Origin of the sequence: Sphingomonas jinjuensis (assembly GCF_014197105.1) — a bacterium.
GTDB lineage: Bacteria > Pseudomonadota > Alphaproteobacteria > Sphingomonadales > Sphingomonadaceae > Sphingomonas > Sphingomonas jinjuensis.
In genome coordinates, this window is record NZ_JACIEV010000009.1 from 1 (window position 1) to 115343 (window position 115343).

96 protein-coding genes, 1 tRNA gene, 3 pseudogenes and 1 riboswitch (1 of these 101 running past the window's edge) are annotated in these 115343 nt (G+C 66.8%); of the genes and pseudogenes, 42 read left to right on the forward strand and 58 right to left on the reverse strand.

The genetic code is table 11. From position 1 onward, the window contains the following. Positions 1–308 precede the first annotated feature (308 nt). The gene (locus tag GGQ80_RS14355; RefSeq protein WP_183986058.1) at positions 309–2618 is read left to right on the forward strand and encodes a TonB-dependent receptor; all 2310 of its coding nucleotides are present in this window, start codon (positions 309–311) and stop codon (positions 2616–2618) included. Between the two features lie 64 nt (positions 2619–2682). Here GGQ80_RS14355 and GGQ80_RS14360 read toward each other — a convergent pair whose 3' ends face one another. Further along, on the reverse strand, positions 2683–3015 hold the full coding sequence (locus tag GGQ80_RS14360) for a hypothetical protein (protein WP_183986060.1): 333 nt from the start codon (positions 3013–3015) through the stop codon (positions 2683–2685). A 126-nt stretch (positions 3016–3141) separates the two neighbouring features. On the opposite strand from GGQ80_RS14360, the gene GGQ80_RS14365 reads away from it, so the two are divergent. Then, entirely contained in the window at positions 3142–3909 is a 768-nt protein-coding gene (locus tag GGQ80_RS14365; protein WP_183986062.1) for a metallophosphoesterase, read from the forward strand. Between the two features lie 17 nt (positions 3910–3926). Here GGQ80_RS14365 and GGQ80_RS14370 read toward each other — a convergent pair whose 3' ends face one another. The 3 genes from GGQ80_RS14370 to GGQ80_RS14380 are packed head-to-tail and all read right to left on the reverse strand — an operon-like array spanning position 3927 to position 6508. After that, a complete protein-coding gene (locus GGQ80_RS14370; protein ID WP_183986064.1) occupies positions 3927–5105 on the reverse strand; it encodes a glycosyltransferase in 1179 nt (392 codons plus the stop codon). Positions 5106–5111: 6 nt separating this feature from the next. Continuing rightward, on the reverse strand, positions 5112–5627 hold the full coding sequence (locus GGQ80_RS14375; protein WP_183986066.1) for a DUF2141 domain-containing protein: 516 nt from the start codon (positions 5625–5627) through the stop codon (positions 5112–5114). Then, positions 5624–6508 (reverse strand): hypothetical protein, encoded by an 885-nt coding sequence (locus tag GGQ80_RS14380; RefSeq protein ID WP_221364413.1) that lies wholly within the window; start codon positions 6506–6508, stop codon positions 5624–5626. The genes GGQ80_RS14375 and GGQ80_RS14380 overlap by 4 nt, the downstream gene beginning before the upstream one ends. A gap of 167 nt (positions 6509–6675) precedes the next feature. On the opposite strand from GGQ80_RS14380, the gene GGQ80_RS14385 reads away from it, so the two are divergent. After that, entirely contained in the window at positions 6676–7728 is a 1053-nt protein-coding gene (locus tag GGQ80_RS14385) for a glycosyltransferase (RefSeq protein ID WP_183986068.1), read from the forward strand. Here the strand turns inward: GGQ80_RS14385 and GGQ80_RS14390 are convergent. The 5 genes from GGQ80_RS14390 to pyrE all read right to left on the reverse strand — a co-directional run bounded on the left by GGQ80_RS14390 (position 7699) and on the right by pyrE (position 11582). Then, the gene (locus tag GGQ80_RS14390; protein WP_183986070.1) at positions 7699–8781 is read right to left on the reverse strand and encodes an AI-2E family transporter; all 1083 of its coding nucleotides are present in this window, start codon (positions 8779–8781) and stop codon (positions 7699–7701) included. The two genes, GGQ80_RS14385 and GGQ80_RS14390, sit on opposite strands and share 30 nt — an antisense overlap. Continuing rightward, positions 8778–9725 (reverse strand): signal peptidase I, encoded by a 948-nt coding sequence (gene lepB / locus GGQ80_RS14395; protein ID WP_183986072.1) that lies wholly within the window; start codon positions 9723–9725, stop codon positions 8778–8780. Before lepB ends, GGQ80_RS14390 begins: the two co-directional genes overlap by 4 nt. Next, positions 9722–10123, reverse strand: coding sequence for a holo-ACP synthase (acpS, locus tag GGQ80_RS14400; protein ID WP_183986074.1), 402 nt, complete (start codon positions 10121–10123; stop codon positions 9722–9724). The genes lepB and acpS overlap by 4 nt, the downstream gene beginning before the upstream one ends. 149 nt (positions 10124–10272) lie before the next feature. Continuing rightward, positions 10273–11004, reverse strand: coding sequence for a pyridoxine 5'-phosphate synthase (locus tag GGQ80_RS14405; RefSeq protein WP_183986076.1), 732 nt, complete (start codon positions 11002–11004; stop codon positions 10273–10275). After that, positions 11001–11582 (reverse strand): orotate phosphoribosyltransferase, encoded by a 582-nt coding sequence (gene pyrE / locus GGQ80_RS14410; protein WP_183986391.1) that lies wholly within the window; start codon positions 11580–11582, stop codon positions 11001–11003. The genes GGQ80_RS14405 and pyrE overlap by 4 nt, the downstream gene beginning before the upstream one ends. 205 nt (positions 11583–11787) lie before the next feature. Here pyrE and coxB point away from each other — a divergent pair, with 205 nt between their 5' ends. Both coxB and ctaD read left to right on the forward strand, forming a co-directional pair. Beyond that, entirely contained in the window at positions 11788–12936 is a 1149-nt protein-coding gene (gene coxB, locus GGQ80_RS14415) for a cytochrome c oxidase subunit II (protein WP_183986077.1), read from the forward strand. Position 12937: 1 nt separating this feature from the next. After that, entirely contained in the window at positions 12938–14617 is a 1680-nt protein-coding gene (gene ctaD / locus GGQ80_RS14420; protein ID WP_183986079.1) for a cytochrome c oxidase subunit I, read from the forward strand. A 170-nt stretch (positions 14618–14787) separates the two neighbouring features. On the opposite strand, the gene GGQ80_RS14425 is transcribed toward ctaD, so the two are convergent. Both GGQ80_RS14425 and GGQ80_RS14430 read right to left on the reverse strand, forming a co-directional pair. Then, positions 14788–15459 carry a DUF2490 domain-containing protein gene (locus GGQ80_RS14425; protein WP_183986081.1) on the reverse strand — a complete coding sequence of 224 codons (672 nt, stop codon included), beginning with the start codon at positions 15457–15459 and terminating at the stop codon, positions 14788–14790. Then, a complete protein-coding gene (locus tag GGQ80_RS14430; protein ID WP_183986083.1) occupies positions 15456–15758 on the reverse strand; it encodes a GCN5-related N-acetyltransferase in 303 nt (100 codons plus the stop codon). Before GGQ80_RS14430 ends, GGQ80_RS14425 begins: the two co-directional genes overlap by 4 nt. Between GGQ80_RS14430 and GGQ80_RS14435 the strand changes: the two genes are divergently transcribed. Continuing rightward, positions 15757–16920 (forward strand): serine hydrolase domain-containing protein, encoded by a 1164-nt coding sequence (locus GGQ80_RS14435; protein ID WP_183986085.1) that lies wholly within the window; start codon positions 15757–15759, stop codon positions 16918–16920. The genes GGQ80_RS14430 and GGQ80_RS14435 overlap by 2 nt on opposite strands. A gap of 136 nt (positions 16921–17056) precedes the next feature. Here GGQ80_RS14435 and lpdA read toward each other — a convergent pair whose 3' ends face one another. The 13 genes from lpdA to sdhC form a co-directional block, all read right to left on the reverse strand. Continuing rightward, on the reverse strand, positions 17057–18457 hold the full coding sequence (gene lpdA, locus GGQ80_RS14440; protein ID WP_183986087.1) for a dihydrolipoyl dehydrogenase: 1401 nt from the start codon (positions 18455–18457) through the stop codon (positions 17057–17059). 126 nt (positions 18458–18583) lie between these two features. Continuing rightward, on the reverse strand, positions 18584–19807 hold the full coding sequence (odhB, locus tag GGQ80_RS14445) for a 2-oxoglutarate dehydrogenase complex dihydrolipoyllysine-residue succinyltransferase (protein WP_183986089.1): 1224 nt from the start codon (positions 19805–19807) through the stop codon (positions 18584–18586). An 80-nt stretch (positions 19808–19887) separates the two neighbouring features. Then, positions 19888–22818 (reverse strand): 2-oxoglutarate dehydrogenase E1 component, encoded by a 2931-nt coding sequence (locus GGQ80_RS14450; protein ID WP_183986091.1) that lies wholly within the window; start codon positions 22816–22818, stop codon positions 19888–19890. Between the two features lie 199 nt (positions 22819–23017). Continuing rightward, positions 23018–23902, reverse strand: a complete 885-nt coding sequence (sucD, locus tag GGQ80_RS14455) for a succinate--CoA ligase subunit alpha (RefSeq protein ID WP_183986093.1) — start codon at positions 23900–23902, stop codon at positions 23018–23020. A 49-nt stretch (positions 23903–23951) separates the two neighbouring features. Then, entirely contained in the window at positions 23952–24248 is a 297-nt protein-coding gene (locus GGQ80_RS14460; protein ID WP_183986095.1) for a GIY-YIG nuclease family protein, read from the reverse strand. A 46-nt stretch (positions 24249–24294) separates the two neighbouring features. Further along, a complete protein-coding gene (gene mdh, locus GGQ80_RS14465) occupies positions 24295–25257 on the reverse strand; it encodes a malate dehydrogenase (protein WP_183986097.1) in 963 nt (320 codons plus the stop codon). A gap of 119 nt (positions 25258–25376) precedes the next feature. Continuing rightward, positions 25377–26546, reverse strand: a complete 1170-nt coding sequence (locus tag GGQ80_RS14470) for a glycosyltransferase family 2 protein (RefSeq protein WP_343051065.1) — start codon at positions 26544–26546, stop codon at positions 25377–25379. A gap of 53 nt (positions 26547–26599) precedes the next feature. Further along, a complete protein-coding gene (zapE, locus tag GGQ80_RS14475) occupies positions 26600–27694 on the reverse strand; it encodes a cell division protein ZapE (protein WP_183986099.1) in 1095 nt (364 codons plus the stop codon). Further along, complete coding sequence (locus tag GGQ80_RS14480) at positions 27691–28155, reverse strand: PaaI family thioesterase (RefSeq protein ID WP_183986101.1); 465 nt, start codon at positions 28153–28155, stop codon at positions 27691–27693. The genes zapE and GGQ80_RS14480 overlap by 4 nt, the downstream gene beginning before the upstream one ends. Positions 28156–28268: 113 nt before the next feature. After that, on the reverse strand, positions 28269–29054 hold the full coding sequence (locus GGQ80_RS14485; protein ID WP_183986103.1) for a succinate dehydrogenase iron-sulfur subunit: 786 nt from the start codon (positions 29052–29054) through the stop codon (positions 28269–28271). A 1-nt stretch (position 29055) separates the two neighbouring features. Then, the gene (sdhA, locus tag GGQ80_RS14490; protein ID WP_183986105.1) at positions 29056–30858 is read right to left on the reverse strand and encodes a succinate dehydrogenase flavoprotein subunit; all 1803 of its coding nucleotides are present in this window, start codon (positions 30856–30858) and stop codon (positions 29056–29058) included. Further along, positions 30858–31238 (reverse strand): succinate dehydrogenase, hydrophobic membrane anchor protein, encoded by a 381-nt coding sequence (gene sdhD / locus GGQ80_RS14495; protein WP_183986107.1) that lies wholly within the window; start codon positions 31236–31238, stop codon positions 30858–30860. Before sdhD ends, sdhA begins: the two co-directional genes overlap by 1 nt. Further along, entirely contained in the window at positions 31238–31585 is a 348-nt protein-coding gene (sdhC, locus tag GGQ80_RS14500; protein WP_425506070.1) for a succinate dehydrogenase, cytochrome b556 subunit, read from the reverse strand. Before sdhC ends, sdhD begins: the two co-directional genes overlap by 1 nt. A gap of 351 nt (positions 31586–31936) precedes the next feature. On the opposite strand from sdhC, the gene GGQ80_RS14505 reads away from it, so the two are divergent. Then, the gene (locus GGQ80_RS14505; protein WP_183986394.1) at positions 31937–33280 is read left to right on the forward strand and encodes a methyl-accepting chemotaxis protein; all 1344 of its coding nucleotides are present in this window, start codon (positions 31937–31939) and stop codon (positions 33278–33280) included. A 208-nt stretch (positions 33281–33488) separates the two neighbouring features. Here GGQ80_RS14505 and GGQ80_RS14510 read toward each other — a convergent pair whose 3' ends face one another. Continuing rightward, a complete protein-coding gene (locus GGQ80_RS14510; protein ID WP_183986111.1) occupies positions 33489–33998 on the reverse strand; it encodes a CcdC protein domain-containing protein in 510 nt (169 codons plus the stop codon). A 71-nt stretch (positions 33999–34069) separates the two neighbouring features. Here GGQ80_RS14510 and GGQ80_RS14515 point away from each other — a divergent pair, with 71 nt between their 5' ends. Continuing rightward, on the forward strand, positions 34070–35797 hold the full coding sequence (locus GGQ80_RS14515) for a DUF885 domain-containing protein (protein ID WP_246347116.1): 1728 nt from the start codon (positions 34070–34072) through the stop codon (positions 35795–35797). Positions 35798–35887: 90 nt separating this feature from the next. On the opposite strand, the gene gcvPB is transcribed toward GGQ80_RS14515, so the two are convergent. The 5 genes from gcvPB to GGQ80_RS14540 all read right to left on the reverse strand — a co-directional run bounded on the left by gcvPB (position 35888) and on the right by GGQ80_RS14540 (position 41755). After that, positions 35888–37462 carry an aminomethyl-transferring glycine dehydrogenase subunit GcvPB gene (gene gcvPB / locus GGQ80_RS14520; RefSeq protein WP_183986115.1) on the reverse strand — a complete coding sequence of 525 codons (1575 nt, stop codon included), beginning with the start codon at positions 37460–37462 and terminating at the stop codon, positions 35888–35890. A 93-nt stretch (positions 37463–37555) separates the two neighbouring features. Then, complete coding sequence (gene gcvPA / locus GGQ80_RS14525) at positions 37556–38914, reverse strand: aminomethyl-transferring glycine dehydrogenase subunit GcvPA (protein WP_183986117.1); 1359 nt, start codon at positions 38912–38914, stop codon at positions 37556–37558. 146 nt (positions 38915–39060) lie between these two features. After that, on the reverse strand, positions 39061–39432 hold the full coding sequence (gcvH, locus tag GGQ80_RS14530) for a glycine cleavage system protein GcvH (protein WP_183986119.1): 372 nt from the start codon (positions 39430–39432) through the stop codon (positions 39061–39063). Between the two features lie 11 nt (positions 39433–39443). Next, positions 39444–40637, reverse strand: coding sequence for a glycine cleavage system aminomethyltransferase GcvT (gcvT, locus tag GGQ80_RS14535; protein ID WP_183986121.1), 1194 nt, complete (start codon positions 40635–40637; stop codon positions 39444–39446). A 156-nt stretch (positions 40638–40793) separates the two neighbouring features. Beyond that, positions 40794–40890, reverse strand: a riboswitch (glycine riboswitch). Positions 40891–41116: 226 nt separating this feature from the next. After that, positions 41117–41755 carry a hypothetical protein gene (locus GGQ80_RS14540; RefSeq protein WP_343051066.1) on the reverse strand — a complete coding sequence of 213 codons (639 nt, stop codon included), beginning with the start codon at positions 41753–41755 and terminating at the stop codon, positions 41117–41119. A gap of 119 nt (positions 41756–41874) precedes the next feature. Between GGQ80_RS14540 and ispH the strand changes: the two genes are divergently transcribed. The 9 genes from ispH (at position 41875) to GGQ80_RS14585 (ending at position 51992) form a co-directional block, all read left to right on the forward strand. After that, entirely contained in the window at positions 41875–42831 is a 957-nt protein-coding gene (ispH, locus tag GGQ80_RS14545) for a 4-hydroxy-3-methylbut-2-enyl diphosphate reductase (protein WP_183986123.1), read from the forward strand. A gap of 184 nt (positions 42832–43015) precedes the next feature. Continuing rightward, positions 43016–43987, forward strand: a complete 972-nt coding sequence (gene thrB / locus GGQ80_RS14550) for a homoserine kinase (RefSeq protein WP_183986125.1) — start codon at positions 43016–43018, stop codon at positions 43985–43987. Further along, positions 43984–44430, forward strand: a complete 447-nt coding sequence (gene rnhA, locus GGQ80_RS14555; protein ID WP_183986127.1) for a ribonuclease HI — start codon at positions 43984–43986, stop codon at positions 44428–44430. Before thrB ends, rnhA begins: the two co-directional genes overlap by 4 nt. A 97-nt stretch (positions 44431–44527) precedes the next feature. After that, positions 44528–46309, forward strand: coding sequence for a methyl-accepting chemotaxis protein (locus GGQ80_RS14560; RefSeq protein ID WP_221364415.1), 1782 nt, complete (start codon positions 44528–44530; stop codon positions 46307–46309). Between the two features lie 129 nt (positions 46310–46438). Continuing rightward, a complete protein-coding gene (locus tag GGQ80_RS14565; RefSeq protein WP_183986131.1) occupies positions 46439–46762 on the forward strand; it encodes a hypothetical protein in 324 nt (107 codons plus the stop codon). A gap of 164 nt (positions 46763–46926) precedes the next feature. Then, positions 46927–48549: an NAD(P)/FAD-dependent oxidoreductase gene (locus GGQ80_RS14570; RefSeq protein ID WP_183986133.1), complete on the forward strand. Its 1623-nt coding sequence runs from the start codon at positions 46927–46929 to the stop codon at positions 48547–48549. Next, on the forward strand, positions 48534–48902 hold the full coding sequence (locus GGQ80_RS14575) for a ribonuclease H family protein (RefSeq protein ID WP_183986135.1): 369 nt from the start codon (positions 48534–48536) through the stop codon (positions 48900–48902). Before GGQ80_RS14570 ends, GGQ80_RS14575 begins: the two co-directional genes overlap by 16 nt. A gap of 46 nt (positions 48903–48948) precedes the next feature. Continuing rightward, positions 48949–49614, forward strand: a complete 666-nt coding sequence (locus GGQ80_RS14580) for a nitroreductase (RefSeq protein WP_183986399.1) — start codon at positions 48949–48951, stop codon at positions 49612–49614. Between the two features lie 116 nt (positions 49615–49730). Next, entirely contained in the window at positions 49731–51992 is a 2262-nt protein-coding gene (locus GGQ80_RS14585) for a TonB-dependent receptor (protein ID WP_183986137.1), read from the forward strand. A gap of 124 nt (positions 51993–52116) precedes the next feature. Here GGQ80_RS14585 and GGQ80_RS14590 read toward each other — a convergent pair whose 3' ends face one another. Further along, positions 52117–52581, reverse strand: a complete 465-nt coding sequence (locus tag GGQ80_RS14590; RefSeq protein WP_183986139.1) for a YaiI/YqxD family protein — start codon at positions 52579–52581, stop codon at positions 52117–52119. A gap of 65 nt (positions 52582–52646) precedes the next feature. Here GGQ80_RS14590 and GGQ80_RS14595 point away from each other — a divergent pair, with 65 nt between their 5' ends. The 3 genes from GGQ80_RS14595 (at position 52647) to GGQ80_RS14605 (ending at position 55047) form a co-directional block, all read left to right on the forward strand. Beyond that, the gene (locus tag GGQ80_RS14595) at positions 52647–53861 is read left to right on the forward strand and encodes an FAD-dependent oxidoreductase (protein WP_183986141.1); all 1215 of its coding nucleotides are present in this window, start codon (positions 52647–52649) and stop codon (positions 53859–53861) included. A 29-nt stretch (positions 53862–53890) separates the two neighbouring features. Then, entirely contained in the window at positions 53891–54517 is a 627-nt protein-coding gene (locus tag GGQ80_RS14600; protein WP_183986143.1) for a peptidylprolyl isomerase, read from the forward strand. A 71-nt stretch (positions 54518–54588) separates the two neighbouring features. Beyond that, positions 54589–55047 (forward strand): DUF2721 domain-containing protein, encoded by a 459-nt coding sequence (locus tag GGQ80_RS14605; protein ID WP_183986145.1) that lies wholly within the window; start codon positions 54589–54591, stop codon positions 55045–55047. A 20-nt stretch (positions 55048–55067) separates the two neighbouring features. On the opposite strand, the gene GGQ80_RS14610 is transcribed toward GGQ80_RS14605, so the two are convergent. Continuing rightward, positions 55068–56606 (reverse strand): amidase, encoded by a 1539-nt coding sequence (locus GGQ80_RS14610; protein WP_183986147.1) that lies wholly within the window; start codon positions 56604–56606, stop codon positions 55068–55070. Positions 56607–56734: 128 nt separating this feature from the next. Here GGQ80_RS14610 and GGQ80_RS14615 point away from each other — a divergent pair, with 128 nt between their 5' ends. Continuing rightward, a complete protein-coding gene (locus GGQ80_RS14615) occupies positions 56735–57913 on the forward strand; it encodes an MBL fold metallo-hydrolase (protein ID WP_183986149.1) in 1179 nt (392 codons plus the stop codon). 33 nt (positions 57914–57946) lie between these two features. Here GGQ80_RS14615 and GGQ80_RS14620 read toward each other — a convergent pair whose 3' ends face one another. Both GGQ80_RS14620 and GGQ80_RS14625 read right to left on the reverse strand, forming a co-directional pair. Next, positions 57947–59269: an amidohydrolase gene (locus GGQ80_RS14620; RefSeq protein ID WP_183986150.1), complete on the reverse strand. Its 1323-nt coding sequence runs from the start codon at positions 59267–59269 to the stop codon at positions 57947–57949. 75 nt (positions 59270–59344) lie between these two features. After that, positions 59345–60160, reverse strand: a complete 816-nt coding sequence (locus tag GGQ80_RS14625) for a ferredoxin--NADP reductase (RefSeq protein WP_246347117.1) — start codon at positions 60158–60160, stop codon at positions 59345–59347. A gap of 166 nt (positions 60161–60326) precedes the next feature. Between GGQ80_RS14625 and GGQ80_RS14630 the strand changes: the two genes are divergently transcribed. Together GGQ80_RS14630 and uvrB are read left to right on the forward strand one after the other, a co-directional pair. Further along, positions 60327–61394 (forward strand): glycosyltransferase family 61 protein, encoded by a 1068-nt coding sequence (locus GGQ80_RS14630; protein WP_183986154.1) that lies wholly within the window; start codon positions 60327–60329, stop codon positions 61392–61394. Positions 61395–61442: 48 nt separating this feature from the next. Beyond that, positions 61443–63638, forward strand: coding sequence for an excinuclease ABC subunit UvrB (gene uvrB, locus GGQ80_RS14635; RefSeq protein WP_183986156.1), 2196 nt, complete (start codon positions 61443–61445; stop codon positions 63636–63638). Positions 63639–63777: 139 nt separating this feature from the next. Here the strand turns inward: uvrB and GGQ80_RS14640 are convergent, their stop codons facing one another. Together GGQ80_RS14640 and GGQ80_RS18835 are read right to left on the reverse strand one after the other, a co-directional pair. Further along, entirely contained in the window at positions 63778–66129 is a 2352-nt protein-coding gene (locus GGQ80_RS14640) for a TonB-dependent receptor domain-containing protein (protein ID WP_425506071.1), read from the reverse strand. Between the two features lie 24 nt (positions 66130–66153). Further along, positions 66154–66489 (reverse strand): annotated as a pseudogene (locus tag GGQ80_RS18835) (TonB-dependent receptor plug domain-containing protein); the annotation flags it as partial. Here GGQ80_RS18835 and GGQ80_RS18840 point away from each other — a divergent pair. Beyond that, positions 66382–66606, forward strand: a pseudogene (locus GGQ80_RS18840) (hypothetical protein); the annotation flags it as partial. The pseudogenes GGQ80_RS18835 and GGQ80_RS18840 sit on opposite strands and share 108 nt — an antisense overlap. 304 nt (positions 66607–66910) lie before the next feature. Here GGQ80_RS18840 and GGQ80_RS14645 read toward each other — a convergent pair. Next, positions 66911–67390, reverse strand: a complete 480-nt coding sequence (locus GGQ80_RS14645; protein ID WP_183986158.1) for a DUF4142 domain-containing protein — start codon at positions 67388–67390, stop codon at positions 66911–66913. Between the two features lie 274 nt (positions 67391–67664). Then, a tRNA-Leu gene (locus GGQ80_RS14650) sits at positions 67665–67748 on the reverse strand. Between the two features lie 106 nt (positions 67749–67854). Between GGQ80_RS14650 and GGQ80_RS14655 the strand changes: the two genes are divergently transcribed. Next, on the forward strand, positions 67855–68328 hold the full coding sequence (locus GGQ80_RS14655; protein ID WP_183986403.1) for a DUF983 domain-containing protein: 474 nt from the start codon (positions 67855–67857) through the stop codon (positions 68326–68328). Between the two features lie 18 nt (positions 68329–68346). On the opposite strand, the gene GGQ80_RS14660 is transcribed toward GGQ80_RS14655, so the two are convergent. Next, positions 68347–68703: an endonuclease domain-containing protein gene (locus GGQ80_RS14660; protein WP_183986160.1), complete on the reverse strand. Its 357-nt coding sequence runs from the start codon at positions 68701–68703 to the stop codon at positions 68347–68349. Between the two features lie 138 nt (positions 68704–68841). After that, positions 68842–69720 (reverse strand): annotated as a pseudogene (locus GGQ80_RS14665) (YifB family Mg chelatase-like AAA ATPase); the annotation flags it as partial. Positions 69721–70016: 296 nt separating this feature from the next. On the opposite strand from GGQ80_RS14665, the gene GGQ80_RS14670 reads away from it, so the two are divergent. After that, entirely contained in the window at positions 70017–70736 is a 720-nt protein-coding gene (locus tag GGQ80_RS14670; protein ID WP_183986162.1) for an SAM-dependent methyltransferase, read from the forward strand. A gap of 31 nt (positions 70737–70767) precedes the next feature. Here the strand turns inward: GGQ80_RS14670 and GGQ80_RS14675 are convergent, their stop codons facing one another. Beyond that, the gene (locus tag GGQ80_RS14675; RefSeq protein ID WP_221364416.1) at positions 70768–72183 is read right to left on the reverse strand and encodes a hypothetical protein; all 1416 of its coding nucleotides are present in this window, start codon (positions 72181–72183) and stop codon (positions 70768–70770) included. 290 nt (positions 72184–72473) lie between these two features. Between GGQ80_RS14675 and GGQ80_RS14680 the strand changes: the two genes are divergently transcribed. Beyond that, positions 72474–72683: a hypothetical protein gene (locus GGQ80_RS14680; RefSeq protein ID WP_183986166.1), complete on the forward strand. Its 210-nt coding sequence runs from the start codon at positions 72474–72476 to the stop codon at positions 72681–72683. Between the two features lie 25 nt (positions 72684–72708). On the opposite strand, the gene GGQ80_RS14685 is transcribed toward GGQ80_RS14680, so the two are convergent. The 3 genes from GGQ80_RS14685 to GGQ80_RS14695 are packed head-to-tail and all read right to left on the reverse strand — an operon-like array spanning position 72709 to position 78784. After that, positions 72709–75741: an AAA family ATPase gene (locus GGQ80_RS14685; protein WP_183986168.1), complete on the reverse strand. Its 3033-nt coding sequence runs from the start codon at positions 75739–75741 to the stop codon at positions 72709–72711. Next, the gene (locus GGQ80_RS14690) at positions 75738–77711 is read right to left on the reverse strand and encodes a trypsin-like serine peptidase (RefSeq protein WP_221364417.1); all 1974 of its coding nucleotides are present in this window, start codon (positions 77709–77711) and stop codon (positions 75738–75740) included. Before GGQ80_RS14690 ends, GGQ80_RS14685 begins: the two co-directional genes overlap by 4 nt. After that, a complete protein-coding gene (locus GGQ80_RS14695; RefSeq protein WP_183986172.1) occupies positions 77708–78784 on the reverse strand; it encodes a trypsin-like serine peptidase in 1077 nt (358 codons plus the stop codon). The genes GGQ80_RS14690 and GGQ80_RS14695 overlap by 4 nt, the downstream gene beginning before the upstream one ends. 158 nt (positions 78785–78942) lie before the next feature. On the opposite strand from GGQ80_RS14695, the gene GGQ80_RS14700 reads away from it, so the two are divergent. Next, positions 78943–80895, forward strand: coding sequence for a DNA/RNA non-specific endonuclease (locus tag GGQ80_RS14700; protein WP_183986174.1), 1953 nt, complete (start codon positions 78943–78945; stop codon positions 80893–80895). Between the two features lie 297 nt (positions 80896–81192). Here GGQ80_RS14700 and GGQ80_RS18335 read toward each other — a convergent pair whose 3' ends face one another. Next, positions 81193–81411: a hypothetical protein gene (locus tag GGQ80_RS18335; RefSeq protein ID WP_221364418.1), complete on the reverse strand. Its 219-nt coding sequence runs from the start codon at positions 81409–81411 to the stop codon at positions 81193–81195. Between the two features lie 127 nt (positions 81412–81538). Between GGQ80_RS18335 and GGQ80_RS14705 the strand changes: the two genes are divergently transcribed. Together GGQ80_RS14705 and GGQ80_RS14710 are read left to right on the forward strand one after the other, a co-directional pair. Then, positions 81539–82558, forward strand: a complete 1020-nt coding sequence (locus GGQ80_RS14705) for a hypothetical protein (protein ID WP_183986176.1) — start codon at positions 81539–81541, stop codon at positions 82556–82558. Between the two features lie 105 nt (positions 82559–82663). Continuing rightward, positions 82664–83719 (forward strand): hypothetical protein, encoded by a 1056-nt coding sequence (locus GGQ80_RS14710; protein WP_183986178.1) that lies wholly within the window; start codon positions 82664–82666, stop codon positions 83717–83719. A gap of 21 nt (positions 83720–83740) precedes the next feature. Here the strand turns inward: GGQ80_RS14710 and GGQ80_RS14715 are convergent, their stop codons facing one another. Continuing rightward, the gene (locus tag GGQ80_RS14715) at positions 83741–84046 is read right to left on the reverse strand and encodes a helix-turn-helix domain-containing protein (RefSeq protein WP_183986180.1); all 306 of its coding nucleotides are present in this window, start codon (positions 84044–84046) and stop codon (positions 83741–83743) included. A 125-nt stretch (positions 84047–84171) separates the two neighbouring features. On the opposite strand from GGQ80_RS14715, the gene GGQ80_RS14720 reads away from it, so the two are divergent. From GGQ80_RS14720 to GGQ80_RS14730, 3 genes are all read left to right on the forward strand, one after another. Further along, positions 84172–85020: a hypothetical protein gene (locus GGQ80_RS14720; RefSeq protein ID WP_183986182.1), complete on the forward strand. Its 849-nt coding sequence runs from the start codon at positions 84172–84174 to the stop codon at positions 85018–85020. Positions 85021–85337: 317 nt separating this feature from the next. Further along, positions 85338–85691, forward strand: coding sequence for a hypothetical protein (locus GGQ80_RS14725; protein ID WP_183986184.1), 354 nt, complete (start codon positions 85338–85340; stop codon positions 85689–85691). Between the two features lie 534 nt (positions 85692–86225). After that, a complete protein-coding gene (locus GGQ80_RS14730) occupies positions 86226–89192 on the forward strand; it encodes a site-specific integrase (protein WP_183986186.1) in 2967 nt (988 codons plus the stop codon). A 190-nt stretch (positions 89193–89382) separates the two neighbouring features. On the opposite strand, the gene GGQ80_RS14735 is transcribed toward GGQ80_RS14730, so the two are convergent. Beyond that, entirely contained in the window at positions 89383–91464 is a 2082-nt protein-coding gene (locus tag GGQ80_RS14735) for a hypothetical protein (RefSeq protein ID WP_221364419.1), read from the reverse strand. A gap of 201 nt (positions 91465–91665) precedes the next feature. On the opposite strand from GGQ80_RS14735, the gene GGQ80_RS14740 reads away from it, so the two are divergent. The 5 genes from GGQ80_RS14740 (at position 91666) to GGQ80_RS14760 (ending at position 95666) form a co-directional block, all read left to right on the forward strand. Beyond that, the gene (locus GGQ80_RS14740; protein WP_183986190.1) at positions 91666–91965 is read left to right on the forward strand and encodes a hypothetical protein; all 300 of its coding nucleotides are present in this window, start codon (positions 91666–91668) and stop codon (positions 91963–91965) included. A 155-nt stretch (positions 91966–92120) separates the two neighbouring features. Beyond that, on the forward strand, positions 92121–93833 hold the full coding sequence (locus GGQ80_RS14745) for an SIR2 family protein (protein ID WP_183986192.1): 1713 nt from the start codon (positions 92121–92123) through the stop codon (positions 93831–93833). Between the two features lie 44 nt (positions 93834–93877). Beyond that, on the forward strand, positions 93878–94150 hold the full coding sequence (locus tag GGQ80_RS14750) for a hypothetical protein (protein ID WP_183986194.1): 273 nt from the start codon (positions 93878–93880) through the stop codon (positions 94148–94150). A gap of 130 nt (positions 94151–94280) precedes the next feature. After that, the gene (locus GGQ80_RS14755; protein WP_183986196.1) at positions 94281–94469 is read left to right on the forward strand and encodes a hypothetical protein; all 189 of its coding nucleotides are present in this window, start codon (positions 94281–94283) and stop codon (positions 94467–94469) included. Between the two features lie 480 nt (positions 94470–94949). After that, a complete protein-coding gene (locus tag GGQ80_RS14760) occupies positions 94950–95666 on the forward strand; it encodes a hypothetical protein (RefSeq protein WP_183986198.1) in 717 nt (238 codons plus the stop codon). Positions 95667–96729: 1063 nt separating this feature from the next. Here the strand turns inward: GGQ80_RS14760 and GGQ80_RS14765 are convergent. The 6 genes from GGQ80_RS14765 to GGQ80_RS14790 all read right to left on the reverse strand — a co-directional run bounded on the left by GGQ80_RS14765 (position 96730) and on the right by GGQ80_RS14790 (position 101656). Beyond that, positions 96730–98460: a hypothetical protein gene (locus tag GGQ80_RS14765; protein ID WP_221364420.1), complete on the reverse strand. Its 1731-nt coding sequence runs from the start codon at positions 98458–98460 to the stop codon at positions 96730–96732. A gap of 174 nt (positions 98461–98634) precedes the next feature. After that, on the reverse strand, positions 98635–98991 hold the full coding sequence (locus tag GGQ80_RS14770) for a hypothetical protein (RefSeq protein ID WP_183986202.1): 357 nt from the start codon (positions 98989–98991) through the stop codon (positions 98635–98637). Between the two features lie 6 nt (positions 98992–98997). Further along, a complete protein-coding gene (locus tag GGQ80_RS14775; RefSeq protein WP_221364421.1) occupies positions 98998–99651 on the reverse strand; it encodes a hypothetical protein in 654 nt (217 codons plus the stop codon). A gap of 160 nt (positions 99652–99811) precedes the next feature. Continuing rightward, complete coding sequence (locus tag GGQ80_RS18340; RefSeq protein WP_221364422.1) at positions 99812–100030, reverse strand: hypothetical protein; 219 nt, start codon at positions 100028–100030, stop codon at positions 99812–99814. A 112-nt stretch (positions 100031–100142) separates the two neighbouring features. After that, the gene (locus GGQ80_RS14785; protein ID WP_183986208.1) at positions 100143–101036 is read right to left on the reverse strand and encodes a 3'-5' exonuclease; all 894 of its coding nucleotides are present in this window, start codon (positions 101034–101036) and stop codon (positions 100143–100145) included. Next, complete coding sequence (locus tag GGQ80_RS14790) at positions 101036–101656, reverse strand: histidine kinase dimerization/phosphoacceptor domain -containing protein (RefSeq protein WP_183986210.1); 621 nt, start codon at positions 101654–101656, stop codon at positions 101036–101038. Before GGQ80_RS14790 ends, GGQ80_RS14785 begins: the two co-directional genes overlap by 1 nt. Before the next feature lie 101 nt (positions 101657–101757). Between GGQ80_RS14790 and GGQ80_RS14795 the strand changes: the two genes are divergently transcribed. Next, a complete protein-coding gene (locus GGQ80_RS14795; protein ID WP_183986212.1) occupies positions 101758–103473 on the forward strand; it encodes a hypothetical protein in 1716 nt (571 codons plus the stop codon). A 73-nt stretch (positions 103474–103546) separates the two neighbouring features. On the opposite strand, the gene GGQ80_RS14800 is transcribed toward GGQ80_RS14795, so the two are convergent. The 4 genes from GGQ80_RS14800 to GGQ80_RS14815 all read right to left on the reverse strand — a co-directional run bounded on the left by GGQ80_RS14800 (position 103547) and on the right by GGQ80_RS14815 (position 109946). Continuing rightward, positions 103547–105199 carry a recombinase family protein gene (locus GGQ80_RS14800; RefSeq protein WP_183986214.1) on the reverse strand — a complete coding sequence of 551 codons (1653 nt, stop codon included), beginning with the start codon at positions 105197–105199 and terminating at the stop codon, positions 103547–103549. Positions 105200–105948: 749 nt separating this feature from the next. After that, positions 105949–107114, reverse strand: a protein-coding gene (locus GGQ80_RS14805; RefSeq protein WP_183986216.1) for an IS3 family transposase whose coding sequence is annotated in 2 segments (ribosomal slippage) — positions 105949–106862 and positions 106862–107114 — 1167 coding nt in all. Because the reading frame shifts where the segments join, the coding sequence is not laid out codon by codon here. A 444-nt stretch (positions 107115–107558) separates the two neighbouring features. Further along, the gene (locus GGQ80_RS14810; protein WP_183986218.1) at positions 107559–108287 is read right to left on the reverse strand and encodes an SDR family NAD(P)-dependent oxidoreductase; all 729 of its coding nucleotides are present in this window, start codon (positions 108285–108287) and stop codon (positions 107559–107561) included. A 33-nt stretch (positions 108288–108320) separates the two neighbouring features. Continuing rightward, positions 108321–109946: a flavin-containing monooxygenase gene (locus GGQ80_RS14815; RefSeq protein ID WP_183986220.1), complete on the reverse strand. Its 1626-nt coding sequence runs from the start codon at positions 109944–109946 to the stop codon at positions 108321–108323. A gap of 168 nt (positions 109947–110114) precedes the next feature. On the opposite strand from GGQ80_RS14815, the gene GGQ80_RS14820 reads away from it, so the two are divergent. Continuing rightward, positions 110115–110912, forward strand: a complete 798-nt coding sequence (locus tag GGQ80_RS14820; protein ID WP_183986222.1) for an SDR family oxidoreductase — start codon at positions 110115–110117, stop codon at positions 110910–110912. 117 nt (positions 110913–111029) lie between these two features. On the opposite strand, the gene GGQ80_RS14825 is transcribed toward GGQ80_RS14820, so the two are convergent. After that, the gene (locus GGQ80_RS14825; RefSeq protein ID WP_183986224.1) at positions 111030–113219 is read right to left on the reverse strand and encodes a TonB-dependent receptor; all 2190 of its coding nucleotides are present in this window, start codon (positions 113217–113219) and stop codon (positions 111030–111032) included. Positions 113220–113486: 267 nt separating this feature from the next. On the opposite strand from GGQ80_RS14825, the gene GGQ80_RS14830 reads away from it, so the two are divergent. Then, positions 113487–114764, forward strand: coding sequence for an MFS transporter (locus tag GGQ80_RS14830; RefSeq protein ID WP_183986226.1), 1278 nt, complete (start codon positions 113487–113489; stop codon positions 114762–114764). A 48-nt stretch (positions 114765–114812) separates the two neighbouring features. After that, positions 114813–115343 carry the 5' portion of an alpha/beta hydrolase gene (locus GGQ80_RS14835; protein WP_183986228.1) on the forward strand. Its footprint extends 432 nt past the window's final position, so 531 of the gene's 963 nt are visible here — the first part of the coding sequence; the start codon lies at positions 114813–114815; its stop codon lies off the right edge, out of view.

Sequence of the window (115343 nt, forward strand, 5' to 3'; positions counted from 1 at the left end):
CGCCATCGCCACCCGATATGACAAGCGAGCCGTCGCCTTCCTCGGCGCCGTCCATCTCGTCGCGGCCTTCATCACACTCAAGTGATGACACGCCCTTGTTTCAGGATCTCGCGATAGAGAGCACGCCTTCTTGGCGAGATGCTGAACCAAACTCAGCATGACGGCCCGAGGCGTCGCCCTCCCCACCCAGCAAACTTATGTCACAATAGCGACATAATACCCCCCTACCGGCCCCTCGGACATGAGGGGTGACAACGCCCCCGCATCAACCATTTGGGGCGGCGACACGGCCGCGGGGGACACTATCGATGACGACTATCCGCCACCTGCTCGCAGGCGCCTGCCTCGCTGCGCTCTCGATCACCGCGCCCGCCGCCGCGCAGGAAACCCCTGCCGAGCCCGCGCCCGGCCAGGATACCGAGCAGCCCGCCGATGGCGTCGGCGACATCATCGTCACCGCCGAGCGCCGCTCGGAAAACCTCCAGCGCGTGCCCGTCTCGGTCGGCGTCGTCGCCGGCGACCAGCTGCGCACCTTCCAGCAAGGCGGCGAGGACATACTGGCGCTCGGCGGCCGCGTCCCCGGCCTTTATACGGAAACGACCACGGGCCGCATCTTCCCGCGCTTCTACATCCGCGGCCTCGGCAACATCGACTTCTACCTCGGCGCCTCGCAGCCGGTGTCGATCATCCAGGACGACGTCGTCCTCGAGCATGTCGTGCTGAAGTCCAACCCCGTCTACGACGTCGCCCAGGTCGAGGTTCTGCGCGGGCCCCAGGGCTCGCTGTTCGGACGCAACACCACCGCGGGCATCATCAAGTTCGACACGAACAAGCCGACGTTCGACTGGCAGGGCCGCGGCCAGATGTCGGTCGGTAGCTACAACACCGTCAGCGGCGACTTCGGCGTCGGCGGCCCGATCAGCGACAAGGTCGCATTCCGCCTGTCGGGCCTGATCCAGCATCGCCAGAACTGGGTCGACAACACCTTCTCGGGCACCAGCGCCGACCTGACCGCCACCCCGCGCAAGAATGCGATGGGCGGCTTCGACGAGCGCGACGTCCGCCTCCAGGTGTTGCTCCAGCCGACCGACGCCTTCTCGGTCGACGTGTCGGGCCACGCCCGCTGGTACGACGGCACCTCGACGCTGTTCCATCGCGCCGCGCTGAAGAAGGGTTCAAATTCGGTCGCCGCCGAACCGCGCGATCGTGTCGCCTATGACGAGGGCAACGACAACCCCCAGTCCTACGACACCTATGGCTGGTCGGTGCGCGGCGCCTATGACTTCGGCGGCGTCACGCTGACCTCGATCAGCGCGTACGAGACGACCGAAGGCTGGAGCCGCGGCGACACCGACGGCGGCGCGGCCGCACTGTTCCCGGTCAACGGCGTCGCCAACGGCTTCGGCCAGAGCCAGGGCAACATCCGCGACCTCGACCAGGTGACGCAGGAAGTCCGCCTCGCCAGCGACGGCACCAGCCGCTTCAAGTGGCAGGTCGGCGGCTTCTACTTCAACGAGAACAACACCACCGATTTCTATCAGCGCGCCTTCTTCCTGCGCACCGCCGCGCGCAATCCGAACAACTGGGTGCGGCTGCACAACGTCAACATCAGCTATGCGCTGTTCGGGCAGCTGAGCTACGAGATCGCGCCGCGGCTGACGATCACCGTCGGCGCCCGCGAGACGCAGGACACGAAGAAGACGCGGCTGCTGAAGACCGCCAACACCGTCGCCAACGTCGCGACCTACACCGGGCGTCGCTACGTCCGCCTGGCGGATCGCGAGCCCAGCTTCGACGTGTCGGCGCTCTATGCCGCCAGCGACGACGTCAGCCTCTACGCCCGCGTCGCGCGCGGCTTCCGCGGCCCCACCATCCAGGGCCGCTCGGCGGTGTTCAACTCCGACTTCACCACCGCCAATTCCGAGACGATCATGTCGTATGAGGGCGGCTTCAAGAGCAAGCTGTTCGGCGACACGCTACGCCTCAACGCGACCGGATTCTTCTACCGCGTCAACGACATCCAACTCAACGGCAACGACTCGAACGGCAACGGCGTCCTCTTCAACGCCGACCATGCCGAAGCGTACGGCATGGAAGCCGACGCCGAGTGGCGCCCGCTGCCCCGCCTGACCTTCACCGCCGGGCTCAGCCTGCTGCACAGCGAGATCAAGGACAAGCGCGTCTATGCGCAGGTCTGCGCGCTCAACGGCGTCGTCGTCTGCACCGTCGAGAACCCGACGATCAGGATCGGCACCAACACCTTCGCGCAGATCGACGGCGAGCCGCTGCCCAACGCGCCGCAGTATCAGGCGAACGCGACGGCCCGTTACGAAGCGCCGCTGTCGAACGGCGGCCATGCGTTCATCGCCACCGACTGGAATATCCAGGGCTATACCCAGTTCGTGCTGTACCGGACTAAGGAGTTCACCTCGAACGGCAATTTCGAGGGCGGCCTGTCGATCGGCTATCGCGCGCCCGGCGATGCGTGGGAACTGTCGGCCTTCGCGCGCAACATCACCAACGAGAAGAACCTGAAGGGCGTGATCGAGAACTACATGGCCGCGGTGTTCAACGAACCGCGGATCATCGGCGTCTCGCTGTCGGGCAAGTTCCGCTGATCTAGCGCCAAAGCCCGATCGTCATGGCGACCCCGGCAAACGTCGGGTCGCCATGGCGATCGCGCTATCCCCATGGCCCCCGCGACGGGGCCGGCGGCGGTGCGGGTGCTGGCGCCGGGCTCATCGCCCCCACCTCGCCGTCCAGCGCCGCCAGCGGCAGCGGCTCGTCGAGCGATCCGCCCTCGATCAGCCGTGATACCAGCAGCGCGATATCCGCCGCCTCGTCCGCGTCGACGATGCGATGGGCGATGTCGACGACCTTGCCGACCCGCCATCGGTCATCACCCGCCAGCGCCAGATGATGGCCGATCGCCGGCACCACATCGACGGTGACGTCTCCCGCCATCTCGGCATCTTGCCAGCGATCCCCCTGGAACAGCCGCACCCGCGTCGCCATCGTTCGTTCTCCCGTTAACGCCGCTATCGATCTATCCCCGGAAAAGCGCAAATGCGCATCGCCCGGCGCTACGATCCCGCTGGAAAATTCCGCGCGCCGCTTCATAAGGTGCGGATGCGACCGCTAATGCCCCGGTTCGTCGGCCGCCGCCGACGCGCACCCGCCCTGCCGGCGGGAACGCGCGTCTATGCGATCGGCGATGTCCACGGCGAGGCGCTGCTGCTGTCGCGGCTGCTGGCGCGAATCGAGGACGACAATGCCGCGCGCGGTCCGTCCGACACCGCGATCGTCCTCGTCGGCGACGTCATCGATCGCGGACCGTTCGGCGCCGAGCTCGCCACCGCGCTGTCCCGCCTCACCGACCCGCGCTTCACCGTGCTGAAGGGCAATCACGAAGCGGCGATGGTCGCGGCGTGGGACGGTGACGAAGAGGCTGCCATCCACTGGCTTCGCCATGGCGGCGATGCGACGCTCGCGGGCTTCCTGGGCGGGCCGGCACCCTCGATCGATGCGGAGCCGGCGCTGATCTGGTCGACGATCCGCGCGGCGGTGCCGCTCGGCGTGATCAACTGGATGCGCGAACTGCCGCTGACGCTGACGCTGGGCGACTATCTGTTCGTTCACGCGGGGGTTCGCCCCGGCGTATCGATCGATCGCCAGCATCCCGCCGACCTGCTGCGCATCCGCGAGCCGTTCCTGTCGAGCCCGCGCGCGCACGGCCGCATCGTCGTCCACGGTCATTCGAAGACCGACGGCCAGATCGACTTCCGCGACAATCGCATCGGCATCGATACCGGCGCCTACGACACCGGCGTGCTCACCGCGCTGGGCCTCGAAGGCGAGGAGCAGTGGACGCTGTCGGTCGGCATCGACGAGGTCGCGCTCGCCGCCTGATTGCCGGGATCGAGTGCTCAGGCCGCTCGGGCCAGTCGCCGATCGATCACGCTCTGATAATGCGCGATCAATTCCGCCGCATGGTCCTCGTCGCTGCGCACCCGCGCCGCCGCGACGCCCGCCGCACGGCGCAGCAACGCCGGATCGCGCGCGAAGAAGCGCTTGATCGCGGCCGCGCAGCTGTGCGCATCGCGCCCGGTATAGGTCTCGGCGAACAGCGGATCGGCGACCTCTGCCATCCCGCCGGTATCGGGGACGATCATCGGCGCCCCGCTCGCCAGCGCCTCGTACCCGACCAGGCCGAACGGTTCTGCGTCCGATCCGTGGATGAAGCCGTCGACGCTGGCCATGATCTCGGCCAGCCGCGCGCGGTCGTAGACCGGGCGGAACAGCCGGATGTGCGGGCTGTCGCCGATCCGCCGCTCGATCGCACGGGTGTCGAGCCCCTGGCCCAGGATCACCAGCCCCACCGGCAGCGCGGCGCCCGCCCGCTGCACCGCGTCGATCACGACCGGCCAGCGCTTCTCGGGATGGTGGCGGCCGATCCCCAGCAACAGATGCCCGTCCGCGGGCAGCCCGCATTGCGCCAGCAGAGCGGTTCGCAGCCGGGGGTTGCGCAACTCGGGCGAGAAATGGCGCCGGTCGATCCCCAGCGTCATCGTCGCGTCGACGCGCACACCGCGTCGCCGTAGCCGCTCGGTCATCGCCGGGCCGTTGGTCACCACCGTGTCGTGACGATCGAGGAACCGCTGCTGATAGCGGTCGTACCAAGCGCAGGCGCGCTCGATCCGCTCGCCGGACGCCACGCCCGACAGCCAGCGCTTGGCATAGGCCTCGACATTGTCGTTGTGAACGAAGAACGACTTGATCGCGCGCCCCTGCCACTCGGCGACGAACCAGGCGGGGCGCCACGGCGAGCAATTCTCGACGACATCGGGATCGTAGTGGTCGAGCACGTCGTGGATCGCGCCTCGGTCCCAGAACAGGCCGTAGTTCTTGTCGAACGGCATCCTCGGCGACTTGAGATAATGGATCCGCCCGCCGCCCGGCCGCTCCTCGACCCGATCCTCCCGGCCGCAGGCGACGACGATCAGCTCGTGCCCCATGTCGGCCAGGATCGCCATCTTGCGATCGCAATAGGTGCGCACGCCGCCACCGGTCGGCGAGTAGAATTCGTTGACATCGACGATGCGCATGGCGGGTCAGTTTCCGATCGGGCCGAAGCCGCCGAGGCCGCGCAGATACTGCAGCCGTATCGGCACTCGCGTCACGCCGTTCCCGACCTCCACGATCGCGGCGGTCACCTTGGGCTTCGACGCACCGAGCTTGGCGTTGCTGGAAAGGCCAGCGCCGTCCTGCCAGATGCTGAACTTGTTCTTGCCGTCGCGATTGTGCGTCGCCAGCAGCGCATAGCGCCCTGGGCCGGGCACGCGAATGCACATCGACACCGGACCCGATGGGGGCGTCGGCACGTGGACACGGCGGAAAAGCTTGCCTTCCTTGATGAGATCGCGGTCGTCTTTCAGAAAGTCCTCCGCGGTCGCCGGGTAAAGCTCCAGCTTCACCTCACCCTTACGATCCTTGAACCCTTCCAGTTCCACCTCGATCGATGGCTGCCGCGCGGCGCAGGCCGCCGCATCGCTGCCCAGCACCTCGGCCCGCGCGGCCGCAGGCGCCGCGACGACCAGAGCCGTCGCCATCATCGTCAGATATGTCATGCACGCTTCCGCCGCTGAATGAGATCGCCGATCGCGAAGACGACGATCAGCAGGACGTGGACCAGCAACACCGCCGCGGCGACGAACGCAATCAATTCCGACAGCGCCGCGTCCTCGCCGATCACCAGGATCGCGAAATTGGCGAACAGCAGGTCCTTGTTGGGCAGCAGCGGCAGGCGCGAGAACAGCAGCCGGCCCGCCGACAGGAACAGCCACATGCTCACCGACACGCCCGGCAACCCGAAATGCCACGCCATCGCCAGCGCCACCGTGCCGACCAGCAGCCGGCTGACCTGCATCGCGAACACGTACCACAGCTCGCTTCGCGACAGCGAGAATACCCGCCGCGAGAAGACGAGGAAGGGGATCGAGGTGCCGAAAATCACCGCCAGCGACCCGTACATGTACCGGGTCATGTCGGGCGGGATCAGGTGGAAACCGAACGGCAGCGCCAGGACGATCATCGTCAGCGTCACGGCGTTGCCCGCGATCGCCGACAGGATCGACACGTCCTTCACCGCGCCGAACGGTGCCGCAACGATATGCGCCCGCTGCCGCGCCCAGGCATAGAAATACGCCTCGCCCGAATAGCCGAGCACGACGTCGTTCGCGATCCGCTTCTTCACCAGCGCGATCAGCCCGGCGAGCGGAATCGCCCACAGCCGGCGGAAGATCAGGAAGTCGAACACCGGCGGCGCCAGGTACAGGACGATGAACGCCAGGTAGAACAAGGGGCTGCGCGGCACGGCGCGATCGAGCCCGGCGAGTCCGGCGCCCAGCAGCTCATGGCCCAGCCCCGCGATCATCGCGAGGCTCAGCACCGCGCCAATGATCGCCGGCCAGCGCCGCTTGATCGTGCGCAACGGCTCGATACCCGTCATGTCGGACGCCGGGGGAACTGAAAGTCCCGGGCGCGAGGTGAGCTGGTCGATGGGGATAATCCGGACGGTGAGCGCTGGCATTCCATAGCGATGCCGTCGCTTTGTTGCACGCGATTATCGCCGGGTTGCGACAGGTTGCGACAATGTGGCAACCGACGCCCCCTGTCATGCCGGCCGAGCACATCCTGATTTACGCCCGCACTCTGGAAGGCGGCGGCGTCGAGCGCGCAATGCTGCGGCTCGCGCGCGGCTGGCGGGCGGCGGGGCGGCGGGTCACGCTGGTCACCGGCGCGGCAACCGGCCCGCTCGTCGCCGAGATACCGCCGGGGATCACGCTGATCGACCGCGGCGATCCGCGCTGGCGTTCGCTGCTCGCGCTGCCCGCGATCGTCGACGAGGTGCGGCCCGACGTGATCTTCTGCCCCGGCAACTACTATACCGTCCACGCGCTGTGGCTGCGTGCGCGGCTCGGCCGGCGCTGCCCGCCGATCGTCGCCAAGCTGTCGAACAGCCCGCAACGCGGTGACCATGGGTGGCTGTTCGACCGCGTGCATCGTCGCTGGCTGTCGCTGCACCGCCGCTTCCTCGACCGGCTGGTGGCGATGACCCCAGCCTCGGCGGCGCAGGCCGAGGCGCTGTACGACATGGCCGGCCGGATCGACGTCATCGCCAACCCGCCTGCGCTGCCGATCGCCGGCGCCCGGCCGGTCCCGCTGCCGCCGGGCCGCATCGTCCTGGGTGTCGGCCGGCTGCGTGAGCAGAAGCGCTGGGATCGCCTGGTCGCCACCCTGCCCCGCCTGCCCTCCGACGTCTCGCTCGTCATCCTCGGCGAGGGCCCGTTGCGCCCGGCCCTGGAAGCGCAGGCCGCCGCCCTCGGCGTCGCCGATCGGCTGCACCTGCCGGGCCATGTCGCCGATCCGCTGGCGACGATGCCGCACGTCGCGGTGCTGGCGCTGGTGTCGGACTATGAGGGCGTGCCCGGTGTCCTGCGCGAGGCGCTGTCGGTCGGCACCCCCGTCGTCACCACCCGGTCGAGCGTCGCGATCGACGAGATCGTCACTACACCCACGCTCGGCACCATCGTCGCCGCCGACGACACCGATGCGCTGGCGGATGCGCTCCGCCATTGGCTCACCGCGCCCCGCCCCGCCCCGGTACCGCCGCCCGGTGCCGATGCGGCGGTGCGCTATCTAGGCGTGTTCGACTCGCTCGTCGCCTGACGCCTCGTCCTTCTCGCCCTCGCGCTCGGCACTGCGTTCGAGCGCGGTCTTGACCATCGCGGTCATGGGATCCGCCAGCGCCAGCCCCAGCACGCCGAACAGCGCGCTCGCCATGATCTGCGCGGTCAGCGTCAGCGCCGGCGGCAGGTCGACCGTCCGCCGCGCCACCATCGGAATGACGACATAGCCGTCGAAGGTCTGGACGATGACATAGGTCGCCGCCGCCCACATCGCCTTGTCGGTCCCCGCGCTGAAGCCGACCGCGATCATCAGCACGCCGGTGATGAAGGCGCCGATGTTGGGGATGAAGGCCAGCACGCCCGCGATGATCCCCAGCAGCATCGCCATCGGCACCCCGCCGATCGCCAGCACCACCCAGGTCAGCACGCCTTCGAACGCCATGCCGATCAGCCGCCCGGCGAGCAGCCGCCGCTGCACCTGACCCATCCGGTCGAGCGTGATCGCGAACTCGCGGCGATATCGGCTCGGCGACAGCCATACGAGGCCACGCGCATAGGTGCCCGGCTCCATCGCCAGGAACAGCCCCAGCACCAGGATCATGAACATCGTCGTGACGCTGCCGATCGCGGTGCCGACCCACGACGTCAGCCGCCCGACCGATCCCAGCGCCTGCCGCGCCAGCCCCGCCATGTCCGACGTCTTGGGCATCAGGCCGTTGTCGGCGAGCCAGCCGCTCAGCCGCATCGCCTGCATTTCCAGCGTCGATCGCAGCTGCGTGAACTGCTGCGTCACCTGCACGCCGGTCAGGTAGAAGGTGCCGACCAGGAACAGCACGACCAGCAGCACGACGATCAGCAACCGCCACCCGCGCCCGATCGGGAGTACCTTGCCCAGCAGTCGGACGCCGCCGTCGAGCAGCGCCGCGAAGACGATGCCCGCGAACAAGACCAGCAGCGGCTGGATCAGCAGCACCGTGATGGCGATGGCGCCGATCATCCCCAGCCACACCGCCGCCCGCTTCGCCTCGCGCCGGACGAGCTGGTCGCGAAACTCCAGCGGTGCCGGATCGTCGACCAGCGGCGGATTGCTCACGACGGCGTACGATCGGGATGGAGCGACGTGCCAGAGCGGCCGGCGCGCAGCGATCCCCACCAGGTCAGCGGGTTGAGCGTCGCATCGCCGTCGAGGCTGAAGGTCACGAACTCGGCCCGCCCACCCAGATTCTCATACGGCACCGGCCCGCCCAGCCCCAGTTGCGACAGCGCGAAACGGCTGTCGGCCGAGCGGTCGCGGTTGTCGCCCATCAGGAAGACGTGGTTGGCCGGGATCTTCACCGGCCCGTAATCGTCGCCGGGGCTCCACCCCAGCTCGACCGTGTCGTAGCGGCGGCCGTTGGGCAGCGTCTCGGTGACGATCGGCAGGTGGCAGACCATCCCCTTGCCCGGCATATCGATCCGCGCGCCGAGATATTCGTCGTCGCGGCACGGGCTGTTGGTGTCGACGGGAATGTCGACATAATGGATCGGCCCACGGGTGACGGCACGGCCGTTAAGGATCACCGTTCCCTGCCGCACTTCCAGCGTATCGCCCGGCAGGCCGATGACGCGCTTGATGTAATCGTTGCGGCGTCCCGGCGGCGTGACGATCACGACGTCGCCGCGCTCGGGCAGCGATCCGAACAGCCGTCCGTGCATGAACGGCAATCCGACGATCCAGCTCTCCTCGGGCTTTTGCAGCACCAGGCTGTTGAACACCGCGACCGGATTGGGGATCGTCGGCGACACGAACGACCAACCATAGGCGAACTTCGACACCACCAGCCGGTCGCCGATCCGCAGTCCCGGCAGCATCGATTCGCTGGGGATGTAGAAGGGCTTGGCGATGAAGCTGTGAAAGCCGAGCACGATCAGCACCAGCCAGAAGATGCCCTTCACCTCGGCCCACCAATCGGTGCCCTTGCGCGCGGGCGTCGCGTCGGCGGTGGCCGTCGTCTCCGGCTTGGCGTCGCTGCCGTCCAACACCGCTTCCTTCGTCATTGCTTGAGCGCCTCGATGATGACGAACGCCTGCGCCCAGGGATGATCGTCGGTCATGGTCAGGTGGATGTGGGCGACGTGGCCTTCGGGGATCATGGCGTCAAGCCTCGCCTTGGCACCGCCCGTCAGCGCCAGCGTCGGCGCACCCGACGGCAGGTTGACGACACCGATGTCGCGCATGAACACCCCGCGCTTGAACCCCGTTCCCACCGCCTTGGAAAAGGCTTCCTTGGCGGCGAAGCGCTTGGCCAGCGTGCCCGCCTTGGTGAACGGCCGCCGCGCCGCCCGCGCCAACTCGACGTCGGTAAAGACGCGATTCTCGAACCGCTCGCCGAACCGCGCCAACGACGCCTCGATCCGCTCGATATTGCACAGGTCGGAACCCAGGCCGATGATCATCTTATCATTCCTCCCCCAGCTTGCTGGGGGAGGGGGACCACCCGGCGCAGACGGGCGGTGGAGGGGCCGGTCCTACGATCGCCCCTCCACCACCGGCCTGCGGCCGGCGGTCCCCCTCCCCGAGCCGAGCTCGGGGAGGATTCTCCATGTCAGCCCCGCGCCGCATCCATCGCCTCGCGCATCGCCCGCACGCTCTCGTCCAGCCCGACGAAGATCGCCTCGCCGATCAGGAAATGCCCGATGTTCAGCTCCCGCACCTGCGGGATCGCCGCGATCGGGCCGACATTGTCGTACGTCAGCCCATGCCCGGCATGCACCTCGATCCCGTTCTTCGCCGCCAGCGCCGCCGCATCGGCCAGCCGCCGCAGCTCCTGCGCCCGCGCCTCACCGTCCAGCTCGGCATAGCGCCCGGTGTGCAGCTCGACGACCGGCACGCCCAGCCGAACCGCCGCATCGATCTGCCGCGCATCGGGCTCGATGAACAGCGACACCCGCACGCCGGCTGCACCCAGCTCGCGCACCATCGGCGCCAGGTGATTGTGCTGCCCGGCTGCGTCCAGCCCGCCCTCGGTCGTCCGCTCCTCGCGCTTTTCGGGCACGATACAGGCCGCATGGGGACGATGGCGCATGGCGACACCCAGCATCTCCTCGGTCGCCGCCATCTCCAGGTTGAGCGGGATCGTCAGCTCCGCCGACAGCCGCGCGATATCGTCGTCGGTGATATGCCGCCGATCCTCGCGCAGATGCGCCGTGATCCCGTCGGCGCCCGCGTCCGCCGCCACCAACGCCGCGCGCACCGGATCGGGATAGACCCCACCCCGCGCGTTCCGGACGGTCGCGACATGGTCGATGTTGACGCCCAGGCGAAGATGGTCCGTCATGCCGCACGGCTCCCCGGCTTGATCGCCGGGATCGCCGCCAGTTCGGGCGGGACCGCATCGGGTTCGTAGGTCGGCACGTCTAGGCGGATCAGCGGGAAGAACGGCACGCCCAGGTCGACCGTCCCGTTCGACCGATCGACCAGCGTGCCCGCCGCGATCACGCGCCCGCCCGCCGCCTCGATCGCGAGGATCGCCTCGCGGCTCGACAGGCCGGTGGTGACGACGTCCTCCATCATCAGCACCTCGGCCCCCGGATCGAGGCGGAAGCCGCGGCGTAGCTCGAAGGTGCCGGTCGGCCGCTCGACGAACATCGCCGGCATGTCCAGCGCGCGGCCCATCTCGTGGCCGACGATCACCCCGCCCATCGCCGGCGACACCACCGCGGCGATCCGGCCGCGCAGTTCGCCGGGGATGCGCGCCGCCAGCGCCTCGGCCAGCCGTGCCGCGCGCCGCGGGTCCATCAGCACCCGGGCGCATTGCAGATAGCGGGGACTGCGTAGCCCCGACGACAGGATGAAGTGCCCTTCCAACAGCGCCTCGGCGGCGCGGAATTCGGCAAGCACCTCTTCGTCGGTCATGTCGTCCCCCAAGCTGTCGTCGATCGGCCGCGCCATAGGCGCTCGACCCGCCGTCGCCAAGCACCGGCGGGGGAATCGTCACGGGCACGGCTTGAGGCTGGGGAAACCCGCGCGTATAGGCCTGAGTCAAAGTCGGTACATGTCTCGTGTGCCGCACGCTCCGCCGCATGGAGCAATCATCGATGGGACGGGGTGACGATAAGAGATGCGCAACAGGTTCAAGGGATTGGCGATCGCCGCAGGCCTCGCGTTAGCTGGCCTGGGGACGGCCGGCTATGCGACGCAGCCGTCGCCTCAGGCCGCAGCCGCGCCGGCTGGTGCGACCGCCACGGCGCCGACCACGGCGAACGCCACGGCGCCGGCTGCCCCCAACAGTCCTGAACTCGCCATGGATGGCGCGCCCGTCATGACCGCGCAGCCCGGCATCGGTCAGCCGGTCAACGGCCGGTTCGGCATTCAGCCGCAGGTGACGGAAAACGGCAAGTTCGCGCATTGGATGCATGACAGCATCCTGTTCCCGCTCATCACCGTCATCTGCATCTTCGTCTTGGCGCTGCTGATCTGGGTCGCGCTCCGCTATCGCCAGGCAGCCAATCCGATCCCGTCGAAGACCAGCCACAACACCTTCATCGAGGTGGTGTGGACGCTCGTCCCGGTGCTGATCCTGGTCGCGATCGCGATCCCGTCGATCGGTCTGCTGTCGGCGCAGTTCAAGCCGGCGCCCGCCGGCGCGATCACGCTGAAGGCGATCGGCAACCAGTGGTATTGGAGCTACCAATACCCCGACAACGGCGGGTTCGAGATCACGGCCAACATGCTCAAGGAGCGCGACCAGGTCGGCGCGGGCGAGCGTTTCCGCACCGATGCCGATGGCCCGCGTCTGCTCGCCACCGACAATCGCGTCGTTCTGCCGGTCGGCGTGCCGATCCGCCTCATCACCACCTCGCAGGACGTGATCCACAGCTGGGCGATGCCGGCGTTCTGGATCAAGCTCGACGCCGTTCCCGGACGCCTCAACGAGACCAGCTTCACCATCCAGAAGCCGGGCCTCTACTTCGGCCAGTGTTCCGAGCTGTGCGGCGCGCGCCACGCGTTCATGCCGATCGCGGTCGAGGCCGTGCCGCCGGCGCAGTTCGCCGCCTGGGTCCGTGCCAAGGGCGGCACGATGCCGACCCCGGGCAAGCCGAGCGACAAGGTGATCCCGCAGCCGGGCGCCGAGGGTTCGGCCGCCAAGCAGGCAGAGGGCAACGCCGCAGATGCCGCGACCGGTCCGACGCAGAACGTCACCGTCGCCCCCGCCACCTCGCCGCAGGGCGCCACCAACAACCCCGCCACCGGGACTGCTGGACAGTAAGATGACAGACACCGCTCTCAATCCGTCCGCTTTCCAGGCGCACGACGATCACGCGCATCATCACGATGCCGATCACAAGCCGGGCTTCTTCGCCCGCTGGTTCATGTCGACTAATCACAAGGACATCGGCACGCTGTACCTGATCTTCGCGATCGTCGCGGGGATCATCGGCGGGTCGATCTCCGGCCTGATGCGTGCCGAGCTCGCTCACCCGGGGATCCAGTATCTCCAGGGCTGGGCCGGCATGCTCCACGGCGGCGCCGCCAGCCTCGATGAATCGCTCCACCTGTGGAACGTCCTCATCACCGCGCACGGCCTCATCATGGTGTTCTTCATGGTGATGCCGGCGATGATCGGCGGCTTCGGCAACTGGTTCGTGCCGATCATGATCGGTGCGCCGGACATGGCGTTCCCGCGGATGAACAACGTCAGCTTCTGGCTGCTCATCCCGTCGTTCACGCTGCTCCTCGCCTCGCCCTTCTTCGGCGGCGCGGGTAACGGCTGGACGCTCTACGCGCCGCTCTCGACCTATGGCGAGCCGGGACCGTCGACCGACATGGCGATCCTGTCGCTCCACCTCGCGGGCGCGTCGTCGATCCTCGGTGCGATCAACTTCATCACCACCATCTTCAACATGCGTGCGCCGGGCATGACCCTGCACAAGATGCCGCTGTTCGTGTGGTCGGTGCTGGTCACCGCCTTCCTGCTGCTGCTGGCCCTCCCGGTCCTCGCCGCGGCGATCACGATGCTGCTCACCGACCGCAACTTCGGCACCACCTTCTTCGATCCGGCCGGCGGCGGCGATCCGATCCTCTACCAACACCTGTTCTGGTTCTTCGGCCACCCCGAAGTGTACATCATGATCCTCCCCGGCTTCGGCATCGTCAGCCAGATCATCGCCACATTCAGCCGCAAGCCCGTCTTCGGCTATCTCGGCATGGCCTATGCCATGGTCGCGATCGGTGTCGTCGGCTTTATCGTGTGGGCCCACCACATGTTCGTCACCGGCCTCAGCGTGAACGTGAAGATGTACTTCACCGCCGCGACGATGGTCATCGCGGTGCCGACCGGCATTAAGATCTTCTCGTGGATCGCGACGATGTGGGGCGGTTCGCTTCGCTTCCCGACCCCGATGGTCTGGGCGATCGGCTTCATCTTCATGTTCACCGTCGGCGGCGTCACCGGCGTCGTGCTCGCCAACGGCGGCATCGACGACTATATGCAGGACACCTATTACGTCGTCGCGCACTTCCACTACGTGCTGTCGCTCGGCGCGGTGTTCTCGCTGTTCGCCGGCTTCTACTACTGGTTCCCGAAGATGTCGGGCCGCATGTACAGTGAGCTGCTTGGCCAGTTGCACTTCTGGGTGTTCTTCATCGGCGTGAACGTATTGTTCTTCCCGATGCATTTCCTGGGCCTGCAGGGCATGCCGCGCCGCTATCCGGACTATCCGGACGCTTATGAGCACTTCAACACGCTGGCGACGCACGGCTATGAGATTATGGCTGCCGGCATGGCGATCTTCTTCGTCAACGTGATCTGGTCGCTGCTGGCGGGCAAGAAGGCGCCCGACAACCCCTGGGGCGAGGGTGCGACCACGCTCGAGTGGACGCTGTCGAGCCCGCCGCCGTACCACCAGTTCGAGACGCTGCCGGTCATCGGCGACGATCACCACCACTGATCGCGTGTCCCGAGCGGACTGACAGAAAAGCCCCGGGCGACACCGCCCGGGGCTTTTTCGTTGCCGGTCGTCCGTCACGTCAGCCGTCGTACTGAACTCGTTTCAGCATCTCATGCGACCGTGCGTGACGTCGACAGATGCGGAACGACGGATGGGGCGGGCCGCCGCCCTCAGTGCCGGACGAACAGGCTCAACGACGCCACATGATTGACCCGCGTCACCGCCCCCTGGTCGATCACCTGGTTCAGATACCCCGCCTCGACCGTCGACTTGCCGCCGACCGGCACCTCCGCCCCCACGAAGCTGCGCAACTGGTCGAAACCCTTGCGTGCGCCCCAATCCGTCTCGTTGAAGCCGACGAACAGCTCGGCATGCGCCAGCGCACGGACGCCCTGCCCCGACGCCGCCAGCGCATATTCTCCGCGAACCATCTGGCGCATGCGAACCCCCACGCCGTCACCATCGTTGCGCCAACGCTCTTCCAGCCGGCTACGCAGCTGCACCTCGCCACGCCGCGACGGCGGCAGCGTCCATGTCAGCTGCTGGAACGGCCGGCTCTCCGCACGATCGCGTCCGCCATCGACCGGCGAGATTACCCGGGCGAAGCCCTGATAGATCGACACCCGCGGGCTGATCCGCCACCCGATCGCGGGACGCAGCAACAGCATGTCGAGCCGCGAGACACCGTCGCCGAACCGCGGCTGCACCTCGGCGAAATAGATCAGGTCGCCCTTGACCGATCCCATGGCGGTCAGGTTGATCCACAGCTGTTCGTCCTCGCGCGTTTCCGCACCGACAGGCCCCGCCAGCATCGCGCCCGCCAGTGCCAGCCATCGCTTCATGATGTCGTTCCCTTTCCACGCCACGCCAGCGAGCGCCGGTTAAGCGCCGCCAGATCCCCGCCGCCCGCGATCACCGCCTTGCCAAGCGCTACCGCACGGGCGAGCATCGCCGCATCGGCATGGGCATAGGCGGGGCGGCCACTCACCACCGCGTACCAGCATTGGCCCGCCACATTGTCGAGGAGGACGCGTTGGAAGCAATGATCCGACACAATCGGCCAGCCACGATCCCGCGCCATGCCGGGCATGGTGACGCGGGTCAGGTGCAGCCATTCCTGCTCGAGGGCGTGACGATCCATGCCGGGTAAAGCCGCCGCGCTCCTCGCCTGTTCCCTCGCGCTCGCCGGTTGCGCGACCCGCCCGGCCGCGGTCCGCATCGCCTTCAGCACCGACTCCGTCACCCATATCCGCGCCCATGGCCTCGCCGACCGCGCCACCGGCCGCCGCGTGACGGCCGATAGCGATGTGCGGGTCGCCAGCATCTCCAAGCTGGTCGTCGCGCTCGGCGTGATGCGCCTGGTCGAGGCGCGCCGGCTCGATCTCGACCGCGACGTCTCGGCCTATCTCGGCTGGCGCTTGCGCAATCCCGGCTTTCCCGACACCCCGATCACGCTGCGGCTGTTGCTGAGCCATCGATCGAGCCTGACCGACGGCGCCGACTATCTGATTCCGCTCGGCGACACGCTGCGCGCCCGCGTCGCCGATTCCCGGGCGTGGGATGCCGAGCACCGGCCGGGCAGCTTCTTCCGCTACACCAATCTCAACTTCCCCGTCGTCGCTTCGGTGATCGAGCGCGTGACCGGCGAGCGCTTCGACCGCGCCATGCAGCGTCTGGTCATCGCGCCGCTCGGAATCGACGCCTGTTATGGCTGGGCGACGTGCAGCAACGGGGCGATCGCCGAGGCAGTCGTGCTCTATCGCGCCAATGGCGCCGTCGCGACCGACGACCTTCACGGCCGCCCACCGCCCTGCCCCGTAATCGCGCCCAGCGGCTGCGATCTTTCGCTCTACCGGCCCGGCGACAATGGCGCGCTCTTCTCGCCACAGGGCGGCCTTCGCATTTCGACACGAGGGCTCGCGCGGATCGGGCAGATGCTGCTTCGTAAGGGGGATGGCTTCCTGTCGGCGGGATCGATCGACGAGCTTGAGCGGGTTGTCTGGATCTATGACGGCAGCAACGGCGCCACCGCGGAGGGGCCGGGCGGCGGTTTCTTCTGCCGCTACGGTCTCGCGATGCAGACGCTGCCGACATCCCGCAGCGGCTGCCGCGACGATCTGTTTGGCGACGGCCATCAGCATGTCGGCCACGCCGGCGATGCCTACGGATTGAAGTCCGGCCTGTGGATCGATCGCCGGGCCGGAACGGGGGTCGCCTATGTCGTCACCGCCGTGCCGGAGGACTCGCGAGGGAGGCATTCCGCCTTCTCGCGCGAGGAAGAGCGGATGGCGCTGGGTCGCTGATCCGGCACTCCACAGAGGTCACGTGCCCCTCCACGGACGTCATGGGAGTGAATCCCATGACGTCGGACGCGGCCTAAGCCGCGCCGGCCGATCTGATCGCCGATGCGCGCTGCAGCATTGCTGCAGCGACGCGCGATCAGATGTGGATCGGCTTCCCCGTCACCGCCATCGCGGCTTCCTTCATCGCCTCGGCATGTGTCGGATGCGCATGGCACGTGTAGGCGATGTCTTCGCTGGTAGCCCCAAACTCCATCGCCACCGCCGCCTCGGCGATCATCGTCCCCGCCAGGCTCGCGACGATCCACACGCCCAGCACGCGATCGGTCTCGGCATCGGCGATCACCTTGACGAAGCCATCGGTGTCGCGGTTCGTCTTGGCCCGGCTATTGGCCATCATCGGGAACTTGCCGACCTTGATCGCGCCGCGCTCCTTGGCCGCCTCTTCCGACAGGCCGACGCCCGCGATCTCGGGCATGGTGTAGACGACCGAGGGGATCACGTCGTGGTTCACGATGCCGGTCTGGCCCGCGATATTCTCCGCGACCGCGACGCCCTCGTCCTCGGCCTTATGCGCCAGCATCAGCCCCGGCGCGACGTCACCGATCGCCCAGATGCCGTCGACGTTGGTGCGGAAGTCGTGATCGATGCCAACCTGCCCGCGCTCGGTGAGCTTGACGCCTGCCACTTCAAGGTTGAGCCCGTCGATGTTGGGCTTGCGCCCGATCGCGACCAGCACTGCATCGGCGTCTAGCGTCTCGGCCGCGCCGCCTGCCGACGGCTCCACCGACACCGTAGCCCGGCCGCCCTCGACGGTGACGCCGGTCACCTTGGTCGAGGTCTTGATCTCCATGCCCTGCTTCTTGAACAGCTTGGCGGATTCCTTGCGCACCTCGCCATCGAAGCCCGGCAGGATCTGGTCGAGATACTCGACCACCGTCACCTTCGCCCCCAGGCGGCGCCACACGCTGCCGAGTTCGAGCCCGATCACACCGCCGCCGATCACCACCAGATGCTCGGGCACCTTGGGCAGCGCCAGCGCGCCGGTCGAATCGATCACCACCTGCTGGTCGATCTCAACACCCGGCAGCGGCGTCACCGACGATCCGGTCGCGATGACGATATTCTTGGCGGTGACCGTCTCGCCGCCGACGTCGACGCTGTGCGCGTCCTTGAAGGCAGCGCGGCCCTTCAACCACGTCACCTTGTTCTTCTTGAACAGGAATTCGATGCCGCCGGTCAGCTCCTTGACCGCCTTCGCCTTTTCGGCGTGCATCTGGTCGAGGTCGAGCGCGACATTGTCGAACTTGATGCCGAACTTCGCCAGCGCGCCGTGGCTCGCTTCCTCGTAGATCTCCGACGCGTGGAGCAGCGCCTTCGACGGAATGCACCCGACGTTGAGGCAGGTCCCGCCCAGCGTCTCGCGGCTCTCGGCGCAGGCGGTCTTCAGCCCTAGCTGCGCCGCCCGGATCGCGGCGACATAGCCGCCGGGGCCGGCGCCGATCACGAGGACGTCATAGTCGTAGGTCTGGTCTGCCATCTTCATCTCCGTTCCCCGGCGGAGGCCGGGGCCCAGTTCCGGAGCGGCATATGGTGATCGCCGCGCCTTTTTACATTGGCCTTCCCAAAGGGCCCCGGCCTCCGCCGGAGAACAGGCCTCACAAGGTTAAAGGTCGATCAGGATCCGCGTCGGGTCCTCGATCGCGTTCTTTAGCGCGACGAGGAAGGTCACCGCCTCGCGGCCGTCGATCAGGCGGTGATCGTACGACAGCGCCAGATACATCATCGGGCGGACCACGACCTGGCCGTTGACGACGACCGGGCGGTCCTCGATGCGGTGAAGGCCCAGCACCGCCGACTGCGGCGGGTTGATGATCGGGGTCGACATCAGCGATCCGAACACGCCGCCGTTGGAGATGGTGAAGGTGCCGCCCTTCATCTCGTCCATCTTCAGCGTGCCGTCCTTGGCGCGCTTGCCGAAATCGCCGATCGTCTTCTCGACCTGGGCGACGCTCATCTGGTCGGCATCGCGGATCACCGGCACGACCAGGCCGCCCGGCGACGATACCGCGACCGAGATGTCGGCGTAGTCGTGATAGACGATGTCTTCGCCCTCGATCGAGGCGTTGACCGACGGGATGTCCTTCAGCGCCATCGTCGCGGCCTTCACGAAGAAGCCCATAAAGCCCAGGCGGACGCCGTGCTTCTTCTCGAACAGATCCTTGTACTTGGCGCGCGCCTCGATCACCGCGGTCATGTCGACGTCGTTGAACGTCGTCAGCATGGCGGCGGTATTCTGCGCCTCCTTCAGGCGCTTGGCGATCGTCTGGCGCAGGCGCGTCATGCGCACGCGCTCTTCCTTGCGACCACCACCCTGGGCAGGCGCCGGAGCCGGCGCGGGTGCAGCGGCGGGCGCGGCGGCCGGCTTCGCAGAGGCTGCGGTGGCGACGTCCTCCTTCGTGATGCGACCGTCGCGACCCGTGCCCTTGATCGTCGAGGGATCGACGCCGTGCTCCAGCACCGCGCGGCGCACCGACGGGCTGAGCGCGGCGGGCGCCTCACCCGACCCCTGCTCTGCCGGCGCAGTAGCGGGGGCCGCGTCACGCGTCACCGCCGGCTGCGGCGCCTCTTCCTGCTTCGGCGCCGCGGCACCACCGGCATCGACCGTCGCGATCATCGCGCCGACCTGCACGGTATCGCCGACCGACACCGCATGCGCGCCCATCACGCCCGCGACCGGGCTCGGCACTTCAACCGATACCTTGTCGGTCTCCAGGCTCGCGATCGGCTCGTCCGCCGCCACGGCGTCGCCGGGCTGCTTCAGCCACTCGCCGAGCGTCGCCTCAGTGATCGATTCGCCCAGCGTGGGCACAAGGACTTCGGTCGCCATTTCCGCTTCTCCGCCCCGGCATTTCGTCCGGGGTGCAATTACACCATCCACCATCCCGGCCAACCGGCCGGGACCCGCTTTTACTTACCCTTCACCCGCCGCACTTCGCCGCGTACCGAGTGGCCGAGCGCATCGGCGACGAGCGCCGCCTGCTCCAGCGTATGCCGCTTCATCAGGCCCGTCGCCGGGCTGGCCGACGCCGCGCGACCCGCGAAGCGCGGCCGCTTCGGCGACGTGCCGGCATCGATCATCGCGGCCTCGACGAAGGGTTCGACGAAGGTCCAATAGCCCTGGTTCTTCGGCTCTTCCTGCGCCCAGATCACCTCTTCGAGCTTGGGCATGCGCGCCATGCGCTTCGCCAGCGCCTCGACCGGGAAGGGATAGAGCTGCTCGACGCGGACGATCTGCGTCTCGGTATCACCCGCCGCATCGCGCGCCTCGATCAGGTCGTAGGCGACCTTGCCCGTGCACAGCACCAGCCGCTTCGTCGCCTCGTCGGGCGCGCCGTTGGTATCCGACAACAGGCGGCGGAAGTGGCTGTCGCCGTGGAATTCCGCCGCGGTCGACACCGCCATCTTGTGGCGCAGCAACGACTTGGGCGTGAACACCACCAGCGGCTTGCGGAAGCCGCGATGCATCTGGCGGCGCAGCAGGTGAAAATAGTTCGCCGGCGTCGTGCAGTTGGCGACCTGCATATTGTCGCCCGCGCACAGCTGCAGGAAACGCTCGGGCCGTGCCGACGAATGCTCCGGCCCCTGGCCTTCGTATCCATGCGGCAACAGCATCACCAGCCCGTTGGCGCGCAGCCACTTGGCCTCGCCCGACGCGATGAACTGGTCGATCATGATCTGCGCGCCGTTGACGAAGTCACCGAACTGCGCCTCCCACAGCACCAGCGTCTTGGGATCGGCCAGCGCATAGCCATACTCGAAACCGAGCACGCCATATTCGCTGAGCGGACTGTCGAGCACCTCGAACGCGCCATGCTCGACCGTCGACAGCGGCACATATTTATGCTCATCGGTTTGATCGACCCATACCGCATGCCGCTGGCTGAACGTCCCGCGGCCCGAATCCTGGCCCGACAGTCGCACGCCATAGCCTTCCGACAGCAGAGACCCGAACGCCAGCGCCTCGCCAGTCGCCCAGTCGAAGCCCTTGCCGCTCGCGAACATCTCGCGCTTGGCATCGAGCACGCGCGCCAGCGTCTTGTGGATTGCCAGCCCGTCGGGAACCGTCGTCAGCGTCCGGCCGAGCGAATCGAACAGCTTGGGGCTGAGCCCGGTATCCGCGGTTCGGCGCGAATCCTCGCCATCGACTGGCGCATGCAGCCCCGACCAGCGCCCGGCGAACCAGTCGGCGCGGTTCGGCTTGTAGCTCGCCCCCGCCTCGAACTCGCCTTCCAGCAGCGTCGTGTACTGCTTGACGTTCTCTTCCAGCCACTGCTGGTCGATCACGCCCTCGTCTTTCAGCCGCTTGGCATAGACGTCGCTGACCGCCGGATGGCCCTTGATGACCTGGTACATCAGCGGCTGGGTGAAGCTCGGCTCGTCACCCTCGTTGTGACCAAAGCGGCGATAACACCACATGTCGATCACGATGTCGCGGTGGAAGGTCTGGCGGAATTCCATCGCCATCTTCGTCGCGAAGGTCACCGCCTCGGGATCGTCGCCGTTGACGTGGAAGACCGGCGCCTGGACGCCCTTGGCGACGTCCGACGGATAGGGCGACGAGCGCGCGAACTGCGGGCTGGTGGTGAAGCCGACCTGGTTGTTGATGATGAAGTGGACGCAACCGCCGGTGTTGTAGCCACGGATACCCGAAAAGCCGAGGCATTCCCACACGATACCCTGCCCCGCGAAGGCCGCGTCGCCATGGATCAGCACGGGCAGCGAGCGGCTGTGGTCGTCGAGATCGCCCGCCAGCGTCTGGATCGCGCGCGTCTTGCCGAGCACGACGGGATCGACCGCCTCGAGGTGGCTGGGGTTGGCGACCAGCGACATATGGACCTTGTGCCCATCGAACTCACGGTCCGACGAGGTGCCGAGGTGGTACTTCACGTCGCCCGATCCGCCGATCTCGTCGGGATTGGCGCTGCCGCCCGCGAACTCGTGGAAGATCACGCGCAGCGGCTTGCCCATGACGTTGGCGAGCACGTTCAGGCGGCCGCGGTGGGCCATCCCGAACACGATCTCGTTGACGCCCATCTGGCCGCCGTACTTGATCACGCTTTCCAGTGCCGGGATCATGCTTTCGCCGCCGTCCAGGCCGAAGCGCTTCGTGCCGACGTACTTGCGGCCGAGGAACTTCTCCCACTGCTCGGCCTCGATCACCTTGTTCAGGATCGCCTTCTTGCCGAGCGGGGTGAACTCGATCGCCTTGTCCTGGCCCTCCATCCGCTCCTGGAGGAAGCGGCGCTCCTCGACATCGGCGATGTGCATATATTCCAGGCCGACCTTGCCGCAGTAGTTTTTGCGCAGCGTGTCGACGAGCTGGCGGATCGTCGCCCATTCCATGCCCATCGTGCCGCCCAGGAACACCGGGCGGTCGATGTCGGCATCGGAAAAGCCGTAATATTCGGTCTTCAGATCAGCTGGCAGCTCGCGCGACATGCGGCCCAGCGGGTCGATGTCGGCGGCCAGGTGACCGCGAACGCGATAGGTGCGGATCAGCAGCTGCGCGCGAATGGCATCGCTGGCGGCGCGGGCGACTTCCGCGTCCGAGGGCGCGGCGGCGGCGGGAGCGGCGGCAGGCTTGCCCTTCTGCGGCTTGGGCGCCGGCTCCATCTGCGTCGGATCGAGCGCGGCGGTCAGGTCGTCGGTGGTCGACAGCGGCCAGGCGGCGCGCGCCCAGCTCGGGCCCGACATCGAACCCTCCAGCCCCTCGAAGAACGACTGCCAGCCCGGCTCGACGCTCGACGGCGATTGACGGTAGCGCTCGTAGAGCGTTTCGACGAACGCCGGGCTGACGCCCGCCGCGATATCGCTGAAATCCTGGCCTTCGTAGCCCATATCGACTCCCTCCCTCTCCCCTTGTGGGAGAGGGTTGCGTAGACTTAGGCCCGCAGGGCCTTAGTCGGAGCTGGGTGAGGGGGTGGCCGTGCACGGCACGGAGCGAGCCTGCGGCTCGCATACCCCTCATCCAACTACGCCTAGGCAGCGAGCTGCCAAGGCTTCGTATCCTTCTCCCACAAGGGGAGAAGATGTGCCATCAACCCTTCAGCACCTCGAGCAGGGTCGAACCCAGCTCCGACGGGCTCGCCGCCACCTTGATGCCGGCGGCTTCCATCGCCGCGATCTTGTCCTCGGCGCCGCCCTGGCCGCCCGACACGATCGCGCCGGCGTGGCCCATACGGCGGCCAGGAGGCGCCGTGCGGCCCGCGATGAAGCCGGCCATCGGCTTCCTGCGACCCTTCTTCGCCTCGTCGCGCAGGAACTGAGCGGCTTCCTCTTCGGCCGAGCCGCCGATCTCGCCGATCATGATGATGCTCTCGGTGGCATCGTCGGCCAGGAACAGCTCGAGCACGTCGATGAAATTGGTGCCGTTGACGGGATCGCCGCCGATGCCGACCGCGGTCGTCTGGCCAAGCCCGGCATTCGACGTCTGGAACACCGCTTCATAGGTCAGCGTACCCGAGCGCGAGACGACACCGACCGAGCCCTTCTTGAAGATGCTGCCCGGCATGATGCCGATCTTGCACTCGCCCGGCGTCAGCACGCCCGGGCAGTTCGGGCCGATCAGCCGCGACTTGCTGCCCGACAGCGCGCGCTTGACGCGAACCATGTCGAGCACCGGAATGCCCTCGGTGATCGCAACGATCAGCGGCACCTCAGCGTCGATCGCCTCGAGAATCGAATCCGCGGCGAAGGGCGGCGGGACATAGATCACGCTGGCATTGGCGCCGGTCTTGCTCACCGCCTCGGCGACGGTGTCGTACACCGGCAGGTCGAGGTGGGTGGTGCCGCCCTTGCCGGGCGTGACGCCGCCGACCATCTGCGTGCCGTACTCCAGCGCCGCCTTGGTGTGGAAGCTGCCGGTCTCGCCGGTCATGCCCTGGGTGATGACCTTGGTATTCCGGTCGACGAGGATGCTCATTTCATCTCCTTGTTCCCCGGCGACGGCCGGGGCCCAGTTGGGAAGACAGTCATGGCAGCGCGATACGATCGTACAGGTCTTCCCAATCCGGGTTCAGCCCTTCGATCTCCCGCAACTTCCAGGCCCGCTTCCACTCCTTCATCTGCAGCTCGCGCTGCCGCGCTGACTTGATGCTGCCATGTGCCTCGTACCAGACCAGGGACTTGCAGCCGTATTTCTTCGTAAACCCGCCAACGACGCCGTTCCGATGCTCCCAGACGCGCTTCGCCAGATTGCTGGTCACGCCCAGATAGATCGTCCCATTCCGTCCGCTCGCCATGATGTAGACATAGCCGGACGTCATCATCGCGAACGCGCTTCCTTCTGGACCCCGGCCTTCGCCGGGGTGGTCATCACTTCAACGTTTCGTCGATCCCCTTGCACGCCACCAGCAGCTCCTTCACCGCGTCCACCGACACCTGAAGGTTCGCCTTGGCCTCGTCCGACAGCTTGACCTCGACGATCTTCTCGACGCCGCCCGCACCGATCACCACCGGCACGCCGACATAAAGGTCATCGACGCCATATTCGCCCTGCAGATACGCGGCGCACGGCAGCACGCGCTTCTGGTCGTACAGATACGCCTCGGCCATTGCGATGCCGCTGGTGGCGGGCGCATAATAGGCCGAGCCGGTCTTCAGCAGCGCGACGATCTCGCCACCGCCGCCGCGGGTGCGCTTCACAATCTCGTCGACCTTCTCCTTGGTGGAAAAGCCCATCTCGATCAGGTCGCTGACCGGGATGCCGCTGACGGTCGAATATTCGAGCACCGGCACCATCGTGTCGCCATGTCCGCCGAGGACGAAGGTGTTGACGTCCTTCACCGACACCTTGAACTCGTCGGCCAGGAAATGGCTGAAGCGCGCCGAATCGAGCACGCCCGCCATGCCGACGACCTTGTTGTGCGGCAGGCCGGAGAATTCGCGCAGCGCCCACACCATCGCGTCGAGCGGGTTGGTGATGCAGATGACGAAGGCGTCGGGCGCGTTGTCGCGGATGCCCTCGCCGACTGCCTTCATCACCTTCAGGTTGATGCCGAGCAAGTCGTCGCGGCTCATGCCCGGCTTGCGCGCAACACCGGCGGTGACGATAATCACGTCGGCGCCGGCGATGTCCTTATAGTCGTTCGACCCGGTGATGGTGGCGTCGAAGCCTTCGACCGGGCCGCACTGGGACAGATCGAGCGCCTTGCCCTGCGGCACGCCCTCGGCGACGTCGAACAGGACGACGTCGCCCAGCCCCTTGAGTGCGGCGAGATGCGCGAGCGTGCCACCGATATTACCGGCGCCGATCAGCGCGATCTTCTTGCGAGCCATCCAATCCTCCTAAGGGTCTGATGGGTTCAGCCGCATAGGCGGGTTCGACCGATGGCACAACCTCCAATCGTCACGAAAACCGGGCCTTAACGATAATGGTTCGCATCAGCGATAAGACGTTAACGCTTTATCCGACGACGCCGACGCCACGTGAAGACTGCCGACATCGCGTAATTCCACACCGTCGTCACCGCGACGCCGGCCAGTGCCGACAGCACCCAGTATGACTGGTGGACGAACAGCCAGCGGGCAACGCCGACATTGGCCAGCGCGCCGATGACGCATACGATGTTGAAGCTGATCCATCCGGTCAACAGGTCGAAGCCCTTCAGCCGCTGGTCGCGATAGGTGAGCACGTTGTTGAGGAAGAAGTTGCTCGACGTCGCCACCAGCGTCGCCACCACCTGGCTCTTCGAAAAGCTGGTGCCGAACGCCTTGTAGAGCGTCGTCAGCACCGCGAAGTGAACCGCGACGCCGACCATGCCAACCATCGCAAAGCTGACGAAGCGGACGGGCACCAGATGCCCGATCATCTTGTCGATCAGCAGCTGCAGGTAATCCCACAGTACCAGCGCATCGAGCTTGCTCTCGCCATGCTGGCGCAGGCGGAAGGTATAGGGCACCTCGGCCACGCGCAGCGGCTTCGGCGAACTGGCGGCGATGTCGAGCAGGATCTTGAAGCCCACGCTCGACAGCCCCGGCAGCGCCGCCAGGAAGGCGTCGCGACGCAGCATGAAAAAGCCGCTCATCGGGTCGCTGATCGGCGTCCGCGTCAGCCGCGTCGCCAGGCGGGTCGCCAGCCGGCTCATCGCCGCGCGCCCCTTGCTCCAGTCGCCGATGCCGCCGCCCTCGACATAGCGACTGCCGACGACGAGATCGACGTCGCCCTGCCCGATCCGCGCGAACATTGCCGCCAGGATGCGCTCGTCATGCTGCATGTCGGCGTCCATCACCGCCACCACGGGCGCCGTCGTGGCCTGAATCCCCTCGACGCAGGCCGACGAGAGGCCGCGGCGGCCGTAACGGTGCAGCAGTCGCACGCGCGGATCGCGGCGGGCGACCTCACGAACGTGCGCCGCGGTGCCGTCGGGCGAATTGTCGTCGACGATCACGACTTCCCATCGGACGCCCTCGAGCGCGCGGTCGATCGCGGCGACGAGGATATCGATGTTGGCGACCTCGTTGAACGCCGGCACGACGATCGCAAGGTCCGCCGGCAGCATCGCTGGCGCCTGCGGCGGCGCCACGGCCAGCGCATCGGCGAGAAAACGGCCCGACATATCGTTCATGGACTCAACCATGGCGCAACCATGGTTGACGCGGCGTAAACGATTGCCCGGCTTCACGCATCGACGCCATGCCCCTGCGCCAGGTAATCGTCCGACCGCATTTCCTCCAACCGGCTGACGGTCCGCTGAAATTCGAAGCGTCCGTCCCCCTTCGGATACAGCATGTCCGGCTCCGCATCGGCGGCGGCGAGCAGCTTCACCTTATACTCGTACAGCGCATCGATCAGCGACACGAACCGCGCCGCCTCGTTGCGCTGCGCCGGGCCGAGCACGGGAATGCCGACCAGGATGACGGTGTGATAACGGCGCGCGATCGCCAGATAGTCGGCACTCCCCCGCGCCTCGCCGCACAATCGCTTGAAGCTGAACACCGCGACGCCCTTGAAGGCGCGCGGCACGTGGAGCGTGCGTCCCTGCACGACCAGATCCTCGCTCGGCACATGCTCGCGATCTTCGGGTGGATGGTCGGTCAGGCGATAAAAGGCGGCGGACAACGCCATGGTCGCTTCCGGCCCGTTCGGCACCAGCCACGTGTCCTGCTGACCCAGCCGATCGCGGCGATAATCGACCGGGCCGTTGAGCGCCAGAACGTCCATCTCCTCTTCGATCAGCGCGATGAAGGGCAGGAAATGCTCGCGATTGAGCCCGTTCTTGTACAGGTCGCGCGGCGGCCGGTTCGACGTCGCGACGATGGTCACGCCCGCCGCCATCAGCGCGGTGAACAGCCGCGACAGGATCATCGCATCGGGACTGTTCGTCACCATCATCTCGTCGAAGGCAAGCAGCCGCAGTTCGCTCGCGATCGTCGCCGCCACCGCGCTGACGGGATCGCCCGCCTCGCGCCGGCGCTCCTCGGCCAGCCGGGCATGCACTTCGAGCATGAATTCGGCGAAATGCACCCGCCGCTTCGCCGCGATCGAAACCTGCGCGAAGAACAGATCCATCAGCATCGACTTGCCCCGGCCGACATCACCCCACAGATAGACGCCGCGCGCCGGGACGATCTTGCGCCGCAACAGCCCGCTCCGCCGCGGCTGCTGCAGCTCACGCGCCAGCACGCCCAGCCGTACCGCCGCCGCCGCCTGCTCGGCATCGGGGCGAAGCTCGCCCGCGGCGATCAGCGCGTCATAGGCGGCGACGACGGTCATGACCGAAGCGACGGCGGCGGGGTCGACTTGCGCAGCGTGCCCGTGAAGCTCGCAATGACCGGCGTATCGTCCTGGACGATCAGCCCGCGCAGGAACAGCATCCGGCTTGTCTCGCGCAGCAATTCGATCCGCGCCTCCAGCGGCTCGCCGATCCGCCCCCCGCCGATGAACTGCGCCGACAGGTCGAGCGTCACCGCCCCGCCCGCCGACAGAACACCGAGCCCGCGCGCCGCCGCGAACAGCGCCACATCCATGAAGCCGAGCAGCGCGCCGCCATGCACGTTCTCGCGCATGTTCGAATGCTGATGCTCGGGCAGCATCCGCACCCGCGCAGCACCGTCCTCGATACGGACGTGGAGCGGGCCGAGGAACGCGTTGAAGCGCGTGTCGTCACGCAACTGCCAACGCTTCCACCCGGGCAGCGCGGGATCATCGTCGTAGGTGAACAGGCTATCCGCCATTGATACCCCCGTTCGTCCTGAGCCTGTCGAAGGACGTGCCACTGGCGAGACGCCCGGAACACGTGCTTCGACAGGCTCAGCACGAACGGAAATTTTCGGTCACCTCTACCGGATCAAACGATCCGCTCGGCTTCCATCTTCTTGATCTCCGCGATCGCCTTGGCAGGCGACAGCCCCTTGGGGCAGGCGTTCGCGCAGTTCATGATCGTGTGGCAGCGATACAGGCGAAACGGATCCTCCAGCTCGTCGAGCCGGTCGCCGGTCATCTCGTCGCGGCTGTCGGCCAGCCAGCGATAGGCCTGAAGCAGGATCGCCGGGCCCAGGAACTTGTCCGAATTCCACCAATAGCTGGGGCACGAGGTCGAGCAGCAGGCGCACAGGATGCACTCGTACAGCCCGTCGAGCTTCTCACGATCCGCCGGCGACTGGAGCCGCTCCTTGCCCGAGGGCGGGGGCGTGACCGTCTGCAGCCACGGCTTGATCGACGAATATTGCGCGTAGAAATGGGTGAAGTCGGGGACCAGGTCCTTGATGACCTCCATGTGCGGCAGCGGCGTGATCCGCACGGTGCCCTTCACATCCTCGATCGCGGTGGTGCAGGCGAGGCCGTTCTTGCCGTCGATATTCATCGAGCACGATCCACAGATGCCCTCGCGGCACGAGCGGCGGAAGGTGAGCGACGAGTCCTGCTCGCCCTTCATCTTGATCAGCGCGTCGAGCACCATCGGCCCGCAATTGTCGAGATCGACCTCGAACGTGTCGTAGCGCGGGTTCTCACCCTTGTCGGGGTCGTAGCGATAGACCTCGAACTTCTTGACGCGCTTCGCATCGGCGGGGGCGGCGTGCTTCATGCCCTTGCCGCTGATCTTGCTGTTCTTGGGCAGAGTGAATTCGGCCATGTCAGTAGACCCGCTTCTTGGGCTTGATGTACTCGACCTCGTCGGTCAGCGTGTAGTCGTGGACCGGGCGGTAATCGATCGCGGTCTTGCCGCCCTCGCCGCCCCAGCCTTCGAACGTCGCGATGGTGTGTTTCATCCAGTTCGCGTCGTCGCGGTCGGGATAATCCTCGTTGACGTGGGCGCCGCGCGATTCCTTGCGGTTCGCCGCCGAGTCCATCGTCACCATCGCCTGCGCGACGAGGTTGTCGAGCTCCAGCGTCTCGACGAGGTCGGTGTTCCAGATCATCGAGCGATCCTTGATCCCGACATCGGCCATCCGCTTGTAGATGCCGGTGATCCGCTCCTGCCCTTCGGTCAGCAGCGCATTGTCGCGGAACACCGCGCAATGCTTCTGCATCGTCCGCTGCATGTCGAGCCGGATCTCGGCGGTCGGCGCGGCGCCGTCGGCGTGGCGGAACCGGTCGAGCCGGGTCAGCGCCGCCTCGTCCGCAGCGGTCGATGCCGCCGCATGTGGGGCATCCTTGCGCTGAATGTCTGCGATCCGCTTGCCGGTCGCGCGGCCGAACACGACGAGGTCGATCAGGCTGTTCGAGCCGAGGCGGTTGGCGCCATGGACGCTGACGCATGCCGCCTCGCCGACCGCGAACAGGCCCGGCACCACCGCATCGGGGTTGCCGTCGACCAGGTTCACGACCTCGCCGTGGAAGTTCGTCGGAATGCCGCCCATGTTATAGTGGACGGTCGGCGTCACCGGCAGCGGCTGGCGCGTCAGGTCGACGCCCGCGAAGATCTTGCCCGTTTCGGTAATGCCCGGCAGCCGCTCGTGGAGCACCTTGGGATCGATGTGGTCGAGGTGGAGGAAGATGTGGTCCTTATGCGGCCCCACCCCGCGACCCTCGCGCATTTCCATCGCCATCGAGCGCGACACGACGTCGCGCGATGCCAGGTCCTTCGCCGACGGGGCATAGCGCTCCATGAAGCGCTCGCCCTCGGAATTGGTCAGGTAACCGCCCTCGCCGCGCGCACCCTCGGTGATGAGCACGCCGGCACCATAGATGCCGGTCGGGTGGAACTGGACGAACTCCATGTCCTGGAGCGGCAGGCCGGCACGCAGCACCATGCCGCCGCCGTCGCCGGTGCAGGTGTGCGCCGACGTCGCCGAATAATAGCAACGGCCATAGCCGCCCGTCGCCAGCACCGTGTTGTGGCTGCGGAACCGGTGGATGCTGCCATCCTCCATGCACAGCGCGATCACGCCGCGGCACTCGCCGTCGACCATGATCAGGTCGAGCGCGAAATATTCGATGTAGAAGTCTGCGTCGTAGCGCAGCGACTGCTGGTACAGCGTGTGGAGCATCGCGTGCCCCGTGCGGTCCGCTGCGGCGCAGGTACGCTGCGCGGGCGGGCCTTCGCCCATGTTCTGCATCATGCCGCCAAACGGACGCTGATAGATGCGCCCCTCGTCGGTCCGGCTGAACGGCATGCCGGCATGTTCCAGCTCGTAGACCGCGGCCGGCGCCTCGCGCACCATATACTCGATCGCGTCCTGATCGCCGAGCCAGTCCGACCCCTTGACGGTGTCGTACATATGCCAAGTCCAGTGGTCCGGCCCCATGTTGCCGAGGCTGGCGGCGATGCCGCCCTGCGCCGCGACGGTATGGCTGCGGGTCGGAAACACCTTGGTGATGCAGGCGGTCTTCAGCCCCGACTGGGCGCATTCCATGACGGCGCGCAGGCCCGACCCGCCGGCGCCGACGACCACCGCGTCATAGACATGGTCGACGATCTGATAGGCAGCAGGCATCAGGCAGCTCCGAGCGCGACCTTCACGATCGCGAAGAGGGCGGTAGCGCCGAGCGCCACCACGAAGAAGTTGAGAAGCAGCAGCGCGGCGACCCGCTGCTCACCGTGCAGATAGTCCTCGATCAGCACCTGGAGCCCCAGGCGGAAATGATAGAAGACCGAAACGACGAGCAGCGCCATCGGCACCGCCGCCCAGCCCGACGACAGCCAGCTGCGCACGCCGGCATAGTCGTAACCCGGCAGCCGCGCGACCGACACCATCAGCCACAGCATCAGGAACAGGTTCGCTCCGGCGGTGACGCGTTGCAGCCACCAGTGATGCGCGCCTTCCTTGGCGCTGCCCAGGCCGCGGACGCGACCGAGTTCGGTGCCGGAACCCATTACTTCACCCCGATGATGTAGAACCAGAACAACGCCGTCAGCAGCGCGCCGCCGGCCATCGCCAGTCGCGCCGACAGGCGATTGCCCTTCAGCTCGTAGTTGGCGCCCGTATCCAGCACCAGGTGCCGGATCCCCGAACACATGTGCTGGAACAGGGCCCAGGTCAGGCCGATGCCGAACACCCAGCCGACGACGTTCAATCGTCCGTCGCTCAGCGTGAACACGTCGAGGAACGTCGCATAGGCCTCGCCACCCGCGGCGATCGCCGCCAGCCACCACACCAGCAGGAGGCTGCCCAGCGTGGCCATGCCGTCGCCGGTCGCACGATGCAGGATCGACACCAGCATGTGCGGCCCCCAGCGATAGATGCCGAGATGGGGGCTGATCGGACGGGAAGGCGTTCGGGATGCCAAGGCAAGGGTCCTCGAGATTGACAGACGTCGAAAGACGGATGCGACGACCTATTAGGCCGACTGTGCTGCGATGCAAGCAACCACGTGCGGCCAAGATGGGGGCTCGCGGGCGCCGTGAACAGGGCCGTGACGGATCAAATTTTCCAACGGTCTTCGCACGTTGGCGCCAGGGCGGCGCGGCCCGCCGGACGCCCGCTCTAACGGCCTCTTAACCTTTTTCCCGCTATTCAGCACGCCAGCGTACCACATGATGCCAGCGGAGCTTCTGCCTTGACCGTCAACGACTTGCCTGTCCCCGGATCGATTGCCGCCGGCATCGACATCGGCGTCCGCGTCGCCTCGTTCGATGTCGACGGTACGTTGCAGGCGACCGCGCGCGAACTGTGGACGCTGATCGAGAGCGATGCGCACGAGATCGTCGAGGCCTATTGGGACCAGTGGCAGCGCGAAAATCCGGGCGAGCGTCACTGGATCAAGCACGAGCGCGAGAAGCGCATGGAACTGGGCATCGCCTATCTGCGCGCGCGCTTCTGCCATGTCAGTGGGCGCGACTGGATCGAATCGATGGAACGCTCCGTCGCTGCCGGTTACATCGCCGGAATCAAGACGATGGCGATGCTGTCGATGACCTGCGCCAGCGACCGCGTGGCGCTGGAACTGCTGCTCCGCAAGCTTCCCGCCGGCGACACGCGCCTCGCCAGCTTCACCGACGCGCTGATGCGACTGTTCGGCATGGAATGCGAGATCACCGTCGAGATCTACAACGGCTTTCTCGCCCATACCGCGCGGCTCGAGCGCGAGCGGCTGGCGGGCGAGTTCCGCGCCAACATCGGCACGTCGCTGGCCTCGGTATCGGAAGAGAGCGGCACGCTGAAGCGCCAGGGCGACAAGACCTCGCTGCTGACCCGCGGCATGCTGGGCAAGACATCCGAGGTCGCCGCCGCCGCCGAACAGTCGGCGGTCGCGATGCGCGAGGCCGCACAGACGGCCGCCGGCCTGATCCGCGCCATCGAGGACGCGCGCAGCGAGGTGGAGGCCGCCGCCGACATCGCCACCCGCGCCTCGTCGCAGGCGGGCCGTGCGGTCGGCATGTCGGAGGCGCTGTCGGATCACGCCCAGTCGATCGAATCGATCCTCGGCCTGATCCGCGACATCGCCGGCCAGACCAACCTCTTGGCGCTCAACGCCACGATCGAGGCGGCGCGCGCCGGTGACGCCGGCCGCGGCTTCGCGGTGGTCGCGCAGGAGGTGAAGAGCCTCGCCAACCAGACCGCGCGCGCGACCGACGACATCGCCGCCAAGATCGCCGCGATCCAGTCGGCGACCCGCGACACCGTCCATACCAACGCCTCGATCAAGGCAACGGTCGCCGAGGTTCAGGAAAGCGCCGACCGGATCCGCTATGCCATGGAGGCGCAGGCCGAAACCGTGACCGCGATCACCGCCGCGGTCGACGAAACCGCGCTCGCCGCCGATTCGATGTCGTCGACCATCGCCGCGATCCGTCAGGATACCGAGACGGTCGCGTCCGAGATCGAGGGCGTCGGTCGCGGCTTCGACCGGCTGGAGGAGCGGCTGGCGTCGCTCAAGGGCAGCGCCGGCGACTTCGTCGGCAAGGTCGCGGCGTAAGCGCTCCGGTTCCGTAGCAGCCAGACAGCGGCCCACTGGCCCCGTTCGCCCTGAGGAGAGAGGCTCAGCGAAGTCGAAGCCTCGTCTCGAAGCCTGTCCTGAGCGCCTGCCTTGGCAGGCAGTCGAAGGGGGTGGGTCACGCCACCTGTGCTTCGAGACGGCGCTTCGCTCCGCTCAGCGCCTCCTCAGCTCGAACGGCAAGTCTAAATCACGCCGTGATCCTGCTCGCCAGCATCCGCCGACCGCGCAGATACATCTCCAGACGCTGGGCGGCGAACAGCCCCAGGGCCAGCGCCATCAGCATATCGGTGACCGCCATCGCGTTGAGGTGAAGCATGTTCTCGTCGGTCAGCGCCGCACGGGCGCCGCTGCGGAACGCGACGAGGACCAGGATGAACAGCACCGCGGCGGGCGACGACGTCTGGTTGAGCGTATGCGTCGCGGGATCGAGCGTGATCCGCATCAGCTTGCCGCGCTGCCACCCCAGCGCCGCGCCGAGCCCCAACGCCACCGTGCAGAATGCCCAGCCCCAGCCCTGCGGCGGAAACTGGCTGAACATCACCACGACGACGACCGCATAGATCGCGGGAAACACCCACAATCGCTCCAGCTTGAGCGGGCGAACGCGGCTCATCCGCTTCCAGCGGATCGCCATCACCACGGCGATGACGATCGCGGTGATGGCATAGGTGATGAGCGGATTCGCCTGATGCTGCATATGGGGCCTCTTTTGCCGCGATGATGGCGTGCGGCTTGCCCGAAGACAATCGATCCGGCACCCTCCCCGTCATGATCGCCGCCCTGCTCCTCGCCGCCGCCACGCCCACTTCCGCCGACGCCGCCTTCGCCGCCGTATGGAAGCCCGAATGGCAAGCCCGCGTTGCCGAGAACATCGCCGACGACGGCGCCGAAAATGCCGACGCGGTCAGCGACCACCTGCCCGACGTCTCCGCCGCCGCCCATGCCCGCCGTGCCGCCCGTTGGCAGGCCGCGATCGCGAAGCTCGACGCGATCGACCAGCGCCGGTTGTCGCCCGAGACGCGGGTCGACTTCCAGGTCTATCGCGCCCAGCTCACCGGCTTCCTTGAGGACGAGCGGTTCCGCGAATGGGAAAAGCCGGTCAACGGCGACAGCGCCTTCTGGTCCGACGTCCAATATGCGCCGCGCCAGCAGTTCAGGAACGGCGAGCGCGACTATCGCCGCTACCTGACCTGGCTCGGCGACATTCCGCGCTATTTCGCCCAGCAGCAGGCGAACCTGTCGCTCGGCCTCGCTCGCGGCTTCACCCCGCCGGCGATCGTCATGCAGGGTCGCGACAAGCCGGTGGCGCAGGTGGCCGAGGCGACCGATCCGACCAAGACCGTCTTCTACGAGCCCTTCACGAAGATGCCGCCGACGATCGCGCCCGCCACCCGCGCTGCGCTGCAGGCGGAGGCGAAGCGGATCATCGCCGCGCAGGTCATCCCGGCCAACAGGACGCTGCTCGCCTATCTGCGCACGACCTATCTTCCCGGCCTCCGCCAGCAGCTCGACGCCGCCAGCTATCCCGATGGCCTCGCTTATTATCGCAGTCGCATCCGCCTCTACACGACGACGGACATGACGCCCGATGCGATCCACCAGCTCGGCCTGTCGGAAGTCGCACGGATCAAGGGCGAGATGGAGGCAGTGCGCCGCGAGGTTAAGTTCGCCGGCGATCTTCCCGCCTTTCTGACGTTCCTGCGCACGGATCCGCAATTCTACCCCAAGACCGCTGACCAGCTGCTAAAGGAAGCGGCATGGGAGGCCAAACGCTTCGACGGCATGGCCGCGCTGTGGTTCGGGCGCCTGCCCCGCCGCCGCTTCGCGATCGTCCCCGTCCCCGCCGACATCGCGCCCTTCTACACCGCGGGGCGCGGCGGGCCGGGGACCTATCTGGTCAACACCTACGACCTGCCGTCACGCCCGCTGTTCCAGCTGCCGGCGCTGACGCTCCACGAAAGCGCGCCGGGACATGCGTTCCAGATGCCGCTCGCCGCCGAGAACACGGGGCTGCTGCCGTTCCGGCGCAACAGCTACATCTCTGCCTATGGCGAAGGCTGGGCGTTGTATTGCGAGCGGCTCGGCGACGAGATGGGCTTCTATCAGACGCCCTACGAGCGGTTCGGCATGCTCAGCTACCAGATGTGGCGGGCGGCGCGGCTGGTGGTCGACACCGGCGTCCATACCAAGGGCTGGTCGCGCGAGCAGGCGCAGGCGTTCCTGCGCGACAATACCGCGCTGTCGAACCAGGAGGTCACGACCGAGGTCGATCGCTACATCGGCTGGCCCGGGCAGGCGCTGAGCTATTATCTCGGCGAACTGGCGATCCAGCGCGCCCGCGCCAAGGCGGAGAAGGCGCTCGGTGCGAAGTTCGACATCCGCGCCTTCCACGACACGGTGCTCAGCCTGGGATCGGTGCCGCTGCCGGTGATGGAGGCGCGGGTCGACCGTTTCATCGCCGAGGGTGGGAAGAGCCCGTATCCGGAGGGGTCTTAACCACAATCTCCGTTCGTGCTGAGCGAAGTCGAAGCACAGGCCCTTGGCCAGGGTGCTTCGACTTCACTCAGCACGACCAGTCGGGGTCTATTATTCCGCCGCTTCGGCCACCGGCGCGGGCTCCTTCCACACCAGCACCGGCTTGCGCGCTGCGAGCGTCTCGTCGAGGCGGCTGCGGGGCGCGAAGTGCGGCGCCGTCTTCAGGCTGGCGTCGCCCGCCTTGGCCCGCTCCGCCACCGAGCGCAGCGCGCCGATGAACTGGTCGAGGCCAGCCTTCGATTCGGTCTCGGTCGGCTCGACCAGCATCGCGCCGTGGACGACCAGCGGGAAGTACATGGTCATCGGGTGGAAGCCCTCGTCGATCAGCGCCTTGGCGATGTCGATCGTCGAGAAGCCGGCGGCGAGGCCGGCGTCGCTGAAGATCGCCTCGTGCATGCATGGTCCGCTGCCCGCGAACGGCGCGTCGAGCGTGTCCGCCAGGCTGCGCAGGATGTAGTTGGCGTTGAGCACCGCATCCTCGGCGACCTGCTTCAGCCCGTCGGCGCCGTGGCTGAGGATGTAGGTCAACGCACGGGTGAACATCCCCATCTGGCCGTGGAACGCGGTCATCCGGCCGAAGCTGTCGGGATGGCGATCGTCCACGCTCTCTTCCTCGACCAGCGTGATGTGGCCGTCGGCATAGCGCTCGGTAAACGGCAGCGGCCCGAATGGAGACAGCGCCTCCGACAGCACCACCGGCCCCGAACCCGGCCCGCCGCCGCCGTGCGGGGTCGAGAAGGTCTTGTGGAGGTTGATGTGCATGGCATCGACGCCGAGGTCGCCGGGACGCACCTTGCCGACGATCGCGTTGAAGTTCGCGCCGTCGCAATAGACATAGCCGCCCGCGGCATGGACCGCATCGCTGATGCGCTTCAGGTCACGCTCGAACAGCCCGCAGGTGTTCGGGTTGGTGATCATCACCGCCGCGACGTCCGGCCCCAGCCGCGCCTCGAGCGCCTCGGTGTCGACCCGGCCCTCGGCCGTCGCCGGAATGTCCTCGACGGTGAAGCCGGCGAAGGCTGCCGTCGCCGGATTGGTGCCGTGGGCGCTTTCGGGCACCAGCACGACCTTGCGATGCCCCTCGCCGCGCTTCTCCAGCGCCGCCTTGATGCACAGGATGCCGCACAGCTCGCCATGTGCGCCGGCCTTGGGGCTCATCGCGACGCCATGCATGCCGGTCAGCTTGATCAGCCACACCGCCAGCTCGTTGATGACGCCGAGCGCGCCCTGCACCGTGTCGACCGGCTGGAGCGGGTGGATGTCGGCGAAGCCGGGCAGCCGCGCCATCCGTTCGTTGAGGCGCGGATTGTGCTTCATGGTGCACGAGCCGAGCGGGAACAGGCCCAGGTCGATTGCATAGTTCTGGCGCGACAGCCGGGTGTAGTGGCGCACCGTCTCCGGCTCCGACAGGCCGGGCAGGCCGATCGGGCTTTTCCGCGTCAGGTTGCCGAGCCGCGACCCGGCGACGTCGCCGGGGGCGAAATCGACGCCGGTGGTGTGCTCGTCACCGATCTCGAAGATCAGCGCCTCTTCCAGCATCAGTGCCTTGTTGCCGGTATGGGTCGCCGCCACGCCCTCGCCCTGTTGGGGTGCGCTCGGACGCCAGCCGCTCTGGTTCAGTGCCATGTTACTTCTCCTCCCCGGCGAAGGCCGGGGCCCGGTTGCGGGCCGTTCGTTGCTCGACCCCGGCCTTCGCCGAGTCGGTGGTGATGACATTGCTCACGCCAGTGCCGCCTCCAGCGCCGTCGCCAGCGCCTCGACGTCGTCGTCGCTCGATGTCTCGGTCACCGCGACGATCAGGCCGTTCGCCAGCGCGTCCGCGCCCGGATAGAGGCGGCCGAGCGAAACGCCCGCCAGCACGCCCTGATCGGCGAGCGCGCGAACGATCGGGCGCGCCTCACGGCCCAGATCGAGCGTGAACTCGTTGAAGAAGCTGTCGTTGACCAGCGTCACGCCCGGCACCTTCGCCAGCCGGTCGGCGGCACGGCACGCGGCGGCGTGATTGATCCCCGCCAGCCGACGCAGCCCCGCCTCGCCAAGCAGCGTCATGTGGATCGAGAAGGCGAGCGCACACAGCCCGGAGTTGGTGCAGATGTTGCTCGTCGCCTTCTCGCGGCGGATATGCTGCTCGCGGGTCGACAGCGTCAGCACAAAGCCGCGGCGGCCATCGGCATCCTTGGTCTCGCCGCACAGCCGTCCCGGCATCTGGCGGACATACTTGTCCTTGCAGCCGAACAGACCGACGTAAGGCCCGCCGAACTGAAGCCCGACGCCGATCGACTGGCCCTCGCCGACGACGATATCGGCGTCCATCTCGCCCGGCGAGACGATCGCGCCCATCGCGACCGGCTCGGTCACCACGGCGATCAGCAGCGCCTTCTTCGCATGCGCCGCATCGGCGAGCGGACGCAGGTCGGCGATGCGACCGAGGATGTCGGGATATTGGACGACGACGCACGACGTATCGTCGTCGATCGCCGCGATCAGCGCGTCGAGATCGGTGTCGGCGCTCAGCGTCGGCAGCGCGGTTTCCAGCTGGTCGCCGGTGTACTTCGCCATCGTCTTGGCGACCGACACGTAATGCGGGTGGAGCCCGCCCGACAGGATCGCCTTGCCGCGCTTGGTGATTCGGCGCGCCATGCCGATCGCTTCCCAACAGGCGGTCGAGCCGTCGTACATCGAGGCATTGGCGACATCGGTGCCGAGCATGCGCGCGACCTGCGTCTGGAATTCGAACAGCATCTGCAGCGTGCCCTGCGCGATTTCCGGCTGATAGGGCGTGTAGGCGGTCAGGAACTCGCCGCGCTGGATCAGATGGTCGACCGACGCGGGGACATGGTGGCGATAAGCGCCGGCGCCGAGGAAGAAGGGTACCTCCCCCGCGACGGTGTTCTGCCGCGCGAGCCGGGTCATGTGGCGCTCGACCGCCATCTCGCTGGCGTGGAGCGGCAGGCCGTGGATCGGGCCGTCGAGCCGAGCCTCCTCGGGCACGTCGACGAACAGCGCGTCGATGTGGGGGGCGTCGATGGTCGCCAGCATGTCGGTGCGGTCATGGCCGGTCAGGGGCAGGTAGCGCATTTGTCGTCCTTCTCCCCTCCCTGCAAGGGAGGGGTCGGGGGTGGGTCGGGCGTCCTGGTGGCATGGTCAGCATCGTGCGGAACGGCAGTCGTCGCGCGAGCACTCACCCACCCCCAGCCCCTCCCGCAAGCGGGAGGGGAGCAAGGTCACAGCTTCGCGACGAAGGCCTCGTACGCGGTCTCGTCCATCAGGTCTTCGAGGTCGCCGGTGTCGGCGAGCGTCAGCTTGAAGAACCAGCCCTCGCCCTCGGGGTCGGAATTCACCAGCGCGGGCTCGTCCTCCAGCGCGGCATTGCCTTCGACGACGGTGCCCGCGACCGGGCAATAGACGTCCGACGCGGCCTTGACCGATTCGACCGTCGCGGCCTCGTCGCCCTTGGCGAAGCGGCGGCCGGCGGCGGGGACGTCGACGAACACGATGTCGCCGAGCTGCTGCTGCGCATAATCGGAAATGCCGACGGTGCCGACGTCGCCATCGACGTCGATCCACTCATGATCCTCGGTGAAGTAACGGGGCATGAAAAAACTCCTCAGCGGACGTATCGGTGGGGAACGAAGGGCATGGCCGCGACAGTGGCGCGGTGCAGCTTGCCGCGCTGGGCCAGCGTCACGACCGTGCCGGGAACGGCGAGCGCGGCGGGGACATAGGCCATTGCGATCGGCGCACCGATCGTCGGCGCGAAGCCGCCCGAGGTGACGCGGCCGATCTCGACACGATCGTCGCCGACCACCAAGGCGCCCTCGCGCACCGGCTGGCGACCCTCGACCATCAGGCCGACACGCTTGGTGGCGGGGCCGTTCTCACGTTCCGACACGATGCGCTCGGCGCCGACGAAGTCCTTCGCCTCGCGCCGCCTCTTGGCCAGCGCGAAGCCAAGGTCCGCCATCACCGGCGTCGTGTCGGGATCGAGATCGTGGCCGTAGAGCGGCAGTCCCGCCTCCAGACGCAGCGAATCGCGCGCGCCGAGGCCGATCGGCTTGACCTCGGGCTGCTCGGTCAGCGCATCGGCGAAGGCCGCGGCGACATCGCCGGGGATGGAGATTTCGAACCCGTCCTCACCGGTATAGCCCGACCGGCTGATCCACAGCGGCGTGCCGTTCCACTCGAACGCGCCCGCCGTCATGAACACCAGGCGATCGACGCCCGGCACCAGCCGCGCGAGCGCGGTCACCGCCTCTGGCCCCTGCAGCGCGAGCAGCGCCTGCTCGTCGAGCAGGCTCATCGTGATCGCGTCGGGCAGCACGTCGAGGAGGTAACCGATGTCGTCGTATTTGGTCGCACCGTTGACGACCATGTAGATCGCCGGGGCCTCGCCCTCGCCGTCATGGAACGGGCCGGTGGCAGGCAGGCGCGTGACCATCAGGTCGTCGACGATGCCGCCATCGTCGTTGAGGAGCAGCGAATAGCGCATGCGGCCTTCGCCGAGACCCTTGATATCGCCGGGCAACACCGCCTCGAGCGACTGGTCGACCCCGGCGCCGGTGAACAGCAGCTGGCCCATATGGCTGACGTCGAACAGCCCGGCATGCTCGCGGGTCCACAGATGCTCGGCCATGATGCCGTCGTACTGGACGGGCATTTCATAGCCGGCAAAGGGCACCATGCGACCGCCGCGGGCGCGGTGCCAGGCATCGAGCGGCAGCAGCTGGATCGGCGCGTCCTCGCCGCCATCGGGATCGCCCGACAGTTCGACATCACGCGCTTCGGTCATCGTCTCGCTCATCGGCCGTCTCCACAGGGGGTCGCAGCGGCGAAGGCGCCGCCTTGATCCAAACCCCCTCTGTCACGGAACCTGAGAGCTTTCCCCCGCGGCCTTGCCCGCGCGGTTACCCCTTCGGTGGGCGACGGCTGAAAGCCGGGCCGCTTTCCAGAGTGTCGTCGGCGCCGCGCGGTCCTGGCTGCCTGAGAGATTCCGGGGTGGTTGCTCCTTCGGCGCTTCGGGCTCAGCGGCTCGAAGTCTCTCCCGCGCGTGCCCATGAGAGTCGCCTCGCATCGACGGGACACGCAGTGGCGGCACGTGGGTCCCAAGTCAACGCCTGAAGGCGTGCTGGCTTCCGATCCTCCCCCGCCAGGGGGAGGTGGCAGCGCGTCAGCGCTGACGGAGGGGGCGGAAGCACGGCGCTAACGAGAGCCCCCAGCTCACCTCCCCCTCCGTCAGCTTCGCTGCCACCTCCCCCCTCGCGGGGGAGGCTTGAACGTGCCTCACCGCGTGGCGTTGTACTTCAGCTGGGCGTCGGTCACCTGAAAGCCGACCAGCGCCTCGAACGTGGCGCGGAGCACCGCCTGGCGGATTTCGGGCCGGCTGAGCGGATCGACCGCGGCGTCTTCCTCACCCGCCTTGCGCTTGCGGGTCAGCTGCTGGCGGACCGCGTCGGGGATCGTCGCGGCGCTGCGGGCGACCTGAGTCTCGGCGGTGCCGCTGGCGGTGGCGCGTGCCTGGCCGGCGTCGAAGTGGAGGTTCACGGTCGCAATCCGCTTCGCCACCACCGCGCCGCCGCCACGGACGATGGTGATGAAATAGGGCAGCTGGACGTCGCGGGCGCCATCGGTGCGGGTGCGCAGGCCGTGGACGTCGAACGTCACCGATGTCACGATCTGATCGCCGGCATCGTTGCAGGTCGAGCGCACGTTGGTCATCGCCGCGGTGACGTCGATCGCGCTCGCATCGGTGCTGGTGGCGGGATCGAACAGCGTCACGTCGCCGGTGTTGGCGGGGACGGCGACGGTCGGGCAGGCGCTGCGCACCGCGGTGATGCCGCCGGTCGCGTCGATCTCTCCCTTGCCGGCGCATCCGCCGAGGACGAGCGAGAGAACGGCGAGAGCGGGGATCGTGGCTTTCACGGGAACGCGTACCTTTGCCTTCGGGCCGGCGACGCCAGATGGGGCGGGCCGGCGAATGGATCGGGCAGGTCATAGGAACCGGCTTCACCCCGTGCAAGCAATCGCGTACACGGCGCGCCATGACACCCAGCGACAAGCCGGCTCTCGAGCTGCTCATCGCGGCGCCGCGCGGCTTTTGCGCCGGCGTCGACCGCGCCATCCGCATCGTCGAGCTGGCGATCGAGAAGCACGGCGCCCCCGTCTATGTCCGGCACGAGATCGTCCATAACAAGTTCGTCGTCGACTCGCTGAAGGCGCAGGGCGCGGTGTTCGTCGAGGAATTGGACGAGGTGCCCGACGGCGCCCCGGTGGTGTTCAGCGCGCACGGCGTGCCCAAGTCGGTGCCCGCCGACGCCGAGCAGCGCGGGCTCGACTATCTCGACGCCACCTGCCCGCTGGTCAGCAAGGTCCATCGCCAGGCCGAGCGGCTGGTGGCGGCGGGGCGCCATATCCTGTTCATCGGCCACGCCGGCCATCCCGAGGTGATCGGCACGCTCGGCCAGGTGCCCGAAGGATCGATGACGCTGATCGAGACGGTCGAGGACGTCGACGCGCTCGTGCCGGCAGACCCGGCGAACCTCGCCTTCCTGACCCAGACGACGCTGTCGGTCGACGACACCGCCGCGATCATCGACGCACTGCTTCGCCGCTTTCCCATGGCCCAGGCGCCGCGCGGCGAGGACATCTGCTACGCGACGTCGAACCGCCAGGCGGCGGTGAAGGTGATCGCGCGGCAGTGCGATGCAGTGCTGGTGATCGGCGCGCCCAATTCGTCGAATTCGGTCCGCCTGGTCGAGGTGGCGGAGCGCGAGGGAACGCGCGCGATGCTGATCCGGCGCGCCGCCGACCTCGACTGGCAATTCCTGGACGGCGTCCGCACGCTCGGCCTCACCGCAGGCGCCTCGGCGCCCGAACTGTTGGTGCGGGAGCTGGTCGACCTGCTCGCCACGCGCTTCGACATCACCGAGCGCGAGGAGGAGACGACGCGCGAATCGATCTCGTTCAAGCTGCCCCGCGGGCTCGAGGCGGCGGCCTGATTCGAATACGCCGTCATCCCGGCGAGCCGGGATCCATCGTTCGGCACGCGGCTCAGCAAGATCGCTAGACGGTCGCTCGCGGCAGCATGGATCCCGGCTCGAGACCGGGATGACGGAGTTGGCTTGCGATTTCCCGGCCGCGCACGCTACCGCCGCCCTGTCTTCAATAACCAGGGAACGCGCCGTGGCGGTCTATACCCATGTCTCGGCCGAGGCGCTGACGACGTTTCTCGCGCGCTACGACGCCGGCACGCTGGTGTCGGCGAAGGGCATCGCCGAGGGGGTGGAGAACAGCAACTATCTGGTCGATACCACGACCGCGCGCTACATCCTGACGCTGTACGAAAAGCGCGTGGCGGAGGGCGACCTGCCCTTCTTCATGGACCTGCTCGACCATCTCGCCGCGCACGGCCTGCCGGTGCCGCCCGCGATCAAGGACCGGCAGGGCGCGACGATCCAGCAGCTGGAGGAGCGGCCTGCCTGCCTGATCCGCTTCCTGTCCGGGGTGTCGCTGTCGAACCCGACGCCGACGCAGGCGCGCGCTGCCGGCGAGGCGCTGGCCGCGCTTCACGCCGCGGTCGCCGATTTCGAACCGCAACGGCTCAACAGCATGGGCGTCGACACCTGGCGACCTCTGTACGAGCGATGCGGCGAGAGCCTGGACCGGATCGCCGTCGGCTTCCATGCCGACCTCGGCCGCGCCCTGGATGCGGTGGTGGCGCGCTGGCCGGGGGCGGGCGACATCGACCGCTGCGTGATCCACGCCGACCTGTTTCCCGACAACGTGCTGATGCTGGGCGACACGATCACCGGACTGATCGACTTCTATTTCGCCTGCACCGACTTCCGCCTCTACGACCTGGCGATCATGCACGCCGCGTGGTCGTTCGACGCGAGCAGCGAGGATCATGATGCGGCGGTGGGCGACGCGCTGATCGCGGGCTATCAGTCGCGCTTCCCCTTCACCGACGCCGACCGCCGCCATTTCGACGACCTCGCGGCGGGCGCCTGCATCCGCTTCACCCTGTCGCGGGCATGGGACTGGATCAACACGCCGGCCGACGCGATGGTGACGCGCAAGGACCCCCTCGCCTTCTGGCGGCGGTTGAGGGTTTACGATCCCGACCTCGCGTCGCTACTGCCGACGCTGTCATGACAGGAATGCTGGTCGAAATCGCCACCGACGGTGCGTGCAAGGGCAACCCGGGGCCGGGCGGCTGGGGCGCGCTGATCCGCTATGGCGAGCACGAGAAGGAACTGGCGGGGGGCGAGCCGGTCACCACCAACAACCGCATGGAACTGACCGCCGCGATCGAGGCGCTGAAGGTGCTGACGCGGCCGTGTACGATCAAGCTGTCGACCGACAGCAAATATGTGATGGACGGGCTGACCCGCTGGATCCACGGCTGGCGCAAGAACGGCTGGCGCACCGCCGACAAGAAGCCGGTCAAGAACGCCGAGCTGTGGCAGGAACTGTTCGTCCTGTCGCAGCGCCACCAGATCGAATGGATCTGGGTCAAGGGCCATGCCGGCCATCCCGACAACGAGCGCGTCGACAAATTGGCGAGCGATGCAGCGGTCGCGGCGGGGAAGGGCTGAGATCGGCGGCGCTGCGCGCGTCGTTCGTAAGACCCTGTGTCACATGCCGTTAAACTCTGGCGGCTAGCGTTCCGCCATGGTTTCCGCTCCGTTCACCATGGCATCGCGCAGCATCACGATGCGGCTGATGACACCCGTCGTCCTCATGCTGCTGCTGGCGGTTTTCATGGAGATCGTCAGCATCTCGACCCGCGAGCGGATCGTTTCCGCCTATGACGCGATCGAGCGCAGCCGGACGCTGCAGCTCGATCTGATGGAACTTCGATCGCTGAGCCGTTCGCTCCAGCGGGATGCACTCAATCTGGCGATTGAGCCCGAGGCGTCGGAGCGCCGGATCATCCGCGACAAATTCGTCCATCGGTTGAGCGACATGCGCGCCCGGCTCGCAGCGCTGGAGCGCTCGCCCGGCTTCGATCGAGGTGCCGACGACCGCCGTTACCTGGCCGGCCAGCACAAGGTGGTCGAACGCCTCGCCGCGGTCGTCGCCGCCAGCGAGCGCGGTAATCGGCAGCGCGCGCTGGCCATGTTCCGTGCCGATGTCCGCCCCGTTGAGCGCGCCGCATCGACCGCGGCCGATACCCTCATCGCAGGTCAGGAACGCGCGGTAGACGCCTTGCGGGCGGAGGCCGACTCGATCGAACGCCGCGAACTGGCAGTTGGCATCGGCGCCGCGCTGCTGCTGCTGGCGTCGAGCATCGCCGCCACCCAAATGATCATCCGGCGCTCGGTGGTGTCGCCGCTGCTCGATATCGAGGAGGCGATGACGCGGCTGGCGGCAGGCGATGCCGCCGGTATCACGCCGCATGCCGGTCGAGAGGACGAGATCGGCGCGATGGCGCGCGCGATCGAGGTGTTTCGCACCGCCGCGATCGAGCGCCAGGCGCTGGAGACGGAACGCAGCGCGATGATCGCCAGGCAGATGCGCGCGCAGCTCGACGAGGAGCGCCGGCTGCGGCAGCAGGACGAGGCGGAAGCCGCCCGCAGCCGCCAGCTGGGCGATTCCGCCGCCGCGCTCGAGGCACGCGCAGGCGTTGCGGTCGACCGACTGCGGGTGTCGTCACGCAACCTGCTTGACGCCGCCGCCGCGATGAAGACGCGGGCGATCGCTGCGCGGACCAACCTGGTCGACGTGGGCGACGCGGTATCGCGCGCGGCGACCGGGGCGACCGACATCGCCGCCGCCACCGACCAGTTCATGACCGTGCTCGGCACCGCGGGCGACCGCACCCGATCCTGCGCCGACCTGAGCGCAGCCGCCGCCGGGCAGACCGCCGAGCTGGCCGAACGGATGCGCCGCGTCCAGGACGACGCGGCGCGCGTCGGCACCGTCATCGACATCATCGGCGGGATCGCCAAGCAGACGAGCATGCTCGCGCTCAACGCCGGGATCGAGGCGGCGCGGGCCGGCCCCGCCGGGCACAGCTTCGCGGTGGTGGCGCAGGAGGTGAAGGCGCTCGCCGCGCAGACCGCCCGCTCGACCGGCGAGATCGCGGATCAGATCGGCGCGATGCAGCGTGCCTCGGTCCAGGCCGGCCACAGCCTCGACGAAATGGGCGCGACGATTGCCGCGGTCGCCCGCTATGCGCAGGACCTGGCAGACGCGATCAGCGAACAGGCGACGCAGGGCCGGATCATCAGCCACAACGTCTCCAGCGCCGCCAACGACCTCGACCTGATCGCCACCCGGATCGACAGCGTCGCGGTGATCGCCGCCGACAACGGCCACCAGGCTGAGGCGCTCGACGACGATGCCAAGGCGATCGACGCCGATGCGGGGACGATCGATGGCGCCCTCACCGCCTTCTTTGCCGGCCTTCACGCCACCCGCGGCGACGCGCGCCCATCGGGCCCAACTTATGTTGAGCGATCCGTAGGTTGATAGATACCAACCTAGCCGCTGACGCAGGAACCCTGCCCCATTCGCCTTCGTCTTCCAGATGATTGGAGCGGTATCGAAACGACCCCGAACAACCGGGGGGGCTGCCGCTTCATCGGAGGGAGAATTTTCATGGCATATGCTAACGATGAACGTGTGGTCGTCGAACGCCGCAGCAACACGGGCCGCATCCTGGCCGCGATCGTCGGCGTCATTCTGCTGATCGTGCTGATCCTGTTCGCGACCGGCTTCTGGTCGGCGAAGGTCGAGAAGACGGGCGCGCTGCCCGACGTCGACATCAGCGCCAAGGGCGGCGAGCTGCCCAAGGTGGATCTCGATTCCAAGAAGGTCGTGGTCGGTGCCAAGGACACGTCGATCGAGGTGCCCAAGGTCACGACCGAGAAGGAAAAGGTCGCGGTTCCGGTCGTCGGCGTCACCGACGGCAAGAAGGACTGATCTTCGCTACACCCGCGTTCGGCGTATCGGAACGCGGGTACCGGGCGGCTCCCATGCCCGGCCTCGCGCTCCTTTTCCGCAGGGGGTCGTCTGCGGAAAAGGGGCGTAGAGGCGCGGGATGACTGCCCCTCGCGCTTCGTCCGCGGCGACGCTACAGCCGCGCGATGCTTCGGCTTTCCAACCTGACCCTGCCGCTCGACCATGAAGCCGGTGCGCTCGCGCCTGCGATCTGCACGCGGCTGGCCATCGCCGCCGACGATCTGATCGGGTTCGATATCGTCCGCCGCGGCAATGATGCGCGCAAGAAGAGTGCGATTCTGCTCGTCTACACGGTCGACGTCACGCTGCGCGACGAGGCATCGGTGCTGGCGCGCTTCGCCGGCGATACCAACGTCCGCCCGACCCCCGACACCGTCTATCGCCACGTCGTCGGCGAGGTGCCCGCCGGCACGAAGCGACCGGTCGTGATCGGGGCCGGCCCGTGCGGCCTGTTTGCCGGGTTGATCCTGGCGCAGATGGGATTTCGCCCGATCATCCTCGATCGCGGCAAGGTGGTGCGCGAGCGGACCAAGGACACCTGGGGCCTGTGGCGGCGCGGCGTGCTCGATCCCGAATCGAACGTCCAGTTCGGCGAGGGCGGCGCCGGCACCTTTTCCGACGGCAAGCTCTACAGCCGGATCAAGGATCCACGCCATCTCAACCGCAAGGTGCTGATCGAGTTCGTGAAAGCCGGCGCGCCCGAGGATATCCTGACCGAGGCGCATCCCCACATCGGCACGTTCCGCCTGGTGACGATGGTCGAGAGCATGCGCGCATCGATCGAGGCGCTGGGGGGCGAGTATCGCTTCGGCACACGCGTCGACGGGATCGATGTCGAGACCGACGGCAGCGGCCAGCGCCGGGTGCGCGGGCTGCACACGCATGACGGCGGCTACATCGAGGCGGATCGGGTCGTGATGGCGGTCGGCCACAGCGCGCGCGATACCTTCGCGATGCTTCACCAGGCCGGCGTGTTCGCCGAGCCCAAGCCCTTTTCGATCGGCGTTCGGATCGAGCATCCGCAAAGCTGGATCGATCGCGCGCGGTTCGGCGCCAATGCCGGCAACCCGATCCTGGGCGCGGCGGAATATCACATCTCGCACCACTGCTCGAACGGGCGCACGGTCTACAGCTTCTGCATGTGCCCGGGCGGCACCGTCGTCGCGGCGACGTCGGAGGAAGGCCAGGTCGCGACCAACGGCATGAGCCAATATTCGCGCAACGAGCGCAACGCCAATTCGGGCTTCGTCGTCGCGATCGATCCGGCGCGCGACTATCCCGGCGACGCGCTGGCGGGCATCGCGCTGCAACGGCATTGGGAAAAGCGCGCCTTCGTCGCCGGCGGATCGGATTATCGCGCACCGGCGCAGCGGGTCGGCGACTTCCTGGCCAAGCGCGCGTCGAGCGACCTGGGGTCGATCGTGCCCTCGTATCGGCCGGGGGTGCGACCGACCGATCTGGCCGACTGCCTGCCCGACTATGCCGTGGAGGCGATGCGCGAGGCGCTGCCGGTGTTCGGGCGCCAGATCGCCGGCTACGACCATCCCGACGTGGTGATGACCGGCGTCGAGACGCGCACCTCGTCGCCCGTCCGCTTCACGCGCGGCCCCGATTTCCAGAGCCTCAACACCATCGGCCTCTACCCCGCCGGCGAAGGGGCTGGCTATGCCGGCGGCATCCTGTCGGCGGCGGTCGACGGCATCAAGGTGGCGGAGGCGGTCGCGACGAGCCTGTGCGCCGCCGGCTGAAGATCTTCTTCGATGGCGGATCGCGGGGCAATCCGGGGTCGATCGAGGTCGCGGTGGTGGCCGGCGGACGTGCAATTGTCCGCACCGATCTGGGCGAGGGCAGCAGCGCCGACGCCGAATGGCTGGCGCTGATCTACGCGGCGGAGACGGCGCGCGAGATCGGCGGCGAGGTCGTGCTGCTGGGCGATTCCGCGGATGTGATCGCCAAGGCGAACGGCAGGGTGGCCTGCCGCGGCGAGGCGGCCGCCTATCGCGAGCGCTTCCTGTCGGTGGCGGGCGCGCTGCCCGTCCGGCATATCGGGCGCACGCAGAACCTGGCGGGCATCGCGCTGGCGCGGCGACATCCGCGATGACTCGCGTTGCGCGAGAGCGGCGAATGAGGAAGGCGAGCGCATGACCCTGTCGATACGCGAGGCGGTGGCGGCGCGGCGCTCGGTGCGCGGGTTCCTGCCCGACCCGGTGCCGCTCGACACGCTGCGCCGCATCGCGATCGAGGCGGGACGCGCGGCGACTGGTGGCAATCTGCAACCGTGGCACGTCGATATCGTCACCGGCGACGCGCTCACGGAGTTAAAGGCGGTCATGGCGGATCGCGTCGCCAGCGGCGGCGCCGAGACGCCTGGCTATGCGATCTATCCGCCGGACCTCGACGGGCCCTACGACGAGCGCCGCCGGGCGATGGGGGAGCTGCTGTACAATCACCTCGGCATCCCGCGCGAGGACAAGGCGGCGCGACGGGATTGGTTCGCACGCAACTTCCAGCTGTTCGGCGCGCCGGCGGCCTATTTCGTGACGGTCGACCGCCGCATGGGGCCGCCGCAATGGGCCGACCTTGGCATGTACCTGCAAGCGCTGATGCTGCTGGCGGTCGACGTAGGCCTCGCCACCTGCGCGCAGGAGGCATGGGCGCTGTATCCCGAGACGGTGGCCGGTTTCCTCGGCACACCGGCGGAGCGACTGCTGTTCTGCGGCGTCGCGATCGGGCTGGAGGATCCCGCCGATCCGGCCAACCGGACGCGAAGCGAACGGGCGCCCGACCATGAGTGGCTGACGATCAGGGGCTGATACGCAATTGACCTGCGATATGAACGGCTAACAAAATTGCGACGAGGCGGCAGTTTTTTGCCGTAATTCGTTTCTACTGTTGCGTTCATGACACACCGAATCAGCCGCCGGCGCTCATGAAGATCGCAGCCCTCCTCGCCGCCGCAGCCTGGGCGCAGGACGCGCCGCCCCAGACCAGCGATACCGGGGCCGACACCGAAGGCGAGGCGGTCGTCGTCACTGCCAAGCGCGCCTATGGATCGGCGATCGCCGACATTCCCCCGGTGCTCGAGCTCGATCGCAATGCGCTCGACGCACTCGGCGCAACCAAGATCAGCGAGCTGATCCAACGCCTCGGTTCGTCCACCCGCTCGTTCACCGGCGAGGCCAGCGGCATTCTGCTCAACGGCCGCCGCGTCGCCAGCGAGCAGGACGTGTACGGCATCCCGCCCGAGGCGATCGAGAAGGTCGAGGTGCTGAGCGAGCGCGATGCCGCGCGCTTCGGCTTCTCGCCGACGATGCGCGTCACGAACTTCATCACCAAGAAGCAATTCCGCGCACTCGCCACCCAGCAGCTCGCCGGTGCGGCGACCGAGGGCGGCGGCGGCACCAATTACACCGAAGCGAACAGCACCCGGATCGACGGCAACCGGCGACTGACCGTCACCGCCAGCTATTTGCGCCAGAACCCCGTCTTTGAAACCCAGCGCGACATCGCGCCGGTGATCGACGCCGCGCGCGGCATCAACTTGTCGCCCTATCGCACGCTCAACCCGCTGTCCGACAAGGTGTCGCTCGACGGCACGCTGGCCGCGCCGGTGTCGGGCAAGATCGACGGATCGCTCAACGTCACCATGGAGGCGGAACGCACGCGGGGGCTGATCGGCCTTGCCACCGATCCGCTGCCGACCGGCGCGCCCGACATCCTGCGCCAGCGTACGACCCGGCTGTCGCTCCACGCCGGCGGCACGCTGCAGGGCTATGTCGGCAGCTGGTCGTGGAACGCGACGTCGAGCTACGACCGGCTCGACCGCGCCGCCCTGTCGCGCGGCGACGATGCCACCGTGCCGCCGATCGACCGCAGCCGCACGACCGCCGACACCGTCGCGGGCAAGCTGGTGGCGAGCGGCCCGGTGCTGACGCTGCCCGCGGGCGCGGCGCGGGTCACGCTCTCGGCCGATTATGGCCGGTCAAACAGCAATGGCGTCGCCTTTCGCGGGACCGACGGCTTCGACTTCGCGCGCACGGTGCGCAGCGCCGCGGTCAACGCCACCGTGCCGATCATCTCGCCCGATGGCCCCGCTCTCGCCTTTGCGGGGCGGTTGTCGGCGACCGGCGAGATCGGCGTGTCCGACGTGTCGGGATCGGGCCAGCTGCTTCGCTCCACCTATGCGCTCACCTGGGTGCCGCGGCCGATCGTCGACTTCAACCTGTCGGTGAACCGCACCCAGACCCCGCCCGACATCGCGCTGCTCAACGCGCCCGTGCAGACGACGCCCAACGTCCCCTTCTTCGACTTCGTGCGCGGCCAGAGCGATCTCGTCACCACGGTCGCGGGCGGCAATCCCGGGCTCGACCCCGAACGGCGGCGGATCACGACCGCCGGCATCGGGCTGAATCCGATCAAGAACACCAGTTTCCGCCTCGCCCTCGACTATATCGACACCGACATCCGCAACCTCACCGCAGTGCCGAGCGGCGCGACGTTGCCGATCCAGCGGGCGTTTCCCGACCGCTTCGTCCGCGACGCCAGCGGCGCGCTGGTGTCGGTCGATTTCAGCTCGGTCAACATCGCCCGCGAGCGCGAGCGCAAGCTGCGGCTCAGCACCAACCTGTTCACCAAGCTCGGCAAGTCGCCGCCGCCGCCGCCCGCGCCCACGCCGGGAGCGAAGCCCGACGCCGCCGCCCCGCCGCCCCGCCCCGTCAAGCGACCGCCGGTCCTGTTCATGAACGCCAGCGCGACCTATCGCCTGGCCGATGCGATCACGCTGCGCCCCGGCCTCGCCCCGCTTGACCTGCTCGACGGCGCGACGCTCGACGGCACCGGCGGTCGCGCGCGGTGGGAAGCGGATGGGACGATCGGGCTCGGCTATGGTCCGGTGAACATCGGCACCTATTCGCGGCTGCAGGGGCCGACGCGCATCCGCAGCGAGCTGCCCGGTTCCGACCTTCGCTTCTCGGAACGGACCTGGATCGTCCTCTACAGTTTCGTCGATGTGTCGAAGCTGGTGAAGGCGCCGTGGACGCAGAAGATGTCGCTCCAGTTCACTGTCGAGAACCTGCTCAACGATCGCGTCGACGTCCGCGCCGCCGATGGCCGGACGCCAACGCGCTACCAGAGCGCCTATCTCGATCCGCTCGGCCGTTCGGTCCGCATCGGCGTCCGCAAGCTGTTCTAGCGTTCGATGACGTCAGCCTGGGCCGTTCATGCTAAGCGCAGTCGAAGCACATGCCCCGAGCGCATTCGCCTGTGGCCTGTCCTTCGACGTCGCTCAGGACGAACGGAATAGAGGCGAGCCCGAATTATAAGGTCGAACGACGCGCTTTCACCAGCGCGGCGTCGAGTGCCGACAGGAAGCGCGAGCGGTCCTCGCGGCTGAAGGGCGGCGGACCGCCGATGCGGTCGCCGCCGGCGCGCAGGTCGCTCATGATCGCGCGAACCGCGACCGCATTGCCGATCGACGCGGTGGTGAAGGGCTTGCCGTTGGGCGCGATCACCGCCGCCGCACCCGCCTTCAGGCAGCGATCGGCAAGCAGGATGTCCGCCGTCACCACGACGCAGTGGGCATCGATCCGCTCGGCGATCCAGTCGTCGGCGGCATCGAAGCCGTCGCTGACGACGACGCGCTCGACCAGCGGATGCTGCGGCACGCGGAAGTGGGCATTGCTGACGACGGTCACGGGCACCTCGAGCCGCCAGGCGACGCGATAGATCTCGTCCTTGACCGGACAGGCATCGGCATCGACCAGGATATGCGGCTGGACCATCGCCGCCCCATCGCATGGCGGCGACCGTACACGCAACGGAAGCGACGGTGCCGGGTTGAGCGCCGATGGCAAAGAACATCCTAATCACCGGCGCCAGCGTCGCCGCCAATACCGCCGCCTTTTGGCTGGGCCGCGGCGGCTGCGCCGTGACCGTGGTCGAGCGGGCGCCGTCCTTTCGCGACGGCGGCCAGAACGTCGACGTCCGCGGTGTCGGACGCGAGGTGCTCCGCCGCATGGGGCTGGAACAGGCAGCGCTCGCCCAGGGGACCGGCGAGGAGGGCACGGCATGGGTCGATGGCGAAGGCCGGCCGGTCGCCGAATTCCGCACCGACGAGATGGCGGGCGACGGCCCGACCGCCGAGATGGAGATCCTGCGCGGCGATCTGGCGCGGCTGCTGTACGAGGCGGCACGCGATCGCGCCGACTATCGCTTCGGCGACCATGTCACGCACATCGTGCAGGACGGTGATGGCGCGGCCGTCACCTTCGCTAGCGGCGGCACCGAGCGGTACGACGCCGTCGTGGTCGCCGAAGGGGTCGGCTCGACGACGCGCGAACTGGCCTTTCCGCAAGAGAACGACCCGCGCTGGATGGACCTGACCATCGCCTATTTCACCATCCCGCCCACGCCGGACGACGATCGGATGTGGCGCTGGTACAATGCCACCGGTGGCCGAAGCATCTCGCTGCGTCCCGACCGGCACGGCACGACACGTGCGATGCTGTCGGTCCAGAAGCCGCCCGAGGGGGAGCAGGACTGGTCGCGCGATCGCCAGCGCCAGTGGCTGGCGGAGCGGTTCGCCGACGCCGGCTGGCAGGCGGCACGGGTGCTGGAGGGGCTGGCGACGACCGACGACTTCTACTTCGACGTCCTGCGCCAGGTGCGGATGCCGCGCTGGTCGAACGGCCGCGTCGCGCTGACCGGCGATGCCGCCTGGTGCGCGACGCCGATCGCGGGGATCGGCACGACGCTGGCGGTGACGGGCGCCTATGTGCTGGCGGCGGAGCTGCTGCGCCACGACGATCCGGCGACCGCATTCGCCGCCTATGAACGCGCGATGCGGCCGATGGTCGAGGAGGGACAGGGCGTTCCCAAGATCGCGCCGCGCCTGATGAACCCGCACAGCCGGCTCGGCATCCGGCTGCTCCACGGCGTCCTCGGCATCGCCAGCACGCCGGCGCTCCGCGACGCCGCCGCAAAGCTGTTCGCGCGGCCGCCCAAGCAGCCGGACCTGTCCGGCTATCCGACTGACGTAGCCGCGGTCGCAGTGGCTCGATAGACTGGGCGACAATCAGCCGGAGCCCTTCGATGCGCCAGACCCTCACCGCCCTCCTCCTCGCCACGCTCTCGCTGGGCAGCCCCGCCGCCGCGCAGACCCTGGCCCCCACCCCGGCCCCCGTCGCCACCCCGCAGCCGGGCGAGGTGCGCGTGGTGCTGACGACCAGCGCCGGGCCGATGACGATCGCGGTCGATCCCGTCCATGCGCCGCTGACGGCCAAGAACTTCCTTCGCTACGTCGATGCCAGGCGGCTCGACGGCACCATCTTCTACCGCGCGATGAAGCTGGGCGACGGCGCTGGCCTGATCCAGGGCGGGGTGCAGAACGACCCCAAGCGGCTCTATCCCCCCGTCGCGCACGAACCGACGACGCTGACCGGGCTGAGCAACAGGGACTTCGCGATCTCGATGGCGCGCGACGTGCCGGGCAATGCGACGGCGGACTTCTTCATCTCGGTCGGCGACCTCACGTCGCTCGATGCCAAGCCCGGCGACCCGGGCTTCGCGGTGTTCGGGCGCGTCGTCGACGGCACCGACACCGTGCGCAGCATTCTGGGCATGCCGACGACCGCCACTGCCCGCAATCCCGCGATGAACGGGCAAATGCTGGCGGAACCGGTGAAGATACTGACCGCGCGGCGGGCGGTTCCCTCATAAGTCCTCCCCCGGAGGGGGAGGATTTGATCGCCCTTCCCTCACCCGGATCATGCGTTAAGGTGCGCCGACCTATGCCGACCGTCTACGCCGTTTCCACCATCGCCCAGACGATCCAGCTGTCGTTGAGCCCGGTCTTCATGCTGGCCGGCATCGCCGGGCTGCTGAACGTGCTCGCCGGACGATTGTCGCGCGTGGTCGATCGCGCCCGTGCGCTCGAAGCGCTGCATCCGCGCTCGACCGGGGCCGAGCACGAACGCCACGTCTGGGAACTGCGCCGGCTCGACCGACGGGTGACGATCATCAACGCCTCGCTGTTCCTGGCGGTGGCGAGCGCGATCATGACCTGCCTGGTCGTCGCGCTGCTGTTCGTCGCCAATCTCGCCAAGCTGCATATCGGCACCATCGTCGCCCTGTCGTTCATCATGGCGATGGTGCTGCTGGTCGCCTCGCTGATCTCGTTCCTGGTCGAGGTCCGCGTATCGCTGCGCGCAATCCACGTCCGCGCCGAGCTGCTCGAGCGGCGCCCCTGATCGACCGGTAGCGGCCACGGTTACCGAACCGGGTCCAACCCCGGCCCCGCATCCGCCGTCGAAAGATAGCGCGGCGCGACCCTCTGCTTGGCACGCTGCTCATAGGCATAGCCCGCACCCAGCACGGTCGCGTCGCCGCCCCTGGTCGCGATGAACGACAGCCCGGCGGGCAGGCCGCGGACCAGTCCCATCGGCACCGTCAGGTTGGGATAGCCCGCCACCGCCGGCAAGGTCGACGAGCTGGGGCCGCCATATTGGTCGCCATAGACGGGATCGCTCAGCCAGGCCGGGCCATAGGTCGGCTCGACGAGCACGCGCGCCCTCGCCTTGGCAAGCAGCGCGTCGATCGCCCCGCTGGCCTGCGCCAGCGACTTGGCGCGCGCCGCCTTGTAGGCCGGATCGTCGAGGCCCTTGGTCCTGGCCGCCGCCAGGAACGTCTCCTGTGCGAAGAACGGCATCTCGGTGGCGGCATTGGCCTCGTTGAAGGCGATGACCTGATCGAGTGTCCGGGTACGCACGCTCGCCGGCGTGGTCGCCAGATAGGCGTCGAGATCGGCTTTGAGCTCGGTCTGGAGCACCAGCAGCTCCGCCTCGCCCAGCCCCGGCAGCTTGGGCGCCTCGACCTCGACCAGTTCCGCGCCCGCCGCCTTCAGCACCGCCAGCGCGGCGTCGTAGCGGGCGGCGAGATCGGCGGTCATCTCCGGTCGCAGCACCGCGATCCGCATGCCCGACAAGGCGCTGGTCGACAGGCCCGCGGCATAATCGACATTCGCCCCGCCGGTCGCCATCGCCGACAGCATCAGCGCCGCGTCGCGCACGCTGCGCGCCATCGGCCCCGGCGTGTCCTGCGAATGGCTGATCGGCACCACGCGCTCGCCGCTGACCAGCCCGATCGTCGGCTTCAGCCCGACCAGCCCGTTGATCGACGAGGGGCATACCACCGACCCGTCGGTTTCGGTCCCCACCCCCGCCGCGGCGAAGCTGGCCGCGATCGCGCTGCCCGACCCCGACGACGAACCGCAGGCGGTGCGATCGAGCGCATACGGATTGCGCACCAATCCGCCGACCGCGCTCCAGCCGCTCATCGACCGGGTCGAGCGGATGTTGGCCCATTCGGACAGGTTGGTCTTGCCCAGGATCACCGCCCCCGCCGCGCGCAGCCGCGCCACCAGCGGTGCGTCGCGTCGAGTGACATTGTCCTTCAGCGCGAGGCTGCCCGCGGTCGTCGCCATCGGATCGGCGCTTTCGATATTGTCCTTGATGAGCACCGGCACGCCATGCAGCGGCCCGCGCACCCGTCCGGCCCGACGCTCGGCATCGAGCGCGCGCGCCTGCGCCAGCGCGTCGGGATTTATTGCGATGATGCTGCGCAGCATCGGCCCCTTGCGGTCCATCGCCGCGATTCTCTTTTCATACGCGCGGACCAGATCGACGCTCGTCGCGCGCCCGGCGGTCATCGCCGCCTGCAGATCGTCGATCGATCGCTCCTCGACCGGCACCTCACGGGCCCCGATCGGCGCGGCGACAGCCAATAAACCCACGAGAATCAGATGCTTCATCAATAGACCCTTCATATCGCGGCGATGCTAGCCGGCACACCGTCGCGCGCAAGCGGAACCCCGCGCCTTCCCGATCGCTCGTTCGCCATGCTTGCCACCGTCTCGCCGTCGATCCACACCGCCCGCTGATGGCGACCGTCCTGAAGTTCTTGGGCCGTGCGGTGCTCCTGGTGCTCATCCTGCTGGCGCTGGCGATCGCGCTCGTTCCGCGCTTCCTCGACCGCCTTTATTACGAAGGGCCGGCAAGCGACCATTTCGACGGCCAGCGCTTCTTCAACCCCGATGGAGACGCCGATACGCTGCGCTCGCCAACCGGCGGACGTGGTGGGCGGGCCGGATTCTTCTGGCGCTATCTCAGCGGCAACGACGGGCGTCCCGTCTGGCCCGATCGGGTGACGGTCGCGCAGGCGACGCCCGCGGCGCGGGTCGAGGGCACGCGGATGGTCGCGACCTGGGTCGGCCACGCCACGGTGCTGGTCCAGACGCAGGGCCTCAATATCCTGACCGACCCGATCTACGCCGACCGCGCCGGTCCGCTAGGGTTCGGGCCCAAGCGCGTCGCGGCGCCCGGCATCGCGTTCGACAAGCTGCCGAAGATCGACCTCGTCCTCGTCAGCCACAACCACTACGACCATCTCGACCTGACGACACTCGAGCGGCTTTGGGAGCGCGACCGGCCGACGATCGTCACCAGCCTGGGCAACGACAGCGTCATCGGCCAGGTCGGTGCGAAGGCGACCGCGCTCGACTGGCGCCAGCGGCTGACGGTGCGGCCGGGCGTCGAGGTGGCGGTGACGCGCAACCACCATTGGGGCAGCCGCTGGTTCGCCGACCGCAATCGCGCGCTCTGGTCCAGCTTCGTCGTCCGCCTGCCGAGCGGCGGCAACCTGTTCTTCGCCGGCGACACCGGCTTCGGCGATGGCCACTGGCCAGCGGAGGCGGCGGCGCTGGGGCCGATCCGCCTCGCCCTGATCCCGATCGGCGCGTTCCGCTTCGCGCCCGGCCAGATGGGGGCCGGCAGCCACATCGGCCCGCTCGATGCGGTCGAGGTCTATCGCCGCCTGGGCGCGGCGCACGGGCTGGCGATCCACTGGGGGACGTTCCGCCTGTCGTACGAGGCATACGACACGCCGCCCAGGCTGCTGGCGGCGGCGATGGCATGTACGCGGCAGACGGGGTTCACCGGCGTGCCGATCGGCATGCCGCAGGACGTGCCGCTGTATCGCGCGCCGGCCCCGGTGCCCGCGATGACGCGCGAGCAGCGGCTGGCGTGCCTGGACACGCCAGCGGTGCGCGCGCTTCGATAAGGCGATCCTCCCCCGCCAAGGGGGAGGATCGAATTAGGCCTGATCCAGCAGATCCAGCACCGCCGCGGTCATCGCCACCGTCCCCGTCACCACCACCGCTTCGGGATCGACCTTGAACAGCGGCGAGTGATGCGACGGCACCGCAGGCCCGCCCTTCGCTGCCGCCGCGATCGTTGCGGCGGGTGTGCCGCCGACCGCGAAATAATAGCCCTTCACCCCGCTGTCGGGCTGGACGAGATAGGCGAAGTCCTCCGCGCCCATGCCCTTCTGCTCGAAGGGGATGACGTTCTCGCGTCCCAGCGTCTTCACCATCACCGCATTGAGCCGGCGGGCGAGCGCGGCGTCGTTGGTCGTCGTCGGCGTGCCTTCGGTCACGGTCACGATGGGCATCTTGTCCTCGGGCATGCCATTCATCACGCCGACGCCGCGGGCGACGCGCTTGATCCCGGCGAGCAGCTGCGCCCGCGTCGCCTCGTCATTGGCGCGCACGGTCACCTGCAGCTTCGCCTGGTCGGAGATGATGTTATGCTTCAGCCCGGCGTGAAAGCTGCCGACGGTGATGACGCCGGGATCGAGCGGCATCCGCTCGCGGCTGATGAGCCCCTGCAACGCGATCACCAGCTGCGACGCCATATAGACCGGATCCTTGCCGGCATGCGGGCTGGCGCCGTGCGCGCCGATGCCGGGGACGGTGATGTCGACCGAATCAGACGAGGAATATTGGATCCTCTCCGACGCCGACACCGTCCCGCTCGCGCCTTCCGAATTGCTGTGGAAGGCGAGCGCATAGTCGGGCTTGGGGAAGCGCGTGTAGAGCCCGTCCTTCAGCATCGCGCTGGCGCCCATCACCCGCTCCTCGCCGGGCTGGGCGATGAAGACGACGGTGCCGTGCCAGCGATCCTTCAGCGCCGCGAGCCGCCGTGCGGTCGCGACCAGCGCGGTGATGTGGGTGTCGTGGCCGCAGGCGTGCATCACCGGCGCCTCCACACCGTCGAGCCCAATCTGACGCGCCGTGGAGGCATTGGCCAGGCCCGACTTCTCCTCGACGGGCAGGCCGTCCATGTCGGCGCGCACGAGCACGACCGGTCCGGCGCCATTCTTGAGCACGCCGACCACGCCGGTAGTGCCGACCTTCTCGGTCACCTGCATCCCCGGCACCTTGCGCAGCTCGGCCGCCATCCTCGCCGACGTCTTGTATTCGCGCATCGACAGCTCGGGATTGCGGTGGAACCAGTCCCACATCGCACCCAGGCTCTGGCGATAATCGGCGCGAACCGCCGCGGCATAATCGGGCTCGGCAGCCAGCGCCGGCGTGGCGGTGGACAGCAGCAGCGCGGCGGCGAGCAGGTGACGCATGTGTCAGGAATCCCCCTTGTGGTTCCCGCACCTTAGCCACCCTTCATCCTCCCCCGCCAGGGGGAGGATTGCGGTTCAATCGACGAACGCGCGCTCGATCACGAACTGCCCGGGCTTGGCGTTGGAGCCTTCCTCCAGCCCCGCCGCCTCGAGCAGCCCCGCCGTTTCCTTGATCATCGCGGTCGAGCCGCAGAGCATCACGCGGTCGATCTCGGGATCGAACCGTGCCGGCCCCTCGACCGGCGCGCCGAACAGGCGGCCGTCGGCGATCAGGTCGGTGATGCGCCCCGTGGTCGCGAACGGCTCGCGCGTCACCGTCGGGATATAGTGGAACTGCGTCTGCGCCTGGTCGCCGACCAGGGGATCGTCCGCTAGCTGCGCACTCAGCTCGTCGTGATACGCCAGGTCCGACACGCGGCGCGTGCCATGGACGACGATGATCTGCGAGAAGCGGTCATACACCTCGGGGTCGCGCGCCAGGCTGAGGAACGGCGCCAGCCCGGTGCCGGTCGACAGCATCCACAACCGCTGCCCGCCGAGCAGCGCGTCGCACACCAGCGTGCCGGTCGGCTTGCGGCCGAGATACAGCTGATCGTCCGCCTGGATCATCTGCAGCCGCCCGGTCAGCGGGCCATCCTGGACCTTGATCGACAGGAACTCGAGCTCGTCCGAATAGGCCGGGCTGGCGATCGAATAGGCGCGCATGATCGGCTTGCCGCCATCCTCGCCCGGCAGGCCGAGCATCACGAACTCGCCCGAGCGGAAGCGGAACGACGGCGGCCGGTCGACCGCGAAGGAAAACAGATGCTCGTTCCAGTGCCGAACCCATTTGACGGTCGCGGTCTGGAAAGCAGTGTGATCAGGAATGAGCGCCGGCGGACGCGTCAGCATGTTCATCGGTCTTCGCCAAATGGACTGAGAGAAGGGCGCACGGCCCCTATGAAAGCGCGTCGCACTATCGCCGCTACCCCCGGTGTCAACGCGCAAGCGGCAAACTTTATCTTTACACGGGCGGGGGCATTCATGACACCCTTCATTTTTGCAATGGACGTTCCCCATGGTCGAGACGGTCACGCTGAGCCCGTGGAGGCGCGCTCTTCCCATCATCGCGCGCGTAAGGGGCAAGGCCGGCCTGGGACGCACCTACCGGGACCATGCCGAGGCGATCGAACTGGCGCCCGCCGAACGAATCTATTCGCCCGGCATCCTGTCGCTGCCCGGCGAATCCGAGCGGGCAACGGGTACGATGCCCCACACCACGGTCGACGAGATCAGGCAGCTCGAAAACGAGGGTGAGTTTTCCCACGGCGCCACCCTGGCCTATCGGATCGACAATGCCCTGTTGGCGGACGGCTGCGTCTATTATGGCTATGACTATAACGTCGTCACCCCCGGGATTTCGCGCGCACCCTTTATCCCCGGGCATGTCGATCGTCACGGCGAGGCGCAATTGTCCAGCGACACGTCGTCCGAAATGTATTTCGGGCATTGGCTGCTCGATGGGCAGAGCACCGAGCTGTTGGCGGCAGATCGCGGGCTCGACGCGCTGGCGTTTGGCCCGCCCGCAACCCATCACAAGGCGGAATATCGGAGCGTCAGCGGACTCGATGTCCGGCCGGTGCGCTATGCGGCGGTGGACCGACTGTGGGTCATCGACGATCGTGGCCTGAACAGCGCGCGCAACGAACGCTGGGCGCGGCTGCGCGACAGGGTCAGGGCGCTGGCCGCCCCGCCGTCATCGCCGGAGCGCGTCTATCTGGTCCGGTCTGGCGGCACCAGCGGCCGCAGCGTGAACAACGCGGACGCGTTCGAGGCTGCGCTCGCCCGCCACGATTTCGCCTCCGTCGATCCAATGAAGCATTCGGTCGCGGAGATCGCGGGACTGCTGTCACGCGCCAAGCTCGTCGTGTCGATCGAGGGCAGCCATCAGAGTCACGCGTTGATGGCGATGCCGCCCGGCAGCACGCTGCTCACCATCCAACCGGCAGACCGATTCCTGCACAGCTATCTGTTCTTCGCCAATGTCGCCGGGATCCGGTCGGCCTATACGATCGCCGAGCAGGAATGCGCGGGCTATCGGGTGGACCTCGACCGGCTGGAAAGGACGCTCGACCTGATCGGCTGATCGCATGAGGCGAGTTGCGGGTGGCGCCGCCGCCACCATATTCCCACCATGGCGATCCAGATCCGTACCAACCTGGCCGAACCCGAGACCGGCGACACCTTCGTCCCCCATCGGCCGCAGCGACCCGCCAAGGTAGAGGGCGGCAAGCGGTTCGAGCTGGTCAGCGACTATGAACCCTCGGGCGACCAGCCGACCGCGATCGCCGAGCTGGTCGGTGCGGCGAGGGAGGGCGAGCGCGATCAGGTGCTGCTGGGTGTCACCGGATCGGGCAAGACCTTCACCATGGCCAAGGTGATCGAGGCGATGCAGCGCCCCGCGCTGATCCTGGCGCCAAACAAGATCCTGGCGGCGCAGCTGTACGGCGAGTTCAAGTCGTTCTTCCCCAACAACGCGGTCGAGTATTTCGTTAGCTATTACGATTACTACCAGCCCGAGGCCTATGTCCCGCGGTCGGATACCTACATCGAGAAGGAAAGCTCGGTGAACGAGTCGATCGACCGTATGCGCCATTCGGCGACGCGGTCGTTGCTGGAACGCGACGACGTCATCATCGTCGCCTCGGTCAGTTGCCTGTACGGTATCGGCTCGGTCGAAACCTATTCGGCGATGATCTTCGACCTGAAGAAGGGCCAGACCGTCGACCAGCGCGAGATCGTCCGCAAGCTCGTCGCGCTTCAGTACAAGCGCAACGACGCCGCGTTCCAGCGCGGCAATTTCCGCGTCCGCGGCGACACGCTGGAAATCTTTCCCTCACACTATGAGGACAGCGCCTGGCGCGTGTCGTTCTTCGGCGACGATATCGAGGAGATCGTCGAGTTCGATCCGCTGACCGGCCAGAAGGTCGCAAGCCTCAACAGCGTGCGCATCTACGCCAATTCGCACTATGTCACGCCCGGTCCGACGATGAAGCAGGCGACCGAGGCGATCAAGCACGAGCTCAGCGAGCGGCTGAAGGAGCTGGAGATCGAGGGCAAGCTGCTCGAACGCCAGCGGCTGGAGCAGCGCACCAACTTCGACCTGGAGATGATCGCGGCGACCGGCAGCTGCAACGGCATCGAGAATTACAGCCGCTTCCTGACCGGCCGCCTGCCGGGCGAGCCGCCGCCCACGCTGTTCGAGTATCTGCCGGAAAACGCGCTGCTGTTCGTCGACGAGAGCCACCAGACGGTGCCGCAGATCGGCGCGATGGCGAAGGGCGATCACCGCCGCAAGATCACGCTGGCGGAATACGGTTTCCGCCTGCCGTCGTGCATCGACAATCGCCCGCTCCGCTTCAACGAATGGGACGCGATGCGCCCGCAGACCGTCAGCGTGTCGGCGACCCCCGGATCTTGGGAGATGGAGCAGAGCGGCGGCGTCTTCGCCGAGCAGGTCATCCGCCCCACCGGCCTGATCGATCCGCCGGTCGAGATCAAGCCGGTCGAGGAGCAGGTGCAGGACTGCATCGTCGAATGCCGCAAGACCGCGGAGGCGGGCTATCGCACGCTCGTCACCACGCTGACCAAGCGGATGGCGGAGGACTTGACCGAATATATGCACGAGGCGGGGATCAAGGTCCGCTACATGCACTCCGACGTCGAGACGCTGGAACGCATCGAACTGATCCGCGATCTTCGCCTGGGGGTCTATGACGTGCTGGTCGGGATCAACCTGCTGCGCGAAGGCCTGGACATTCCCGAATGCGGGCTGGTGTGCATCATGGACGCTGACAAGGAAGGCTTCCTGCGCTCTGAAACGTCGCTGATCCAGACGATCGGCCGCGCCGCGCGCAACGTCGACGGCCGCGTCATCCTCTATGCCGACCGCATCACCGGCTCGATGGAGCGGGCGATGAACGAGACCGCGCGTCGTCGCGAAAAGCAGATGGCGTATAATGCCGAACACGGCATCACGCCGACGACGATCCGCCGTCAGATCGGCGACATCATCGCCCATGTCGCATCGAAGGATCAGGTCACCGTCGAGATCGACGACGAGCGGCCGCACATGGTCGGCCACAACCTGCGCGCGTACATCGAGGAGCTGGAGAAGAAGATGCGCAAGGCCGCATCGGACCTGGAGTTCGAGGAAGCCGGCCGCCTGCGCGACGAGATCCGCAGCCTCGAGCAGGAAGAGCTCGGCCTCCCCGTCGAGCAGCACAAGGCGCCGCTCATGGGCCGCAGCAACGAGGGCAAGCCGGGGACGCGCAAGACGCGCTACGGCAAGCAGCAGAAGATGCGGATGGGGGGGAAGCGGAGCCGGTAGCAGCTCCGGGCCTTTCGCCCTGCTTCGTCATCCCGTCCTCGAGCCGGGATCCAGCTTGCCACGGGCGGCTGACCTCAACCACCAGATCAGGCGCTTTCGGCACCCATGGATCCCGGCTCAAGGCCGGGATGACGGAGTATCACCGCTTACCGAACCGCACCCGGACGCCGGTGTAGTAGTACCGCCCGACCGGCGAGATCGGCACGTTGGTGGAAAAGCCGATGTCCGGCTTCTGATCGCCGATATTGTTGACGCCGAGATAGAAATCGAACCGCTCGCCGGCGGCGATCTGCGCCTGGACGTCGTGCTGCCACAGCTCCTTGTAGCGGAAATACTGTGGGTCGACGTAGCTCGCGTTGCCGTCGGTCTGGATCCGGCCGAACCGCCGCACCCCGTCCTGCCAGCGCAGGTTGTAGTTCAGCGTCAACGCGCCGATCGTCCAGGTCGGCGATACGTTGAAGTTCCACTGCGGGCGGAACACCTGGTCGACGTTGTTCTCGATCGCCGCGCCCGGCGTCGCGATCTGCTCCAGCTTGTCGAGATAGCCGCCGACGAAGCGCAGGTCGACGTCGCCGGCCGCGCCGATCGAGAAGCGATAGTTGGCGTTGACCTCGAGGCCCGCGGTGCGGAATGCCGCGACGTTCTGAGGCTGGACGGTGAAGCCGTTGATGAAGCCCGTGCCCCGCTGCCGCGTGATCGACTGGCAGAACGCATTGTCGAGGCTGGGCTGGTCGACGCATAGCGTCGCGACGGTGTTGGCGTCGGGGGTGTTGATCGCGTCGGTCAGGCGGATGTCGTACCAATCGGCGCTGATCGACAGGCCGGGGATGAACGCCGGGCGCAGCACCACGCCCGCGGTCCACGTCCGCGCCACCTCTGGCCGCAAGCCGGCATTGCCGCTTTGCGTGCCGGGGATGAAGATCGTCGCATTGGGATTGTTCACGGCGGTAAAGGTCGCCTGGTTGCCACCCGACGCGGCGATCAGCGCGCGGCAGTTGGCGTCGCGGAACGACGTGCCCTGCGACCGGTTGGCGACATAGCAGGGGTCGTTGAAGAAGTTGCTCGTCCCCGTCACCGGCTGGAACAGTTCGCCGATATTGGGCGCGCGGACCGAGCGGCCGTACGATCCACGGAAGCTGATCGACGCGATCGGCGCCCAGATCGCATTGAACGAATAGGCGCGCGTGCTGCCGATCGTCGAATAATCGGAGAACCGGCCCGCCGCGCCGAACGACAGGATGTTGGCGAAGGGCACGTCCTTCAGCAGGGGTGCGTTGAGCTCGCCAAACGCTTCCTTGACGTCGAACTTCCCCGACGAGGGCGTCGGAATGATATACTCATCATATTGGTAGAACAGGTTGTCGACCAGCGACTGCGCGGGCGTGAAGCGGCTCGATTCACGCCGATACTCGCCGCCGACCGCAAACTCGATCGCGCCGCCGGGCAGCGTGAAGAACTGGCCGAAGTCGCCGGTCAGCGAGGCGTTGACGACATGCTGGTCGACCGTCGCGTTGCTGACCGGATTGCTGAGATAATAGCCGAACGACGCCGGGTTGACGGTATTGCCGCCGAAGGTGTTGACCGGGATACACCCCGCCGCGCGCGCCGTCGCCGAGCGGCAGACGATCTGTCCGTTCAGGCTGACCGCATCGAGTGCGTTGGTGAAGCGATCCGCCAGTCGGTCGTTGAGCTTGGTCGCGCGCACCTCTGTGCGGCCATAGGTATAGTAGACGTCGTAGCTCGCGTGCTCGGTCAGCCGCCCGCTGATATCGACCACCCCGCGCCACGTCCGCCGCCGATCCTCCTCGCCGCGCCGCGGCAGGTCGAAGTTGTTGCGGCTGACGTCGATCGAGGTCAGCCCTGCCGCCCGCGCCGCATTCAGGATGGTCGCGGGGATGAACGGATTGTCGAGCGCGATCGTCGCGGGATAATTGCCACTGAAGCCGCCGAAGGTGCGCACCGTCGTTTCGACGAACTTGCCCTCCAGGCTGACCTTGAACGCATCCGACGCGTCGAACTTGGCGAGCGCGTTCACCGCGTGGCGGCGCGTCGCGGGCAGGATGTCGCCGATATATCCGGCGACCGGCGTGTCGTCGCCGCCAATCGAATAGCCGTCGTTCTGCAGGAAACGGCCCGGCGTGTAGATCGCGCCGTCGCCGCGGAACGTCTGGTCGCCGATCGTGATATAGCCCTGGTTCGAGCCATAGGGATAGCGCAGGTTGCCGACCGGCCCGACCTGATAGCTGCCGGCGCGCGTAGGATCGTAATTGTCGAGGTTGACGAAATACTGCCGCTGGTCGAGCCGCAGGTAATCGCGGTCGTCGTTGGCGAGCGGCTGGTCCTCGTTATACTCGTAGGCCAGCGTCAGGTTGGCGCGGCCGCCCGCGAAATTATGCCCGGCGATGATCGAGGCGAAGCGGTTGGCGGCGTCGCCACGCTCCGACACGCCCATCTGCGCACGCGCCGCGACGCCTTCGAAATCGCGGCGCATCACGAAGTTGACGACGCCTGAGACGCCATCGGCGCCATAGACCGCGCTCGCCGCGCCGGTCAGCACGTCGACGCGCTGGACGAGGTCGGTCGGGATCGAGTTGATGTCGACCGCGGCGGTATTGGGCTGCCCCGCGACGTGGCGGCGGCCGTCGACCAGCACGAGCGTGCGGTTCGGCCCCAGCCCGCGCAGGTCGAGCAGGTTGAGCCCGACCTGGCCAAAGGCGCCATCCGCTTGCGCATTGCCCGCCGCCCGCGTGTTGTCGACCGAATTGGTCAGCGCCGGCACGCGTTGCAGGAAGGTGGTGATGTTGGTGTTGCCCGACCGGCGCAGATCCGCCTCGTTCAGCGACACGATCGGATTGGGTGCCTGGTAATCGGGACGGGCGATGCGCGATCCGGTGACGACGATGTCCTCGCCCGGCGCGGGCGTGCTGTCGGCGGTCGCCGCGGCCTGGTCGGTGCCGACAGGCGGTGACGGCGGCGCCGTCTGCGCCTGCGCGACCGAAGACAGCGCGATTATTGCCGCGCCGGCCATCCAGCCCCGCGGCGTGCGTCGTGTGAACCCCATCGATGAAACCCCCTGCTCGCCCGCGCCGATCGATATCGGTCGCGATTCCCTGTGGCGTGCCGTGCGGCCGGCACCTGTCGTTGTCCGCAATGCGAAGCGGCCCGGACCGCTGACGATCCGAGCCAAGAAAAGAACGCGCACCAAATGGTTTAGGTTGCGCGCCGATACCGTACCGATGGTCGCGCCTCGCCGCCGGACGACGGCGCGCCGTTCACATCGCCTGCAACATCTCGATATGATGCTGAACCACCGGCGCGATGTTGGCGGCGACGGTCTTCAGTGCCGGCGCGGTGCCGCTGGTCGCATAGCCCTGGTGGAGCGCCAGCGCCTGCTCGTGCGCCATCTTCTGCTGCGTCAGGTACGTGCTATCGCGCGCGTCGCCCTTCGCTGCCTTCAGCTGGGCGATCATGCTTGCCTGATCGGCATTGAGCCGGGGCGACGCCGGGCGCACGCCCGACTTGGCGGCGGCAACCTTAACGTCGGCGGTCGACTTGTCGTGGTCGCGAATCATCATCTGCGCGAACTGACGCACCTTGGCGTCCTTGGTGGTGCCAAGCACGAGCTGGCTCGACTGCTTCTCGTACATGTCGCCGGCGCCAGCCGCGGCGACATAGCCGGTTGGGGTCATCGTCTGCGCCATCGCGGCCGACGCAAGGGTCGCGGTCGCCATCATGGCAAGTATCGTCTTCATCGATCCTACTCCTCACGGCAATGTTCTGACTATTGCCAATGAAGCGCGTCGCCACCGCCCTTGGTTCCTGTCGGGCCAGTCGCGACTGATCGATATCTAACAGAAAGATTTCACGTTCTGACCGATGGGCCAATCCACGCCCTTCGTCTACTGACGAGATCGAATAATCTGAGCGTAGCGACCGAAATATTTGAACAACCCGTTCGTCATCGGGTTTGATAGGGCATGACGATGACAGCGATCGGGAACGCGCCAATAGCGGCGGAGCAGACGGTGGTGCGGGCGGTCGGACTCGAACCGACATGGATTGCTCCGGCGGATTTTGAGTCCGCTGCGTCTACCATTTCGCCACGCCCGCACGGCCAGCGACGGGCACGCGCCTATCGCATCGTTGCGCCGAATGCCAGCGGGTCAATTTGTCTCATTGCCAGCAACGCGCAGGTCGTTACGGCAATGGCATGACCATGCCAGAAACCAACCCAGGTGAAGGCTCGCTGCTGCCGCCGGGCCGCACCAAGTTCCAATGGATCATGGAGTCCGGCTGGAAGGGTCTGTGCCCGCGCTGCGGCAAGGGGCATATGTTCAAGAGCTGGCTGAAGATCGTCGACCGCTGCGACGTTTGCGGCCTCGACTATCGTTTCGCGGCGCCGGATGACGGACCCGCCTTCTTCGTCCTGTGCATCGTCCTGCTGCCGCTGGTCTTCGTCGTGGTCTATATTCAGGTTCACTTCGAGCCGCCGTGGTGGATCCACCTGTTCACGTCGATCCCCGTCATCATCGCCGGCAGCCTCTATCCCCTGCGACCGATCAAGGGCTGGCTGGTCGCGAGCCAGTATCTCAACAAGGCGCAAGAGGCGGGGACGGAAGGACTGTGGAGCCAACTGCATGAGCGGGGCAATCCTCCCCCGCCCGGGGGAGGTGGCACGCCGCAGGGGTGACGGAGGGGAGGGCATCATCTACCTTTCGATGACGATAGCCATGATCTGGGCAATCACGCCGTCAAGGTTGTTCAACACGTCGACGGCAGGATAGCGAAGGACGAGGATGCCTCGGTCACGAAGCCAGGTGTCGCGGATCGCGTCTTGCGTTGGGCGATCCCCTCGTGAATGGGCTTCCCCATCGACCTCGATGGCTAGACGCGTAGGCGCACAGTAGAAGTCTAGGATATAGTCGCCAGCGGCGTACTGCCTGCGAAATCGCAAACCTCCTCCATGACGCCGCAATGCCAGCCACAGGGCGACTTCTGGCGGCGTCATCTCTCGCCGGAGCCGCTTCGCGTTGCGCTTGCCGAACGCTGTACCCTCGAGCCGCATCGCCCCCCTCCCCCTCCGTCACGGCTTCGCCGCGCCACCTCCCCCTGGCGGGGGAGGATCAATTCCTCTCTAATCCTCCCCCGCCAGGGGGAGGTGGCAGGCGTAGCCTGACGGAGGGGGAGGTAAGCGACGCACTCCTCAATTCACCGCCGCCCGCCGCCGATAGCTCAGCGCCTCGGCGACATGGACACGGCCGACCTGCTCCACCCCCGCCAGGTCCGCGATCGTCCGCGCCGTCCGCAGCACCCGGGTGTATCCCCGCGCCGTCAGCCGCATCTGAGCCGCCGCCTGTGCCAGCAGCGTCCGGCCCGCCTCGTCGGGGGTCGCCACCGCTTCCAGCAGCGGCCCGTCGGCCTCGGCGTTGGTGCGTACGCCCTGCCCCGCATAGCGCGCCGACTGGATCGCTCGCGCTGCCGCCACGCGGCCTGCGACCTCGGCCGAGCCTTCCGCCGGTGGCGGCAATACCAGGTCGGCCGCGCTGACCGCCGCGACGTCGACATGGAGGTCGATCCTATCGAGCAGCGGCCCCGACACCTTCGCCTGGTAATCGGCGGCACAGCGCGGCGCCCGCGCGCAGGCGAGGCTGGCGTCGCCCAGATGCCCGCAGCGACACGGGTTCATCGCCGCGATCAGCTGCACCCGCGCCGGAAAGGTCACATGGGCATTGGCGCGCGCGACGCTGACCGTCCCCGTCTCGAGCGGCTGGCGCAGCGAATCGAGCACCGCACGGCCGAATTCGGGCAGCTCGTCGAGGAACAGCACGCCGAGATGCGCCAGGCTCACCTCACCCGGCTTCACCTTCAGCCCGCCGCCGGTCAGCGCCGCCATGCTCGCCGAATGGTGCGGCGCGCGGAACGGCCGCGTCCGCGTCAGCCGGCCGCCGGTCAGCGTCCCCGCCACCGACTGCACCATCGACACCTCCAGCGCCTCGGCCGCATCGAGCGGCGGCAGGATGCCTGGCAGGCACGACGCCATTAGCGACTTGCCGGCCCCTGGAGGGCCGCACATCAACAGGTTGGATAACGCTACACCTGGCGATCGCATCGCGCTCGTCCGGGACCGTCGGCGTCGTCCATGCCGAGTTCTCGCACCGTACCGGACGCGGGCCGATCAACCATGCTCAAGCATCCGGGTCAGCGTGGATGACCCCACCTGCCACGACACCCCATCGGACTGAAGGCCACCGGTTCGCGTCATCGCAGGCCGCCAGTCAGAAGACCGCCGGTCGCCTAAGCCAATACTACACGCGACGTTCAGTTGCGAGACGCCTCCATGCCGTCTTCTGTTCATTCGTCGACCCAACACGCTTTCTGATGGTGGAGCCGAGCGCGGGAAGCGGATCCTTCTCGTCGCTGCTGCCACCCGGCAGTCGCGCCCTCGACATCGACCCGAAGGCCGACGGGATCGAGTCGAGGGATTTCCTGAAAACGTCGATCTCGACGACCAGACCCCTCGCCTTCATCGGCAACCCGCCATTCTCCAACGGGATGGCGATCAGATTCTTCAACCACGCTGCGGCGCAGGCCGAGGTGATCGCGTTCATCCTCCCCCGGTCGTTTCGAAAGGCGTCCATCCAGAACAGGCTGAACCGGCGTTTCCACCTGCTCCACGAGGAGACGGTGGAGAACGATGCCTTCACGTTCTGCTCGAGGCCAACCCATGTGCCTTCCATCTTCCAGATCTGGGTCCGTCGTCCCATCGAGCGCGAGCTTCGCTTATCGCCCCTGAAGCACGAGCACTTCGACTTCGTCAGAGATCCGCACCAGGCGGATTTCGCGGTTCAGCGGGTCGGCGCGAGGGCCGGGCGGGTGCATGACGACCTATGGCTGAGTAGCCAAGCCCACTACCTGATCCGCGCCAAGATCCCAGGCGTCAGGACCGTCATAGAGGCGCTCGACTTCGACGAAATCATCTGCGACGTCGCCGCGAAGCCAAGCCTCGCTAAGACGGAACTGGTTTCGCTTTACTCAAGTGCGATCGGCAGCCCGAGTCGGCTGGGGACAGATTCAGGCGGGCGGGCCATCGGCCACTAGCGGATTGGCGCTCCGCAACGTCGGCGTCGTCCTACCAAGTCTCCCCCTGAAGCGCCTTGTGCATCGGCACCGGACCCTTGACAGGCCAGGAGGCGACCTGGAACGCGCTAGGTCGGCCCGGTGCGACCACGCCCAGCAGCGAAGGGAGCCGAAACATCCTTATGGCTCCAACACCGTTGTCCCTTACGGAGGCCCGCGCGTCGATCAGGACCTCCCCGAGCCTCGCTCGGTTGGCGAGGAAAAGGTTCGGCACGGAGAGTTCGCACATCCACATTAGTTCGGGCAGCTCGTCCTCCAGCCTCCGCACCATGGCGCTCTGATCCCGGTCGAGGCGCCCTACCCGCAGCGTGTCGGTGTAGTCCTGACGCCTGATCAACGTCGTGCGGAACAGTCTGCGCTCGAGCGACTTGCAAAGGTATTCCCACCAGTCGCCATCGCCCATCTTGCGGTTCCTGAGCTGCGTTATCAGTCCGCTGATCGCCTGCCGGCCTACGCCGTCCGCCTGCGTCGGCGAAAGCTCCACCGCATCGTCCAGTACGGTGACAACCAGGCGGACTTCGATAGGCTCGTCCTCTTCCGCCGGCAACAGGGCGGCACGGGACAGGCAGTAGTAGGGACCAAGCATGTCGTCGTGGACGACGAGGTGGTCGATCCACAGGCTGTTGGACGATACGTGCTCCTTTCCATTCACATGGAGGGTGGCGCCGATGGGATGCCATTCGTCCGTGTTCACAGTGTGACCGACGACCGGTACGACGTGGTCGACCGTCGTGCCGGCGGAGAAGATCAGTAGACTGCTCGTCCCGGAATCCGCCAGCAGCGCGAGCTGCCGCCAAACCCTTTCCGGGCGATGTTCGTCCCGACCAGTCGGCATCTTCTCGTCCATCGCGTGCGCGACGACGTTCATGCTGTAGTGCCTCAGCGCCGCGAGTAGCTTCGTGACGGTGACCCGTCCGCCCGGCTGATAGTCCCAGAAAGTGTTCAGGTCGCGCACGCTCACCGGAACGTCGGTCTTCGTACGGACGATCATCCGTGTCGCACTGTGCGCGCAGATGCTCGTCACACCGTTCTGCTGGCAGAAATAGGCGGCCGGCAAGCGGTGCTCCTTACCACCAACCGTAACGGCAAGGCGTCCCCACATCGATATGTGGTTGTTGAGCAGCGGCTTCTTGTCCCTGGCGGGGATTCGGTGATAGGCCTCGTATATGTAGCTACGCGTCTCGCCTTCGGCGACCGGAAAGCTGATGATGCAGAATTGCCCGATGATCGACGCCGGCTTGATCTTGAGCCTGTCTTGATCGCGCCGCGGGCCAACGTCGAGGAACGTCACCACGCTCGCCCGGACCGAACCGGCGACGCGAGGGCCCAGGGCCTCAAGGTGCTCGATCTCGTCCTCGATGTCGGGCCGCCCAAGTCCCTCCTCCACCACGAATGAGGCGACACCCATCTTTCGACCGAGCGTACACAGGCGGTGAAGGCACGCGCCCAGTCCCTCGCTCGGGCCACCCTCCCAGTACTCCTCCATGAATTCGTGGTAGAACGAGTAAGGCGCCTTGCACGCCCGCCACTCGCCCTGTGACAACCTACGCTTCCACAAACCGTATTCCCCCCGACGAACCGTCCCGTCTCCGCGGCGACTAGGCCGTTTCCCCTCTAGTATCAGCTTCAAGGTACGCTAAACTATTTCTCGTACCGTCGAACCGCAAAGCGGTCTTGACCGTTCAGGGGGACGAAGACATGGGGGCGAGCGACAGCAAGGAGGCCGGTTTGGCCGTTGAAGAGATGATCGCAGCCGCCCCCGACCGCAACAAGACACGCAGGAACGACGCCGGGCACCAGCTCGTGCATTTCACGTTCGACAAAGAAGCCAAGCGCCAGATCAAGGAGCTCAAGCTGTGGGAGCAGCGCTCGGAGACGGTCGAGCTCGAGATAGTCGGACGGAGGTGACCTTCAGGCGCGCGCCTACCGCGGCCTAGTCGCGCTCCGCTCCGAAGGCCGACCGGAATCTCAGCGCGAAATCGGCCACCCGAAGCGCATCCGAGTCGGCGATCCGCGCCGCGCCAAGGTGGCGGAGGAAGCCGTCCAGCTTTGCAGAGCGGTCGAGAAACGCTACCAGCGTCCGCATCCGTTCACGCCGCTGGCGAGGATCCGCACAATCCTCCACGAAACGCGACGGTCGAAGATCGGACGGTCGAACTTCCAGTGAGTTCCAAGCGAACTCGGCGAGCCTGAAGAGCTCGTCACCCCCCGTCACACCGGCCGCAAGGGACTCGCCAAGCGGAGCGTGGAGATCGTCGAAGACCGACACGAACTGGGCATGGAGAGGCACGTCGCCCTTGTCGATCTTGGCTTCCAGCGAGCGGCACGACGCCACGAGCTGGGCGCTCGACCTCCCTGACGAACGTCTATTCAGATCATGCATCGTCGCGATGCCAACCGCGTGCGCTCCTCGCTTGGCGGCCGCCACGAAGCTCGAAACGTCGTGCCTTGCCGGATCGCTGAGACGCTGAAGGGCACCAAACATCTGCGCGAAGGTCAGGCCGTCGCCCTTCCTCCGTTTCGGCGGCTGCGACATCACGAGCCGCTCCAGCAGCCCTCGCAGCTCCTCTCGCCGCTTCGCTCCCGGGCGTTCGACCAAAACAAGCACGAGATCTATCGCCTGATAGAGGTCGGCGATCGCCTGCGTTCCGCCGCGCCGCTGCGACATACGGAGCGCCTCCCGTATCGCGTGTGGACCAGCCACCTGCGACGCCGCCAGGAACGTCAAAAGCGAGGGTCGCCCCCTGCCGAAGTCATAGGCGACTGCATCCGGTCGGTCGACCAGGTCGTTCACCACGGGCGCCCCCGTCAACCATCGGCCGGAAGAGAAGTAGGAGCGAAGTATCCAGCGCGCGACGGAGGGCGACGCCGAACGGTCTGTCACGTCGAGCGATGCAGCGTAGCGCAGGCCCGCCACCGGATCGCCGCCCGTGGCGTATGCACGGACCCGCTCGGTCAAGACCGAAGCCCGCAGCCGCCTGTCCAGAGGCGCCAGCAACCCTGGATCGACATCTTCGCCGATAAGAGCCCTCACCGCGGGCTGGTAGTCGTCGTCGAAGTCCTCGACGAGGAACACGAGCTGGTCGCGGACGCTCCGTATGGCCGTCATGCCGACGCCCGGCGATCGACCGCTCAACGCCGCTACCTGCAGGCCGTGGTAGACCTGTCCAAGACGATGGTAGTTGGACTGCCGGTCGGGCGTCGAACGCAGCTCATCCCGGTGCCACGAGAACGCCCGCTGGTGCAGACTCAACATCGTTCCGCAAGCCTTGGCATCCTTCCTCATCGCCTGCAGCATCGCTCGACGCAGATCCGGCCGATGACGCACGCGCGGCGGCATGCTGCCGGGTACCGGATCCACGAGCCACGTCTCGTGGCTCAGCTGCCGGTACAGGTCCTGGGCGCGCTCCGAGCCCGGCGGGAAGCGATCCGGATGGACGGCAGGCCAAACGACGTGTTCGATGACGTCCGCCGAGACCTCCGGCACCGCCAGACCGGGGTGCGCCAACGCCCGGAGTTCGGTCGGCAGACGCTCCAGGATCCTACCGTAGATGTAAGCCGTCGCAGCTGCGGCGTCGGTCGCCTCCCGAATCTGCTCGACATCGTTTCCATCCAGCAGGAAATGCCCATCGCGGGCGAGCCTCGCGACGAGCATGAGGAGCATCGGTATGCCCACCCTCGTGCGGAACCTGTCGCCCAGGTCCGCGAACGCCGCGACGAACCTGAGGGCCGCGGCGTTTCTCAGGCCACCCCTTCCCGTCAGAAGCGCCACACTGGCCTCGCGACCCAGGCCTTCTAAGTCCTCCGTCTGGTCGTTCACCGCCACTTCGCCGAAGCCGGCGGTGAAGAGCGAACGGCCGCAGGCCAGTACCGCGAAGCTGTCGAACATGCGGGACCGGAGGCTGTCGAGCGCGCCGAGGATGTGCACGGTCTGGCCCGGCACCCGGTCGACCTGCTCGAAGGTGTCGAGGACCAGCAGCACCGGCCGGGCGAGCCGCTCGCGACCAGATCCGACGACGGCATGGGCGATCGAGTCGATAGCGGCACGGTAGTCGGTGCGGCCATCCCGCCCGGACTGCTCGGAACGCAGGGCCGCCCTAGCCTGCCTAAGCGCGTCCGCAGCCCAAGGCATGGCCCATCCCAGCTGCCGCGAGACTTCCATCAGCACGGTTCCGACGTCCTCGGGACGCACGCGCAGCCGGTCGTAGTCGATCCACAGCAGGACGGGGTCCGCATACTCGCGGGGAAGGTGATTGCGCGCGAAGTCCGCCGCCAGGGTCGACTTCCCGATCCCGCCGATGCCGGCCAGCATGAACAGCGAGAGCCTGGGTTCCGATGGACCGGCGCGCCAGACCCGGCGGACGAACGAGGTCAGCTTGCGAAGCTCGGCCTCCCGGCCAACCGTCCCATGAGCGAGGAAATCCAGCTCGGCATCGCGGGACCGTAGTTCCAGCATCCCCGTCAGATCGTGGGCGCTCGGCGCAGCCACGTCGGCGTGGATCGCGTTCAACCAGCGTATCACTTCGGTCGCGGTGGCGAGCGATTCGGAGCGCGCGGCGGCCGGCTGGAACTCCCCCTGAAGTATGTCCAGGAGCATCCGCGGCACGTCCGCGTCCCCGGTATAGGCTGCCCTCTCGCACGTTTCGACCAGCTGTCCCTCGGATTTCAACATGTGGAGGAGCGGCAGTCGCTCCCGGTCGAGCAGCAGCCACCTGCCCGCGTCCCGAGCGTCGACAGCACATCGGGTCCGCAGTTGCTCAAGCCACCGGATGTCCGGCCCGGAACCGATCTGCTCGGAACTGGCCCGCCAGAGCTCGCCGGGATTGAACCACATGGTGACGGCAGCCAGCCGCTCGGCGATGCTGAGCGCGCCCTGCAGCGTATCGCCAAGCGCCCCGGTAACCGGACGAATGCCCTTCGCGATCCTCGCCCACCGCGCCTCGGCCGTCATGCCGCCAGTGGTCACCGCGCGTTCCTTTCGATGAGGTTCCTGCGAAGCGAGGCGCAGAGCGCCGCATACCAATCGCCGCCGAACTCCGTTTCGACCGCCGCGTCCGCCATGCTCCTGAACATGTCCATGAACTCGATTGCTCCGGCCTGAACCCTCTGCGTCTGTCTGGTCTCCCGGCACCAACGCAGGATGAACCGTTCGAGCGCCGCGTCGTCCGGTCTATGAAACGGCCATTCGACGACCTGCACGACGTCCTCCATCAGCCCAGCGACCGCGGCGCGGATCAAAGGGTCGCTGCCGACGATGACCAACTTCCCGCGTCCCCGCGGAAGGCTGACTACCGTTCGATACAGGTATCCCAACGCCTCGGACATCGCCGATGGCAGGTTGCCATCGCCAACGTTCACGACGAGCCACAGCGTCCTGAAAGTCTGCATGCGGAGAAGGCGGTCCGCAAGCTCGTTGGCGTATTGTGCGGCATTGACCGGATCGGTCGCCACCTTTTCAGACGAACGGGCTGGATCGGTCACGATCGCTGGCGCGCCAAGGCGGCCGGCCATCGCAGCGAGCATCGCCGTAACCGGATTGGCCTCGTTCACCGCCGCCGTCACGTATCCGTTGAGGTCTGCCCGAGAGAGCGTCACCACCTGCGCCCGGTCCGAAGGCAGCATCTTGCTGATCAGCGAGCCAAGGATCCGTCCGGCGTACGCCGGTATCGTAGTTACGGCGCACACCGGATCTTCATGCCGCTGAGCGTCCCACACCCGCTGCTGCATCGCGTCGAAGCCGATAACCGGCTCGCCTGACCCGACCGGCCCGCTCGAACGTATCTCCCAGAACGGGCTGACCTCGGGTGGCGCCACGCGCAGGTCGGGATGTGCGGCCCACCAGTCGGCGAGCCAACCACCCCCGCCACCGAGGTTCGGCGTGTCCGGTTCATCCTCCAGACACCCATGATGCAACCCGACCAACCTCGCGTCGTGATCGAGCAGAGGTCCGCCGGAACTGCCCGGGATGCTGGAGCAGGAATGCAGGAACCGGCAACCATGCCCACCGAGATGGCTGCCAATGCTGATCGACTGGGCGGCTCCGCCGGGATGGTGATGGAAGCACAGGCCGGTCCGGGCAGGATCGACTTCGGCGCGCGCTCCTTCGACGTCGATCCAGCCGCGAAGCCAACCAGGTGCACCTTTCAAGCGCAGGATCGCTACATCATGACTGTCGATGAGATCATGGGCCGGCGGAAGGCTCATCCTGCCGTCGTCTCCCGGCCGGTGATCGCTCGGAGCGAAGCCAGCGAGCCAATCGGCGTCGAGATCCACCGGCGCCTCCCCGTTCGCCGCCATCGACAGGGCGTTCAGCTTCACCTTGATCCGCTTGGCGCCCTCGGGCTTTGCAATTCCGGAGGCATCGACGTGCCTCTCGACCACATGTGCGGCCGTGGCCACGAGATGAGGCGCGATCAGAATGCCCGAGCCGAGGACGTTCCCGCGCGAGTCGTCGATGCGGCAGACCATCGCCATCGTGCTCTGCACCTGTTCGCCGTGCTGCTTGGCATTGCAGTCGAAACCGGTCTCGTTGATTGCCTCCGGGCGGTAGCCCTGATCCAGCGCGCGACGACGTTCACGGGCGGCGGTGTCGTGTTCGAGAGCGGCCACCGCCTGGGCCATCGAGCCAGGGTCGACGGGCGTCTCGATGCCGGCGTGCAGGCGGCACAGATCCGCGAAGGTCCGACCTTCCGCCAAGGTCAAGGGACCGGCCACCTGATCGTCGATGCAACAGCGCAGTAGATGCTTCGCGAAGCCGTTGACCCTCGCGAAACGGAGGCAGGCGACAACCGGTTCCACCGAGGGATCGGCATTCGCGACGACGGCGAGATCCACGCGATCGTCCCGTCCGGCCTGCGCATGGTTGAACGTCCGGCCAAACTGCTCGGACGTCGTCGCGACCAATTGCGCGAGCTGATCAATGACGTCATCCGTCAACGGCATGCAAGGGCTACCCCCAGAGGTACACTGGCATGGAGCGCGACGTTGACTCCCGCCCCCCCGCCAAGATGCAGGCCGCCAAGCCGTCCCGAACCAATCGACAGCATGGCGCCGCCTGAGGAGCCTTCCGTGGTGGTCGCGTCGTGATGCACCAGCGGTCGCTCCGACCCGTCGACGGACCGCGCGGGCGACACGCGCTTGAGATGCCAGATCCCCTCGAAAATCTGACGCCAGGCCAGCTCGGGCCACAAGGCGAGGGCGCCGCCGCTCGGCCGCCCCGGGTAGCTCACTACTGCCAACTGAGCGGGCGGCTCGACGGCGTGTCGGTCGTAATCGACTTTCACGGGAGGCGGTGGTGACAAGCCATCGATCGAATCGCCAAGCTCCAGGATCGCGTAGTCGGTCGGCCAGGCGGCGCCGTCACCGATCGCGAGCAGTCGACCCAGGCGGTGCCGGTCGGCGCCCACGGATCCCACCTCGCCGAGGAAATCGATCTGCAGCGACAACTCGAGCCGGCGCCCAGCTTCACAGCCGAACCCCTCCACCACGTGCGCGGCGGTCAGGACAACAGGCTCGCCGCCATCCGGATGGGTCACGAGAACGCCGCTTCCCAGGTGGCGACCTTCGCGCTCGATCCGACCCGTGGCGCGAACCGAAGCGGCGGCGTCGGGGAGAAAGCGCTCGAACATCTGTCCGAAGGGGCCGAGCTGACCGGGGGCCAGCAGCCGCCCGCCGCGAACCAGCGAGGCGGGCCGTGTGCCGTCGGCGCGAATCATGAGTTCAGCCGCGAAGTTCGTCCGCTCGGTGCGACGAACCCCGCGACCCGCGGCGATGGCCGCCCCCAGCTCGGCGGCAACCGCAAGGTCATCTTCCACGCGCGCGATCGTCCCCTCACCGGTGAGCCTGTGGCGCGTCTGGGCAACGAGAAGGCTGAGCTGGCCAACCGCGACCTCCAGGCGTGCGGGGTCGGGGGCGCCGCGCTCCAGCCGATCATCACCCGGCTCCCGGGACATGCCCACCGCCTCGGCGCTGTACCGGCCCTGGTCCGGCGCAGCGAAGACGCGCTCCAACCTTTCCAAAGCGTCTCGCAGAGAACCTCCAAGTCACAAAGCCTTCACACACACTATAACGGCAGTTGAGATAGGCGACGTCAATCGCAACCGATCAGGGTGTTTATTGCCGTGCAAGTTCCGGTGCGCGGGCGTAGCCTCCATTCCGGAGGTGACGCATGGCGTATGAGGAAACTTTCAGGCGTGTCTCGCAAATCCTAAAGCCCGAATTGCGAAACAGGCTGAAGGAGATGGCCCATGATCCCGCCAGTACGGTCGGGAAGGCGCTGGAAGCGAGGGGGGCGACGCCCGACGAGTTCCTGGCGGTCTTGGAGGGACGCGAAACCCAGTCCTTCCAGGAGAGCGTGGCCGGCCGAAGCAAGTTCATCGAGGCGATCATCCTGAGAGTTGGCCGGCCGAGCTTCCTCATCGTCGGCGGCAAGGTCGACTGGTCGACTGGCGACGACTTCGAGGATGGCGTCAGGATCGAGACGCTCAGATCGCGGGCCGACGCGCTCAGCGGCTCCTTCCTCGCCGTAGGGCGTGTCGACACGGTGAACCATCCAAGCATGGACTGGCTCGGTACCTGCTGGCTCGTCAATCACGGCGATGGGACGATCGCCGTCACCAATCGCCACGTCGCGGAAATCTTCGCACTGAACCGCCCCGGTGGCCGCGTAGCCTTCCGCACCGATCCCAACAGCCTGGTCCGCCTGGGTGCCAAGGTGGACTTCCGGCACGAACACATGACAGCAGCGGTGCAGACGGCGGAGGTGAAGGCGGTCCGATACCTCGCGCGTCCGAACGACCCCGACGTGGCCATCCTCGAACTGGACGGCGCGCATCTCGCACAAGCGCTGGAACTGGCCGCCGACGAGGCCTCGGTCGGCGACTTGATCTGCACGGTCGGTTATCCAGCCTACGACAGCCGCAATGCAGCGGACGCGCAGGCGGACATCTTCCGTGACACCTATGATTTGAAGAGGTTCGCGCCGGGGCGTGTCCGCCAGTCCACAGGTAAAGGGCTCCGCCTGCTACACGACGCGTCGACGCTGGGCGGAGCGTCCGGCTCACCGCTCATGAACCTGGAGAGCGGCAAGGTCGTCGGCCTCCACTTCAGCGGCCGATATCTGACGGAGAACGTCGCGGTTTCGGTCGAATCCATCCGCGACGCCCTCGAAGGTCGGACAGCAGTGGCGGTGGCCTCTCCCGGTGAAAGTCCGGAGGGGCGTAAGGACGGGGTTAGCCAATCGTCCCACTTCGACGGTCGCGAGGGCTATCGACCCGGCTTCCTCGCCGAGGGCCTATCGACCGACAGGCACGGCGACCCCAAGCTGCATGCACCAATGCCGCAGCCGCCAAAAGACACGCTTGCGCCGCTGCTGTCGGATCCCGACGACCACGAGCTGCGCTACACTCACTTCAGCGTGCTCTACGACGCCGAGCGCCGATCGCCCAGACTCACGGCGGTCAACATCGACGGCGAATCTCCCGTCAAGATCAAGCGCGGCAACGACAAGTGGAACAAGGACCTGAGGATCGATCCCGAGCTGCAACTGGGGTCAAGCGACTTCCCCGGCGATTTCGACCGGGGACATCTCGTGCGCCGCGAGGATCCCAACTGGGGCACGCCTGAAGTAGCCGCGCAGGCGGACGCCGACACGTTCCACTACACGAACGCCTCGCTCCAGCACGCGCTGCTCAATCGTAGCCGCCAGCGCTGGCTGGGTCTCGAGAAGTACATCCTTCGATCCGCGCAGACGCACGGTCTCCGAGCTTCGGTGTTCACCGGCCCGATCCTCTCTGACGCGGACAGCGCGCTCGCGGACCGGCCAGACCTTCTTGTGCCAAGGGCATTCTGGAAGGTTGTCGTAATGGTCGCCGCAGACGGAGAGCGGCTCCATGCGACCGGCTACGTTCTCGGACAGGCCGAATTCATCCAGTCAACCACCGAGACGTTCCAGTACGGGGACTTCAACCTGTTCCAAGTGCCGATAGCCAGGATTGCAGCGGCGACCTCGACAGATTTCCACGGCCTGGAGGAATTCGATCCGATGGCAGCGCTCGCCGAAACCGAGGCACGACTGGGCGGCGCCACGCTGATCGACAGCCTGGACGACATCACGCTCTAGGCCGCGAGGAAAAAGGGCCCAATCCGGTTCGTTCAAGCTGTTCGCGCTTGCCGTCCGTCGACGCCGACGTAGCATGTCGACAGTCGACTCGGGGGCCCATGCCGCAGTCGCGCACCTGGCACGACAGCTCGGAATGACTGACCCTGGGACTTCGCGCCCGGAGATCGCATTCGGTGCGCGGTGTCCAAGTGACCGGAGGACACGCGAGTAGCCTCGGAGGGTGGACCGGCGGGGCTAAGAGCCGCCAGGGTGATGACGCGAGCGGACGGAGCAGCCGGGAAGCTCCAGTCCAGTCTTTCACGAAATTCCTCGGGTCGACGGCGCGCATCCGCGTTTAGCGAGACCAGGCCGTAGTGACGCGGTCGTCAGATCGACTTCACCATTTACCATCCTGGCGGCGATCATCCGCTCGAGACGACGCGGGCCGATGGTCATCGGTTTTCGCGACGCGGTCGCGGCGCAGCCGGGCGAAACCTTGCGTCCATCGCGGTTCTCGAATTGGAGATCGGGGACCATGCGCGCCGCCGCAAGGCGTTTCGCCACCAGCAGATCAATAGACGTGGACGATGATCTTAATCTTTGGGTGGGAGCACTGAGATTCGGGGGAAAATAGAACCCTCGCCTCCGCGCCGAGGGAGAAGACATGAGAGAAGATACCACACTCAGTTCCGCGCACGTCGCGCGCGTTTCCAAATTGGTCGCCGACGCCATTGCGCGTATCGGAGACCCCGCCGTCACGCCCCCCGTCGGAGATGACTATAGGGTCGGCGTCCATTACTACGAGAACGAGTGGCAGACGCTCACGGTGGACGTGGACATGGGTGGCTTCGGCCTCCCGCTGTGCGCCTCCGCGTTCGAAACCCACACCGACGGCGAACCGGATCTGGCGCGACTGGCCGACGCAGTCGCTGCGCGCGTCGCGGACGCGTCGCGCGGGAGACCCGTCATCGCCCGGCGGCTCGCCGCCGCGCACCAGGCGGCGGAGGAGACCGCGACCCGCATCGGCGCCCGCGTCCTCGCCGTCCGGATCGCCCGCAACCAGACCGACGCCCGCATGTCCGCCCGCGATCATTGGCTAGAGGTCGAGCTGGAGGTGCTCGACGACGCGCTGCGCCCATCGGTCGTGAAGCTGCTGGGCACGGGACCCCGGATGCTGCGGGGCGCAATCGCTCCATATGAGCGGAAGCAGCGGCTGAGATCGAGGCGGCTTGCGAGCCTCTCCACTGGCGAGGTCATCCACGTCGATGCGGTGGCGGAAGCCGCAATCGCGACCACAGGGCGGAGCGTCGGCTCGGTTGCCGCCGACCTGCTCGACGCCGCGCGGTGCGGCCGCTGGACCCAGCTGTCGGGGATCCAATGGACCGATCACGTCAGCGTCCGGCTCCTCGATGGCGTCATCGTTTGCAGCGCGATGCTGCCCGGCGTCGGCTACATCGACATAGACGAACTGCGGCTCGATCAGGTCCTGCCGGAAACCTTGCAGACGTCGCTACGTAGCCGGCGACTGGACGCGATCGCCGATCATCCGGTCCTGCGCTGCGACTCAAGATTGGTATCCTCGCAGGGCGAGGAAGGTGGGCCTACACGCTTGAAGTTCAGGTCCTCGTCTCGTCCCGTGACGGCGGGCGAGATCGAAGGACGGCAACTGCCGCTTGCCGCATAGCGGCAAGCCCGCACCAGTCCGGAAGATCGGATTGGCTGCCTCGCGGCATCACCGAGCATCGAGAGAGTGGCTGGCAACGCCAGTCGAAGGGAAAAAGACATGTACATGCAGAACGACATCGCCGCCGCCGCGGCCCCTCTGTTCCACATCGATCCGCCGCAAATCGATCCGGCGAAGCGCAAGGCCGAATTGGAGCGTATCATCGAGATCGCGACCGCGGCGCTGACCAAGACGCAGATTCGCAAGCTGGGTGGGCTGTCGTTCGCGGCAGCGCGAGACGATGACGACCACTCGTACTTCGGCCAGATCCGTTCCGAACCCATCGGCGCATCGGGCGTCGAGTACCGCTTCCCCGTCCCCGCGCGGAAGACCGGAGACCGCGACCTTGTCCTGGTGGCCGCTGCGCTCGTCGGAGGCGCCACCCACATGGCAAGGGCGGAGCGCGGGCTGAAGAAGATCGGTGCGGGATACCGCGACCTCGCGGAAGCGGCCATCGAGGCGGGCAGGGGCGGCATCGCCGAGATGCGCGTCGTCGCAATCGGCGCGACGCCCGGAAAGACCGCCGAGGAGCTCAAGATGACGGTCGACGTCGAGATGCTCGGCGACGACCTCATGCCGGGCATCGAGCGCGTCTCGGAATTCGCCGACGCCCACGGCCTCGACCGGATGGAGGAGCGGCTGAAGGGGCTTGCCGCCAAGCACGTCGAGCGCCGAAACGTACTGGCGCGCGCGAAGGTGTTGGGTTCGACCGGCTTCATCGACGACTCCGCGCTGCGCGTGCTGGACATCTCGGGCTTCGGCCGCGCGGCGGCGCTTGAGCTGCTGCGATCCGATCGCCAGGTCAACTTCTCGTTCGGCGGGGAGACCGGATACGATATGACTGCCGGCGTCTACTGGAACGACGGCGTCGTGCGGGGCTACGTCGAAAACCGCGAGCGTGGAAGCACCTTCCGGCTCGAGGCGATGGTGCTCCTCCTAGAGAGCAACGGTCTTCCGGATACGATCAAGGCGGGCCTGCTGGGCCGGCACCTCGGAGAGGCCATCGACTTCCGCTTCATCCCCGGCAACGCCCTCATCACCGGCGTCGAGGAATCGGGCGACTGGCTCTACCTGACGCTGGAAATCGGCACGTCGCCGATCGAGACGGCGATCGGCGGCTGACGTACACCGGCGATGGTGGCGCTACTCTGCGTCGCCGCCATCGCCGACGTGCCCCGCCGGACGCGGACCGCGCGATAGCCGCTTGACCGCGCGAAGCTCGGCGGCGTCCAACCGCACGTCCCGCAGCAACTCAACGAGCGTCACGTCCAGCTCCAGCGCTATCCGCATGAGCAGCAGCAGCGACGGATTCTGCTGTCCGCGCTCGAGCCTCGACAGATACTGCCGGTCCACGTCCGCTCGCTCGGAGAACGCGACCTGGCTGTGCCCGGCCGCCAACCGCCTCGTGCGGATCGCCTCACCGACCTTCCGAATCGCCTCCACCTGCATGCGACGACCATGAACCGCGAGCGATTGGCGCGCCAGACGTCACCATCCTGAAATGTTCGCCGATGCTTTACCGGTAGGAAAGCGGGGAGAGATAAGAGGTCGCCATCTTGCAAGCGGGAAGACACGTGCCAGCAGACCCTGAAACCTCCAAGCTGGACCCGTGGCGCATCTACGGCCTGCCCGGCCGCTGGCCGGAAGTCCCCGGGCTCGTTTTCCTGCCAGAGGCAGCCGTCACTGTGGCGCAAGCGCTGTTCTATCTAGAGGCCGTCGACTTCGCGACCGCCGGCGAGATCGACCTGGATTCGGTAGAATCCGGTGTGGCCGGAGAGGCCGCCTCGGCAGCACGGTTCGTCGCCGACCTCGTCGCTTCCGGGAGCCTCATCGCTCGCGCGCAACGCCTCGGTGGTGGCGACTGCGTCGAGATCGCACGCGACGAGTGGACGAAGGAGCGCGCGAGGGCGGCGGTCAGCACCGGCCTCATCGAGCGGCGCACCGCCGAGGGGCCCATTCTCCCGCAGTGGGTCCTGATCGGGGCGGCCGAGATGGACCTGGTGATGCAATTCTACGGCCCATCTGCTTATTCCGTGGGGGTACACGAGTTGCAGGACCGGGCTACCGGAATCGTGCTCGCCAACCTGACCGCGATCGTGCGCAACCAGATGCCGCCCGTTGGCGACGCGGCGGCCCGAAGGATCGTGTCGGTGCTGCTGCCCAGCACCCGCCCCGTCCTCGACGCAAAGGACCGCGACAGCCTAAAGGCCGCCATCGCGCTCTGGCTGCAGGAGCACTTCGGGAAAGATCCGAACCGCGCCATCGGCCGGGAGGACTACGAGCGGCTCATCCTCACCGAGTTCGGAGAATTCGTCACGCCGACGATGGCCGGGGAGATCTGGCGGTTGGCAACCGAGACGCCGCCACACTCGCGCCGGCGCGAGGCCGGACGACGCCGCAGCCGAGCCCGCGATGCTTCCTGAACCGTCGCTGGCGCAGCCAACTGCGGCGGAACGAGGCACGAGCGGCCTCTGCGTCCCAGTCGTCGGCCAGCTGTCGGTGTCCGACCTGACACGTTGACGCGCGGGTTTCACGCGCACAGCTCCACCTGGCTCAACGGCCTCTCTCCCCTCGGTCCGGCTTCGAGTTGGAGGGCGCCCCGCACGGTCGGGCCGAGATCTCCCGAGCCTTCAGTCTGCACCAGGGTTCCGGCCTGAGCCTCGAGGCGGGGCTCCGCCTCCGGGCGGCCATGATCCGTCCGAAAGGAAATGGGCTCGTTCAAGGAACGAGGAGTGGAAAAGTGCCTGTTCATCTCAGCTTCGACGACATCGCCCGCATCCTGCCTTCCCAGACGCAGGATCGGGAGATGGCTGCAGCTGTGCTCGACGCATGGGTCGAGGAGCAGGCGGCCATCGTGAGGTCCATGGGCGATCCCGCGACGACCGCGTGCATCGTCGATGTCCAACCACCGGGCTGGTACGTCGCGTGCGAGTTCCGGTCGGCGAACGACCTGTCCTATCCGATCAACATCCGATGCGAGGGCCGCTACGACGTCCGCGGCAACACCCCGCACCTGCTGGACACCGGAGCGGGCTTCAGGCTCGTCGCGCTCCTGCTGCGGGAACTGGGGATGAAGACGAGGCTGCTGACCTAGCGGGTCTCCCAAACCTCCGAGTCGCACGCCGCCGCCGCGCCGAAATCCCGGGACCTCTTCGCGATTGCACTGCCGGAACGACGCTGCCGAACGCAAGCGCCTCCCCAGCGCCGCCGGGAAATCCTCTCCCCTACCGCCGATTGCGCATCGCCCCGACACGGCCAGCTCCCACTTCAGGAGCTTTCGCGATGCCACGGAAGAGATGGCCGCCGTCCGCCGTTCTGACCACCGCACAGGCGTCCCACCACGTCGGGCTGGCGGTCAGCACTCTCGAGAAACTCAGGCACCCGGAAGCGGAGGGCGGCCCTCCTTGGGTAACCCTGCTCAGGGGGGCGATCCGCTACCGCGTGGCCGATCTGGACGAGTGGCTCGCCGCGCGCGTCACCGGCCGCACCCACCCGCGCTGCGCCGACTGCCCGCTCAACCGCAAGGACCGAGGCTGACGACGCGCGGAGCGACGTCGTCAGCAGAGGATCCACAATCGTGGCGCCAGCCGGCCGCCGCGCTTCCCGACACCGCAGAAGGAGAAATGCGATGAACAAGATCACGGCCATGAACGGAGCCCCGGCGTCAGGCGAGGCGCTCGACACGCCGCAGCGCGGCAAGCTCGGCTGGCTGATGCGTGCCGCCAAGCCCGCGCTGGAGGCGGCCTGCGCCGAGATCGACGCCGGCTTCATAGGTGGTGACGATACGAACCTCGAACCCCGCGTCCTTCGCAAGCTGGACGCCTATCGGGCCTGGATTCTCGAACACGGGCTTCGGCCGCCGGTCACCAACAACAGCGTCGCAGCGAACCACGTCCTCCGGTACATCGGCCATCCCAAGGCGACGAGGACCGATGCGATCCGCACGGCCATCCGTGGCCTCGAGGATCTGCTACCCGACGCGGGCGAGGCCTTCCGGGGAAGCGACGCCGATCCGGTGGACCTCCTCATCGGCATCCACGTCGCCGAGATGAGGGAACGCGAGTACGGCCTTCCACGGAACGGCCCGAGCGGGCGCTACAGCTGGCGCAGCGCGGCAAAGGACATCGGTTGCAAACCAAAGGACCTGAACGAGAAGCGCAAGGCGTACCTCCGCGCGGTGGACAAGGAAATCGGCGTCCCCGGCATCTCGGTCGACCTCCCTAAATCGCACTGGGACAAGACCGCGCGGAACCCAGCGGTCCCCGCCCTTCTGGCCGCCGAGTTCAAGCGTCGGCGGGGGGAGATGCCGGCCGATCCGCTCCACCCCACGATGCTCGACGCCGTCGAGATCGCGGAGGGTGCGGGTGTGACCGCCCGGGACATCACGGGAGGCCCGCTCGCGGCCCAGCACCGCGAGGCGATGGAGGAGGCCCGCGACGGGAAACCGCTCGTTCCCAACCCCTTTCTGGCGGCGCGGCGGTTCACCTACCGCGATATGAAGGAGTGGGGTCGCACGGCGCGGCAGGCAGAGGCCAAGGAGGCCGGCTACGCCGATCCACTGCAGGCGGGGAGCGCGACGGTCATGGCGCTCACGCGGTTCCTGACGCTGGCGAGACTGGGCGGCAAGGTCGGCGACACGGTGCCCCTGGACTTTCCGGACCGCGTGCGCCGCGCCATCGCCTCGCGCCCCGACGGGTTCGGCTCGGGATGGGAAACGCAGATCAAGCGCTGGATTGGCTACTTCGACGCCATGCGCTCGGATCGTCCGCTGCCGACGACATTCGCGACCGCGATCAAGGTCCTGGCGGCAGAGGCGAACGTCAGCGCGTATCAGATCATCAAGGCCGCGGGTGCACGCGCCAACGCGTGGCTGCACGGCCTGTCGTATCCGACCGTCGAGTCGGACGTTCACGTCCGAGCGCTTGAGGCGTTGCTGCGCGTGAAGCCCGACACGCTGTCGCGTCTGCTGAAGAGCGAGTGGAGGTCGAGCCGCCTGGCAGTGAACCTCGGCGAGCATGGTCTGTCCGGCGTGTCGCGCGCGCTGCCCGCCGACATCACGACCAAATCGCCCGAGGAGCAGCTCGCCATCGCCAAGGCGAAATGGGAGCGGCACGTCCGCCAGGAGACGGAATACGCAAAGCGGCTCTCGAGTCAGATCCGCGACCGCTACCGCCTTCCGTTCAACGAATGGCCCAAGGCGATGCAGGACGCCTGGAAGGATCAGACGCCCGAACTGAACGTGGTGCGGCCCTACCGCGAAGCGGACCTGCGGTTGCCCGGCGCCCGCCCCACCAAGGCGGAGCGCTCGAATGCATCGAAGGACGAGGATCGCTCCTGGCGGCCGCTCACCGAGAGGATGGGGGAACGCATGTGCGGCTACTTCTTCGGGTTCCTGGTCAGGCCGCGGGTGGAGGAAGCCGATTCCTCGAAAGGGTCTGCCGCCGATCCCAACGGGTTCAGCGTGGAGCTGGGACTCGACATGCCCCTCGACCTGATCCACCCCGTCATCTTCGTGGTCCTCGATCTCCTGACCGGCTTCGCGCATTGGAAGAAGCGGCGGTCGGGCGGAAGGTTCGCCCCGACCGTCGCGCAGACCCTGCAGCACGCCGCCGATTTCCTGAAACCCGGGAGCGGCATCGTCTGGAAGAACGAGTACAAGAAGGAACTCAGGACGATCAAGGAGTGGCTGGACGCGGGCGGAGCCAAGCTCGACCAAGGCGAGGTCTTCCTGGACATCGACGCCTTCGAGGAGGACTGGCAGGCAGCCGTCACCGCCGCGCACGCCTATCTGCTCGAGGACATCGAGGAGATGAAGCCCGGCGATCCGAAGCGCAAGAAGCTGCGGCAACCGTTCGTTCCGATCAGGGGATACCTCGACGAGCACGATCCGATGGTCCCCTACATGGCGGACGTGCGCCGCATGCTCGAGGCGAGGCCGCTCGGAATGGTCGACCGACACCTGCACGGCCGTAACGCCATACTGACGCTCATCGTCGTCCAGACCGGCCTCAGGGCCGCCACGCTGCTCCTGACCGTCTCAGGTGAGGAGCCGACGCTCAGGCGCGAGAAGCTCAAGAACGGCACCGTGCGTTGGCGGATCCTCATCCCGGCCAGCCGCTTCAAGAACTTCAGCAGCCCGTTCTTCGCAGATGATCAGCCCTACGACTTCGTCCTGGACGACGAGTGCGACCTCTACGGGCGGCTGGACGAATACATGGCGCGGGGGCGGCCGTATCTGCTCAAGGGCCGCGCGTCCGACGCGCTGTTCATCGGGGTCGGCGGAAAGGACCTGACCGCCGCCGGGCTCAGCAACGTCTATCGGACCCTGACCGGCATGCACTTCGTGCGCAATTCCGATGCGGACTCCGGCACGGAGAAGGTGTTGCCGCACGGGTTGCACGCGGTCAGGCACATCATCGCCACGTCGCTGTTGCGCACCACCGGCGACATCTACGTCGCGGCATGGGCGATCCAGGACACCGCCCGCACCGTGGAGCAGCATTACGTCGACTTCCTGCCGAAGAACAAGGTGGCGCTCGCGATCGAGCACCTGCGCAGGTCTCGCGCGGCACCGGCGCTAGCGCACGCCGCGTGAGCCATGCGGTAGGTCCCGCGCGGAACGATGCTGAATGCCTGCCGCGGGCTGCCGCGCGGGGCAATCGCCGAGCAGGAACACCCGGTCGATCACGCACCGAACCTGTCCAGACCTTCGCATGAACGGAGATCACGTCGGCGGGATCCCGGATGCCTCCACATCGGCACGGTAGGCGGCCGATACAACGCGCTCAATCAGCCGACCCGCCTACACCGAGTTCCGCCAGAATGGCTTGATAGCCACCCGCCTCCTCGCGCGTGAGGTTGCCCCGCGCCGGGCTGCCGATCGTGAACCGACCGCCTGACGGCTTCGGGTATTGGGTCTCCTCCCATCCAAGCCGGTCGAGGAAGCGCCTCAACGGCCAGGGATCCGCCATGGCCGCATCGAAGCGGTCCGACGCTTCGCGCTCGTTCTCATAGAGCCGCTCAACGCGCGTCACGACCCGCTTGCCGGCTTTGACCGCAGCACCCGCCTCCATGACCGGTCCGCGAAGATAGGACAGGAGGAAATCGGAATGCACGACGCGGCAACCGTCGACTCGGAGCGAGAAACCCGCCCCAATGTTGAGGACGACCAGCGGATGCACGCCCATCGACGCCGCCTCGGCCTCGTCGATGCCCAGGGCTTCCGCGACGACGTCCGGACGCCACCCGAGCTCTTCCGCCCGCATGCGGGCCTGCCTAGCCGCGTCGGGCAGCTTCTGCCGGTAGAAGCGGTCCCACTGATGCGGGTCGGCCGGTGTCAGAAAGCACTTCACCTCACCTACGAAGACGCGATCGCCGAGTCTGAACAGCAGATCAACCTGGTGCGGGAAGACCGTCGAGCGCTCTACCTCGCGCTCCGCCACCCGAGCCGTGCGAAAAGCCGGATTGCCCCGGACTACTTCGGCGCAGCGACGGCGCAGATCGGCCTCGAAGACATCCCCGCGGTGTTCGAGCGCGTCGTCGTCGATCCCGCCGCGCTCGAGCCAAGCCTCCACGCGATACAGCATCGCTCCGATTTCGAAGACCGTGATGGGAATGAACAGCACCTCCTCCTGCGGCACCGCCACCAGAGGGAAGGCCCAGAGCCCACGGTCCCCTTTGCGGGGCGACCGCCCCGGACGCGCGCCCGGATCGACCGGGCCGAACGCGTCTCCGCTCGCGACATGGAACGTCAGGAAGGCGATGATCGCGTCCGCCGTCTCCTCCCGCACGCCCAACACCCTGGCCAACGTTCCGACCAGTTCGTGGCGGCGAACCGCGGCCGCCCAGCCGCTGGATGTACGGAAACCCGGCATCTTCTTCGGCAACTTCAAGAGCTGGCGTCCCGCATCGCCGATAACCCACCAGGCATCGGCTAGCAGCGAAGCCGTCAAGCCCGGTGCGAGCGGCATGTCCTGATCGAGAAAGCAGGCAAGATAGCTCCGCTCCAGCGTCCGACGCGCAATGGCCGCAAAGGGCGGTCTGTTGGACAGGCATTCCCGTCGACCGACTACCAGCCTGGAACCCCTCGGCGTCGCCCGCGCGGCGATCACCGAGCGTCGTGGCAGACGAGCGCGCCGCTCCATGGGCGTAAGCCTGGGCCATTCATCGCGGACTTCGAGCGCGGCCGTGATGACGTCGGTCTCCGCACGTGCCTGCCATGCATGCTGAAGCCGGGCGAGAGCAGGATCGCGCGGCTGCCAGGCGTCGACCTCCCCGGTTTCAAGGCGAGCGCCTAGATGAAGCGCCTTGTCGAACTGGTTCTTGAGGACTGCCCTCAGGGAGTAGTAGCGGAGCGCCGATCCGACGACGCCGATGACCTGGTCGCCGGGAACGTCGCGCGCGTCGGGCGCTTCGAGGGAGCGGGCGTCGAAGAGCCACGACACGAGCGCCTCGATCCCGGCCTCGCCGAAGTCGCTCTGGCTCAGCTCCTGTCCATCCACGTTGGCGTACGGGAGATGCGAGAAGTAGTCGAAGCTGACCATATCGTCGGTTTCAAGCGAGCGCTGGCGGTCCCGTACCGCTTGCTGCGCCTTCAGCTGCTCCAAGTTGGACGCGGCCACGCCCAGCATGACCGCCTGAGTGGACGACATTCCCGGGAATGGTTCGGGGAGCGACGCCTCCAGCGCGCGCATCTCCCGCGCAGTCCAGAGTGCCGCGGCGAGAAGCGCGTGATCATCGTCGCCTGCGTCTGCGCAGGAGGCGAGCGCATCGGACCAGGAATCCGGCTCGAACCGCCGCGCGGCGGGCGTGACCAGTCGGCGCGCTGCGCGCCGGAACGGGGTCTCGATTTTGGGATAATCAACCATCACGTGCAGATAGTGCGGCGGTGCCGGAAGGGCATCCGGCCGACACGCCACCCCGACGGAAATTCCGATCGTGGGCATTTGGAACCCGCCTGCAAAGCACCCATATTCTGAATGCGACCCACCGGTGGACGGTTAGGCCGCCAAGGATGGGACGACCGCGACCCGCCAAAGCCCCTTCAGTCGCGGCCACTAGGAGTTTGCATGCCAGTCGACCCCGTATCATTCGAGGGACTCTTCAATATGGTCCACGCCCACATCGGTCAGGCAAGCTACGCAGCCGGACGGACCGCAATGAAGGACAACAACTTCGACGCTCCAGGTGAGCTCGCCCGCGGCCCGCTTCGGGCGCTCCAGTTCGCCGTCGCCTACCTGGTGAACGAGGGCGAACTCGATCATTCGTTCAACGAGAGGGCGGACGCGGTGACCTCGACGCAGGACGCCCACGCGCTGCTCTCCGAGATCAACCGCGAAGCACGAGGTCATGTTCTCGGGACACGCTGATCCCGCTGATCACCGATTTCGCACCATCGGCGGACTGCATCATCCGCTCCAAATCGCGCGACGCCGCGCGGCGCAAGCCAGATCGAAGAGGCGAAGACAGGCCATAAACACGGAGCTTTCTTTTGCTTGAGCCCGAAACCCGCCTAGCGTTCTCCATGGTCGAGAACCCGGGCGTCTACGCCCTGCTGCTCGGGTCCGGCATCTCGCGTGCAGCGGAGATCCCGACAGGGTGGGACATCACGGTCGATCTCGTCCGGCGCATAGCGGCGGCCGAAGGTGTCACGGAAGAGCAGGATTGGGCGGCGTGGCATAAGGTACGCTTCGGCAACTCCCCCGGCTATTCCTCCCTGCTCGACGCGCTGTCGGTGACGCCTGCGGAACGCCGGGCCGTGTTGCACCAGTACATCGAGCCGACCGCCGATGACCTGGAGGCCGGTCGCCGCGTCCCGACCAAGGCTCACCACGCGATCGCGCGGCTGGTGCGCGACGGCTTCGTCCGGGTGATCGTGACCACCAACTTCGACCGACTGCTCGAGACGGCTCTGAAGTCGGTCGGCGTGGAGCCGGTGGTGATCAAGTCCACCGACGATCTGGCCGGCGCGAGCCCGCTTCCGCACTGCCGCTGCTTCATCCTGAAGCTGCACGGTGACTACCTGGATAATCGCATCCTCAACACGGATCAGGAGCTCGCCTCCTATCCGCCGGAATACGATGACCTGCTCGACCGCATCCTCGATGAGTACGGCCTGCTTGTCGCGGGTTGGTCCGGCGATTGGGATCCCGCACTCCGAGCCGCGATCTCGCGCGCTCCGAACAGGCGGTATCCAACCTGGTGGGCTGCGCGTGGCGAACCGAGCGTCGCCGCCGGTGAACTGCTGACCGCCCGCGCCGCGACGCTCGTGACCGTGGCGGACGCCGACTCCTTCTTCGACAAGTTGGCTGACTCGGTCGACGTCCTTGCCAAGTCCCTTAGACCGGCACCCGACACGATCGAGCTGCTGCTCACCTCCACGAAGCGGAATCTCGCCTCTGCCGAACGCCGCATCGACCTGGCGGACGCCATAGCAGGGCAGAGCGAGAAGATCGTCCGACGCCTCCGCAGCGACGAGTTCCCCGTCGCCGTGCAAGTCACAAAGGACGTTCTCGTCGAGCGCTGGCGAGCGATCGAGGGCATGTCGGAGCCCCTCGCACGCATGGCCGGACTGGCGGGCCGCTGGGGCGACGGATCTGAGTTCGCCCATTTGGAGCACGTGGTGCGGGCATTGACCGACAACCGGCCGGGCAACGGAAACACCGCACTGATCGGGCTCGTGTCCTACCCCGCTTACCTCACCTTCCTCACCTACGCGCTCGGACTGACAAAGGCGGAGCGCTTCGAAGAACTCTTTCGCTGGCTCACCATGCCGATCCCTTGGTCGCAGCGACAGCCGACCGTTGCCGCGAACTCGCTCTTCATGTCCTTCTGGCACGACACCGAGCCGGACTGGTGGAAGTATTGGCCAGGCCTGGAGAATCGTCGGACGCCCTGGGCCGACCATCTGGTCGACGTCGCAGTGCCCTGGTCGCGCGATTACGCCCTCCTCGGCGACGCCGCGCTGGAGAACTACCACACGCTCGAGCTTCTCGGCGGGATCGCCGCTTTGACCGATCAGGACGAGGAACGCCTCGTCAACCTGCAGGACTTCACCTGGATGCCGTTCGGTCAGACCATGTGGAAATCCGATACGCGCGTCCGCATCCTCGAACGCCCGGCGCGGCCGGAAGTCCAGAACCAACTCCTCGGCGCCGGCTTCTCCCGGGGGTCCGCCGGGCATTGGGCGGGCGTGGTCCGCAACATGGACTTCCTCTCATGGAAGGTCGGCTGGTGAACAACGTTCCGCACCCGATGGCGATCATCCGCAAGGAGCATTAGATGCTGGCGCTCCTGTCGGTGCTGGACGGCGGCTTCGGGCCATCCTCGAACGACGAGGTCCTCGCAGTATATCTGAGCGCGGTCGGGCTCGCATGTTCCCGTCGCGATCTGCAGGAGCGGCTCGAGGAACTCGCGAGAGCCGGCCTTGTCAGTCTGAGCCGGCGGGAGGCGCTCTGCGTCGTCGAGCTATCGCGAGACGGTAGCGACGTCGCCCAAGGGCTGGTCGAGCACGAAGGCGTCGCTCGCGGCTCAACAGACTGCCCGTATCGCTGAACAGAGGGTAGAAGACACCCGCCGCTGCATTAGGCGCACTCGAACCGAATTCATAAACTCTTATGGTTCAGAGATTTGATGAGGGGGTGGTGACATCTTAGTCGATGCTCGTAGCCGGCAGGGAGGACTCATGATGGATATCGTTCGACCAAGCGACGTCGACGTGATCAACCTAGCTACGCTGAACATCTCGAAGCCGCAGCCGGGAATGCGGGCCGCAAGTCACGGAGGTGGTTCCTCTACTTCGGCACGATTCCCCCGGCTGTTCGAGGAGGTGAATTTCCTCGACCTTGACGGCCGGGTGACTGGCTCGATGTAGGGGTGCAAACGATTTGCATCTCGGCAACCCAAGGCAACTCTTCGCAACTTTATCGCACAGATCCCTGACCGCGTATCAATTTTTCGCCTAACGTATTGATTTTACACGAATCTCTTTTCCTTCAAACCTGTGATTGAAGGTCGACAACCATCGGTCGGGAAAAAGCACTCTAATGACAAATACCATTGTTTTAGAGTGGGTTGTTAAGAACCGCCAAAATGTCTTAGGTGGAAATCCGTCCCCGAGGCATTTCACACCGACGAAAACCACGTTTTCAGGATGGTGGAAGTCTGATCGAGCCGACGTCGCGCGGCGCGATGCCAAGATAATTCGTCCGGCACTTCAGCCGGAGCTGCACGTCAGGTTCTGCCCGCGCCGCAGAGAGCGCCGCAAACGGTCGGCGACAATTCGCTGCGCCCAGACGACCCGATCGAGCCGGCTCCGAGCATATTCGCCTTGCGGTCCGGAGCTCAGACCATCATGAGCAATGACGAACTCGAAATGTGCCTAAGCGCCTTCTGCAGCGCGACCAGGATCGGGATCGAAGAAGTGCGCGCGTTCTTACTCGAACACGGCGAAGCCGTCAGGCGACTTGGAAGACCAGACACCATCCGATGCGAGCTAGCAACGTCGCACGAGGATGGCGTCGTATCGGTCGGCTGCGCCTTTCAGAATTGCAGCGCGGACCGGTACAGTGTCGAGATAGCCGCGACCGGCTGCTCGGGCTTAGGGTCCGTGCAGCCGGAAGTTCGAACTGTCGTCCATGCTTTCAGGCTAGCCGGACTGCTTCTCACCGATCTCGGCACGCCGACCTGGCTGGACTGCGCCCGGCAAGTAATCATTTCCGTGAGCAACCTGGAAGCCAAGCGCAGGATCCCACTGGCGGCAGATGCCCCTGACCATGTGACGAAGAAGGAGATGCTCGCTTGGGTGAGGGCGCAGGCGGCCGGCATCAGACGCTTTGCGGATGGGAGCGACATCATATGCCGGCTGGTCGTCGAGGAAGGGTCGAGTGCACCGGTGATCATGCTTTGGTGCGAGCGCGACGACGGCGACGTTCGCGAGGTGCAGTTCTTCTCCTCGGGTGTCGCCTATCTGGGCAACACAACGTGCGATCTACCAGACCTCGCGTTCGCAAGCGCGATGGCCTCCTTGCTGCTCAAGGAGATCTATATGCCAGTCCGCCTTACCCCGTGAGCTTGCGCTGGACCAGGACGCACAACTTGCGGGGGTCCGACACCCTTAGTGGGCCGCCAGGGGAATCGCAGGTGCAAAGAACGTAGATCCGGGGACTCACTCCGTCGCCTGGGCGCCAGTTGTCGCGCACCCAGTCTAAGCAGATCGATATCTCCGCGTCGAACGCCCTCACCGCAGCGGGCCTCCAGTTCCTCCGATCGACTATCACCTCTCGACCGAACGCCTGCAAACGCAGCAGGTCACCATCCACGATCGGCTCGGATGTGAATTGAAGGTTCGCGAACCATATCCTGGTTTCGCCCCGCGCCGTGTCTTCAGCGCGCTGAAAGACGGATCCGTATGTGCGCACGTCGCTGGGCAAACCCTGAACACTCAGAGGCAACCAGGGTCGCACGTCCAGGGCAGCGTGGGCCTGGCAGGCACGCTCGATCGTCGAGGTGACGGTCGCGCGGTCGCCTCGCTGAGGCACCTCATCTTCCCCAGCCACATACCGCCCGCGCACCGGCAACGGACCACATCCATCCCCCTCTCCGACCACATGGCCGACCGCTTGTCTGACCAGCTCACGGTCGAAGGATATGGTGGCGGGGAGCGCGCCGGGGCGACCAGCTCTGGTCTCAATCACGCGCCTCTCGATGACGGCCTTCACAAAGCGCTGTTCGAACGGACAGCCCGGATTGTGCTCGTGACGCCGACGCGTCCGATAATAGAACTCCGATCTGCCGGGCCGTGCACGCCATTCCAGGCTGGTGAGCTGTAGTCCTGGCATCTGTACAACATCGAGCGGCACGCCGCATTCGAAGCACTTCCACGGCTGCCTCTTCGCCGCATCGAGGCGTAGCTGCCACGTCCACCGCTTCCCGCCCCAGCGATTCCTTCCGTATTCCATGCCGAACCTCCGGCGGAATTGTACCATCTCGGCGATGGCGCTCGCGAGTCCCCTGTGGAAATAGTTGTGCCGACTGACCGAGCCCGCGGTCGAACAGGCAGAAGGGATGGGCGCGTTCCTTCCGCCTAGCTTCGGGACGCCCATTGATCGTTCGTAGGCAAGTCCTGCGCGCCTTCAAGCCGCGACCGTAACCGCCACGTTGGCCGCCGCATCGAAACGCCGCTCGACCGCGGACATCATTTCCTGTCCGCCCAAGCTACGGGCGACCGCGCGAAGAGGCGCCCAGATCTCAGCATCGCGACCACCTGGCTCCGAGCACAGCGCCGCGTAGACATCTGCGACCTTGGCTGCTCGCGACATCGCCAAGGCATGGAGCTCGTCGCGCAGCGTGACCGGGTCAGGCGCTGCGGAGGACAGGTCAGCATGAGCCGCGGGCGCCGTGGGGACCGCGATACAGCGCGAGCCGAGTACGGAATCAACCCCGCGGGTCGTCGTGATGAGGCGGGGACCGAAGAAATCAATGTTCTCCACTCTCCCGTTCCCCAACGTCACGGGCTTGCGCGCCGTCGAAGCCTTGTAACTCAACTTCAGGCACTGGCCGAGATCGCCGAAGCCGGAAGCCTGGGTCGACAGGCCCTCGGCGTCATCGAGCGCGACGAGACCGCCGCACTCACGCGTGAGCCGCACGAGCGCGGCCGCCGAACCCTGTCCCATCAGCACGGCGTTGAAGCCGAGCGCCACGACGGCCGCTGCGAGCTCGGACTTGCCAGAACCACGCGGCCCGACTGCCAACAAAAGCGGTAGCGCGTCGAATACACGAAAGAGGTGGGTGACGAGGACAAACGCCGAGACCACCGACAGGTCGTCCGCAACGGGCAGCACGACGCGCGAGGCGACGAAGGCGCGAACGTCGGCTGCGACATCCTCGACCGGACGGTCGCAGGGATCCACGCCTGCTGCGCGAGCCGCCGCGTAGCGCTGGATCGCATCCAGCGACCAAGATGCCTGCCGGCTCGCCTGAGGCGGCGCGGCGATGCGCGTGCCGTCGCTCAGCGCGTGGACGCGTCGCCAAGCCGGCGTACCCGGCGGCGCGCGCAGCACCTGGGGCTCCAGCACCGCACCATCGCTGCGAAGAACCAAGACCTGGTAGCTGTGAAGCAGCCCGCCATCGCCGGAGGCGGCGCGGCGGCGTTCGACGAGGTAGGGGTAAAAGGAGTAGCCGCGCGCGAACCCGCCGTGGACCGGAATGGGTGCCGCCGCGAAATCGCCCGCTCCTCCGAGGCCTTCCTCCGCTGCTACGATCCTCGCGCCGGCCGGGATCGCGGAGGCGAGAATTTCCTCAAGCCAACAGTCGTGGCGACGCGAGACCGTCAGATCGCCGTCCGCCGCCAACACTTCGACGCCGGGCGCCGCCTCCACCGGACGCCGGGCTGCGCAAAGAATGCGCGACGCGACCGCGTCGGCCAGTCCCTCGGCCAGGACGACCCGGTCCCAAGGCGCCCAGAACGACGACACGTCCCATTCATCAGGAGCCTTGTGAGGCTGCGAAGATGCCAGAACGACCACCGGGAGGCCGAGCCGAACGGCCGCCGCGCCCAGTTGCCACGCAGCGACCGGCGATCCCACGACCACGGCCGTACCGCCCGTTCCCGAGCGAACCGTGGCGGGCGCACCCGGCCCCCAAGCTACAGGATGCTCGGCACCGACCGTCACGCCCTCCAAATTGACGTAGCCGTAGCGCCGTCGACCGCCCGGGACGTCCAGCGGATAAGCGAGCACCCGCTCGACCGAAGTCCCGTCGGCGCGCAGGTATGGTTCCTTGAGCCCCAGCCCGAGCACCTCCACCTGGTCAGGCCCCAATCCCATGTCGAAAAGCCGCCCCATCGCCACGGTGTTGCGGGTCAAGTTCGAGCGCAACCGCCGGTAATTGAAGTCCGTCGACCGCCGGACAGCTGAAGTCGCCATAACTCAGTCCTTTTAGGTGTATATATACATCATAATGAGAGTTTTCACAAGCCGTTTCACAACTAGCGGAGGACCCGAAGTCATCGTCACGCCGGACAGCCTGGACGGCCAGCGTCACCCGGCCAGGCTGCGCCAATCGTGCGGGCCACACAGCCACCAGCTGCCACCACTTTCGGGCACACAGCGGCGTGGCGTCCGCGGGATCCAAGCGAGAGTGACGCCCTCCTCCCCGGACAGGAATACGATCCAATTCGCCGTCCACGCGTAGATCGGATGCACCCCGCCCCTCGCGCCCGGGCCGCCGTCGAACGCGTAGTCGAGGATCGCGAGCGCCTCGTCCCGAGCGATCGGCGACACGGCCGGGTCGTGATCGAAGTCGTCCGGCGCGCGCCGCCTGCCGATAGCGAGCGCCTCGATGCGCTCGCCGACCACCTTCTCGAACTCCTCGAGGTCCTCACGCAGGTTGCCCACGGTCGGTCAGCCCCCACGCCGGGCGGGGCTGGTGCCCGGCTCCGGGCTGATCGGCGCGTGGTCCCGCACCCACGGCATCAGCCAGGCGACGGGCTCCGCCCGGAAGGCGAGGTGCGTCCTTCCCCAGTGGGTCGCCTTCGCCCGCGTCACGCGATAGCCGCTTCCACGCAGGACGGGGTGGTCAACGATTTCATCCAGCGGACGGTCGTAAGCCGCGCTGATCACCGTGTCGGGCAGCCGGCAGCGCAGGCACAGGAAGGCCTCGCCGTTACGCGTCCTGAGCGCCGCAGCAGGCATCGTCATCCCGAGTTCCAGACAGTGCGCCCCGGCACGGACTCCCAAAGCACCGCGCGGGTCGTCATGCTCCCGTACGACGACGCCGCAGCGCAGCAGGCGCGGAAGTGTACCGGCCTCGTAGCGCCTGGCCTCACGCCCAAGACGATCTATGCTGGGAGACGTCAGCGGTGGCGGCGGTCCGCCGAGCCAGCGCCGCCACACATCGTCGGGCCGCATCGTATCGGCGAGCGCGTCGAGATCGACGCCCTCGGCGGCGCAGGCGTCGACGACCAGCAGTGAGACGAGGCGGATCATCTCGCCCGAGCATTCGCGGAACATCGCGGCGAGGCGCTCGGAGACCTCCCGCTTAAGATCGTCGAACATCTGCAGCAACCTTGCTTCGTCACACACCCGCGTGGCCACCGGGTCGTGCCAGGCGCGGACGCCATGGCGCGAGGCGACCGAGGCCTCGTCGTGTGACAGGAGGGCGGCCCGATCCGACCAAGCACTTCCTCCGTCGGGGCATTCGCCGGGGGTCCCCATCTCAGCCCCTCCGCTGCACGACGTGGAGGTCGCCATCGCTGCGGAGCGCGCCACCGGGCAGGTCTCCCTCGGCCGCGAGCGCACGCGCGGTGCCGGCACCCACTAGCGCGACGACGACGGGGTTGAGAGGGTCCAGACCTTCGCGGACGGTCGCCGCCGAGGCGAGGGCCGGTCCAAGGCGCGACGCCAGCCGCTCCACCACCTCGCCGGACGTCCGCACGCGGCACGCATGAAAGACCTCCACGACGCCCTCGGCATCGCGGATGGCGAGGGTCGCCGTGAAGAGCCGACAGGCGTCGCGGCTGCTTCCGACAGCGGGAGCTGTCGCGTCTTCACGCATGGCGCCTACCCCAGGCCATCCGATCCCACTCGGGCTCGGCGGCGAACGGATTCACGCCTGGATGGTAGATGCGCTCGGCGAGCCACTCCCGCTCGCGTTCGCGATCACGTTCGGCGATGGTACGGTGCCACACACGCCCGTCCGGATCCCAGCGGTAGCCACGGCGCTTCAGCAACCCCTTGAGCGAAATGCGGGCGCCCACCGCGCGGACGCGCCATACGTCGTCGTTCGCGTTCTCGAGGAGGTGCGCCAGCGCCGGGCGGCCGTCCGGCATGCCGTGACGCATCAGGGCGATGACAGCGTCGACGTCGGACCCTGCCGAATGCGCGTCGTGGAACCAGCCGCACTGCGACAGCAAGTGGCCGAGCTTGCGACCGTCGAAGCCGTGGGCCGGCCAGTCCACCTCCGACATGGAGCAGGCCCAGCCGGGCGCTCCGAGCTCCGGCAGCCTGCGCTCGACGAAGCGCAAGTCGAAGTTGGCGTTGTGGGCCAGGATCCACCGCGCGTCGGCGAGCAGGCTGGTCGCCAGGACGGTGTCGATCGACCTGCCCCGGACATCGTCGTCCGACAGGCTGGTGAGCCTACTGACCTCCTGAGGAATCGGCCGGCCCGGGTCCTCGCGCCACGACCAAAGGCGGCCGATCCGCGTAACCACGCCATCGGCATCGTGCCTGATCCGGCGCACCGCCAACTCGATGACCGCGTCCTCGTCCGGGTCGAAACCGGTCGTCTCGACGTCCACTACCGCGATCACTTCTCCCGCATCCGGATCGCCCAGACCGGTCGGCCCCTCGACAACCCTGAGGCGCCGCAGAACCCGCTCCTCTTCCAAGAGCGGAAGCACCTGCACGCGGCCCGCATCCCGCTCGACGACGCCCGCGTGCATCACGCGATCTCGGGCAGCGGCCGTGCGTCCGCCGCGACACGCTGGAGGACGACCTGCACGCAACCGCCGGAGGACGACCACGAGCGCGACACGGCGCCGCTCAGCCGGGCAGCGAGCCCGTCGACGATCCCCGCGCCCTGCCCCCCCGAGCGCGACCACTCGCGCGCGCCCCCGCTGTCGCTCACGGCGAGGACGGCCGCCCCTTCGTCATAGCCGTCCATCTCGACACGGATCCGACCTCCTCCCCGAGCACCGTGGCGCAGCGCGTTCCCAACGAGCTCGTGCACGATGAGCGCGACGGTCCACGCGAACTCGCCGTCCACCAGCAGCGGCGCCACCGAAACCTCGATGGCGGACGGTCCCGCCTGCGCGGCGCGCATCGCCTGGCAGAGCTGGCCGAGTACGGCGCCGAGATCGACGACCGCACCCGAGGGCCGCTCGCAAAGCAGCCGCTGGACCCGCGCGGTGGCCTCGAGCCGCCCGATGGCCATGGAGATCAGCACGTCGCCACCCGCCCGCCGCTCCGCGTGGCGCAGCGCCGCGACGGCGACCATCATGTCGTTCGCCACGCGGTGCGAATGCTCCCGCAGCAACAGACCGTGATCCACGAAGCCAGTCATGTTTCCTCCCATCCCGTTGCATGGTGCTTGTTGGTGTATATATACACCTGTGGCTATGCGTCAAGGGGCTTGGAATGCGAGGACCGAGGAACACGAAGACCGTGGCGAACAACCCGACAGTGGCGCGGTGGACGGCGGTCGCGCCGCCGAAGCCGCGCCCGGCCAGCGGCACCTACGTCACGGCGATGCAGGCGGCGGCGTTCCGATCGTACATGCAGACGCACTCGGAATCCGAGACGGCGCGGCAGCTTGGCCTGTCGCAAATCCGGACGCGGGAGTTGCTTGTCCAGTACGAGCGCAACCTCCTGCGCGACGCCGGGTTATCCCCGCCGTCGCTAAAGGAGATGCTCAAGGGGGACATCTCGACGCGCTTCCAGATCTCGCGAGACCTGCGCAATGGTCGCCCCGCCTCGCACGCCCGGGCCGTGGCGATGCCGGTGCCGGCGGTCCCCGCGACCGGCGAGGCGGCCGACGGCTGGCGTCACGTCGAGCCGCCCAGCAGCGGAGTGCGCCGCTTCGTCGTCACCTCCGCTCGCGCGGACGCCACGGTGCACGGCGGCTTCATGCGTAACCTCGAGGCTTATGCAGGCCACCACGGCGCTGAGCTCGTCGTGGCGGCGCTGGGGCCGAGATCAGGCGCCGAGCGCGGACTCGTCCGAGAGCCGATCGACTTCGCCGGCCGCCTCGACCTGCGCGCCGACATCATGCCGCCGATGGTGTCGCGCATGCCGCTGGAGGGGTTGCAGCACCTCTCGCCTGGGCGCTGGGCCGCCTTCCCCCACGCCTCGCAACAGCTCGAGAGCCTGCCCAGGATCGGCCGGCTGCCGCCACGGGTCCATCTGACCACCGGTGCGGCGACTGCCCATGGCGACCCAGCCCGAAGAACGCCAGCCCGTCTCGGCGCGCTAGTCGTCGAGATGCTGCCCGACGGGCGTGTCCTGGCGCGCACGATCTCGACCTCGGCTTCCGGCGACGGATCGTTCCACGATCTCGACGAACGCGTGTCGAAGGGCCGCGTCGCGACCGGCCTGAGGGTCGCCGGGCTAGTCGCCGGCGACCTGCACCATCCTCGCTGCGACCCGACCGTGGTGACGGCGACCTGGGGATCGAACGACGGCGACGATGGCCTCGTCGCACGGCTGCGCCCGCACGCCCAGGTGCTCCACGACGTCTGCGACATGCGCGCGCGCAGCCATCACGAGCGCCGCGACGCGCACGCGCGTTTCGCACACCACGTGCGTGGCACCGGCGACGTCAGGGCGGAGCTCGCCTCGACCGCCGCATTCCTCGAGCGCATCAGGTTGGCGGACGGGGTGACGGCCGTCGTCCATTCCAACCACGACGAGCACCTTCTGCGCTGGTTGCGCGAAGCGGATCATCGGTCCGACCTTCTCAATGCCGAGTTCCAACTCGACCGCGAACGCGCACTGCTGGCGCGGATCCGCAGCGGCGCCGACACCGACACCTTCTTCGCGGAGACGCTCAGGTCATTGTCCAAGGACGGGCTCGACGGAGTGCGGTTCCTTTCGGACGGCGACACGTTTCCGATCGGGGGTGTCGAGTGCGGAGTGCACGGTCACGCCGGTCCGGACGGCACGCGTGGTTCGGTCGGCGCGTTCGAGCGCCTCGGCATCGACATGGTGCTCGGCCATTTCCACCGCCCGCTAGCGCGCGGCGGTCTCCACGTCTCGGGCGTCTGCCAGCTCGATCTCGGCTACGCCCGCGGACCTAGCAGCTGGGCGATCGCGCACGTCGTGGTGCATCACGACGGTAGCCGGCAGCACGTCTTCCTGGACGGGGACCGTTTCGCCGCCTGAGCGCGGCGCGGGTGACGAGAAGACGGCCTCGCGCAGTCGTCGGCGATGAACGTCCTAGGCAATGCCGCCTTCGCTAGTCCGGCTGCACGTAGTCCGGCGGATCGTATCGGTCCGGCCATCTTCCGGACGGGTTGGTCGTGGTGGCCGTGGAAACCAAGAGCGGCCCCTCGCCCCAGTCCTCCCAACCGACATGCACGCACACACCGTCCTTGGTACCGAGAGTGACCCGCGGCGGGTCGGTCTGGAAGATCATCGTCGCGACGAGCTCGTGGACGGCCTCCATCACGCGGGAGCGGGCGACGAACCGGACCTCCTCATCCTTGTCGTCTAGCTTGTCCTGAAGCGCCTGGATGCGCTGGAGGTGCTCCTCTGGCGAGACGGCGCCACGTGCCTCGACCAGCCTGACCTGCAGGTTCCGGATGACCTCGTCGAGCTCGTCCATCTCGCGCGTGGCGTCCAGCCACCTCTCCTTCGGCTCCGACCGGCCGGTCTCGACGTGCAGAGTGAGGGCGATCTCGGCACGCGCCGCGGCAGCGGCCCGCGCGCGCGTCCGCTCGGCGATGTCGATCTCGATCGGACGAACGGCGTCCGGCGAGGAGAAGTGACGATCGTTCATGGCGGCGTGCAGAATGGCAGTGAGCACGCCGCCGCTCCATTGCGCGTAGTTGAAGTGGTGCCCGCTCCGGCAGCCACGTCCGCGCTGGTAGCTGTCGCAGACAAGGTAGTCCTCGTGCACCTCCGTCCCGTCGGCTCGCCGCGCGCGCCCCTTGGCGCGCAGCGTCATCCGCGACCCGCACGATCCGCAGGTCGTCAGCCCGGCGAAGAGGTTGGTGAGGCGCCTGCCCTTCCCGGCGACGCGGCGCTGCCGTCCGCCCATGGCGCGCGCGGCCGCGGCGTACAGGTCGGGATCGACGATCCTCGGATAGTAGTTGCCGACCGCGTCGCCGGCAGTCCTCCGTCGTTCGCCGCGAGGCTTTCGACCGGGCTGAAATTCGCCGAGCACGGCTGAGCCGGTGAGAATCTTCTGAATGTAGGACCCGTGCCATCCCTGCGCGCGGCCGAAGGGCTGGACGCCCTCAAGGTTGAGGTTGCGGGCGATGTGATGCTTGCCGAGACCCGCGACCGTATCTCGGAAGATGCGGCGTACGACCTCGGCCCGCTCCTCGATGACAACGAAGCGTGCCGGATTGCGCTCCACCGCCAGCCAGCCAGGCGCGCGGCTGGTGAGCACGACATGCTCGCCCCGCGCGAGACGCCCGCGCTTGGCGGCCCAGGCGGCGCTCAGCCGCGAGGCCTTCTTTTCCGACTCCTCGTTCGCGAGCTGAGCCTTCACGACGACCTCGATGATCGCCGCCATGTCGAGATTGTCGCGATGGTATCGGCGATCGCCCTCTACCGTCGCGACCGTCACGCCGAGCTCCGTCAGGCCATGCATCCATACGAACATGGTTTTGGCGTGCTCACGCGACAGGCGGTCCAGCTTCTCGGTAAGCAGGATAACGCCGTTGATATATGCGCCGGCTTCAACGTCCGCGACGAACCTGCCGAGCTGGCCGACGGCGGCATGCCTCCCCTTGAACGCCGATACGCCCTCGTCGACGAGTTCCGCGACAACGTTCCAGCCCTTCGCTGCCGCATGCGTCCGGCAGTCCTCGCGCTGGCGCTCGAGGCTGCTCCCCTTCCCCTGCTCCGCGCTTGACCAGCGAATGTAGATGACCGTGTCCAAGGCGTCGCTCGTTTCAGGTTTCACCCCTTGGGATAGCAGCCGCAACGCGGATCACGTACCCAAATCATTCGGTGGATAGAACGATCGCTGCTTGTCGCCTTCGGTATCGACAGACCGTCGATTGGTTACGAGGCGACCGGGGAAAAGCGGTTGAATCGCTGAACGGCGGACTGGGTCCGCAAGCGCAGGTTTCGTCAATGCAAGACGAGCGCGCAGCGCGATGTTCCCGACCTCGACATCTAATAAGCGAACCCCCGCTCGCGTCGACGCCGATCGGCTCCAGCCGGCGGCACTGCCTCATGTAGATGAACGAAGCGGTGCCGTCCCGAGGGCCGGGAGGTGACAACCTGTGGTAAGACAGGCGCAAGCGTTTCTAGGCTCGGGCCCTAGACATGCCCGCCCATTTCCGGGCCGAACAAATTTGGGCCGGCCTTACGATTACTTACCGATGAGGTTGTCACGCCCTCAGTACAATCGCTGGCGAACGCGGCAGACTCACGCGCGAGCGATTAATTTAACCAATCTGACAATTGGCCGAGGCGATCTTTTACCTTCGTTGCCGCGGTCATGCCCCTCTCGGCCGCCGGAGACCCAATGCCGGACGTAAAAATGGCTGATCGACGAACACATCGCTTTTGCCGTGTAGAAAGGACACATGACACCTGACGCCGACAGGAATATCCTGACGAGCGATCCTCTCGTATCGACCCGTCGGTGAGCCAAGCAAGCCCTGACGTGACCCCGGTCTTTCATCCAGCGGCGACCAGAGACCGACGGGTGTTGTCGCGCATGAGCGCAGGTGAAGCAACGGGCGGGGTTAACCCCGCCCGTTGCTGTTCGAGCCCGGCAGCGAACGCAGCCGGGGTAGCGTAGCCGAGCGAGGAGTGCGGCCGCTCGGTGTTGTAGTCGTCGACCCAGCGCGCCAGGATCGAGCGGGCCTGCCCGATGGTGAAGAACAGCGTCTCGTTGAGCAGCTCGTCGCGCATGCGACCGTTGAAGCTCTCGACGAACCCGTTCTGCATGGGCTTGCCGGGCGCGATGTAATGCCATTCGACGCCCACGTCGCCGGACCAAGCGAGCACCGCGTTCGAGGTGAGTTCGGTCCCGTTGTCGCTGACGATCATCTTCGGCCTGCCACGCTCGGCGATCAGATCGGCCAGTTCGCGCACGACCCGCCGGCCCGAGATCGACGTGTCTACCACCGCCCGCAGGCACTCGCGCGTTACGTCATCGACGATGTTGAGCACGCGGAACCGTCGGCCGGTGACGAGTTGGTCGTGTACGAAGTCCAGGCTCCAGCGCTGGTTGGGGAGCGCCAGCACCGGCGCGGGCGCCCGCGCCCCAACCGCGCGCCTTCGTCCCTTCCGGCGCCTGACCGTCAGCCCTTCCTCACGGTAGAGCCGCTGGGTCTTCTTGCGGTTGATCGTGATGCCGTCCCGGCGCAGCAGGATGTGCAGACGCCGATAGCCGAACCGCCGGCGCTGCTGCGCCAACTCGCACAGCCGCGACCGCAGGTCGCCATCATCTCCCCGACACGAGCGATACCGCATGCTCGTGCGGTTCGCCCCGACGACCATGCACGCCCGCCGCTCGCTCATCCCCAACGTCGCCTGGAGATGCGCGACCGCTTGCCGCTTCGCGGCGGGCGTCACCATTTTTTTGACAGCAGATCCTTCAGACCTGCGTTGTCGAGCATCTTGTCCGCGAGCAGCCGCTTGAGCCGTGCGTTCTCCTCCTCGAGTGACCGCAGGCGCTTTGCATCGGACACCTCCAGGCCGCCGAACTTCGCCTTCCATGCGTAGTAGGTCGCGCTCGACATACCGTGCTTGCGGCACAACTCCGTCACCACCGACCCCGCCTCGGCCTCCTTCAGGATGCCGATGATCTGTTCTTCCGAAAACTGCTTCCGCTTCATTCCGTCCGTCCCTTCCAGGGCCGGTCTCTAGTTCCAGGTGGATGAAGAAACGGGGGTCACGTCAAACCGGGCAAGCGATAGACTATGTAGCGATCGGTATCACGCGGGTCGCTGACACGCTGATTATGGAAAATTGGCACATCAATGGTTATAAGACCCTGCATCAGCCGCCCGCCCTTCCGGCGTAGTCTCCCAGAAATCGACTCCGGTCGGGACGACGGCCAGCCCATGTTCACCGTTCGTGGGCGGACGGATCAGCATTGTGCGTCCGTTGCATCGATTGTAGTTTGCGTCTCAACGATCGTGCGCTTGTCGCCCGATCCGTACCACGCAACATGAGCCGCAAACTGCCCCTTATTGGAGTTCCGGACGATCATCATTGCGAACTGCTACACCTACCCTGCCCCTCGGACCAGCCGGCGCATTTGGTCTGACAGAACCCATTCAGGAAAGTATCAATCCTCCGTCCACGTTTACTGTCTGCCCGGTCACGTAGCTGCTCTCGTTAGCGAGGAAGATAACCGTCGCGGTGATGTCAGTGGTAGTCGCAATACGTTTCATCGGCACCGCTTCGATCAATTGTTTGTGGACCTCGCTCTCTGAGCCACGTCCGCTTGCTGACGTTTCACGCAGGACCTGGCTCCACATTGCCGTGTCGACCGGGCCTGGCGCGATGGCATTGACCCTCGTCCGCGGAGCCAGGGCCAGCGCCGCTGACTGCGTCGCACTGATCAGCGCTGCCTTGCTGGCGGAATACAGGATTGCGGTCGGGCCGCCGCGCCGCCCGGACACCGAGGCGATGTTGATGATGCTCGATCCATCGCCCATGTGCGGCGCAGCGGCCTTCATCATGAGCAATGGGCCAAGCACATTCACGTCGAACACGCGCCGGAACTCGTCCTTGTCGATGGCCGCAAGGCCATCGCGGACGAACACGCCGACCGCGTTGACCAGCAGGTCGATCCGACCGGCATCGGCGACGATCCGCGCCACGGCGGCGTCGACCGCTTCGGGACTGGTCACATCGAGCGCGATGGCACGTTCGCCCTCCACTTCGCGAAAATCAAGCCGCCAGACCCGGTCTCCCCGGCGCGAGAGCGTATCGCAGATCTCTCGCCCGATACCGCCCGCCGCGCCCGTTACGACAACGATGCGCGACACTTCATAGCTCATGAGAGACTACCTTCATCGCGTTCGGCCGGTCCATCACGAAGCGACGGCGCCGTCGGCTACGGCGAGGAGGGTCATCGCCAACCCGCGATACCCGTCGTGCGCGACATCCTGGAGAATTGCGTCGAATCCGTCCAGGCCGCCGACATAGGGCATGAAGACGCGGGGTTTGCCCGGGATGTTAGCACCGAGATACCAGGACGAGGCACGCATCATCAGCGTCTTTTCGGCAGCCGCGAACACGTGTTCCACCCAGGCGTCCTGAGCCGCTCCGTCCGCCTCCACTCTGGCGATGCCGTGCTCCTTCATCCAGGCGAGGCAATCGGACACCCAGTCGACCTGCTGCTCGATCGAGGCAACGACATTGGTCAGAGGCGCCGGGGTACCGGCCCCTGCCAGGGTGAACATGTTGGGGAACCCCGCCACCGTCAGGCCAAGATAGGTGCGCGGGCCGCTCGACCACGCTTCGGCCAGCGGCGTCCCACGCGAGCCGCGGATGTCCATGGCAAGGAGCGCACCCGTCAACGCATCGAACCCGGTCGCGAAAACGATGACGTCCAGATCCACCCTACCCTCGGAAAGGACGATGCCGTTCTCGTCGATCGAGGCGATCGGCCTCGCCCGAAGGTTCACCAACTCGACGTTGTCGCGGTTGTAGGTATCGTAATAGCCGGTATCGAGACAGATGCGCTTCGCCCCGAGCGGATGGTCGGTCGGCGATAGCAAGGCGGCGACATCCGGATCCTTGACGATCGACTTGATCTGGTCGCGGACATAGTCGGCTACCAGTTGATTGGCACCTTCGTCGACCATCAGGTCGTCGAACAATGAGGTGATGCCGTTCCCGCCGCGCGCCCAATGCTCGTCAAACGCCGCCTTTCGCTGTTCCGCGCTCACTGCGAGGGCCGAACCGCCGGCTGAACGGGTCTTGATCCCGCCCTTCGTCTTGCGGGCCGCCGCGCGATGCTCCGCATAGCCGCGCTTGAATTCCGCCAAGGCATCCGGCTCGAGCGGAGCGTTGCGCGCTGGGAGGGTGAAATTGGGCGTCCTCTGGAAGACGGTGAGGTGCGCTGCCTGCTTGGCAATTTCGGGGATGCACTGGATGCCGGAGGATCCAGTGCCGATCACTCCGACACGCTTTCCCGAGAAATCCACGCCTTCATGCGGCCACAGCGACGTTTGGTACCAGTCGCCGCCGAACGTATCGAGCCCCGCGAAATCAGGACGCGCCGGCGTCGACAAGCCTCCCGTCGCCATCACACAATAGCGTCCGATTAACGTTCGCGAGTCTTCGGTTGTCAGTACCCACCGACTGCGCGAGTCATCGAAGTGCGCACTTCGGACTTCGGTGTTGAACGAGATGTCCCGCCGCAGATCAAACCGATCCGCCACATGCTGGATGTAGCGAAGGATCTCCGGTTGCGCGGGAAAGCGTTCGGTCCATTGCCACTCCTGCTGCAATTCGTCGGAGAAGGAGTACGAGTAATCCACGCTTTCAACATCGCAGCGCGCGCCGACATAGCGATTCCAATACCAAGTGCCGCCGACATCCCCGGCCCGCTCCACCACGTGCGCCTTCAGACCGAGCTGTCGTACCCGGTAGAGCATGTACAGCCCCGCGAAGCCCGCGCCGACAATCACAACGTCGTATTCGTCCGCCATCGATCTCCACCTCGCATCAACTCTGTTCCATTATACGATTGACGTTCGGCATTACACCAGCAAATATCGCGGGAGGAGCGCTTGTCCTTGCTGATGAGAGGATGCCAAGCGGGCTCCACGAGCGCCAAGCCAGTGGCGAACCGCCAACCCCCAGTCAGTGAGACCCAGATGCAGACTCAGCGCACGATCGTGGTGACGGGGGCCGGCTCCGGCATCGGTGCGGCAGCGATGCAGGTCGCCGCCGCGCGGGGCTGGCGCGCCATCGGTGTCGACATCGCAAACGCCGAGATCGCTGTCGACCTGAGCGATCCGCATGATCGCAAAACCCTGAAGGATCGCATTGCAGCGGTAGCGGGTGAGAGCATCGACGCCGTTGCCGCCTCCGCGGGCGTCTCCGGTGGCAATTCGGTCGGATCGGTGGCCGTCAACTTTTTCGGCGCACGAGACACACTGCTCCAGCTGCAGCCCTTACTGGCCAAGGGACGCGATCCGCGAGCGGTGCTCGTCGGATCCATTGCTGCCTTGTCGCCAGTTCACGACGAACTGATGGACGCGTGTCTGGAGGGGAACGAGCCTGTCGCATTGCGACTTGCGGAGGTGCATGCCGGCTATGCCACATCGAAGGCGGCGCTGCGCGACTGGCTGCGGGCGAACGCGTCGACGGCCGCCTGGGCCGGTGCGGGCATTCTCCTCAATGCCGTCGCGCCCGGCACAATCGAGACGCCGATGCTCGCTCCGTTCATCAAGACCGACGAGCAGCGCCAAGACATTTTCGCGCGCTACCCAAACCCGTTGCGGCGGAACGGCGAAGCGACCGAGGTGGCCCGGGCACTGATCTGGCTCGCCTCACCCGAAAACAGTTTCATGGTCGGGCAGCACATCTACATCGACGGCGGCTACGACGCCGCGCGCGCGGCGGAAGAGGCGCGCTCGTGGGCTGACCTGCCCCACGAGACGGCGGGATAGCCTCAGGTCGCCGGTGTCGGTCGCCTGCTTGACGGTCTCAGGCGCATGACGGACTGACCTCGAGGTCCCGACCGGTCCCGCGATTACCGGTCAGGGCCATCGCAGGACCGGGCACCATCAGAAATGCACGCCGAGCGAAACGCCTGCGCTGCGCGGCGGCTGAAACACCGTCGTGTCGCCGTTGGTCGAAGGCACCACGCTGGCCGTGTAGAGCTGGTTGGTCAGGTTCTTGACGAACACGCCGACGGTGTAGCGGTCGCTCGGATCGGTCCAAGCAAGACGTCCGTTCACGATCTCATATGCGGGCTGTCGCACCCGGTTAAGTGGATCCCAGAAGTACTTCCCGCTGAAGAACATCGTCAGGTTCGCCGCCAGTGTTCCGCCGGCGAGCGGCGTCGTATAGTCTGCCGCTAGGTTGAAGGTATATCGCGGGGTCCGGATCATCCAGTTGCCCGACACGTCGGCAGCAGATTGCGTGTTACCTCCGGTTGGACGCGGAATGAACACGGTTGCGTTCGGAAACTCGACGTAATTCGCGTGGTTGTAGTTTAGCCCGCCGCGCAGCGTTAGGCCGTCAATCGGAGCCCACGTGGTCGACGCCTCGAAACCATAGATACGCGCGCGTGCCGCATTCGCGAGCACCTGGCCAAGGCCGATGAACGCCGCAAACTGGATGTCCTTGTAATCATAGTAGAAGGCCGCCGCCTCCATGCGAAGGTTCCGCGAGATCGACGTCTTGACCCCGGTTTCGTAGGCGTCGACCTTCTCGGGATCCACCGCCACGTTTGAGAAGCTGGCAACGTTGAACTGGCCGCTCTTAAAGCCCTGGCTGAACGAGGCATACAGCGACACGTCGCTGTTGGGCGCATATCGAAGCGAGACCCGCGGCGTTACATCCTTGAAGGTCTTCCGTCCGCTAACGTTGAAAGGCGGAACAACGACACCGGCCGCGGTCGTCGTCAGGCGGGTTCCATTGTAGATTTTGCGCTCGTTGCTGTAGCGGGCGCCGCCGGTCAGCTCGAACCCTGATCCCAGATTTGCGGTCACTTCGCCGAACAGGGCGAACGCATCTGACTGCAGGCGCTGAAATTGATCGATCAACGTAAAGCTGGTGGCGGTCGCGGTTCCGGATACTACGTGTAGCGGATCATCCTTGGTCAGATTGTGGAAATAGTATCCGCCAACGACATAGTTCAGGCGTCGTGACCCGGTTGAGGCCAGCTGCACTTCCTGACTGAATGTCCGGGAAGGTCGGATCCAGGGGCCGATGTGCAAGATTGTCAAGGTCGAGACATCTGAGTCGGCCAATGCACTGAAGTCTGCTGCTTGATACGCAGAAATTGATTTGACCTGGGCGGCACCCAAGTCGAGTGTTGCGGTCAGATCTCCGCCATAGATGGTATTGAGGTTTTTTGGAATGAAGCTCAAGGCCGACTGACGCGGGCGGTTCGCGACCACGATCGGAACGCCGAGCCCTTTTGCGGCAACGTTGCCGTTCAGACCCTGGGTTGAAAGCGCGGTGTTGTCGTCGAGGCGAGCATAGTTTCCGCCGACCACTACCGTCAGCTTGTCACTCGCATTGAGGAGGAGCTTGGAGCGGACACTGATATTGTCCTGTTTGGCAAGGTGCCCGCCACGGATGAGGTCGTCGACATAGCCGTCGCTTCTGGAATAGACCGCCGCGATGTTTACCGCCGCCTTGTCGCTGAGCGGTCCCGAACCATAGCCTTTCACAAGCACATTGTTGAACCGACTGTAGCTGATTTCCCCATCGAATGTGGGGGTGAAGCTTGGACTGCGCGTGATCACGCTGACCGCGCCGCCCGTTGCATTGCGGCCAAACAGGGTTCCTTGCGGGCCTTTCAGCACCTCGATACGCTCGATGCTGTTCAGATCGAATGCATTGCCGACCAGCGAGGGCTGATACACCCCATCGACGTAGATCGCGACGTTTGCCTCGTCGCCGACGCCTGAATTCACGGTTCCAATACCGCGAATGGTCGGCTGGATAGCAACGCCGTTCTGGGTGAAGTTCAGGCCGGGGACGGTCAGGGTCAACTCCCGCGCGGAGACGATCCCGGACCGAGCCAAGTCATCGCCTGAGATGACCGACACGGATATGGGGACATCCTGCAAGGACTGCTCCCGACGCTGGGCCGTTACCACGATGTCGGCCAGGCCTTCGGTCTGCTGCTTGGCGGCCGCCGCTGAGGGTTCGGCGGCGGGGGCTACTTGCTGTGCCGCGGCGACACCGGTCACCGGCCACAACATTGCCGCTCCCACGCTCAGCATCCTGATCGTGTCCATTATTCCCCTCCATCGTTTCGTTATCTGAACTCCGTTTATAACTCCGCGAGGGCGCCGACAAGAATTTTCGTGGCGCAGGGGTCCGGATCGTGCATAGCTATTCACGAATGGGAGTGGCGTTCGCTTTTTTGGACACGAGCAATAGTAGCTCACCGGCGGTGTTGGGCAGAATGCCAGGCGGTATGGTGCCCTGCCAACAGCCAGGACCGTTCCATGTGCCCCGGTCGAACTCCTGCAAAAGACATGATGTGCTAGAGGATTTTTAAGATGGACGTAGAAGGGGGCTTGCTTGGAGGCCGACGCCTGTATGTCGTCGGTGTCCTGACGCTGGTGTATGCGGTCAGCATCATCGATCGCCAGATCGTGATCATCCTGCAAGATCAGTTGAAGCTCGAGTTTTCCCTCAACGACAAGCAGCTCGGGCTGATGACAGGGCCGGCCTTCGTCGTTCTCTACCTTGCTGCCGGCCTCTTGATCGCGCCACTGGCGGATCGACATAATCGCAGAACACTGGTTGCAGCATCGGTCATCGTCTGGAGCGCGGCGACGGCTGCCGCCGGACTTGCCCAGAGTTACATCCAGTTGGTCCTGGCGCGGGCCGGCGTGGGTGTCGGCGAGGCCGGGTCGGGGCCAGCGGCCTATTCGATGATCGCGGATATGTACCCCGACGGCAAGCGCGGCCTGCCGACCTCGATTTTTTCGTCGGGCGTCTATCTCGGGATCCTGACTGGGTTGGCTGGAGGCGGATGGTTGGGTGCCATCTTGGGCTGGCGGCGAACGCTCGTGGTACTCGGCGTGTTTGGCTTGGCGGTCGGCGTTCTGGTCCGGCTGAGCGTCGCGGAACCAACGCGGCGCAGCACCGACCAGTCAGGCGCTGCGGAGCTTCCGTTCAGGGAGGTGGTCCGAACTTTGGGCGCTGCGCCCGGGATCATTCACCTGCTGATCGGCAGCTCGCTCTTCTCAATGGCCGGCAACGGCGCGGTCAGCTTCATGCCCCCATTCCTCCTCCGTCTCCACGCGATGGACGTGGCGCATGTTGGCCTTTGGCTCGGTATCATCATCGGCTGCGGCGGTGCGATCGGGTCGGCGGTCAGTGGAGTGGTCGCCGATCGGCTGTGCGGCAACGTGCTGGCGCGCTACCCGTTGCTCATCGGGTTCGCACTGCTCCTGGCCGTACCATTCTATGTCGCGGCGTTCCTCGCGCCGACCGGGGCTTGGGCGCTCGGACTGTTCGTCGTCCCCGCGCTGCTCTACCCTGTTTATCTGACTCCCTCGTTGATGGTGTTGTACCGCGTCGTTCCTCCCCGCGCTCGGGCGCGGGCAGTGGCGGTCCTTCTTTCGACCTTCACCGGCGTGGCGCTGGGCTTCGGCCCCATGGTCGTCGGCGCGCTCAGCGACTATTTCGGCGCCCGCATGGGGCCGGAAGGTCTGCGCATTGCACTGATCGTCAGCGTCTCGATCAGCAGCGCTTGGGCCTTGATCCACTTCTGGCTCGCGCACGTGGCGATGCGGCGGTGTGCCGACTCGAACAGCGCGATAGCTTAAGATCAGCACGCTCGCGTCGGTACGAACCCGCCGCACCGATCGTTAAAAATGGAAGGCGAAGACAGGATGGAACTCGAGCCCGAGACGAAAGAGCTGGTGGATCTCATCACCGCTCAAGGGCGGCCACCGTTCGCTGACATGACACCGGCGGAGTTTCGATCGCTGCTGGTGGCGCCGCCATCCGCCCCAGCCGATGATGAGGCCATCGCCGACGTAAGCGACACGGTGGCGGCCGAGGTGCCCATCCGCATCTATCGCCCCCATCGGCCGGCCCGGGGCATCATGATGTATCTGCACGGCGGCGGGTTCGTCGTTGGTTCGATCGATGCCAGCGACGCTGCCGCCCGCGCCATCGTTGCCCGCACCGACCTCGTACTGGTATCGGTCGGTTATCGCTTGGCGCCGGAAAATCCTTTTCCTGCGGCCGTCGATGATGCCTGGGCCGTGCTGGATTGGATACATCAGCACCGCGCGGGACTGGCGTTCGACGGCGCACCGCTGATGGTGGGGGGCGATAGCGCAGGCGCCAATCTGGCAACCGGGGCGGCGATCCACGCGCGCGACACTGGGATCAACCTA

Excerpts from the sequence above, each read along its gene's own strand:
- gcvT (WP_183986121.1), bottom strand. The coding sequence starts at position 40,637 with ATGAGCGAGACGATGACCGAAGCGCGTGATGTCGAACTGTCGGGCGAT.
- GGQ80_RS14740 (WP_183986190.1), top strand. The coding sequence starts at position 91,666 with ATGCCAGTCGACCCCGTATCATTCGAGGGACTCTTCAATATGGTCCAC.
- rnhA (WP_183986127.1), top strand. The coding sequence starts at position 43,984 with ATGACAGGAATGCTGGTCGAAATCGCCACCGACGGTGCGTGCAAGGGC.
- GGQ80_RS14655 (WP_183986403.1), top strand. The coding sequence starts at position 67,855 with ATGCCAGAAACCAACCCAGGTGAAGGCTCGCTGCTGCCGCCGGGCCGC.
- GGQ80_RS14435 (WP_183986085.1), top strand. The coding sequence starts at position 15,757 with ATGCCGGGTAAAGCCGCCGCGCTCCTCGCCTGTTCCCTCGCGCTCGCC.
- GGQ80_RS14680 (WP_183986166.1), top strand. The coding sequence starts at position 72,474 with ATGGGGGCGAGCGACAGCAAGGAGGCCGGTTTGGCCGTTGAAGAGATG.
- GGQ80_RS14745 (WP_183986192.1), top strand. The coding sequence starts at position 92,121 with ATGGTCGAGAACCCGGGCGTCTACGCCCTGCTGCTCGGGTCCGGCATC.
- GGQ80_RS14820 (WP_183986222.1), top strand. The coding sequence starts at position 110,115 with ATGCAGACTCAGCGCACGATCGTGGTGACGGGGGCCGGCTCCGGCATC.
- GGQ80_RS14760 (WP_183986198.1), top strand. The coding sequence starts at position 94,950 with ATGAGCAATGACGAACTCGAAATGTGCCTAAGCGCCTTCTGCAGCGCG.
- GGQ80_RS14510 (WP_183986111.1), bottom strand. The coding sequence starts at position 33,998 with ATGCAGCATCAGGCGAATCCGCTCATCACCTATGCCATCACCGCGATC.
- GGQ80_RS14370 (WP_183986064.1), bottom strand. The coding sequence starts at position 5,105 with ATGCGCATCGTCGATGTCAACGAATTCTACTCGCCGACCGGTGGCGGC.
- GGQ80_RS14700 (WP_183986174.1), top strand. The coding sequence starts at position 78,943 with ATGGCGTATGAGGAAACTTTCAGGCGTGTCTCGCAAATCCTAAAGCCC.
- GGQ80_RS14380 (WP_221364413.1), bottom strand. The coding sequence starts at position 6,508 with ATGACGGGTATCGAGCCGTTGCGCACGATCAAGCGGCGCTGGCCGGCG.
- GGQ80_RS14785 (WP_183986208.1), bottom strand. The coding sequence starts at position 101,036 with ATGCACGCGGGCGTCGTCGAGCGGGATGCGGGCCGCGTGCAGGTGCTT.
- GGQ80_RS14610 (WP_183986147.1), bottom strand. The coding sequence starts at position 56,606 with ATGAAGCATCTGATTCTCGTGGGTTTATTGGCTGTCGCCGCGCCGATC.
- pyrE (WP_183986391.1), bottom strand. The coding sequence starts at position 11,582 with ATGACCGACGAAGAGGTGCTTGCCGAATTCCGCGCCGCCGAGGCGCTG.
- GGQ80_RS14705 (WP_183986176.1), top strand. The coding sequence starts at position 81,539 with ATGAGAGAAGATACCACACTCAGTTCCGCGCACGTCGCGCGCGTTTCC.
- GGQ80_RS14615 (WP_183986149.1), top strand. The coding sequence starts at position 56,735 with ATGGCGACCGTCCTGAAGTTCTTGGGCCGTGCGGTGCTCCTGGTGCTC.
- GGQ80_RS14630 (WP_183986154.1), top strand. The coding sequence starts at position 60,327 with ATGGTCGAGACGGTCACGCTGAGCCCGTGGAGGCGCGCTCTTCCCATC.
- GGQ80_RS14600 (WP_183986143.1), top strand. The coding sequence starts at position 53,891 with ATGCGCCAGACCCTCACCGCCCTCCTCCTCGCCACGCTCTCGCTGGGC.
- GGQ80_RS14560 (WP_221364415.1), top strand. The coding sequence starts at position 44,528 with ATGGCATCGCGCAGCATCACGATGCGGCTGATGACACCCGTCGTCCTC.
- GGQ80_RS14365 (WP_183986062.1), top strand. The coding sequence starts at position 3,142 with ATGCCCCGGTTCGTCGGCCGCCGCCGACGCGCACCCGCCCTGCCGGCG.
- GGQ80_RS14675 (WP_221364416.1), bottom strand. The coding sequence starts at position 72,183 with ATGGGTGTCGCCTCATTCGTGGTGGAGGAGGGACTTGGGCGGCCCGAC.
- zapE (WP_183986099.1), bottom strand. The coding sequence starts at position 27,694 with ATGACCGTCGTCGCCGCCTATGACGCGCTGATCGCCGCGGGCGAGCTT.
- sdhA (WP_183986105.1), bottom strand. The coding sequence starts at position 30,858 with ATGCCTGCTGCCTATCAGATCGTCGACCATGTCTATGACGCGGTGGTC.
- GGQ80_RS14825 (WP_183986224.1), bottom strand. The coding sequence starts at position 113,219 with ATGGACACGATCAGGATGCTGAGCGTGGGAGCGGCAATGTTGTGGCCG.
- sdhC (WP_425506070.1), bottom strand. The coding sequence starts at position 31,585 with ATGCTGGTGTCGATCCTGCATCGTGCGACCGGCGACGGCATGGCCACG.
- GGQ80_RS14515 (WP_246347116.1), top strand. The coding sequence starts at position 34,070 with ATGATCGCCGCCCTGCTCCTCGCCGCCGCCACGCCCACTTCCGCCGAC.
- GGQ80_RS14595 (WP_183986141.1), top strand. The coding sequence starts at position 52,647 with ATGGCAAAGAACATCCTAATCACCGGCGCCAGCGTCGCCGCCAATACC.
- GGQ80_RS14730 (WP_183986186.1), top strand. The coding sequence starts at position 86,226 with ATGAACAAGATCACGGCCATGAACGGAGCCCCGGCGTCAGGCGAGGCG.
- GGQ80_RS14645 (WP_183986158.1), bottom strand. The coding sequence starts at position 67,390 with ATGAAGACGATACTTGCCATGATGGCGACCGCGACCCTTGCGTCGGCC.
- lepB (WP_183986072.1), bottom strand. The coding sequence starts at position 9,725 with ATGACGAAGGAAGCGGTGTTGGACGGCAGCGACGCCAAGCCGGAGACG.
- GGQ80_RS14355 (WP_183986058.1), top strand. The coding sequence starts at position 309 with ATGACGACTATCCGCCACCTGCTCGCAGGCGCCTGCCTCGCTGCGCTC.
- GGQ80_RS14570 (WP_183986133.1), top strand. The coding sequence starts at position 46,927 with ATGCTTCGGCTTTCCAACCTGACCCTGCCGCTCGACCATGAAGCCGGT.
- GGQ80_RS14605 (WP_183986145.1), top strand. The coding sequence starts at position 54,589 with ATGCCGACCGTCTACGCCGTTTCCACCATCGCCCAGACGATCCAGCTG.
- sdhD (WP_183986107.1), bottom strand. The coding sequence starts at position 31,238 with ATGGGTTCCGGCACCGAACTCGGTCGCGTCCGCGGCCTGGGCAGCGCC.
- GGQ80_RS14790 (WP_183986210.1), bottom strand. The coding sequence starts at position 101,656 with ATGACTGGCTTCGTGGATCACGGTCTGTTGCTGCGGGAGCATTCGCAC.
- coxB (WP_183986077.1), top strand. The coding sequence starts at position 11,788 with ATGCGCAACAGGTTCAAGGGATTGGCGATCGCCGCAGGCCTCGCGTTA.
- GGQ80_RS14670 (WP_183986162.1), top strand. The coding sequence starts at position 70,017 with ATGGTGGAGCCGAGCGCGGGAAGCGGATCCTTCTCGTCGCTGCTGCCA.
- GGQ80_RS14470 (WP_343051065.1), bottom strand. The coding sequence starts at position 26,546 with ATGAACGATATGTCGGGCCGTTTTCTCGCCGATGCGCTGGCCGTGGCG.
- GGQ80_RS14810 (WP_183986218.1), bottom strand. The coding sequence starts at position 108,287 with ATGAGCTATGAAGTGTCGCGCATCGTTGTCGTAACGGGCGCGGCGGGC.
- odhB (WP_183986089.1), bottom strand. The coding sequence starts at position 19,807 with ATGGCGACCGAAGTCCTTGTGCCCACGCTGGGCGAATCGATCACTGAG.
- gcvPA (WP_183986117.1), bottom strand. The coding sequence starts at position 38,914 with ATGCGCTACCTGCCCCTGACCGGCCATGACCGCACCGACATGCTGGCG.
- GGQ80_RS14405 (WP_183986076.1), bottom strand. The coding sequence starts at position 11,004 with ATGACGGACCATCTTCGCCTGGGCGTCAACATCGACCATGTCGCGACC.
- gcvH (WP_183986119.1), bottom strand. The coding sequence starts at position 39,432 with ATGCCCCGTTACTTCACCGAGGATCATGAGTGGATCGACGTCGATGGC.
- GGQ80_RS14755 (WP_183986196.1), top strand. The coding sequence starts at position 94,281 with ATGATGGATATCGTTCGACCAAGCGACGTCGACGTGATCAACCTAGCT.
- GGQ80_RS14660 (WP_183986160.1), bottom strand. The coding sequence starts at position 68,703 with ATGCGGCTCGAGGGTACAGCGTTCGGCAAGCGCAACGCGAAGCGGCTC.
- GGQ80_RS18335 (WP_221364418.1), bottom strand. The coding sequence starts at position 81,411 with ATGGTCCCCGATCTCCAATTCGAGAACCGCGATGGACGCAAGGTTTCG.
- GGQ80_RS14830 (WP_183986226.1), top strand. The coding sequence starts at position 113,487 with ATGGACGTAGAAGGGGGCTTGCTTGGAGGCCGACGCCTGTATGTCGTC.
- GGQ80_RS14735 (WP_221364419.1), bottom strand. The coding sequence starts at position 91,464 with ATGGTTGATTATCCCAAAATCGAGACCCCGTTCCGGCGCGCAGCGCGC.
- lpdA (WP_183986087.1), bottom strand. The coding sequence starts at position 18,457 with ATGGCAGACCAGACCTACGACTATGACGTCCTCGTGATCGGCGCCGGC.
- GGQ80_RS14425 (WP_183986081.1), bottom strand. The coding sequence starts at position 15,459 with ATGAAGCGATGGCTGGCACTGGCGGGCGCGATGCTGGCGGGGCCTGTC.
- GGQ80_RS14775 (WP_221364421.1), bottom strand. The coding sequence starts at position 99,651 with ATGTTCGACGATCTTAAGCGGGAGGTCTCCGAGCGCCTCGCCGCGATG.
- mdh (WP_183986097.1), bottom strand. The coding sequence starts at position 25,257 with ATGGCTCGCAAGAAGATCGCGCTGATCGGCGCCGGTAATATCGGTGGC.
- GGQ80_RS14590 (WP_183986139.1), bottom strand. The coding sequence starts at position 52,581 with ATGGTCCAGCCGCATATCCTGGTCGATGCCGATGCCTGTCCGGTCAAG.
- GGQ80_RS14715 (WP_183986180.1), bottom strand. The coding sequence starts at position 84,046 with ATGCAGGTGGAGGCGATTCGGAAGGTCGGTGAGGCGATCCGCACGAGG.
- GGQ80_RS14460 (WP_183986095.1), bottom strand. The coding sequence starts at position 24,248 with ATGATGACGTCCGGCTATGTCTACATCATGGCGAGCGGACGGAATGGG.
- GGQ80_RS14815 (WP_183986220.1), bottom strand. The coding sequence starts at position 109,946 with ATGGCGGACGAATACGACGTTGTGATTGTCGGCGCGGGCTTCGCGGGG.
- GGQ80_RS14430 (WP_183986083.1), bottom strand. The coding sequence starts at position 15,758 with ATGGATCGTCACGCCCTCGAGCAGGAATGGCTGCACCTGACCCGCGTC.
- sucD (WP_183986093.1), bottom strand. The coding sequence starts at position 23,902 with ATGAGCATCCTCGTCGACCGGAATACCAAGGTCATCACCCAGGGCATG.
- GGQ80_RS14375 (WP_183986066.1), bottom strand. The coding sequence starts at position 5,627 with ATGACATATCTGACGATGATGGCGACGGCTCTGGTCGTCGCGGCGCCT.
- acpS (WP_183986074.1), bottom strand. The coding sequence starts at position 10,123 with ATGATCATCGGCCTGGGTTCCGACCTGTGCAATATCGAGCGGATCGAG.
- gcvPB (WP_183986115.1), bottom strand. The coding sequence starts at position 37,462 with ATGGCACTGAACCAGAGCGGCTGGCGTCCGAGCGCACCCCAACAGGGC.
- GGQ80_RS14385 (WP_183986068.1), top strand. The coding sequence starts at position 6,676 with ATGCCGGCCGAGCACATCCTGATTTACGCCCGCACTCTGGAAGGCGGC.
- GGQ80_RS14565 (WP_183986131.1), top strand. The coding sequence starts at position 46,439 with ATGGCATATGCTAACGATGAACGTGTGGTCGTCGAACGCCGCAGCAAC.
- GGQ80_RS14750 (WP_183986194.1), top strand. The coding sequence starts at position 93,878 with ATGCTGGCGCTCCTGTCGGTGCTGGACGGCGGCTTCGGGCCATCCTCG.
- ctaD (WP_183986079.1), top strand. The coding sequence starts at position 12,938 with ATGACAGACACCGCTCTCAATCCGTCCGCTTTCCAGGCGCACGACGAT.
- GGQ80_RS14710 (WP_183986178.1), top strand. The coding sequence starts at position 82,664 with ATGCAGAACGACATCGCCGCCGCCGCGGCCCCTCTGTTCCACATCGAT.
- uvrB (WP_183986156.1), top strand. The coding sequence starts at position 61,443 with ATGGCGATCCAGATCCGTACCAACCTGGCCGAACCCGAGACCGGCGAC.
- GGQ80_RS14450 (WP_183986091.1), bottom strand. The coding sequence starts at position 22,818 with ATGGGCTACGAAGGCCAGGATTTCAGCGATATCGCGGCGGGCGTCAGC.
- GGQ80_RS14360 (WP_183986060.1), bottom strand. The coding sequence starts at position 3,015 with ATGGCGACGCGGGTGCGGCTGTTCCAGGGGGATCGCTGGCAAGATGCC.
- ispH (WP_183986123.1), top strand. The coding sequence starts at position 41,875 with ATGACACCCAGCGACAAGCCGGCTCTCGAGCTGCTCATCGCGGCGCCG.
- GGQ80_RS14480 (WP_183986101.1), bottom strand. The coding sequence starts at position 28,155 with ATGGCGGATAGCCTGTTCACCTACGACGATGATCCCGCGCTGCCCGGG.
- GGQ80_RS14620 (WP_183986150.1), bottom strand. The coding sequence starts at position 59,269 with ATGCGTCACCTGCTCGCCGCCGCGCTGCTGCTGTCCACCGCCACGCCG.
- GGQ80_RS14640 (WP_425506071.1), bottom strand. The coding sequence starts at position 66,129 with ATGCGCCGCGATTTCGAAGGCGTCGCGGCGCGTGCGCAGATGGGCGTG.
- GGQ80_RS14585 (WP_183986137.1), top strand. The coding sequence starts at position 49,731 with ATGAAGATCGCAGCCCTCCTCGCCGCCGCAGCCTGGGCGCAGGACGCG.
- GGQ80_RS14485 (WP_183986103.1), bottom strand. The coding sequence starts at position 29,054 with ATGGCCGAATTCACTCTGCCCAAGAACAGCAAGATCAGCGGCAAGGGC.
- GGQ80_RS14625 (WP_246347117.1), bottom strand. The coding sequence starts at position 60,160 with ATGCTGACGCGTCCGCCGGCGCTCATTCCTGATCACACTGCTTTCCAG.